At 67.6% G+C, this 87,857-nt stretch carries 84 protein-coding genes and 3 tRNA genes; 59 read left to right on the top strand and 28 right to left on the bottom strand.

The annotated features are described in order from the left end of the window. Together ACFQ27_RS08520 and ACFQ27_RS08515 are read left to right on the top strand one after the other, a co-directional pair. On the top strand, window positions 1-1,108 hold a 1,108-nt coding region (locus tag ACFQ27_RS08520), incomplete at its 5' end, for a sensor histidine kinase (RefSeq protein WP_377353264.1). After that, the gene (locus ACFQ27_RS08515) at window positions 1,105-1,800 is read left to right on the top strand and encodes a winged helix-turn-helix domain-containing protein (protein WP_377353263.1); all 696 of its coding nucleotides are present in this window, start codon (window positions 1,105-1,107) and stop codon (window positions 1,798-1,800) included. The genes ACFQ27_RS08520 and ACFQ27_RS08515, both read left to right, overlap by 4 nt. Window positions 1,801-1,962: 162 nt before the next feature. Here the strand turns inward: ACFQ27_RS08515 and ACFQ27_RS08510 are convergent, their stop codons facing one another. From ACFQ27_RS08510 to parE, 6 genes are all read right to left on the bottom strand, one after another. Beyond that, on the bottom strand, window positions 1,963-3,843 hold the full coding sequence (locus ACFQ27_RS08510) for a potassium transporter Kup (protein ID WP_377353262.1): 1,881 nt from the start codon (window positions 3,841-3,843) through the stop codon (window positions 1,963-1,965). Window positions 3,844-3,941: 98 nt separating this feature from the next. Beyond that, a complete protein-coding gene (locus tag ACFQ27_RS08505) occupies window positions 3,942-4,607 on the bottom strand; it encodes a glutathione S-transferase family protein (RefSeq protein WP_377353261.1) in 666 nt (221 codons plus the stop codon). A 79-nt stretch (window positions 4,608-4,686) separates the two neighbouring features. After that, window positions 4,687-5,487: an enoyl-CoA hydratase/isomerase gene (locus ACFQ27_RS08500; RefSeq protein ID WP_374346784.1), complete on the bottom strand. Its 801-nt coding sequence runs from the start codon at window positions 5,485-5,487 to the stop codon at window positions 4,687-4,689. A 71-nt stretch (window positions 5,488-5,558) separates the two neighbouring features. Continuing rightward, entirely contained in the window at window positions 5,559-6,614 is a 1,056-nt protein-coding gene (locus ACFQ27_RS08495; RefSeq protein ID WP_374346783.1) for a diguanylate cyclase, read from the bottom strand. Window positions 6,615-6,777: 163 nt separating this feature from the next. After that, window positions 6,778-8,295 carry a DEAD/DEAH box helicase gene (locus tag ACFQ27_RS08490; protein WP_374346782.1) on the bottom strand — a complete coding sequence of 506 codons (1,518 nt, stop codon included), beginning with the start codon at window positions 8,293-8,295 and terminating at the stop codon, window positions 6,778-6,780. 137 nt (window positions 8,296-8,432) lie between these two features. Next, entirely contained in the window at window positions 8,433-10,508 is a 2,076-nt protein-coding gene (gene parE, locus ACFQ27_RS08485; protein WP_377353259.1) for a DNA topoisomerase IV subunit B, read from the bottom strand. A 213-nt stretch (window positions 10,509-10,721) separates the two neighbouring features. On the opposite strand from parE, the gene ACFQ27_RS08480 reads away from it, so the two are divergent. After that, a complete protein-coding gene (locus ACFQ27_RS08480; protein WP_377353258.1) occupies window positions 10,722-10,943 on the top strand; it encodes a hypothetical protein in 222 nt (73 codons plus the stop codon). Between the two features lie 154 nt (window positions 10,944-11,097). Here ACFQ27_RS08480 and glnA read toward each other — a convergent pair whose 3' ends face one another. Then, window positions 11,098-12,507: a type I glutamate--ammonia ligase gene (gene glnA / locus ACFQ27_RS08475; protein WP_374346779.1), complete on the bottom strand. Its 1,410-nt coding sequence runs from the start codon at window positions 12,505-12,507 to the stop codon at window positions 11,098-11,100. A gap of 47 nt (window positions 12,508-12,554) precedes the next feature. After that, window positions 12,555-12,893: a P-II family nitrogen regulator gene (locus ACFQ27_RS08470; protein ID WP_374346778.1), complete on the bottom strand. Its 339-nt coding sequence runs from the start codon at window positions 12,891-12,893 to the stop codon at window positions 12,555-12,557. Between the two features lie 492 nt (window positions 12,894-13,385). Between ACFQ27_RS08470 and ACFQ27_RS08465 the strand changes: the two genes are divergently transcribed. The 6 genes from ACFQ27_RS08465 to ACFQ27_RS08440 all read left to right on the top strand — a co-directional run bounded on the left by ACFQ27_RS08465 (window position 13,386) and on the right by ACFQ27_RS08440 (window position 18,464). After that, window positions 13,386-13,955 carry a histidine phosphatase family protein gene (locus tag ACFQ27_RS08465; protein ID WP_374346777.1) on the top strand — a complete coding sequence of 190 codons (570 nt, stop codon included), beginning with the start codon at window positions 13,386-13,388 and terminating at the stop codon, window positions 13,953-13,955. A 52-nt stretch (window positions 13,956-14,007) separates the two neighbouring features. Beyond that, window positions 14,008-15,432 carry an NAD(P)H-hydrate dehydratase gene (locus ACFQ27_RS08460; protein WP_377353266.1) on the top strand — a complete coding sequence of 475 codons (1,425 nt, stop codon included), beginning with the start codon at window positions 14,008-14,010 and terminating at the stop codon, window positions 15,430-15,432. 47 nt (window positions 15,433-15,479) lie between these two features. Further along, window positions 15,480-15,564 (top strand) — tRNA-Leu (locus ACFQ27_RS08455). Between the two features lie 173 nt (window positions 15,565-15,737). After that, window positions 15,738-17,096, top strand: a complete 1,359-nt coding sequence (gene tig / locus ACFQ27_RS08450) for a trigger factor (protein ID WP_377353265.1) — start codon at window positions 15,738-15,740, stop codon at window positions 17,094-17,096. Window positions 17,097-17,276: 180 nt separating this feature from the next. Then, complete coding sequence (locus ACFQ27_RS08445; RefSeq protein WP_374346776.1) at window positions 17,277-17,891, top strand: ATP-dependent Clp protease proteolytic subunit; 615 nt, start codon at window positions 17,277-17,279, stop codon at window positions 17,889-17,891. A gap of 6 nt (window positions 17,892-17,897) precedes the next feature. Continuing rightward, on the top strand, window positions 17,898-18,464 hold the full coding sequence (locus ACFQ27_RS08440; protein WP_377353256.1) for a hypothetical protein: 567 nt from the start codon (window positions 17,898-17,900) through the stop codon (window positions 18,462-18,464). Here the strand turns inward: ACFQ27_RS08440 and ACFQ27_RS08435 are convergent. From ACFQ27_RS08435 to ACFQ27_RS08425, 3 genes are read right to left on the bottom strand one after another with little or no spacing between them, the layout of a single operon-like run. Next, window positions 18,442-18,693 (bottom strand): hypothetical protein, encoded by a 252-nt coding sequence (locus ACFQ27_RS08435; protein WP_377353255.1) that lies wholly within the window; start codon window positions 18,691-18,693, stop codon window positions 18,442-18,444. The two genes, ACFQ27_RS08440 and ACFQ27_RS08435, sit on opposite strands and share 23 nt — an antisense overlap. After that, the gene (locus ACFQ27_RS08430; protein WP_377353254.1) at window positions 18,690-19,088 is read right to left on the bottom strand and encodes a nucleoside triphosphate pyrophosphohydrolase; all 399 of its coding nucleotides are present in this window, start codon (window positions 19,086-19,088) and stop codon (window positions 18,690-18,692) included. Before ACFQ27_RS08430 ends, ACFQ27_RS08435 begins: the two co-directional genes overlap by 4 nt. A 1-nt stretch (window position 19,089) precedes the next feature. Then, complete coding sequence (locus ACFQ27_RS08425; protein WP_374346772.1) at window positions 19,090-19,758, bottom strand: HAD-IB family hydrolase; 669 nt, start codon at window positions 19,756-19,758, stop codon at window positions 19,090-19,092. Window positions 19,759-20,090: 332 nt separating this feature from the next. Here ACFQ27_RS08425 and clpX point away from each other — a divergent pair, with 332 nt between their 5' ends. The 6 genes from clpX to ACFQ27_RS08395 all read left to right on the top strand — a co-directional run bounded on the left by clpX (window position 20,091) and on the right by ACFQ27_RS08395 (window position 26,972). Further along, complete coding sequence (gene clpX, locus ACFQ27_RS08420) at window positions 20,091-21,353, top strand: ATP-dependent Clp protease ATP-binding subunit ClpX (RefSeq protein WP_374346771.1); 1,263 nt, start codon at window positions 20,091-20,093, stop codon at window positions 21,351-21,353. A 313-nt stretch (window positions 21,354-21,666) separates the two neighbouring features. Then, window positions 21,667-24,066 carry an endopeptidase La gene (lon, locus tag ACFQ27_RS08415; RefSeq protein WP_374346770.1) on the top strand — a complete coding sequence of 800 codons (2,400 nt, stop codon included), beginning with the start codon at window positions 21,667-21,669 and terminating at the stop codon, window positions 24,064-24,066. Between the two features lie 160 nt (window positions 24,067-24,226). Then, on the top strand, window positions 24,227-24,499 hold the full coding sequence (locus ACFQ27_RS08410; protein WP_374346769.1) for an HU family DNA-binding protein: 273 nt from the start codon (window positions 24,227-24,229) through the stop codon (window positions 24,497-24,499). Between the two features lie 107 nt (window positions 24,500-24,606). After that, window positions 24,607-24,683, top strand: a tRNA-Val gene (locus ACFQ27_RS08405). Between the two features lie 25 nt (window positions 24,684-24,708). Then, a complete protein-coding gene (locus ACFQ27_RS08400; protein ID WP_377353253.1) occupies window positions 24,709-25,629 on the top strand; it encodes an aldo/keto reductase in 921 nt (306 codons plus the stop codon). Window positions 25,630-25,712: 83 nt separating this feature from the next. Then, entirely contained in the window at window positions 25,713-26,972 is a 1,260-nt protein-coding gene (locus ACFQ27_RS08395) for a cytochrome P450 (RefSeq protein WP_374346767.1), read from the top strand. A 63-nt stretch (window positions 26,973-27,035) separates the two neighbouring features. Here ACFQ27_RS08395 and ACFQ27_RS08390 read toward each other — a convergent pair. Further along, window positions 27,036-27,112, bottom strand: a tRNA-Asp gene (locus ACFQ27_RS08390). Window positions 27,113-27,346: 234 nt separating this feature from the next. Here ACFQ27_RS08390 and ACFQ27_RS08385 point away from each other — a divergent pair. From ACFQ27_RS08385 to dnaE, 25 genes are all read left to right on the top strand, one after another. Beyond that, window positions 27,347-27,724: an NADH-quinone oxidoreductase subunit A gene (locus tag ACFQ27_RS08385; protein ID WP_374346766.1), complete on the top strand. Its 378-nt coding sequence runs from the start codon at window positions 27,347-27,349 to the stop codon at window positions 27,722-27,724. After that, a complete protein-coding gene (locus ACFQ27_RS08380) occupies window positions 27,694-28,275 on the top strand; it encodes a NuoB/complex I 20 kDa subunit family protein (RefSeq protein ID WP_374346765.1) in 582 nt (193 codons plus the stop codon). Before ACFQ27_RS08385 ends, ACFQ27_RS08380 begins: the two co-directional genes overlap by 31 nt. Then, window positions 28,272-28,895: an NADH-quinone oxidoreductase subunit C gene (locus ACFQ27_RS08375; protein WP_374346764.1), complete on the top strand. Its 624-nt coding sequence runs from the start codon at window positions 28,272-28,274 to the stop codon at window positions 28,893-28,895. The genes ACFQ27_RS08380 and ACFQ27_RS08375 overlap by 4 nt, the downstream gene beginning before the upstream one ends. Beyond that, window positions 28,895-30,109, top strand: a complete 1,215-nt coding sequence (locus tag ACFQ27_RS08370; protein ID WP_374346763.1) for an NADH-quinone oxidoreductase subunit D — start codon at window positions 28,895-28,897, stop codon at window positions 30,107-30,109. Before ACFQ27_RS08375 ends, ACFQ27_RS08370 begins: the two co-directional genes overlap by 1 nt. Continuing rightward, window positions 30,106-30,441: a nuclear transport factor 2 family protein gene (locus tag ACFQ27_RS08365; protein WP_374346762.1), complete on the top strand. Its 336-nt coding sequence runs from the start codon at window positions 30,106-30,108 to the stop codon at window positions 30,439-30,441. The genes ACFQ27_RS08370 and ACFQ27_RS08365 overlap by 4 nt, the downstream gene beginning before the upstream one ends. 7 nt (window positions 30,442-30,448) lie before the next feature. Continuing rightward, on the top strand, window positions 30,449-31,129 hold the full coding sequence (nuoE, locus tag ACFQ27_RS08360) for an NADH-quinone oxidoreductase subunit NuoE (RefSeq protein WP_377353252.1): 681 nt from the start codon (window positions 30,449-30,451) through the stop codon (window positions 31,127-31,129). 68 nt (window positions 31,130-31,197) lie between these two features. Continuing rightward, the gene (gene nuoF, locus ACFQ27_RS08355) at window positions 31,198-32,514 is read left to right on the top strand and encodes an NADH-quinone oxidoreductase subunit NuoF (RefSeq protein WP_374346760.1); all 1,317 of its coding nucleotides are present in this window, start codon (window positions 31,198-31,200) and stop codon (window positions 32,512-32,514) included. Window positions 32,515-32,517: 3 nt separating this feature from the next. Beyond that, window positions 32,518-34,560: an NADH-quinone oxidoreductase subunit NuoG gene (gene nuoG / locus ACFQ27_RS08350; protein ID WP_377353251.1), complete on the top strand. Its 2,043-nt coding sequence runs from the start codon at window positions 32,518-32,520 to the stop codon at window positions 34,558-34,560. A gap of 2 nt (window positions 34,561-34,562) precedes the next feature. Further along, window positions 34,563-35,639: an NADH-quinone oxidoreductase subunit NuoH gene (gene nuoH / locus ACFQ27_RS08345; RefSeq protein ID WP_377353250.1), complete on the top strand. Its 1,077-nt coding sequence runs from the start codon at window positions 34,563-34,565 to the stop codon at window positions 35,637-35,639. Next, window positions 35,636-35,842 (top strand): hypothetical protein, encoded by a 207-nt coding sequence (locus ACFQ27_RS08340; RefSeq protein ID WP_377353248.1) that lies wholly within the window; start codon window positions 35,636-35,638, stop codon window positions 35,840-35,842. The genes nuoH and ACFQ27_RS08340 overlap by 4 nt, the downstream gene beginning before the upstream one ends. Continuing rightward, a complete protein-coding gene (gene nuoI, locus ACFQ27_RS08335) occupies window positions 35,839-36,330 on the top strand; it encodes an NADH-quinone oxidoreductase subunit NuoI (RefSeq protein ID WP_374346756.1) in 492 nt (163 codons plus the stop codon). The genes ACFQ27_RS08340 and nuoI overlap by 4 nt, the downstream gene beginning before the upstream one ends. Window positions 36,331-36,426: 96 nt before the next feature. Further along, a complete protein-coding gene (locus ACFQ27_RS08330; RefSeq protein WP_374346755.1) occupies window positions 36,427-37,044 on the top strand; it encodes an NADH-quinone oxidoreductase subunit J in 618 nt (205 codons plus the stop codon). Then, window positions 37,041-37,349 carry an NADH-quinone oxidoreductase subunit NuoK gene (gene nuoK / locus ACFQ27_RS08325; protein WP_374346754.1) on the top strand — a complete coding sequence of 103 codons (309 nt, stop codon included), beginning with the start codon at window positions 37,041-37,043 and terminating at the stop codon, window positions 37,347-37,349. Before ACFQ27_RS08330 ends, nuoK begins: the two co-directional genes overlap by 4 nt. 9 nt (window positions 37,350-37,358) lie before the next feature. Further along, window positions 37,359-39,434 carry an NADH-quinone oxidoreductase subunit L gene (nuoL, locus tag ACFQ27_RS08320; protein ID WP_377353247.1) on the top strand — a complete coding sequence of 692 codons (2,076 nt, stop codon included), beginning with the start codon at window positions 37,359-37,361 and terminating at the stop codon, window positions 39,432-39,434. 14 nt (window positions 39,435-39,448) lie between these two features. Further along, on the top strand, window positions 39,449-40,936 hold the full coding sequence (locus tag ACFQ27_RS08315) for an NADH-quinone oxidoreductase subunit M (protein WP_377353246.1): 1,488 nt from the start codon (window positions 39,449-39,451) through the stop codon (window positions 40,934-40,936). 14 nt (window positions 40,937-40,950) lie between these two features. Next, on the top strand, window positions 40,951-42,390 hold the full coding sequence (gene nuoN / locus ACFQ27_RS08310; protein ID WP_374346751.1) for an NADH-quinone oxidoreductase subunit NuoN: 1,440 nt from the start codon (window positions 40,951-40,953) through the stop codon (window positions 42,388-42,390). Next, window positions 42,391-43,128, top strand: a complete 738-nt coding sequence (locus ACFQ27_RS08305) for a biotin--[acetyl-CoA-carboxylase] ligase (protein ID WP_377353245.1) — start codon at window positions 42,391-42,393, stop codon at window positions 43,126-43,128. Between the two features lie 2 nt (window positions 43,129-43,130). Further along, on the top strand, window positions 43,131-43,904 hold the full coding sequence (locus tag ACFQ27_RS08300) for a type III pantothenate kinase (protein WP_374346749.1): 774 nt from the start codon (window positions 43,131-43,133) through the stop codon (window positions 43,902-43,904). Beyond that, complete coding sequence (locus tag ACFQ27_RS08295) at window positions 43,904-45,586, top strand: ribonuclease J (RefSeq protein WP_377353244.1); 1,683 nt, start codon at window positions 43,904-43,906, stop codon at window positions 45,584-45,586. The genes ACFQ27_RS08300 and ACFQ27_RS08295 overlap by 1 nt, the downstream gene beginning before the upstream one ends. Before the next feature lie 75 nt (window positions 45,587-45,661). After that, window positions 45,662-46,084 carry a methylmalonyl-CoA epimerase gene (mce, locus tag ACFQ27_RS08290; protein WP_377353243.1) on the top strand — a complete coding sequence of 141 codons (423 nt, stop codon included), beginning with the start codon at window positions 45,662-45,664 and terminating at the stop codon, window positions 46,082-46,084. A 12-nt stretch (window positions 46,085-46,096) separates the two neighbouring features. Then, complete coding sequence (locus tag ACFQ27_RS08285) at window positions 46,097-46,360, top strand: DUF1467 family protein (protein ID WP_374346746.1); 264 nt, start codon at window positions 46,097-46,099, stop codon at window positions 46,358-46,360. 393 nt (window positions 46,361-46,753) lie between these two features. Next, window positions 46,754-48,049, top strand: a complete 1,296-nt coding sequence (locus ACFQ27_RS08280) for a lipoprotein-releasing ABC transporter permease subunit (protein ID WP_377353241.1) — start codon at window positions 46,754-46,756, stop codon at window positions 48,047-48,049. Further along, window positions 48,042-48,734: an ABC transporter ATP-binding protein gene (locus tag ACFQ27_RS08275; protein WP_377353240.1), complete on the top strand. Its 693-nt coding sequence runs from the start codon at window positions 48,042-48,044 to the stop codon at window positions 48,732-48,734. Before ACFQ27_RS08280 ends, ACFQ27_RS08275 begins: the two co-directional genes overlap by 8 nt. A gap of 119 nt (window positions 48,735-48,853) precedes the next feature. After that, window positions 48,854-48,943, top strand: a complete 90-nt coding sequence (gene sidA / locus ACFQ27_RS08270; protein WP_377353239.1) for a cell division inhibitor SidA — start codon at window positions 48,854-48,856, stop codon at window positions 48,941-48,943. 21 nt (window positions 48,944-48,964) lie between these two features. Further along, on the top strand, window positions 48,965-52,411 hold the full coding sequence (gene dnaE / locus ACFQ27_RS08265; protein WP_377353238.1) for a DNA polymerase III subunit alpha: 3,447 nt from the start codon (window positions 48,965-48,967) through the stop codon (window positions 52,409-52,411). 50 nt (window positions 52,412-52,461) lie between these two features. Here the strand turns inward: dnaE and ACFQ27_RS08260 are convergent, their stop codons facing one another. Further along, window positions 52,462-52,701, bottom strand: a complete 240-nt coding sequence (locus ACFQ27_RS08260) for a hypothetical protein (RefSeq protein WP_377353236.1) — start codon at window positions 52,699-52,701, stop codon at window positions 52,462-52,464. Window positions 52,702-52,914: 213 nt separating this feature from the next. Between ACFQ27_RS08260 and rpsB the strand changes: the two genes are divergently transcribed. From rpsB to lpxB, 15 genes are all read left to right on the top strand, one after another. Then, the gene (rpsB, locus tag ACFQ27_RS08255) at window positions 52,915-53,706 is read left to right on the top strand and encodes a 30S ribosomal protein S2 (protein WP_374346739.1); all 792 of its coding nucleotides are present in this window, start codon (window positions 52,915-52,917) and stop codon (window positions 53,704-53,706) included. Window positions 53,707-53,801: 95 nt separating this feature from the next. Further along, a complete protein-coding gene (gene tsf, locus ACFQ27_RS08250) occupies window positions 53,802-54,743 on the top strand; it encodes a translation elongation factor Ts (protein WP_377353234.1) in 942 nt (313 codons plus the stop codon). 101 nt (window positions 54,744-54,844) lie between these two features. Continuing rightward, complete coding sequence (gene pyrH, locus ACFQ27_RS08245; protein WP_374346737.1) at window positions 54,845-55,558, top strand: UMP kinase; 714 nt, start codon at window positions 54,845-54,847, stop codon at window positions 55,556-55,558. Between the two features lie 92 nt (window positions 55,559-55,650). Further along, a complete protein-coding gene (frr, locus tag ACFQ27_RS08240; RefSeq protein WP_374346736.1) occupies window positions 55,651-56,217 on the top strand; it encodes a ribosome recycling factor in 567 nt (188 codons plus the stop codon). 27 nt (window positions 56,218-56,244) lie between these two features. Continuing rightward, on the top strand, window positions 56,245-56,994 hold the full coding sequence (uppS, locus tag ACFQ27_RS08235) for a polyprenyl diphosphate synthase (protein ID WP_374346735.1): 750 nt from the start codon (window positions 56,245-56,247) through the stop codon (window positions 56,992-56,994). Then, a complete protein-coding gene (locus ACFQ27_RS08230) occupies window positions 56,954-57,799 on the top strand; it encodes a phosphatidate cytidylyltransferase (RefSeq protein WP_377353232.1) in 846 nt (281 codons plus the stop codon). Before uppS ends, ACFQ27_RS08230 begins: the two co-directional genes overlap by 41 nt. Further along, on the top strand, window positions 57,787-58,989 hold the full coding sequence (locus ACFQ27_RS08225) for a 1-deoxy-D-xylulose-5-phosphate reductoisomerase (protein WP_377353231.1): 1,203 nt from the start codon (window positions 57,787-57,789) through the stop codon (window positions 58,987-58,989). Before ACFQ27_RS08230 ends, ACFQ27_RS08225 begins: the two co-directional genes overlap by 13 nt. Before the next feature lie 14 nt (window positions 58,990-59,003). Further along, window positions 59,004-60,212, top strand: a complete 1,209-nt coding sequence (locus ACFQ27_RS08220) for a M50 family metallopeptidase (RefSeq protein ID WP_374346732.1) — start codon at window positions 59,004-59,006, stop codon at window positions 60,210-60,212. A 29-nt stretch (window positions 60,213-60,241) separates the two neighbouring features. Beyond that, window positions 60,242-62,602 carry an outer membrane protein assembly factor BamA gene (bamA, locus tag ACFQ27_RS08215; protein WP_374346731.1) on the top strand — a complete coding sequence of 787 codons (2,361 nt, stop codon included), beginning with the start codon at window positions 60,242-60,244 and terminating at the stop codon, window positions 62,600-62,602. Between the two features lie 4 nt (window positions 62,603-62,606). Then, the gene (locus tag ACFQ27_RS08210; RefSeq protein ID WP_377353230.1) at window positions 62,607-63,227 is read left to right on the top strand and encodes an OmpH family outer membrane protein; all 621 of its coding nucleotides are present in this window, start codon (window positions 62,607-62,609) and stop codon (window positions 63,225-63,227) included. A 42-nt stretch (window positions 63,228-63,269) separates the two neighbouring features. After that, on the top strand, window positions 63,270-64,289 hold the full coding sequence (gene lpxD, locus ACFQ27_RS08205) for a UDP-3-O-(3-hydroxymyristoyl)glucosamine N-acyltransferase (RefSeq protein ID WP_377353229.1): 1,020 nt from the start codon (window positions 63,270-63,272) through the stop codon (window positions 64,287-64,289). Beyond that, entirely contained in the window at window positions 64,286-64,756 is a 471-nt protein-coding gene (gene fabZ, locus ACFQ27_RS08200; protein ID WP_374346728.1) for a 3-hydroxyacyl-ACP dehydratase FabZ, read from the top strand. The genes lpxD and fabZ overlap by 4 nt, the downstream gene beginning before the upstream one ends. A 2-nt stretch (window positions 64,757-64,758) precedes the next feature. Then, window positions 64,759-65,550: an acyl-ACP--UDP-N-acetylglucosamine O-acyltransferase gene (lpxA, locus tag ACFQ27_RS08195; RefSeq protein WP_374346791.1), complete on the top strand. Its 792-nt coding sequence runs from the start codon at window positions 64,759-64,761 to the stop codon at window positions 65,548-65,550. Between the two features lie 9 nt (window positions 65,551-65,559). After that, window positions 65,560-66,396 (top strand): UDP-2,3-diacylglucosamine diphosphatase, encoded by an 837-nt coding sequence (gene lpxI / locus ACFQ27_RS08190; RefSeq protein WP_377353228.1) that lies wholly within the window; start codon window positions 65,560-65,562, stop codon window positions 66,394-66,396. Continuing rightward, window positions 66,393-67,559: a lipid-A-disaccharide synthase gene (gene lpxB / locus ACFQ27_RS08185; RefSeq protein WP_374346726.1), complete on the top strand. Its 1,167-nt coding sequence runs from the start codon at window positions 66,393-66,395 to the stop codon at window positions 67,557-67,559. The genes lpxI and lpxB overlap by 4 nt, the downstream gene beginning before the upstream one ends. Window positions 67,560-67,626: 67 nt before the next feature. Here lpxB and gltA read toward each other — a convergent pair whose 3' ends face one another. Next, window positions 67,627-68,910 carry a citrate synthase gene (gene gltA, locus ACFQ27_RS08180; protein ID WP_377353227.1) on the bottom strand — a complete coding sequence of 428 codons (1,284 nt, stop codon included), beginning with the start codon at window positions 68,908-68,910 and terminating at the stop codon, window positions 67,627-67,629. 58 nt (window positions 68,911-68,968) lie between these two features. Continuing rightward, window positions 68,969-70,375 carry a glutamate--tRNA ligase gene (gltX, locus tag ACFQ27_RS08175; protein ID WP_377353226.1) on the bottom strand — a complete coding sequence of 469 codons (1,407 nt, stop codon included), beginning with the start codon at window positions 70,373-70,375 and terminating at the stop codon, window positions 68,969-68,971. A gap of 64 nt (window positions 70,376-70,439) precedes the next feature. Here gltX and ACFQ27_RS08170 point away from each other — a divergent pair, with 64 nt between their 5' ends. After that, complete coding sequence (locus ACFQ27_RS08170) at window positions 70,440-72,590, top strand: ComEC/Rec2 family competence protein (RefSeq protein WP_377353225.1); 2,151 nt, start codon at window positions 70,440-70,442, stop codon at window positions 72,588-72,590. Here ACFQ27_RS08170 and lexA read toward each other — a convergent pair. The 4 genes from lexA to ACFQ27_RS08150 all read right to left on the bottom strand — a co-directional run bounded on the left by lexA (window position 72,571) and on the right by ACFQ27_RS08150 (window position 75,801). After that, complete coding sequence (lexA, locus tag ACFQ27_RS08165) at window positions 72,571-73,266, bottom strand: transcriptional repressor LexA (RefSeq protein WP_374346722.1); 696 nt, start codon at window positions 73,264-73,266, stop codon at window positions 72,571-72,573. The genes ACFQ27_RS08170 and lexA overlap by 20 nt on opposite strands. Window positions 73,267-73,406: 140 nt before the next feature. Then, on the bottom strand, window positions 73,407-74,195 hold the full coding sequence (gene trpC / locus ACFQ27_RS08160) for an indole-3-glycerol phosphate synthase TrpC (RefSeq protein ID WP_377353224.1): 789 nt from the start codon (window positions 74,193-74,195) through the stop codon (window positions 73,407-73,409). Continuing rightward, window positions 74,192-75,211, bottom strand: a complete 1,020-nt coding sequence (gene trpD, locus ACFQ27_RS08155; RefSeq protein ID WP_377353223.1) for an anthranilate phosphoribosyltransferase — start codon at window positions 75,209-75,211, stop codon at window positions 74,192-74,194. Before trpD ends, trpC begins: the two co-directional genes overlap by 4 nt. Beyond that, window positions 75,211-75,801, bottom strand: coding sequence for an anthranilate synthase component II (locus tag ACFQ27_RS08150; RefSeq protein ID WP_374346719.1), 591 nt, complete (start codon window positions 75,799-75,801; stop codon window positions 75,211-75,213). The genes trpD and ACFQ27_RS08150 overlap by 1 nt, the downstream gene beginning before the upstream one ends. A 79-nt stretch (window positions 75,802-75,880) precedes the next feature. Between ACFQ27_RS08150 and ACFQ27_RS08145 the strand changes: the two genes are divergently transcribed. Then, the gene (locus ACFQ27_RS08145) at window positions 75,881-76,096 is read left to right on the top strand and encodes a hypothetical protein (RefSeq protein WP_374346718.1); all 216 of its coding nucleotides are present in this window, start codon (window positions 75,881-75,883) and stop codon (window positions 76,094-76,096) included. A gap of 4 nt (window positions 76,097-76,100) precedes the next feature. On the opposite strand, the gene ACFQ27_RS08140 is transcribed toward ACFQ27_RS08145, so the two are convergent. The 8 genes from ACFQ27_RS08140 to ACFQ27_RS08105 form a co-directional block, all read right to left on the bottom strand. Then, window positions 76,101-76,370 carry a PepSY domain-containing protein gene (locus tag ACFQ27_RS08140; RefSeq protein WP_374346717.1) on the bottom strand — a complete coding sequence of 90 codons (270 nt, stop codon included), beginning with the start codon at window positions 76,368-76,370 and terminating at the stop codon, window positions 76,101-76,103. An 8-nt stretch (window positions 76,371-76,378) separates the two neighbouring features. Further along, on the bottom strand, window positions 76,379-77,080 hold the full coding sequence (locus tag ACFQ27_RS08135) for an energy transducer TonB (protein ID WP_377353221.1): 702 nt from the start codon (window positions 77,078-77,080) through the stop codon (window positions 76,379-76,381). Between the two features lie 48 nt (window positions 77,081-77,128). Next, window positions 77,129-77,809, bottom strand: a complete 681-nt coding sequence (locus ACFQ27_RS08130) for a Fe2+-dependent dioxygenase (RefSeq protein WP_377353220.1) — start codon at window positions 77,807-77,809, stop codon at window positions 77,129-77,131. Between the two features lie 8 nt (window positions 77,810-77,817). Next, window positions 77,818-78,891 (bottom strand): alpha-hydroxy acid oxidase, encoded by a 1,074-nt coding sequence (locus tag ACFQ27_RS08125; RefSeq protein WP_377353219.1) that lies wholly within the window; start codon window positions 78,889-78,891, stop codon window positions 77,818-77,820. 46 nt (window positions 78,892-78,937) lie between these two features. After that, entirely contained in the window at window positions 78,938-81,181 is a 2,244-nt protein-coding gene (locus ACFQ27_RS08120) for a TonB-dependent receptor (protein WP_377353218.1), read from the bottom strand. A gap of 222 nt (window positions 81,182-81,403) precedes the next feature. Continuing rightward, window positions 81,404-81,997, bottom strand: a complete 594-nt coding sequence (locus tag ACFQ27_RS08115; protein ID WP_377353217.1) for a PepSY-associated TM helix domain-containing protein — start codon at window positions 81,995-81,997, stop codon at window positions 81,404-81,406. Between the two features lie 50 nt (window positions 81,998-82,047). Next, window positions 82,048-83,580, bottom strand: a complete 1,533-nt coding sequence (gene trpE / locus ACFQ27_RS08110; RefSeq protein ID WP_377353216.1) for an anthranilate synthase component I — start codon at window positions 83,578-83,580, stop codon at window positions 82,048-82,050. Then, entirely contained in the window at window positions 83,577-85,520 is a 1,944-nt protein-coding gene (locus tag ACFQ27_RS08105; protein WP_377353215.1) for a peptidylprolyl isomerase, read from the bottom strand. Before ACFQ27_RS08105 ends, trpE begins: the two co-directional genes overlap by 4 nt. 163 nt (window positions 85,521-85,683) lie before the next feature. On the opposite strand from ACFQ27_RS08105, the gene tpiA reads away from it, so the two are divergent. Continuing rightward, on the top strand, window positions 85,684-86,427 hold the full coding sequence (gene tpiA / locus ACFQ27_RS08100; protein ID WP_377353214.1) for a triose-phosphate isomerase: 744 nt from the start codon (window positions 85,684-85,686) through the stop codon (window positions 86,425-86,427). A gap of 48 nt (window positions 86,428-86,475) precedes the next feature. Here tpiA and ACFQ27_RS08095 read toward each other — a convergent pair whose 3' ends face one another. Next, window positions 86,476-87,093: a TetR/AcrR family transcriptional regulator gene (locus ACFQ27_RS08095; protein ID WP_377353213.1), complete on the bottom strand. Its 618-nt coding sequence runs from the start codon at window positions 87,091-87,093 to the stop codon at window positions 86,476-86,478. 120 nt (window positions 87,094-87,213) lie between these two features. Here ACFQ27_RS08095 and ACFQ27_RS08090 point away from each other — a divergent pair. Further along, window positions 87,214-87,857: TolC family protein (locus ACFQ27_RS08090; protein ID WP_377353211.1), on the top strand; the 644-nt coding region annotated here is incomplete at its 3' end.

The following is an 87,857-nucleotide window of genomic DNA, read 5'->3' as shown; positions in this document are numbered from 1 at the left end:
GCTCGCCCGCGCCGCCAGCGCCGACGAAGCGGCTCAGGCGCTGGCCGAGCATCTGGCCTCCGTCACAGGCGGCCCGGCGGTGGTGCTCTTGCCAGGGGAGGGCGGTCTGCGCCTGGCCGGCGCCCCGGCGGGCCTCAGCACGCTGGCGGCCGAAAGCCTGGCGATGGCCGAGCAGGTTTGGTCCCACGCCCAAAGTCCCACCTCCTCGCCGGGAGGAGAGAGCGCCGAATGGACCTTCTCCGCGCTCCAGGGCGTTTCTGGCCCCGTCGGCGTCGTGGGCCTGCGCGCGGGTCGGCCGGCGACCGAGCCCGATCTCGCCCCGGCCCTGATCGAGCAAGGCGGGGTGGTAGTCGAGCGGGCCGCCCTGGCCAGTGCGGCGGGCGAAAATGAGGTCCTGCGCCAGGCGGACCAGCTGCGGGCCGGCGTGCTCAACTCCATCAGCCACGATTTTCGCACGCCCCTGGCCTCGATCCTGGGCTCCGCCACCACCCTCTACGAATATGAGCAACAGCTCACATCTGCCGTCCGTCGCGACCTGATGCGCAGCATCCAGGAGGACGCCGAGCGCCTGAACGCCCATGTGGGCGCCCTGCTGGACATGGGCCGGCTGGAGGGCGGGGCCCTGAAGCCGCGCGAGGAATGGGTGGATGTGCGCGAGCTGATCGGCTCCGCGATCCGCCGGCTGGCGGCGCGCCTGGGGGATCACAAGATCGAGCGGGACTTCGCCGACCGCCTGTCCCTGGTGAAGGCGGACCCCACCCTGGTCGAACAGGCGATCCTCAACCTGCTGGACAACGCCGCCGTCCATACCCCGGCGGGCGGAACCCTGCGGATCGCCGCCCACGAGGACGGCCGCTGGGTCATGGTCTCCGTCGATGACGAGGGGCCTGGCGTGCCCGCCGACCAGCAGGCGGCGATCTTCGACAAGTTCCGCCGCGGCCCGAGCGACCGCACAGGCGGCCTGGGCCTGGGGCTGTCCATCACCAAGGGCTTCGTCGAGGCCATGGGCGGCCGCGTCGCCTTGGTCAGCCCGCTGGGGCCTTCCGGCGGCTCACGGTTCATGATCAGCCTGGGCAAGGTCGCAGAGACGCCGAGAGGACTCCTTTGACGCTTCGTCCCCGCATCCTGGTCGTCGACGACGAGGTCCAGATCCACCGGTTCCTGACCCCGGCGCTGGAGGCGGCCGGCTATGAGCCGATCCAGGCGCTGACCGCCGCCGAGGGGCTGCGCGAGCTGGCCCTGCGGGCGCCTGACGCCCTGGTGCTCGATCTCGGCCTGCCGGACCTCGACGGGCATGAGGCGCTGTCGAAGGCGCGCGACTTCTATGCCGGCCCGATCCTCATCCTCTCGGCCCGAGACCGGGAGGCTGAGAAGATCGCCGCCCTGGACGGCGGCGCCGACGACTATCTGCAGAAGCCCTTCGGGGTCGGCGAACTCCTCGCCCGCCTGCGCGTCGCCCTGCGCCGAAGCGCCGGCGGGGCCGAGCCCAATCCCATCGTCAAGACCGGTGAGCTGGAGATGGATTTCCGCCTGGGCGTGGTGCGCCGCGCAGGCGAGCGGGTGCGGCTGACCCCTAAGGAATTCAAGCTGTTGTCTGTACTGGTGGACGGCGCCGGCAAGGTGGTCACCCACAAGCAACTGCTGACCGCCGTCTGGGGGCCGGCCCACGAGGCCGACACCCAGTATCTGCGCGTCGCCGTCGGCCAGCTGCGCCAAAAGCTTGAGCCCGACCCCTCCGCCCCCGTCCACATCGTCACCGAAGCCGGCGTCGGCTACCGGTTCCTGACCGAGGCGCTGTGAACATCCTTCTCCCCTTGTGGGAGAAGGTGGCCTGGCGGAGCCAGGTCGGATGAGGGGTCTCCCAGAAATCAATGCAGGCCACCAATTGCGGTCAGTCGCCTGCAACCCCTCATCCGGCCCTTCGGGCCACCTTCTCCCACAAGGGGAGAAGGGGACTTTCGATCACACCGAAACCTGCGTCCCCAGTTCCACCACGCGGCCGGGTGGGATGTGGAAGTAGTCGGTGGGGTTCTCGGCGTTGCGGACCATCCAGCTGAACAGCCGGTCCTGCAGCAGGGGCATGCCCTGGCGCCCGGACGGGGCCACGGTGCGGCGGCCGATGAAGAAGGAGGTGCTCATGATGTCGAACTTCAGACCCTCGCGCCGCGCCTTGGCTAGGGCCTTGGGCAGGTTCGGCGTCTCCATGAAGCCGAAGGTGAGGCTGACCAGCCGGAAGCCCGGCGCCAGGTCCTGGACCTCCAGCCGCCGATCCTCTTCGACCCGCGGGGTGTCCGCGGTCCGGACGCTCAGGATCACGTTCTTCTCGTGCAGGACGCGGTTGTGCTTGAGGTTGTGCATCAGGGCGACGGGAGCCACCGTCGGGTCCGCCGTCAGGAAGAAGGCCGTGCCGGCCACCTGGTGCGGCGGGCGTTGGCTAAGGCTGGCGATCAGGTCGGCCAGGGGCACGGCGTCGCGCCGGCTCTTCTGGGCCAGGTTCTGAGAGCCCTTGGTCCAGGTCCACATCAGGCCGGTCAGCACCGCCGCCAGAACCAGGGGCAGCCAGCCGCCGTCCAGGATCTTCAGAAGGTTGGCGCCCAGGAAGACCAGGTCGATCAGCAGCAGCGGCGCGGTGACGCCGATGACGGCGGCCAGGGGCCAAGCCCACAGCCGCCGCTCGATGACGACCATCAGGGCGACGGTCACCACCATGGTCGTGGTGATGGCGATGCCATAGGCCGAAGCCATGGCCGAGGAGGTGCGGAAGGCGAACAGCAGGAAGACGACGCCGGCCAACAGGGCGCCATTGACCACCGGCACATAGATCTGTCCCGCCATGGTCTCGCTGGTCCGCCGGACCTCCAGCCGGGGCAGGAGGCCCAGCTGCACGGCCTGTTGGGTCACCGAGAAGGCCCCGGTGATCACGGCTTGGCTCGCGATGACGGTGGCCGCCGTGGTCAGGCCCAGGACCGGCCAGTAGATCTGCGGCGGGATCATCCGGAAGAACGGGTTCTCCCCGGCGCTGGGATCCGCCAGCACCAGGGCGCCCTGGCCCAGATAGTTCAAGGCCAGGCAGGGCAGGGCGACCGTCAGCCACCCGGCCCGGATGGGGCCGGCGCCGAAATGGCCCATGTCGGCGAACAGGGCCTCGGCCCCGGTGACCACCAGGAAGACGCTGCCCAGGACGGCGACGCCGAGCAGGCCGTGGCCGAAGAGCAGCTTCAGGCCCCAATGCGGGCTGAAGGCCTGCAGGATCTGCGGCGCGTCCACTAGGTGCAGGAGGCCAAGCCCGCCCAGGGTCAGGAACCAGACCAGGGTGATCGGGCCGAAGTATCGGCCCACCGCCGCGGTGCCGCGCGACTGCACGGCGAACAGGGCGACCAGGATGACGGTCGCCACCGGCAGCACATAGGGCGCGAACCCCGCGCCGCCAGGCGCTCCGACCAGGCCCTCCGCCGCCGACAGCACCGAGATCGCCGGAGTAATGAGGCCGTCAGCGTAGAACAGGGCCGCGCCACAGACCCCCAGCAGGAAGATCGGCCCAGAGCGGCGGCCCAGCGCGTGTTGGGCCAGCGCCATCAGCGATAGGGTGCCGCCTTCGCCCCGGTTGTCCGCCCGCATCACCAGCACCAGGTACTTCAGGGTGACGATGATGATCAGGGCCCACAGCACCAGGGAGACCACCCCGAGCACGGCGGCCTCGTCCGCCCCGCCGCGCACATGGGCCAGGGCCTCGCGCATGGCGTAGAGCGGACTGGTGCCGATATCGCCGAACACCACGCCGACAGAGGCCAGGGTCAGGCCCCAGAAGCCCTTGTGGTCCTGGCCAGGTTGAGTTTCTGACACGCCGGTTCACCTCGAGTTTGTCGAGGTCCGGCTCTAGGCCGGTGGCGCATCAGGTCTCCATCGGGAAGCCGGGGCTTCCGCATAAAGCCGATGTAAAGTCAGGCGTAGGCGTAGGGGCCGCCACGCTTCAGGGCCGCCTTATAGGCGGGGCGGTCATGAATGCGGTTCAGGAAGGCGGCCAGCTTGGGGCGGCCGTTGAGCGCGCCGGCCCGGTCGGCGGCGGCTTCCACGGGGAAGCTCATCATTACGTCGGCGGCGGTGAACTCAGGGCCGGCGAACCAGCCGGTGGGGGCGAGCTCGGCCTCCCAGTAGTCGAAGTGGGCCTGCAGCTGCGGGTCGACATAACCCTTCTGCGCCGCGCCCATCAGGGCCTTGGCGAAGGGGCGCAGAATCGCCGGGGCGCGGGCCGGCAGGTTGGAAAAGACCAGCTTCATGAGCAGGGGCGGCATGGCCGAGCCCTCGGCATAGTGCAGCCAATACAAGAACTTGAGCCGTTCTGGCGTGCCGGGCGGCGGGATCATCCGCCCCTGGCCATAGCGGCTGACAATGTACTCGACGATGGCGCCGGTCTCGGCCAGGACGCCGCCATCCACGGTGATCACCGGCGACTTGCCCAGGGGGTGCACGGCCTTCAGCTCCGGCGGCGCCAGCATGGTCTTGGCGTCACGGGCGTAGGGCTTGATCTCGTAGGGCTCGCCCAGCTCCTCCAGCAGCCAGAGGACCCGCTGGGAGCGGGAGTTATTCAGGTGGTGAACAGTCAGCATCGGGCGTCCTCCGGATTTCAATTTACGAGGTAAATTAAAATCCGGAGTGGGTCCAATACTACTTCATCAAGTGGCTAAATCAGCGCCCGGTGAACACCGCCAGGCGCTTCTGCAGGAAGGCCAGCACGCCCTCGCGGTTATCGGCTGAACGCCCCGCATGCTTCTGGGCCACGCGCTCGGCGTGCAGCTGTTCGGCGTAGGAGTTGTCCAGGCTGTCCCAGACGAGCTTGCGGATCGAGCTCAGCGCCCACGGGCCCGAAGCCAGGTTCTTGGCGTATTCCATGGCCGTCGCCATCAGGTCGCCGTCTGGAACCACGCGGTTGATCATGCCCCAGGACTCGGCCGTCTGCGCCGGGACCTTCTCGCCCATCAGCATCATCTCCATGGCCCGCGCCTTGCCGATCAGGCGCGGCAGCAGGTAGCTGGAGCCGCCGTCCGGCACCAGGCCGATGCGGCGGAACGCCTGCAGGAAGTAGGCGCTCTCCGCGGCCACGACGATGTCGCCCATCAGGGCCAGCGAGCATCCGACGCCGGCGGCCACGCCGTTGATGGCGGTGACGATCGGCACGGGATAGTCGCGCATCGAGGTCAGGAAGGGGTTGTAGACCTTCTCCAGCGCCGCGCCGGCGTCGGGACCTTCCGGATCCGGCGACTCGGCCGGCGTCGCGCGGCCGGACAGGTTGGCGCCGGAGCAGAAGCCGCGGCCTTCGCCGGTCAGCACCACGCAACGGATGCCGGAGTCCTTGGCCGCGAAGGCGTCAAAGGCCTGGCGCAGCTCATCGACCAGGTCCAGGCCCGCGGCGTTCAGGGTCGCCGGGTCGTTCAGGGTGATGACGCCGATCCCATCGGCGGCGGACGTCTTGATCTTGCTGTAGCCCACGGCTTCCTCCCACATTCGTCTATTGAGACGAGCTAAGGAGAATACCCCGGCGTCAGGCTAGAGGGAAAACGTCAGGCGGCGACGGCGGCGTTCTCGGCGCAGGTCACGCGGTTGCGGCCGGCGCGCTTGGAGACATAGAGGGCGCGGTCGGCGCGTTCGACCAGGGCGTGCGGGGTCTCGCCAGGCAAGCGCTCGGCGACGCCGGACGACACCGTGATGGCCCCCAGGTCCTCGTTGGTCGAGCGACGCTTCAGGATCCGCGAGGACACCTCCTGCCGGATCTCTTCCAGCAGGGCGATGGCGGAGGCCGCCCGCTCGCGCGGGAAGATCATGGCGAACTCCTCGCCGCCATAGCGCGCCGCAAAGCGGGGCGCGACGCCGCGCGCGCCGATGACGCTGGCCACATAGCGCAGCACCTGGTCGCCGGTCTGGTGGCCCCAGGTGTCGTTGAAGGCCTTGAAGTGGTCGATGTCGAGCACCGCCAGGGACAGGGCCTGGCCACCCGCATCGGCCTCGGCGCAGGCCTGTTCCAGGGCGTCATCGAACGCCTTGCGGTTGGATAGGTTGGTCAGGGCGTCCGTGGTCGCTTCACGGCGCACCTGCTCCAGGTGTTCGCGCAGGCGCGCGACCTCGGCGGTCGATTCGGACAGGCGCTTTTCCAGCGACTTGTTCTCGCGCTGGACGCGCTTGGTGGCGGTGGCGAGGGTGTCGACCATGGCCTTGATGTGGCCCTGCTCGCCTTCGGCGCTCAGGGACTTCGACGCGCTGGCCAGGGTCTGGCCGTAGGCCTCGCTCGACTTCTGCGCGGACTCGATGGCGCGGGAGACCAGCGCCAGTTCCTTGGTCAGGGCGTCGCCGGTGTCGCGGATCTGATCGTTGAGGCGCGCGCGGGGCAGGTGCTTGGCGGCCAGCTCGTCGGACAGGACGTCGGTGAAGACCTCGCCCGCGGCGATGATCCGGTCCAGCTCCTTGGCCAGCGTTCCTTGAGGATCCGCCACCGAGTGGAGCCAGAGCTCGTAGTTCACGGCCGTCGGCCAGACCTGATGCTTCTCCATCGCCTGCAACGCCAACCGCGCGAAGCTATAGGCTTCAGGTCCACGAAGCTTGAGTTCCACGTCAGCGGCCATCGTCAGTCTCTGTCTCCTTGGAGCCCACAGAGACATGATCGACGCATCGACCCCGCCCCCAGGAACCTGGGCTGAGACAGTAAGCCGCATAGCCAAACGAGGCGTTAAGGCGAAGCCGCGTCGATTTGAAAAATCGCCGGTCGGAAACCGGCGAAATTCGACCTCAGGCCTTGCTGGCGGGACGGGTCGTGGGACGCAGGAGGAAGGCCGGCGTGTCTGAGCCGAAGCCGACCACGGAATTGCGGTCTTCACGATCCTCGCGCGGTTCACGGCGCGGGCGCGGAGCCTCGGCGACGGGCGCCTCAACCTCGACCTTGGGCCGGCGCGCGGCGCGGGACGGCCGTTCAGCCTGGCGTTCGGCCTGCCGTTCGGGCTTGGCCTCGGCCACGGGGGCTTCGGCGACATCAACCGGCGCTTCCGGACGCGGGCGGGACTCGCTGCGCGGCCCGCGATCACGACGGCCGCGATCGCCGCGTTCACCGCGACCGCCCCGGTCGCGACCGCCACTGCGGCCATCCCGGCGCTCGTCCTTGATCGCGGCGAAATCGACGCCTTCCAGCACAACCTCTTGCGGGGTCTGCCCGATCAGCTTGGTGACCTTGTCGATGTTCTTGGAGTCCGCCGGGGTCACGATCATGAAGGTCGAGCCCAGCCGGCCGGCCCGGCCGGTGCGGCCGATCCGGTGGACATAGTCGTCGGCGTGGTGCGGAACGTCGAAGTTGAAGACGTGGCTCACATCCGGAACGTCGAGGCCGCGGGCTGCGACGTCGGAGGCCACCAGCAGCTTCAGCTCGCCCTTGCGGAAGGCTTCCAGCGTCCGCATGCGGGTCTGCTGGTCCAGGTCGCCATGGATCGGCGCGGCGTCGAAGCCATGCGTCTTCAGCGACTTGGCGACGATGTCGACTTCGGTCTTGCGGTTGCAGAACACGATGCCGTTGTTCAGGTCCACCGCCTGCTCGATCAGCATGCGCAGCGCCGTGCGCTTGGCCTTCGGATCCGAGGTCGGCAGGTTCACCAGGTGCTGGGTGATGGTCGTCGCGGTGGTGGCCGGACGCGACACCTCGATCCGGACCGGATCGTTCAGGAACTGGGTGGTCAGCCGGGTGATTTCCGGCGGCATCGTCGCCGAGAAGAACAGGGTCTGCCGCTTCGGCGGGGTCAGCTTGAAGATGCGCTCGATGTCGGGGATGAAGCCCATGTCGAGCATGCGGTCGGCTTCGTCGATGACCAGCATCTGGACGCCGGTCATCAGCAGCTTGCCGCGTTCGAAGTGGTCGAGCAGGCGCCCCGGCGTGGCGATCAGCACGTCGACGCCGCGGTCCAGCTTCATCTCCTGGTCGGAGAAGGACACGCCGCCGATCAGCAGGGCCCAGGACAGCTTTTGTCCCTTGGCGTACTTCTCGAAGGAGGAGGCGACCTGGTCGGCCAGTTCGCGGGTCGGCGCGAGCACCAGGGCCCGGGGCATGCGCGCCCGGGACCGGCCGGCGGCCAGACGGTCGATCATCGGCAGGGTGAAGGCGGCGGTCTTGCCGGTCCCCGTCTGGGCGATGCCCAGAACGTCCTTGCCCACCAGGGCGATGGGGATGGCTTGCGCCTGAATAGGAGTTGCGGTCGTGTAGCCCGTGTCGGCCACGGCCTTAAGCGTCGCGGGCGAGAGGCCCAGTTCAGAAAATTCGGTCATCAGCGGCTAAATGAGCGGCGGTTCGCCCGATGGGGCTGGCCTGCCGCGGCGGCGCGAACGGCGATCGTCACGCGCGCCGGAAGATACGGGCTGGGGATATCAAGTCAACGCGTTAGAGAATCGCGGGCGCTCAACATTCAGATGTCGAGGTCGGCCGCCGCGAATTCAGCGTTCTCCTGGATGAAACGGAAGCGCAATTCCGGCTTGCGACCCATCAAGGTCTCGACCAGGTCCGCCACGGACTCTTCGGCCCGCGGCAAGGTCACCCGCGCCAGGGTCCGCTTGGAGGGGTCCATGGTGGTTTCCTTGAGTTGGGCCGGCATCATCTCGCCCAGGCCCTTGAACCGGCTGATCTCGGGCTTCTTGCCCTTGAACTCGGTGGCCAGAAGCTCGTCTTTGTGGGCGTCGTCGCGGGCGTAGACGCTCTTGGCGCCCTGGCTGATGCGGTAAAGCGGGGGCAGGGCGAGGTAGAGCCGCCCGGACCGGATCATGTCGGGCATGGTCCTATAGAAGAAGGTGATCAGCAGGCTGGCGATGTGGGCGCCGTCGACGTCGGCGTCCGTCATGATGATCACGCGCTCGTAGCGCAGCTCTTCTTCCTTGAACTTCGTCCCGCCCTGGACGCCCAGAGCCAACAGGAGATCGCTGAGCTCCTTGTTGCCGCCGGTCTTGTCGCTGGACGCCGAGGCGACGTTCAGGATCTTGCCGCGCAGGGGCAGGATCGCCTGGGTCTTGCGGTCGCGCGCCTGTTTGGCCGAGCCGCCGGCCGAATCACCTTCGACCAGGAAGATCTCAGCGCCGTCGATGGCCGCGCCGGAACAGTCGGCCAGCTTGCCGGGCAGACGCAGGCGACGCGTCGCCGAGGCGCGGGCGACTTCCTTGTCCTTGCGCCGCTTCAGGCGCTCTTCGGCGCGCTCAATGACGAACTGGAGCAGGGCGCTCGCGGACTTGGGCTGGGCGGTCAGCCAATGGTCAAAGGGGTCGCGAAGGGCGTTCTCGACCAGGCGCTGGGCCTCGGCGGAGGACAGGCGCTCCTTGGTCTGGCCCTGGAATTCCGGATTGGCGATGAACACGCTGACCAGGGCGCCGGCCTGGGCCACCACGTCCTCGGCGGTGATCAGGCCGCCACGCTTTTCGCCGGTCAGTTCGGCATAGGCCTTCAGGCCGCGGGTGAGGGCGGCGCGCAGGCCGGCCTCATGGGTGCCGCCTTCCGGGGTGGGCACGGTGTTACAGTAGGACTGCATGAAGCCGTCGGCCTCGCCGAAACCGGCGGGGGTCCAGGTGACGGCCCATTCGACCTTGCCGGCCTCGCCCTTGCGCTCATAGCGCCCGGCGAAGGGCTCTGGCGTGACGGTCTCGATCGACTTCACCCGTTCGGCCAGGAAGTCGGCCAAGCCGTTGGGGAAGCGGAACACGGCTTCGGCCGGGGTCTGGTCGTGGATGCGCGACGGATCGCACTTCCAACGGATCTCGACGCCGCCGAACAGATAGGCCTTGGAGCGGGCCATGCGGTACAGGCGCGCCGGCTTGAAGGCGCAGCCCTCGCCGAAGATCTGTGGGTCGGGCAGGAAGCTGATGGCCGTGCCGTGCTTCTTGCTGGGGGTCAGGCGCTCGATGGCGCCGAGGGGCAGGCCGCGGGTGAAGGCCTGGCGCCATTCAAACCCGTCCTTCCAGACGTTGACGTTGACGCGCTCCGAGAGGGCGTTGACCACCGAGACGCCGACCCCGTGCAGGCCGCCGGAGGTCTCGTAGGCCTTGCCGGAGAATTTCCCGCCCGAGTGCAGGACGGTCATGATCACTTCCAGGGCCGACTTGCCCGGATGCTTCGGGTGCGGATCGACCGGGATGCCGCGGCCGTCGTCGCGCACCGTCAGATAGCCCTCGGCGTCGAGGGTGACCTCGATCACCTTGGCGTGACCGGCCACCGCTTCGTCCATGGCGTTGTCCAGGACTTCGGCGAACAGGTGGTGCAGGGCGCGCTCGTCGGTGCCGCCGATGTACATGCCGGGTCGCTTGCGGACCGGCTCCAGACCCTCGAGCACCTCGATGGAGGCGGCGGAATAGCCGCTGGAGGACGGGGCCTGGGGCGCGTCATCGCCTTGCGCGGCTTGGGTCGGGGCTGAGCGCGGCTCCACGCTTTGCGCCAACGGCGCGGCGGGCGCCGGGTTCAAGGCGTCATCGAACAGGGAAGCTTGAGCTGTGGCCTTGGGCATGTCGCAAAACTGGGACGATTCGGGAGGCCACCGTATGGGACCAGCCGCCTCGGGCCGCAAGTGTGCTGCGATGCAGCGACAATTGGGCGCTTGCCATATCCCCGATTTGCGGCAACCTCTTGAGATCGATGAACGTTAAGCGACCGGCGGCCCCCCGAACAAACCAGGGGCAGGACATGGTTGCGGCGTCGTCACGGGAAGGAAGGTTTGGGCATGGATATCACTCGCCAGCAGGCGCACCCGCTTCGTGGTGTTCCGCGTGAACTCATCAACATTGTCGGCACGGCCCTGGCCCTGTTCGCTGTCGTCGCCGCGGGCGGCCTGATCTCGTCGGTGCTGCCGGACAATGGCTCGCCCTGGCTGTTCGCCGCGTCCTATGGCGCGCCGGCCGCGGTGGCCTTCGTCATCTACTGGTGGATCGCCCAGAAGCTCTGAGCCGCCAATACAGGTTTCGCAGAGCCCGCCCGCCGACTGGCGCGGCGGGCTCTGTCATGTCTGGAGCTAGGTCATGCCCGGGGCTGGGCGCCAGATATGAAAAGGGCCGCGGAGTGATCCGCGGCCCTTCATGTTTCTGCCTAAGCCTTCGGGCTTAGCAGGAGTAGTACATGTCGAATTCGACCGGGTGCGGGTGCAGTTGCAGCCGCATCACTTCTTCCATCTTCAGCTCGATGTAAGCGTCGATGAAGTCGTCGTCCATGACGCCGCCGGCCTTCAGGAAGGCGCGGTCCTTGTCGAGGTTTTCCAGAGCTTCACGCAGCGAGCCGCAGACTTCCGGAACCTTCTTCTGCTCGCGGGGCGGCAGGTCGTAGAGGTTCTTGTCCTGGGGCGCGCCCGGGTCGATCTGGTTGATCACGCCGTCGAGGCCGGCCATCAGCAGGGCCACGAAGGTCAGGTAGGGGTTGCCCATCGGGTCGGGGAAGCGGGCTTCGATCCGCTTGGCCTTCGGGCTGTCGACGTGCGGGATCCGGATGGAGGCCGAGCGGTTGCGGGCCGAGTAGGCCAGCTTCACCGGGGCTTCGTAGCCGGGCACCAGGCGCTTGTAGCTGTTGGTGGTCGAGTTCGAGAAGGCGTTGATGGCCTTGGCGTGCTTGATGATGCCGCCGATGTACCACAGGCAAACCTGCGACAGGCCGGCGTACTTGTCGCCCGCGAACATCGGCTTGCCGTCCTTCCAGATCGACTGGTGCACGTGCATGCCTGAGCCGTTGTCGGCGAACATCGGCTTGGCCATGAAGGTGGCGGTCTTGCCGTAAGCCGCGGCGACGTTGTGGATGACGTACTTATACAGCTGCATCCGGTCGGCCATGGTCAGCAGGTCGGCGAACTTCAGGCCGAGTTCGTGCTGGGCCGGGGCCACTTCGTGGTGGTGCTTTTCCGGCTGCATGCCGAGCTCGCCCATGACCGCCAGCATTTCGCCGCGCAGGTCCTGGCAGGAGTCGACCGGGTTCACCGGGAAGTAGCCGCCCTTCGGGCCGGGCCGGTGGCCCATGTTGCCTTCCGGATAGGCCTTGCCGGTGTTCGCCGGCAGCTCGGTGGAGTCGTAGGAGTAGCCGGTGTTGTGCGGCGAGGTGGACCAGCGCACGTCGTCGAAGATGAAGAACTCGGCTTCAGGGCCGAAGAACACGGTGTCGCCCACGCCGGCCGACTTCACGTAGTTCAGGGCGGCCTTGGCGATCGAACGCGGGTCGCGGTTGTAGGGGGTGCCGGTGTCGGGGTTCAGCACGTCGCAGAACAGGCACAGGGTGGTCTGCTGGTAGAAGGGGTCGATATAGGCCGAGTTCAGGTCCGGCCGCAGCTTCATGTCGGACTCGTTGATGGCCTTCCAGCCCGCGATCGACGAACCGTCGAACATGGTGCCGTCGTTCAGGAAGTCGTCATCGACCAGGTCGATGTCGAAGGTCACGTGCTGCATCTTCCCGCGCATGTCGGTGAAGCGCACGTCGACGTACTTGACGTCCTTTTCCTTGATTTCGTTCAGAATGTCCTTGGCGGTAGCCATAGAAGTATCCCCTTCAGGTAGAACCTAATCTCGAATGCTCGACGGCCTTAGACGGCGGCCGCTCCCGTCTCGCCCGTGCGAATACGCAGCACGTCGAGGATCTCAGACACGAAGATCTTGCCGTCACCGATGCGCCCGGTGCGCGCCGCGCCGACAATCGCTTCAAGGGCGGGGTCCAACTGGTCGTCGGCCACCACCACTTCGATTTTGATCTTGGGCAGGAAGTCGACCACGTACTCGGCGCCACGATAGAGCTCGGTGTGGCCCTTCTGGCGGCCATAGCCCTTGGCCTCGATGACGGTCATGCCCTGGACGCCCAGATCCTGCAGGGCCTCCTTCACCTCGTCGAGCTTGAAGGGCTTAATGATGGCTTCGATCTTCTTCATGGCCCGACTTGGTTACTGGCGGAGGTCGCCCCGCGTGTGAGGGCTACGAGCACGCTCCCGCTCCCCGGGACAAGAGGGAGTCCGCGGCCAGCCGAGCGCCGGTGACCGGGAATCTGCGTTTGTCTAAAACATGTGCAGTCGGCGCCCAAGATGTGATCATGCAGGAAAACGCGCTCCAGGCCCGTTTCGGGTCGGCCATATGCCGCGCCACGGGTGTCACAGCGTGGTGTTACGTGCCCGCTGCGCCCGGAAATGCCGCTCATCCCGCTCAATCCTGTGAATCGGTCTCAATCGCGCCGCCGCGGCGGGAGACCGCGGCTGCTGAAGATTGCGGCGGAGATGGACGCCGCGACATTGACCTCTGTCATGCAACCGCCGAGGCCTGTCGGCATTATGGCCAAGCCTGTGCGCAAAGACCTGCGCGGGGGTGGACCTGACGGGCGCGGCGGGGAATTGTCGCGGCCTCTTCATGAGCCCGCACGAGAAGTAATGATGTCGCGCCTCTATCTGATCCGCCATGGCAAGCCCGCCGCCGTTTGGGGCGAGGCTGACGATGATCCGGGCCTCGACGCCCAGGGCCAGGCCCAGGCCGAGGCGGCCCGGGATTTCCTTCTGTCCTTGCCGGAAGCCGAGAGGCCGACCCGCGTGGTCAGCTCGCCCCTGCGCCGTTGCCGTGAGACCGCCATGCCCACCGCCGCCGCCCTGGGCGTCGAGATCGAGATCGACGCCTCGGTCGGCGAGATCCCGACCCCGGCGAACCTGTCCCAGGAGGCGCGTCCCGCGTGGCTGCGGGAGGTGTTCCAGGGGCGCTGGGCCGATGTGCAGGGCGACCTGGACTATGAAGCCTGGCGTCGCCAGGTCGCGGCGTCCCTGACCGCGCGGGCCGGGACCGCGGTGTTCAGCCACTACGTCGCCATCAATGCTGTCATGTCAGTGCTGCAGGACGATCCCAGGGTGCTGGTGTTCCGACCGGATCACGCCTCGGTCAGCGTCCTGGAGACGGACGGGCAGGGGCTGAGCCTGGTCCAGGCCGGTCGCGAAGCCCAGACGGGCGTCCTCTAAGTTTCGATCCGGAGTCTGCGTGGCCCCTCGTCCGATCTTCACTGTCGCTGAAATGTCCGCCGCCGACCGCGCCGCCATCGCGGCCGGGACGCCCGGGACGGAGCTGATGCGCCGCGCGGGCCTCGCTGTCGCGGACGCGATCTGCGAGCGGTTTTCCCCCCGGCCGACCGCCGTGCTGTGCGGTCCGGGCAACAACGGCGGCGACGGCTATGTCTGCGCCCAGGTGTTGGCCGAGCGGGGCTGGTCGGTATGGGTGGAGCGCTCGGATCCGCCGGTGACCGAAGATGCGAAGGACGCCGCCGGCCGCTGGGCCGGGGAGACCTTCGGGCTTGGCCTGTCGGAGCGCGCGGCGGACCTGGTGGTGGACGCTCTGTTCGGGGCGGGTCTCAGCCGGCCTCTGGAGGGCGAGGCCGCCCGACTGGCGCGCAGTTCGGAGGCGCGTCCGCTCCAGGTCGTGGCCATCGATGTCCCCAGCGGCCTGGCCGGGGACACAGGAAAGCCCCTGGGTGACGCGGCCTTCTGGGCCGGCCTGACCGTCACCTTCCACGCCAAGAAGCCGGCCCATGTGCTGGAACCGGGCCAGAGCCGTTGCGGCGAGGTGGTGGTGGCCGATATCGGCCTCACGGCTCCCGGCGGCGGGCTGGTGGAGAATGCGCCCGACGCCTGGCTGTCGGCGTTTCCCTGGCCGTCCGCTCAGTCGCACAAGCATGCCCGCGGCCGCATGGTGGTGGTCAGCGGGGACGCCTGGAACACCGGCGCGGCGCGGCTTTCCGCCCGCGCGGGGCTACGTCTGGGCGCGGGACTGGTCACCATCCTGTCGCCGCCGGATGCGCTGCGGGTCAACGCCGCTCACCTTGAAGCGGTGATGCTCAGGCCCTTCGAGACCGAGGCGGAGCTGGAACAGCTGGCGGCGGAGGTCGACGCCGCGGTCATCGGGCCCGCCGCGGGGGTCACCGAGAGCACCCTCTTGAATGTGCTGGCCCTGGCCCGCACTGGCGCGGCCCTGGTGATCGACGCCGACGCCATCACCATCTTCAAGGACGATCCCGAGGAGCTGTTCTCGGTGCTCGATGTGGACGATGTGCTGACCCCGCACCCCGGCGAGTTCGAGCGGCTGTTCCCTGGGCTGTTGAAGGCCTCGCCCGAACGGATCACCGCCGCGCGGCGTGCGGCCGCCAAGGCGGACGCCATCGTCCTCTTGAAGGGGCCGGACACCGTGGTCGCCGCGCCGGACGGTCGCGCCGCCGTCGCCTCCAACGGTTCGCCCTGGCTCGCCACCGCCGGCTCGGGCGATGTGCTGGCGGGCTTCATCGCCTCGCTGATCGCCCAGGGCATGGACAGTTTCGACGCCGCCTGCGCCGCCACCTGGATTCACTCCGAGGCCGCCGACCTGCACGGCCCAGGCCTGATCGCAGAGGACCTGCCGGGCCTGGCCCCGGCGATCCTGCGCCGACTGTACGACGCCGCCCGGGGCTGAAGCGCCTCTTGACGCGAGCGCTGGTTCAGCCGATGCGGGGCGCAAGTGCGGGCGTGGCGGAACTGGTAGACGCACTGGATTTAGGTTCCAGCGCCGCGAGGCGTGGAGGTTCGAGTCCTCTCGCCCGCACCAACCAGCCGCTCAAGGGCGCTGGTCTTTGCGGCTTGGGGCTTGGCCCGGCGCGGGGTGCATGACATAAGAGCGCCCGCTCGCCGCCAGACCCCTGGCGGCGCTCACCTTTTTCAGCCGAAGGCGGACGTCGAGACGGCGCGTAGCCGCCGGGTCCGGGAAATCCAAGAATGTCGATGCAGATCGTTGAAAAGTCTGGCGAAGGCCTGAGCCGCGTCTATGGCGTGACTGTCCCGCTCGCGGACCTGACCGAACGTCTGGAGGCGCGGATCGCCGAGATCACGCCGACTCTCAGCATCAAGGGCTTCCGTCCTGGCAAGGTGCCGCCGGCCCACGTCAAGCGCATGTTCGGCAAGTCGCTGATGAGCGAAGTGGTCGAGCAGGCCATCAACGAGACCACCCAGAAGGTCTTCGAAGACAACAATATCCGCCCGGCCGGCGATCCGGATCTGAAGCCGGAAGGCGACATCCAGGCGGTGGTGGACGGCAAGGCCGACCTGTCGTTCGAACTGGCCGTCGAGATCATGCCGGAATTCGAACCGGCCGATATGAGCAAGGTCTCCCTGACCCGTCCGGTCTACGAGCCCTCCGACGCCGAAGTCGACGAGGCCGTCGCCGAACTGGCCAAGCAGAACCGCACCTACGAGCCCCGTAAGGGCAAGTCGACCAAGGCCAAGGACGGCGACATGGTCGTCATCGACTTCGTCGGCCGCGTGGACGGTGAAGCCTTCGAAGGCGGCTCGGCCACCGACACCGAGCTGGTGCTGGGGTCCGGCCAGTTCATCCCTGGCTTTGAAGAGCAGCTGGTCGGCGCCAAGCCGGGCGACGAAGTGCTGGTGAAGGTCAGCTTCCCCGAGCAGTACCAGGCCGCTCACCTGGCCGGTAAGGCCGCCGAGTTCACCACGACCGTCAAGGAAGTGAAGGCTCCGGTCGATTCCGAAGCCAATGACGAGCTGGCCCAACGCCTGGGCTTGGAAGGCCTGGACAAGCTGAAGGAGCTGCTCAAGGCCAACCTGGAAAGCCAGTACGCCGGCGCCTCGCGCTTCAAGCTGAAGCGCGCCCTGCTGGACGTCCTGGACGAAAAGCACGACTTCCCGCTGCCGCCCAAGATGGTCGAGGCCGAGTTCGGCCAGATCTGGGCCCAGGTCCAGCAGGACAAGGAAGCCGGCAGCCTGCCGCCGGAAGACGCCGAGAAGTCGGACGAAACCCTGCAGACCGAATACCGCAAGATCGCCGAGCGCCGCGTGCGCCTGGGCCTGGTGCTGGCCGAGATCGGCCGCGTGAACCAGGTGCAGGTGACCGACCAGGAGCTGGCCGAGGCCATGCGCGCCGAAGCCATGCGCTATGGCCCGCAAGCCCAGCAGATCTTCGACTTCTTCCGCCAGAACGCCCAGGCCCAGGCCCAGCTGCGCGCGCCGATCTTCGAGGACAAGGTCGTCGACCTGATCCTCGGCCAGGCCCAGGTCTCCGACGAGAAGGTCTCCAAGGAAGACCTGATGAAGGAAGACGACATGCCGGCCGGCTACGGCGCCTAAGGCTGACCGGGGCCGCTTCGGCGGCGCCCTGGAGATAAGTGATCCCTCCCCGGCGACGGGGAGGGATTTTCTTTAGGACTATAGGTCACCTTGCAACCCGCCCCTCCGCACGCGATATCGGGAGGGACAGTCGCGACTCCGTTCTCGGGTCGCCCAAATTCGATGAAGGGCTTCCTTTCCATGCGTGACCCGCAAATCACCGCGCTGAACCTCGTGCCCATGGTTGTGGAGCAGACCAGCCGCGGCGAGCGCGCCTTCGACATCTTCTCGCGCCTGCTCAAGGAGCGGGTGATCTTCCTGAACGGTCCCGTCGAGGACGGCATGTCGGCGCTGATCTGCGCCCAGCTGCTGTACCTGGAAGCGGAGAACCCGAAGAAGGAGATCCAGATGTACATCAACTCGCCTGGCGGGGTGGTGACCTCTGGTCTCGCGATCTACGACACCATGCAGTACGTGAAGTGCCCGGTCGTGACCCTGTGCATGGGCATGGCCGCCTCGATGGGCTCCTTCCTGCTGATGGCCGGCGAGCCCGGCCAGCGGATCTCCCTGCCGAATGCGCGCATCATGGTGCACCAGCCCTCGGGCGGTTACTCGGGCAAGGCCTCGGACATCGAGCGTCACGCCGAGGACATCATCAAGACCAAGCGCCGTCTGAACGAGATCTACGCCCGTCACACCGGCCGCACCTATGAAGAGGTCGAGGAAAAGCTCGACCAGGACACCTTCATGACCCCGGAAGAAGCCAAGGCCTGGGGCCTGGTCGACCAGGTCATCGAGAAGCGCGCCGACGACTGATCATAGATGGGGCCGCACATCCTGGTGGTGGGCGGAACCGGCATGCTGTCGGATATGGTGGAGGCGCTCGCCCGGGAGGGTGGGCGCCTTTCGCTTTTGTCACGCCAGGCGTCGCAAGCCGGGCGGCCGGGCGTGACTGGCTATGACGCCGACTACATGGATGATGAGGCCTTCGCCGCCGCCCTGGACCGGGCCGTCGCCGCCTCCGGTCCTGTCGATCTGGCCGTGGCCTGGTTCCGGACCTTGAAGATCGCCGCGCCCAGGCGGCTCGCTGAGGCTGTGGGCGCGCCGGGGCGACCCGGGCGGCTGATCCAGGTGCTGGGCAGCGCTGTGGGCGATCCGGATCACCCCGACCGCTTGGCGCGCGCCGCCGCTGTGGCTGAAGGGCTGGAAACCTGCCGGCTGCGTCAGGTGGTCCTGGGCTTCCGGCTGACAGGGCAGGGCGCGCGATGGAACACCCAGGCCGAGATTTCGGCCGGCGTCCTGGCGGCGATCCGCGATGACCTCGCCTGGTCGGTGGTCGGGACCTTGGAGCCCTGGAGCGCCAGGCCTAGCTCAGCCGGCGCAGGGTAGCGGCGAACAGGGCTTCCTGCCCCTCAGAGCTGGTGACCTCGTAGCGGGTGAAGTCGCTGTCCTCGCGCAGGTCGGCGAACAGGCCGGCCGGATCCTCGTGAAAATGCAGGAAGGCCTTGGACTTCAGATAGAAGATCCCCCGGCTCTTTTCCTTGAGGCCGGGCAGGGTCCGCAGCCGCGCCAATAGAGGCTCCAGGGCGTCGAGGGCGGCGGGACCGGCGTGCTTCATGGCTGGCGAGGATACTGATCGGGGCGGGCCAGATAGTAGTCGGCGGCGGGCAAACCTTCATCGGCCTCGACCGCGGCGTTGTAGATGCGCTGGTCGAAGCCGCCGCGCTCGGCGCGCTTGGCGATGCGTCGGGTCTCAATATCTTCGCGGGTCAGGCCGTGCAGGTTCGCCAGGGCCTGGATCACCTCGCTCAGGTCGGCCAACTCCCAGGCCAGGTCCTCGCGGTCCTTGGAGGCGGCGACCTCGGCGGCTTCCTCGGCCAGCTTGGCGCGCAGGGCGGCGTCGAAGTCCGCATCCGACAGCTGGCGTTCGAACACGGAGAGGCCCTGGTCGCGCATGATCTGCGGCAGGTGGTCGCGGATCAGCTTCTCGACCCTGAACCGTAGGCGGGCCACGTCAGGGCCGCGACTTGAAGACGCGGTAGCCGCGGTGGTCGGCGATCCTCAGCATCTCGCGGTCGCCGCTGGTGTCGCCATAGGCCGCCTTCAGCATCAGGTCGTCGCCGAACATGGCCTTGAGCCGCCGGACCTTTTCCGGCCCACGGCAATTCGGCGTGGCGAAGCCGCCGGTGGCGCGGTCGTTCAGATCAAAGGCCAGTTCCGTGGCGATCAGGACGTCGGCGCCTAGGCCGCGCGCGAAGGGGGCGACCACGACATCGGGGGAGGCGGTGACAATCACCAGCTTTGCCCGGCGCGTGCGCCAGCGCTTCCAGGCCTGCAGGGCGTCGCCGCGCAGCAGGGTGGGGGCCAGTTCCTCGGCGAAGGTCTTGGCCTGGGCCTCGAGTTCTGCGCGGGTCGCGCCAGACAGGAACTCACGGGACGCCGCCGCCTTGATTCGCCCACGGTTGCGGTGAAACAGATAGGCGATCGCGGCCGGAGCCAGCCGCACCATGCCCAGGGCGTAGCGCGCGCGCCCGGCCCGCCATTTCAGGAACTCGGTGAAGCTGTCACGCACGGTGATGGTGCCGTCGAAGTCGAAGGCGACGATGCCGGCGTCCTCGATCTGGTCATCGAGGAACTCGGACGGCCGGCCCGCATGGCCCTTCAGCTTCTTCTCGCGTCTCATCTCGCCCCTTAGCGCGCGTATCGTCGCAGGCCCGTCAACCAGACTCGCCCCAGGCGCGTCGGCGCGATCCGCGGCGGCGTCCCCCGATAGAATGCGCCCTTGTCCCGTTTCGGGTCACACCCATCTAGGGATTCGGACATACCCGTCATCAGGCGGCCCGGTGCCAAATGCCGCTGAACCGCGCCAAAGGCTTGTGAACCCGGCCCGGATCAGGGAATGTCAAGGATTAGACAACCCACGGCGCGTATCCTGCATTGATGGCGTCAGGCAACGCCTCCTGGAGAGACGGTTCGACCCCCCGGTCGCGCCCGTCGGAAGAGTGAGACACGATCATGACCAAGGCCGCGAGCGGAGATTCCAAGAGCACCCTGTATTGCTCTTTCTGCGGCAAGAGCCAGCACGAGGTTCGCAAGCTGATTGCGGGCCCAACCGTGTTCATCTGTGATGAATGCGTGGAGCTGTGCATGGATATCATTCGCGAGGAGCACAAGATCTCCTTCGTGAAATCCAAGGACGGCGTGCCCACTCCGAAGGAAATTCGGGAGGTCCTGGACGATTACGTGATCGGGCAAGATCACGCCAAGAAGGTCCTCTCGGTCGCGGTCCACAATCACTACAAGCGCCTGAACCACGCGACGAAGAATAACGACGTCGAGCTGGGCAAGGCGAACATCCTGCTGATCGGCCCGACCGGCACCGGCAAGACCTTGCTGGCCCAGACCCTGGCGCGAATCATCGACGTGCCGTTCACCGTCGCCGACGCCACGACCCTGACCGAAGCCGGTTATGTCGGCGAAGACGTCGAAAACATCATCCTGAAGCTGCTGCAAGCCGCCGACTACAATGTCGAACGCGCCCAGCGCGGCATCGTCTACATCGACGAAGTCGACAAGATCAGCCGCAAGTCCGACAACCCGTCCATCACCCGCGACGTGTCGGGCGAAGGCGTGCAGCAGGCCCTGCTGAAGATCATGGAAGGCACTGTCGCCTCCGTGCCGCCGCAGGGCGGGCGCAAGCATCCCCAGCAGGAATTCCTGCAGGTCGACACCACCAACATCCTGTTCATCTGCGGCGGCGCCTTCGCTGGCCTGGAGAAGATCATCTCCGCCCGCGGTCAGGGCACCTCGATCGGCTTCGGCGCCAAGGTCTCGGACCCGGACGAGCGCCGCACCGGCGAAGTGTTCCGCCAGGTGGAGCCCGACGACCTGCAGCGCTTCGGCCTGATCCCGGAATTCATCGGCCGTCTGCCGGTGATCGCCACCCTGGACGACCTGGACGTCGCGGCCCTGGTGAAGATCCTCACCGAGCCGAAGAACGCCTTCGTGAAGCAGTACCAGCGTCTGTTCGACATGGAGAATGTCGGCCTGACCTTCACCGACGACGCCCTGCGCGCCGTGGCCAGCAAGGCCATCCAGCGTAAGACCGGCGCCCGCGGCCTGCGCTCGATCCTGGAAGGCATCCTGCTCGACACCATGTACGAGCTGCCGACCTATGACGGCGTCGAAGAAGTGGTGGTCAACGCCGAGGTGGTCGAGGGCCGCGCTCAGCCGCTGATCATCTACGCCGAGCGTCGCGACAAGGGCGGCGCGGCCTGAAGCTGAGGCCTGACGAGATGTGGCCCCGCGGAGCGATCCGCGGGGTCTTTTCGTCTCTGGACCTGCGGCCTCTCGACCTGCGGCGTCTGGGCGCTGCGGCGCCGGGGCAGGGCGCTCGTCGCGCGAGCCGGGGGTAGGGTGTCGGGCGACCCAACTTGAATAGGCGCGCAAAGCGTCCACATAAAAGACCTTGAGACACCGCCCCCGTGGCGGACGGGCCGTCCGACTCAGACGCATCGTCTGGCGTGACCGCGGTCCGGATTTAGGTCGCGCTTCGCTTGATGAGGGGGCCCGGCCAGGAGTTGATGACGACATGACCGAAGCTTTGATCCTGCCGATCCTGCCCCTGCGGGACATCGTGGTGTTCCCGCACCAGCCGGTGCCGCTGTTCGTGGGCCGCGAGAAGTCGGTGCGCGCGCTCGAAGAGGCGATGAAGACCCCCGGCAAGCAGATCCTGCTGGCCACCCAGAAGGACAAGGACGACGACGACCCGGCGCCGGACGCCATCTATGAGGTCGGCGTCGTGGCCACAGTCCTGCAACTGCTGAAGCTGCCCGACGGCACCGTGAAGGTGCTGGTCGAAGGCAAGGCGCGCGCCGGTATCGCGCGCTTCACCGACCAGGAAGAGTTCTACGAGGCCGAGATGGCCTTCGTGACCGAGGACGGCGCCGGCTCGGCCGAGGCCGAAGCCCTGTCGCGGGCCGTGGTCGAGCAGTTCGAAAACTATGTGAAGTTGAACAAGAAGGTGCCGCCGGAGGCCCTGGCCTCCATGCCCCAGGTCGAAAGCCCTGGCGAGCTGGCCGACCGCATCGCCAGCCACCTGTCGGTGAAGATCGGCGACAAGCAGGCGCTGCTGGAAATCTTCAACGTCGTGAAGCGCCTGGAGAAGGTCTACGCCCTGATGGAGGGCGAGATCTCGGTGATGCAGACCGAGAAGAAGATCCGGAACCGCGTGAAGCGTCAGATGGAGAAGACGCAGCGCGAGTACTATCTGAACGAGCAGATGAAGGCGATCCAGCGCGAGCTTGGCGAGCAGGACGATCAGCGCGACGAACTGCTCGAGCTCGAGAAGCGGATCAAGAAGACCAAGCTGTCCAAGGAAGCCCGCACCAAGGCCGAGTCCGAGCTGAAGAAGCTGCGGAACATGAGCCCGATGTCGGCGGAATCCACCGTCGTGCGGAACTATCTCGACTGGCTGCTGTCGATCCCGTGGGGCAAGGCCAAGACCAAGGCCATCGACCTGGACAAGGCCGAGAAGGTGCTCGACGCCGACCACTACGGCCTGGAGAAGGTCAAGGAGCGGATCCTGGAATACCTGGCCGTCCAGGCCCGGACCGGTTCGCTGAAAGGACCGATCCTGTGCCTCGTCGGCCCTCCGGGCGTCGGCAAGACCTCGCTGGGCAAGTCCATCGCTGAAGCCACGGGCCGCGAGTTCGTGCGCGTCTCGCTGGGCGGCGTGCGCGACGAGGCTGAGATCCGTGGCCACCGCCGGACCTATATCGGCTCCATGCCGGGCAAGATCATCCAGTCGATGAAGAAGGCAAAGTCGACCAACGCCTTCTTCCTGCTGGACGAGATCGACAAGATGGGCAGCGACTATCGCGGCGACCCGTCCTCGGCCCTGCTGGAAGTGCTGGATCCGGCGCAGAACTCGACGTTCGGCGACCACTATCTTGAGGTCGACTACGACCTGTCGCCGGTGATGTTCGTCACCACGGCCAACAGCCTGAACATGCCCCAGCCCCTGCTGGACCGCATGGAGATCATCCGCATCCCCGGCTACACCGAGGATGAAAAGGTCGAGATCGCCAAGCGGCACGTGCTGCCCAAGCTGACCAAGGACCACGGCCTGAACGCCGAGGAGTTCGTGGTGCCGGAGAGCACCATCCGCGACCTGATCCGCTACTACACCCGCGAAGCCGGCGTGCGGTCGCTGGAGCGGGAACTGGGCAACCTGGCGCGCAAGACGGTCCGCGATCTCGGCCGCGAGAAGGTCAAGTCGATCACTGTCGATGAGGCCCGTCTGGCCAAGTACTCGGGCGTCAAGAAGTACCGCTACGGCGAGACTGACGCGGAAGACCAGGTCGGGATCATCACCGGCCTGGCCTACACCGAGTTCGGCGGCGACATCCTGACCATCGAGGCGGTCAAGATGCCGGGCAAGGGCCGCATGTCCATCACGGGCAACCTGAAGGACGTGATGAAAGAATCCATCTCGGCGGCGAACAGCTTCGTGCGCAGCCGGGCGACACGCTTCGGCATCGAGCCGCCGCTGTTCGACAAGACCGATGTCCATATCCACGTGCCGGACGGCGCCACGCCCAAGGACGGCCCGTCCGCCGGCGCGGCCATGGCCACGGCCATCGTCTCCGTGCTGACCGGCATCCCGATCCGCAAGGACATCGCCATGACCGGCGAGGTCACCCTGCGGGGCCGCGTGACCGCCATCGGCGGCCTGAAGGAGAAGCTGCTGGCGGCGCTGCGCTCGGGGGTGAAGACCGTCCTGATCCCGCAGGAGAACGTCAAGGACCTGGAGGACATCCCGGACAGCGTGAAGACCGGGCTGGAGATCATCGCGGTTTCGACCATGGATGAGGTGCTGACTCGCGCGCTCACCCAACCGCTCACGCCGATCGAATGGACCCCGCCGGAGACCCCTGCGGTGGCCGTCGCCGGGGATGAGGGCGACGTTGAGAGTGTGATTACCCACTAAAGGGCGCGAATTCGGCATTTTTCTTGGCGGCGCAGGGGATTCCTGCGCCGCCTTCGTTTGACGCCTGACGCTAGGTCGCCATAATCGCCGCCACGCGAAGCAGCCTCGCGAAAAACCGCGAGCGGTTCGCGGAGACATAACGGGCTGGGAGAGACAACAAATGACCAAGGCCGAACTCGTCACGGCGATCGCCGACAAGGCGGGCCTCAACAAGGCGCAGGCGAAAGACGCTCTCGAGGCGTTCATCGATTCCGTCACGGCGTCGCTGAAGGCGGGGGACGAAGTCCGTCTCGTCGGCTTCGGCAGCTTCGTTCCGGTGAAGCGCGCCGCGGGCACCGCTCGTAATCCGCGCACCGGCGAAACTGTCAGCCGTCCTGCGTCCAACACCGCGCGCTTCCGCGTGGGTGAAGGCCTGAAGAGCGCCCTGAACTAAGGTCGCTCGACGCAAAGTCGATACATGAGGAAAGGGCGGTCGCCGGGCTGGCGGCCGCCCTTTTCGTTGCCGGGCGCCCCGGCTATGTAGGGCGCCCTTCGGATTGCGGGCGGCTAGCTCAGCTGGTCAGAGCACCTGGTTTACACCCAGGGGGTCGGGGGTTCGAACCCCTCGCCGCCCACCATCCCCCTCTCTGGCGACCCCAGGCCATGCGCTATCGTGCCCTCGGCCGTACCGGCCTGACCGTCTCCGAGATCGGCTTCGGCTGCGCCAGCTGGTGGGGCCAGAAGGCCTTCCCGGAGCGCGAGGCTATCGCCCTGGTCGAGGCGGCGGTGGAGGGGGGCGTGACCTTCTTCGACACCGGCGCGGCCTATTCGGGGGGAAACGCCGAGCCGCGCCTGGGGCGGGCGCTGAAGGGCGTTGACGCCTCCCGCCTGGTGATCGCCACCAAGGCCGGCACGCGCTTCGAGGCCGGCCGCATTCGGCGCGACATGCGCCCCGCCGCCATCCGTGCGAGCCTGTCGCGCAGCCTGGAGCGGTTGGACGTGTCCCAGGTGGGGCTGCTGCAGCTGCACGGACCAGCGGCCGCCGAACTCGACGCCGAAATGCTGGACACCCTGGCGGACCTGAAGGCCCAGGGGCTGGCCCGCGCCGTGGGGGTGAACAGCTTCGATCCCGCGGTCATCGACCACGCCATCCGCCTGGCCGAGATCGACGTGGTGATGGTCGACTACAATGTGCTGCGCCCTGAACGCGGCCCGCTCATCGCTCGCGCGGCGGCGGCGGGGAAGGGGGTCCTGGCCGGCATGCCGCTGGCCATGGGCCACACCGGCGGCCAGGTGCTGAAACTGCGCCGCCCTCGGGATGTCTGGTACGCCCTGCGAGCCCTGAAGAATCATCGCCGGGAGGTGCTCGACGGCGCGCGCTTCGGTTTCCTGCACGGCCGAACCGACATCAGCGGCGCCCAGGCGGCGCTGGCCTGGGTGCTGTCGAACCCGGACGTCGCCTGCGCGGTGACGGGTACGACGCGGATGGGGCACCTGACGCAGAACCTCGCCGCCTCGGGGCGCGACCTGCCCGGAGACCTGGCCGACGCCATCGCCCGGGCCCAGGCGGCCAATCCAAACTAAGTTCGGAGGCATTGCCCCGGCCCGGGAACCGGCGTTTCATCCTCTCAATGACAGGGCGGCATGCCCGGACAAGGGAGGAAGCAATGGCGGACGGAGCCATGAAGCTCGCCGACGAGGCGCGCGCCCGCGCCTGGAGCCTGCCCATCGAGGATCTGAACCCCGGGGATCCGGAGCTGTTCCGGACCGATTCTCACTGGCCCTATTTCGAGCGGCTGAGGAAGGAGGCCCCGGTCCACTGGTGCCGGGACAGTGAGTTCGGACCCTATTGGTCGATCACCCGCTACAACGACATCATGGCGGTGGACACCAACCACCAGGTCTTCTCGTCCGAGGCGGCCCTCGGCGGCATCACCATCCGCGACGCCCGGCCCGACCTGCGCCGGCCCAGCTTCATCGCCATGGATCCGCCCAAGCACGACGTGCAGCGCAAGACCGTCAGCCCCATCGTCTCGCCGCATAACCTGAAGGTGATGGAGCCGATCATCCGCGAGCGGGCCGGGCGCATCCTGGACAGCCTGCCGATCGGCGAGGAATTCAACTGGGTGGACCGGGTGTCCATCGAGCTGACCACCCAGATGCTGGCGACCCTGTTCGACTTCCCCTTCGAGGAGCGCCGCCGCCTGACCCGCTGGTCGGACGTGGCCACCACCATGCCGATGCCCGGCGCCATTGTGGAGACCGAGGAGCAACGTCAGGCCGAGCTGATGGACTGCCTGGCCTGGTTCACCAAGCTGTGGAACGAGCGGGTCAATGAGCCGCCGCGCAGCGACCTGATCTCCATGCTGGCCCATGGCGAGGCCACGCGGAACATGACCCCGGACGAGTTCCTGGGGAACATCATCCTGCTGATCGTTGGCGGCAACGACACCACCCGCAACTCGCTCACCGGCGGCCTCTTGGCCCTGAACCAGAACCCGGCCGAGTACGACAAGCTGCGGGCCAACCCGGACTTGGTCGAGTCCATGGTGCCGGAGATCATCCGCTGGCAGACCCCGCTGGCGCACATGCGCCGCACAGCCGTCGAAGACATCGAATTCGGCGGCCAGACCATCAAGAAGGGCGACAAGGTGGTCATGTGGTACGTCTCGGGCAATCGCGACGAGAGCGTGATCGACCAGCCCGACCGCTTCATCATCGACCGCGAGCGACCCCGCCAGCACATGTCCTTCGGCTTCGGCATCCACCGCTGCGTGGGCAACCGCCTGGCCGAACTGCAGCTGAAGATCGTGTGGGAGGAGATCCTGAAGCGCTGGTCGAAGATCGAGGTGCTGGGTGAACCGACCCGCGTGCGCTCGTCCTTCGTGAAGGGCTACGAGACCCTGCCGGTCCGCATCGTCGGCTGATTGGCCGCGCGCAAAAGAAAAGCGCCCCGGAAGGGGCGCTTTTTCCTGTGCCATTTCAGAGAGTGGCGCGAATGACGGGGCTCGAACCCGCGACCTCCGGCGTGACAGGCCGGCGCTCTAACCAACTGAGCTACATCCGCATCTCTGCGTCGCGTCGCCGCGAGGGGCGTCTGATAGGGCGGGCTCGGAATCGTGTCAACGCCCGAGTTGCGACTTTTTCAGAAGACGTCCTTTTCCTGGGGATAGCTGGCCCATGACCCCAAGACGGGGTGCGTTTCAGGCCTGGATGAAATTTCCGGCGCGACCCTGTGACACGCCTGTTTGAACCTGCGGTCATGGTGGTCTAGAAGGGCCGCGACTCCTTCGAGGATTCCATGAACGCCTTTCTCCTGCAGTACCTCCCGATCGTGATCTTCCTGGGGATCTCGAGCGTCCTCGGCCTGGTTTTCCTCCTGGCCTCGACCCTCTTGGCGCCCAACGCGCCGGACCCGGAAAAGCTCTCCAGCTACGAATGCGGGTTCAACGCCTTCGACGATGCGCGGATGAAGTTCGACGTCCGGTTCTATCTGGTCTCGATCCTGTTCATCATCTTCGACCTGGAAGTCGCCTTCCTGTTCCCGTGGGCGGTCTCGCTCATGAAGCTGCCGCCGGAAGTGGCGCAGTTTTCGTTCTGGTCGATGATGACCTTCCTGGGCGTCCTGACCGTCGGCTTCATCTATGAATGGAAGAAGGGCGCGCTCGAATGGGAGTGATCGTTCCCGCCGGCTCCGCCGGTCGCTCGACCGTCGAGGGGTATGACCCCAAGCTGCACGACCCGTTCTTTGACGGCGTCTCGCAACAGCTCGCCGACAAGGGCTTCATCACCGCCGCCGCGGACGACCTGATCACCTGGGCCCGCACCGGCTCGCTGATGTGGATGACCTTCGGCCTGGCGTGCTGCGCCGTCGAGATGATGCAGGCCTCGATGCCGCGCTACGACCTGGAGCGTTACGGCTTCGCGCCGCGCGCCAGCCCGCGCCAGTCGGACGTGATGATCGTCGCCGGCACCCTGTGCAACAAGATGGCTCCGGCCCTGCGCAAGGTCTACGACCAGATGCCGGAGCCCCGCTACGTCATCTCCATGGGTTCCTGCGCCAACGGCGGCGGCTACTACTACTTCTCCTATTCTGTCGTGCGCGGCTGCGACCGGATCGTTCCGGTCGACATCTATGTGCCCGGCTGCCCGCCCACCGCCGAGGCCCTGGTCTACGGCGTGCTGCAGCTGCAGAAGAAGATCCGTCGCACGGGGACGATCGAGCGATGAGCTGGCCGCATTCCAATGACGCCCTGGCCGCGCTCGGCCAGCAGGCCGTGGCGGACAGCGCCGGCGCCATCGCCGGCGCTTCGGTCGCGTTCGGCGAACTGACCCTGACAGGCCCGGCGAACCGGGCGCTGCAGGCCCTGACCCTGTTGCGCGACAAGTTCGGCTTCCAGGAGCTGATCGACCTGTCGGGCGTGGACTATCCGGAGCGCCCGTTGCGCTTCGACGTGGTCTATCACCTGCTGTCGATGACCAAGAACATGCGGGTCCGCTTCAAGGTCCAGACCGACGAGGACACCCCGGTGCCGAGCGCCGTTGACGTGTTCCCGGTGGCCAACTGGTACGAGCGCGAGACCTTCGACATGTACGGCGTGTTCTTCGAAGGGCACCCGGATCTGCGCCGCATCCTGACCGACTACGGCTTCCACGGGCACCCGCTGCGCAAGGACTTCCCGATGTCGGGCTATGTCGAGCTACGCTACGACGACGAGCTCAAGCGCGTGGTCTATGAGCCGGTGAAGTCCGTGGAGTTCCGTAACTGGGACTTCCTGTCGCCCTGGGAAGGCGCCGACTACGTGCTGCCCGGCGACGAGAAGGCCGATCAAGCCGGAGGGCCGAAGTAATGGCTGACGACGCCTCTCAAGCCCCGGTCCTGCCCGAGACCCCGGTCCGCAAGTTCAACATCAACTTTGGTCCGCAGCACCCGGCGGCGCACGGCGTGCTGCGCCTGGTGCTGGAGCTGGACGGCGAGGTCGTGGAGCGGGTCGACCCGCACATCGGCCTGCTGCACCGCGGCACCGAAAAGCTGATGGAGTACCGCACCTACTTGCAGAACGTGCCCTATCTCGACCGCCTCGACTACGTGGCGCCGATGAACCAGGAACACGCCTTCTGCATGGCCATCGAGAAGCTGTTGGGCGTGGAGGTGCCGATCCGCGGCAGCCTGATCCGTGTCATCTACAGCGAGATCGGCCGGGTGCTGAACCACCTGCTGAACGTCACGACCCAGGCCATGGACGTCGGCGCTCTGACCCCGCCTCTGTGGGGCTTTGAAGAGCGCGAAAAGCTGATGGTGTTCTATGAGCGTGCGTCTGGCGCGCGCCTGCACGCCAACTTCTTCCGTCCCGGCGGCGTCCACCAGGACCTGCCCGAGGCCCTGATCAACGACATCGAGGCCTGGGCGAAGAACTTCGCCAAGCCGCTGAACGACATCGACAAGCTGATCACCGGCAACCGCATCTTCAAGCAGCGCAACGTCGACATCGGCGTCGTGACCAAGGAAGAGGCGCTGGCCTGGGGCTTCTCCGGCGTGATGGTGCGCGGCTCGGGCATCGCCTGGGACCTGCGCCGTTCGCAGCCCTACGAGTGCTATGACGACTTCGAGTTCGACATTCCGCTCGGCGTGAACGGCGACTGCTACGACCGCTATCTCTGCCGGATGCAGGAAATGCGGGAGTCGGTGAAGATCATTCTCCAGGCTATCGACCGCCTGAAGAAGACCTCCGGCCCGGTGCTGTCCGACGACCACAAGCTGTCCCCGCCGCGGCGTGGCGACATGAAGCGGTCGATGGAAGCCCTGATCCATCACTTCAAGCTCTACACCGAGGGCTTTTCCACGCCGGAAGGCGAGGTCTACGCCGCGGTCGAGGCGCCGAAGGGCGAATTCGGGGTGTTCCTGGTCTCCAACGGGACCAACAAGCCCTATCGCGTGAAGCTGCGTGCGCCGGGCTTCGCCCACCTGTCGGCGATGGACTGGATGAACCGCGGCCACATGCTGGCCGACGTCTCCGCCATCCTCGGCTCCCTCGATATCGTGTTTGGTGAGGTGGACCGGTGAGCGACAACGCCAAGATCGTCCAGGGTCAGCTTGAGGCCTACAACGCCCAGGACCTGGACGCCTTCTGCTCGTTCTATGCGGACGACGCGGTGCTGGCCGGTTATGGCGGCGAGATCACCAATCAGGGCATCGCCTCGATCCGTGAGCGGCACGCCAAGCTGTTCGCCGACTTCCCGCAGAACACCGCCACGGTCGTGAACCGCATCGTGGTCGGCTCCAACGTGATCGATCACGAGAAGGTCTCGCGCGCCCCGGGCGGCGAGAGCTTTGAAGTGGCGCCGATCTACACCCTCGCGAACGGCAAGATCGTTCGCGTCGACTTCGTGAAGTGAGGGCTCGATGAGCGTCCGTCGCCTCTCCCCGAACCAGCCCGAAAGCTTCGCCTTCTCGGCCGAGAGCGCCAAGCTCGCTGACTGGTGGGTGTCCAAGTTCCCCGCCGGGCGCCAGCAGTCCGCGGTCCTGCCCCTGCTGTGGCTGGTCCAGAAGCAGGAAGGCTGGGTCAGCGAGCCGGCGATCCGGCTGGTGGCCGAGAAGCTCGGCATGCCGGTGATCCGCGTCTACGAAGTCGCGACCTTCTATACGATGTTCATGCTGGAGCCGGTCGGCTCCAAGGCCCTGGTCCAGGTCTGCGGCACCACGCCCTGCATGCTGCGCGGCGCGGGCGACCTGATCTCGGTCTGCCAGCGCAAGTTCGGCGACCGGGACCACCTGTCCAAGGACGGCCAGTTCTACTGGCAGGAAGTCGAGTGCCTGGGCGCCTGCTCCAACGCGCCGATGGCCGCCATCAACGACTACTACTACGAGGACCTGACGGCCGAGAGCTTCGAGGCGATCCTCGATGACTTCGCCGCCGGCAAAACGCCCGCGCCTGGCTCGGCCATCGGCCGCACCAATTCGGCGCCGGAAGGCGGTCCCAAGGTCCTGCAGGACCCCAAGCTCTACGACGGCTCCGCCGCCAAGCTGAAGAAGCTCCCCAACGCCGCGCCCAAGGGCAAGGCCGCCAAGGAGCCCACCGCGTGATGGCCCAAGCCGCGCATTCGATGTCGATCGCCGGGTTCGCCCGCGCGAACAGGGGAGAGTAGGGGATCGTGGTCGGAATCCTGGAAGACAAGGACCGCATCTTCACCAACGTCTACGGGCTCCACGACTGGGGCCTGGAGGGCGCGAAGGCGCGTGGGGCGTGGACGCTCACCCGCGAGATGCTGCAGCAGACCCCGGAATGGATCTGCGACCAGGTCAAGAATTCGGGCCTGCGCGGCCGTGGCGGCGCTGGCTTCTCCACCGGGCTGAAGTGGACCTTCATGCCCAAGCAGGAGAGCGAGCGGCCGCACTATCTGGTGGTCAACGCCGATGAGTCCGAGCCGGGCACCTGCAAGGACCGCGAGATCCTGCGCCATGATCCGCACCTGCTGATCGAAGGCTGCCTGATCGCCAGCTACGCGATCCGGGCGCACACCTGCTACGTCTATATCCGCGGCGAGTACGTCTTCGAGCGCGAGCGCCTGGAAGCGGCCATCAAGCAGGCCTATGCGGCCAAGCTGGTCGGCAAGGACAATGTCCACGGCTGGGACTTCGACATCCACGTCACCCACGGCGGCGGCGCCTATATCTGCGGCGACGAAACCGCCCTGATGGAGAGCCTGGAAGGCAAGAAGGGCCAGCCGCGCCTGAAGCCGCCGTTCCCGGCCGGCGCGGGTATCTATGGCTGCCCGACCACCATCAACAATGTGGAGTCCATCTCCACCGTCGGCACCATCCTGCGCCGGGGCGCCGAGTGGTTCGCGGGCTTTGGCCGGCCGAACAACACCGGCACCAAGCTGATGGCCATCTCCGGCCACGTCATGAAGCCCTGCGTGATCGAAGAAGCCATGTCGATCCCGCTGAAGCAGCTGCTGGAAGACCACTGCGGCGGCGTGCGCGGCGGCTGGGGCAACCTGAAGGCCGTGATCCCCGGCGGGTCGTCTGTGCGGATGATCCCGGCCCACGAGGCCGAGACGGCGCTCATGGACTTCGACAGCCTGTCGGCCCTGAAGTCCGGCCTGGGCACCGCGGCGGTGATCGTGATGGACCAGTCCACCGACATCGTGAAGGCGATCGCGCGGCTGTCCTACTTCTACAAGCACGAGAGCTGCGGCCAGTGCACGCCGTGCCGTGAAGGCACCGGCTGGATGTGGCGGGTGATGGAACGCATGGCCACCGGTGAGGCGGAAATGAAGGAGATCGACATGCTCCTCGACGTCGCCAGCCAGGTCGAAGGTCACACCATCTGCGGCCTGGGTGACGCGGCCGCCTGGCCGATCCAGGGCCTGTTCCGCCACTTCCGTCATGAAGTGGAGGAGCGGATTACAAACTATCGCGCCGGCAAGCCCTTCGTTCAGGGCGCCAGCCTGCAGGCGGCGGAGTAAGAGATGCCCAAAGCCAAGGTCAACGGCGTCGAGGTCGAGTTCGAACCCGGCATGACGGTGCTCCAGGTGGCCGAACTGGCCGGCGAGGAGATCCCGCGGTTCTGCTACCACGAGCGCCTGTCCATCGCCGGCAACTGCCGCATGTGCCTGGTCGAGGTGAAGCCTGGCCCGCCGAAGCCCCAGGCTTCGTGCGCCCTGCCGGCCGCCGACAACCAGGAGATCTTCACCAACACGCCGATGGTGAAGAAGGCCCGCGAAGGGGTGATGGAGTTCCTGCTCATCAACCACCCGCTGGATTGCCCGATCTGCGACCAGGGCGGTGAGTGCGATCTGCAGGACCAGGCCATGGGCTATGGCCGCGACGACAGCCGCTATCAGCTGAACAAGCGCGCCGTTGAAGAGAAGGCCATGGGCCCGCTCATCAAGACGGTGATGACCCGCTGCATCCAGTGCACCCGCTGCGTCCGCTTCATCACCGAAGTGGCCGGCGTACCGGAAATCGGTCTCATCTCTCGCGGCGAAGACGTTGAAATCACGACCTATCTCGGCAAGGCGGTCGCCTCCGAGCTGTCGGCCAATGTGATCGACCTGTGCCCGGTGGGCGCGCTCACCTCGCGCCCCTACGCCTTCAACGCCCGTCCCTGGGAGCTGAAGAAGACCGAGAGCGTGGACGTCATGGACGCCCTGGGCAGCGCGATCCGCGTCGACTCCCGCGGGCCCGCCGTGCTGCGCGTGCTTCCGCGCCTCAATGACGACGTCAACGAGGAGTGGATCAGCGACAAGACCCGCTACGCCGTGGACGGCCTGGGCCGGCAGCGCCTGGATCGCCCCTATGTGCGTGAGAACGGCAAGCTGCGTCCCGCCACCTGGGCCGAGGCCCTGGACGCGGTCGCCGCCAAGCTGACCTCGACCCCTGCGGACCGGATCGGCGTGATCGCCGGCGACCTGCAGGACGCGGAATCGATGAAGGCCGCCAAGGACCTGTTCGGGGCCCTGGGCGTCGCCAGCCTCGACTGCCGCCAGGACGGCATGAAGCTGGGCGAGGGCGCGCGCGAAAGCTGGCTGCTCAACTCCACCATCGCCGGCATCGAGAACGCCGACGTCATCCTGCTGGTCGGGACCAACCCGCGCCTCGAAGCCCCGGTGTTCAACGCCCGGCTGCGCAAGCGCTGGATGGCCGGCGCGCTGAAGGTCGGCGTCATCGGCGAACAGGCCGAACTGACCTATGGCTACGAGTACCTGGGCGCTGGCCCGGACAGCCTGAAGGCCCTGTCGAAGTCCAAGGGCGACTTCCTGAAGGCCCTGAAGGACGCCAAGGCCCCGGCGATCATCGTCGGCGCGGGCGCCCTGTCCCGGGCTGACGGCGCGGCGGTGGCCAAGGCCGCTGCGGCGGTCGCCAAGACCTACAAGATGACCTGGAACGTCCTGCACACCGCGGCGAGCCGTGTGGGTGGCCTGGACCTGGGCTTCATCCCGGGCGAAGGCGGCAAGACCGCGCTCGAGATGGTCAAGCCGGGCGGCGTCGACGTCCTGTTCGTCATGGGCGCGGACGAGATCAATCTCACCGCCTCCGACGCCTTCAAGATCTATATGGGCACCCACGGCGACGCCGGCGCGCACGGCGCCGACGTGATCCTGCCGGCGGCCGCCTATACCGAGAAGGACGGCCTCTATGTGAACACCGAGGGCCGGGTCCAGATGGGCCAGCGCGCGGTGTTCCCGAAGGGCGAGGCCCGTGAGGACTGGGCCATCCTGCGCGCCCTGTCGGCGCGCCTGGGCAAGACTCTGCCTTACGACACCCTGGCGCAGCTGCGCGCCAAGCTGTTCGAGGATCATCCGACCTTCGGCCAGATCGACTACGCGCCTGCGGGCGGCGGGGCCGGCCTGGACCTGGGCGCGATCGGCGGGGAAGGGGAGCTGGACAGCTCGGCCTTCGAAAGCCCGGTCAAGACCTTCCACCTGACCAACCCCATCGCGCGCGCCAGCGTCACGATGGCCGAATGCGCCGCCCAGGCTTCTGGCGCGGCCAAGATCGCGGCGGAGTAGACATGGCTGCCAACTCCTTCTGGGCGACCCCCGGCGGCTGGACCCTGATCACGGTCGGCCAGATCATGCTGGTGATCCTGCCGCTGCTGGTGGCCCTGGCCTTCTTCATGCTCGCCGACCGCAAGATCTGGGCGGGCGTCCAGATGCGTAAGGGCCCGAACGTGGTCGGACCCTTTGGCCTGCTGCAGTCCTTCGCCGACCTGATCAAGTTCGTCCTGAAGGAAGTGGTGATCCCGGACGGCGCCGACAAGGCTGTCTTCCTGCTGGCCCCGCTGCTGACCTTTGCTCTGGCCCTGGTGGGCTGGGCGGTGATCCCGTTCGCGCCGGGCTGGGTCGTCGCAAACATCAATGTCGGGGTGCTGTACCTGTTCGCGATCAGTTCGCTGGGGGTCTACGGCATCATCATGGGCGGCTGGGCCTCGAACTCGAAGTATCCCTTCCTCGGCAGCCTGCGCTCGGCGGCCCAGATGGTCTCCTACGAGGTCTCCATCGGCCTGGTGATCATCACCGTGATCCTGCTGTCCGGTTCGATGAACCTGCAGACCATCGTCGAAAAGCAGGCCGGCGGGTTCTGGAACTGGAACGTGTTCGGCGGCGGCCTGCAGAACATCGTCATCATGCCGGTGATGTTCGCCATGGCGGTGATCTTCTTCATCTCAGCCCTGGCCGAGACCAACCGTCCGCCCTTCGACTTGCCGGAAGCCGAGTCCGAACTCGTCGCCGGCTACCAGGTCGAATACTCCTCCTCGCCCTTCCTGCTGTTCATGATCGGCGAGCTGGTGAACATCGTGCTGATGTGCGGCCTGATCTCGCTGATGTTCTTCGGCGGCTGGCAGGCGCCCATCGACTTCGCCTTCGTCCATCAGTGGTCGCCGACCGCTCAGAGCTTCTACGGCCTGATGTGGTTCGCCCTGAAGATGTGCTTCTTCTTCTTCCTGTTCGGCATGGTGAAGGCCATCGTGCCGCGCTACCGCTACGACCAGCTGATGCGGCTGGGCTGGAAGGTCTTCCTGCCCACCTCCGGTATCGCCGTGGTGCTCGTGGCGGCCTGGCGCGTGTTCGGCGGGGCCGGGGCGTGAAGATGATCCTCGCCATCTCCGCGCTTGCGCTCTGCGCGGCCTGCGCCAGCGGGCCGGAGCCTGAGGGCGGGGTGGCGACCTATGACAACCTGAAGACCGCGCGCGCCGCCTGCGAAGCCAAGGGCGAGGCGCTGGTTCTGAAGACGGACGGGAACCCCCAGCGGCTCTCGGCCTATCAGTGCAAGAGGAACGGCTCGCAATGATGCAGCGGATCACCCAGGCGGTCAGGGGCGCGGCGCTGTCCGACTTCGTCGGCGCCTTCGGCCTGGCCATGCGCTACATGCTGAAGCCCAAGGCGACGGTCATGTACCCGCACGAGCGTAACCCGCAGTCGCCCCGCTTCCGCGGCGAGCACGTGCTGCGCCGCTATCCGAACGGCGAAGAGCGCTGCATCGCCTGCAAGCTGTGCGAGGCCATCTGCCCGGCCCAGGCCATCACCATCGAGGCCGAGCCCCGGGAAGACGGCTCGCGCCGGACCACCCGCTACGACATCGACATGGTGAAGTGCATCTACTGCGGCCTGTGCCAGGAGGCCTGCCCGGTGGACGCCATCGTCGAGGGGCCGAACATCGAGTTCGCCGTCGAGACGCGGGAAGAGCTCTACTACGACAAGGAACGCCTGCTCGAAAACGGTGATCGTTGGGAGCGGGAAATCGCGAAGAATCTGGAACTCGACGCGGCCTACCGGTAAGACCGGCGCGCGATTCCGAAGGGTGCTGAACAGCGTCGATAGACCGGGCCCGGGCGGCCCGGCATGGCGCGAGAAGAGGGGCTGAGAAGAGCCGTCATGGCCTTGCAGGCGATCGCTTTCTATCTGCTGGCGACGGTCACCGTCGTAGCCGGGCTATGCGTGGTCTCCGCCCGCAACCCGGTGCACTCGGTGCTGTTCCTGATCCTGTCATTCTTCTCCGCTGCGGGGCTCTTCGTCCTGATGGGGGCGGAGTTCCTGGCCATGCTGCTGGTCGTCGTCTACGTCGGCGCGGTGGCGGTGCTGTTCCTCTTCGTCGTCATGATGCTCGACGTCGACTTCGCAGCGCTCCGGCAAGGTTTCGCCCAGTACGCGCCGATCGGCGCGATCATCGGCGGCTTCCTGGCCTTTGAGATGGTGCTGGTGGCCACAGCGGTCTCCAGCCACGGCGCGGCGGCCGGCAATGATACGCCCATGGCTGCGGCCGAGGGCCTGTCCAACGCCGAGACCATCGGGCGGGTGCTCTACACCGACTACATCTACTTCTTCCAGGCGGCGGGTCTGGTGCTCCTGGTGGCCATGATCGGCGCCATCGTGCTCACCCTGCGCCACAAGCCGGGCGTCCGGCGCCAGGTCATCGCTGACCAGGTCGCCCGCACGCCCAAGAGCGGCATGCGCATCGTCCAGATCAAGCCGGGCGAGGGGATTTCGGAATGACCATCGGGCTCGCCCATTATCTGGCGGTGGCCGCGATCCTGTTCACCATCGGGGTGTTCGGGATTTTCGTGAACCGCAAGAACATCATCGTCATCCTGATGTCCGTGGAGCTGATCCTGCTCTCGGTGAACATCAACCTGGTGGCCTTCTCGGTCTATCTCCACAACGTGGTGGGGCAGATCTTCGCCATGTTCGTCCTGACCGTGGCGGCGGCCGAGGCCGCCGTGGGCCTCGCCATCCTGGTGACCTTCTTCCGCAACCGCGGCGACATCGCCGTGGACGACGCCTCGATGATGAAGGGCTGACGGAAAGCCATGAACGCGCAGTCTATCGTTCCCATCATCGTCTTCGGACCGCTCCTCGGGGCGGCCGTGGCGGGCCTGTTCGGCCGCCGCCTGGGCGACACGGTCTCCCAGGCCATCACCACCGGCCTGCTTCTGTTGTCCTGCGTCCTGTCCTGGGTGGTCTTCTCCCAGTGGACCTGGGGCGGGCTTGAGCCCTTCACCACCACGGTCGCGCCGTTCATCAACATCGGCGACTTCCAGTCGAACTGGTCGATCCGCATCGACGCCCTGTCGGCGACCATGCTGATCGTGGTGACCACGGTCTCGGCCCTCGTGCACCTCTACAGCTGGGGGTACATGGCCGAGGATCCGTCCAAGCCGCGGTTCTTCGCCTACCTGTCGCTCTTCACCTTCGCCATGCTGTCGCTGGTCACCGCCGCCGACTTCATGCAGCTGTTCTTCGGCTGGGAAGGGGTGGGCCTGGCGTCCTACCTGCTGATCGGCTTCTGGTTCCACAAGCCCAGCGCCAACGCCGCCTCCATCAAGGCTTTCGTGGTCAACCGGGTGGGCGACTTCGGCTTCGCGCTCGGCATCATGACGGTCTTCTGGCAGTTCAAGACCATCGAGTTCGCTGAACTGTTCCCGCAGATCCCGGCCATGGTCGGCAAGGGCTGGGAGTTCGCCGGCCACACCTGGCCGGCCGTCGACCTGGCCTGCGGCCTGCTGTTCATCGGCGCCATGGGCAAGTCGGCCCAGTTCTTCCTGCACACCTGGCTGCCGGACGCCATGGAAGGCCCGACCCCGGTGTCGGCCCTGATCCACGCCGCCACCATGGTGACCGCCGGCGTCTACATGGTCTGCCTGCTCTCGCCGATGTTCGAGTACGCCCCGGTGGCCAAGCAGATTGTCACCCTGATCGGCGCCGTCACCGCCCTGTTCGCGGCGACCGTCGGCCTGGCCCAGAACGACATCAAGCGGGTCATCGCCTATTCGACCTGTTCGCAGCTCGGCTACATGTTCTTCGCTGCGGGCGTGGGCGCCTACCAGGCGGCCATGTTCCACCTGTTCACGCACGCCTTCTTCAAGGCCCTGCTGTTCCTGGGCGCCGGCTCGGTGATCCACGGGATGCACCACGAGCAGGACATGCGGAAGATGGGCGCCCTGTGGAAGCACCTGCCCATCACCTATGCGGTGATGACCATCGGCACTCTGGCGATCACCGGCTTCGGGATCCCGGGCGTCGAGCTGGGCTTCGCCGGCTTCTACTCCAAGGACGCCATCATCGAGTCGGCCTTCGCGGCCGGCCAGGAGCATGGCGGCGTCGCCTACTTCGCCTTCATCGTCGGCCTGTTCGCCGCCGGCCTGACCGCCTTCTACTCCTGGCGCCTGGCCTTCATGACCTTCCATGGCCACGCCAAGTGGGGTCACGACGATGCGCACGCCCATGATGACCACGCCCACGCGGCGGACGGTCATGACGATCATGCCCACGACGACCACGCGCACGACGATCATGGCCATGGCCATGGCCATGCGCACCAGCCGCACGAGAGCCCGTTGGTGATGATCGTGCCGCTGCTGGTGCTGTCGGTCGGCGCGGTGCTGGCCGGCTGGGCCTTCGTCGAGAAGTTCGTCGGCGAGGAGCGCGGCGAGTTCTGGAAGGGCGCGATCTTCAACGCCCCGACCAACCACGTGCTCGAACACGCCCACCATGCGCCCACCTGGGTGCTCTGGGCGCCGCTGGTGGTCTCGATGCTCGGCCTCGTGATCGCCTGGTACGTCTATATCCGCAAGGAAGGCCTGGGCGCGCGGATCGCGGCCAACAAGGGCCTGCTCTGGACCTTCCTCTACAACAAGTGGTTCTTCGATGAGCTCTATGAGGCCACCTTCGTGCGCCTGACCAAGTTCCTGGGCGATCTGTTCTGGAAGGGTGGGGATCAGAAGATCATCGACGGCCTCGGGCCGGACGGGGTCTCGGCGGTGTCCTACGCGCTGGGCCGCCGGACGGGTAAGCTGCAGTCCGGCTTCCTCTACCACTATGCGTTCGTGATGCTGCTTGGCGTGGCGGGTCTGCTGACCTTCGCCCTGCTGGCCTGGCAGGCTTAAGGGGGAGCGACCAGATGACCGGCATTCTCTCCCTGACGACCTTCTCGCCACTGCTCGGCGTGGCGGGCATTCTCGCGCTTCGCCTGTTCGGCAAGCCGGACGACGCCAAGACGGTCGAGACCGCCAAGTGGATCGCCTTCGTGGTGACCCTGGGCACGCTCGCCCTGTCCGTCCTGCTGGTGGCCCAGTACGACGCCTCGAACGCGGGCTTCCAGTTCGTCGAGGACTTCAACTGGTTCGCAGGCCTGCACTACCGCATGGGCGTCGACGGGATCTCGATCCTGTTCGTCCTGCTGACCGCCTTCCTCATGCCGTTCTGTATCGCGGCGTCCTGGAAGGCGATCGAGACGCGGGTGCTCGAATACCTGATCGCCTTCCTGATCCTCGAGACCCTGGTCATCGGCGTGTTCTGCGCGCTGGACCTGGTGCTTTTCTACGCCTTCTTCGAGTTCGGCCTGGTGCCGATGTTCCTGATCATCGGCATCTGGGGCGGCAAGCGTCGGGTCTACGCGGCCTTCAAGTTCTTCCTCTACACCCTGCTGGGCTCCGTCCTGATGCTGGCCGCCATCCTGGCGATGATCGGCATCTCGGGCACCAGCTCGATCCCCGAGTTGATGACCTACAAGTTCGCGCCCTGGATCCAGACCTGGCTGTGGCTGGCCTTCTTCGCCTCCTTCGCGGTGAAGATGCCCATGTGGCCGGTGCACACCTGGCTGCCTGACGCTCACGTGGAAGCGCCGACGGCCGGTTCCGTGATCCTGGCGGGCATCCTCTTGAAGATGGGCGGCTACGGCTTCCTGCGCTTCTCGCTGCCGATGTTCCCGCAGGCCTCGGAGATGTTCTCGCCGCTGGTCTTCACCCTCAGCGTCATCGCCATCGTCTACACCTCGCTGGTCGCCTTCCGGCAGACCGACATGAAGAAGCTGATCGCCTATTCGTCGGTCGCCCACATGGGCTTCGTGACCATGGGGATCTTCGCCGGCAACGCTATCGGCGTGCAGGGCGCGATCTTCCAGATGCTGAGCCACGGGGTGATCTCCGGCGCGCTCTTCCTCTGCGTCGGCGTGGTCTATGACCGCATGCACACCCGCGAGATCGCCTACTATGGCGGCCTGGTGAACCGCATGCCCTGGTACGCGGCGACCTTCCTGCTCTTCACCATGGGCAATGTCGGCCTGCCGGGCACCTCGGGCTTCGTCGGCGAAATCCTGACCATGACCGGGACCTACCAGGCCTCGACCTGGACGGCCCTGGTGGCCGCCTCCGGCGTAATCTTCTCGGCCGTCTATGCGCTCACGCTGTACCGGCGCGTGGTGTTCGGCGAGATGACCAACCCGGCGCTGGCCAATATCTCCGACCTCGACTGGCGTGAGGTGGCGATCTTCGCGCCGCTGATCCTGTCGACCCTGTATCTGGGCGTCCATCCGGGCGTCGTGTTCGACCTGACCCAGGCCTCGGTCGACAACCTCGTCGCGGCCTACCGCGCGGCGATCGGCGCCTAGGGGGACCTGAAGCCATGACCTTCTCTGCCGATTTCGCCCTGGCCCTTCCCGAGGCCATCCTCGCAGGGGCGGCCCTGTTCCTGCTGGTGGCGGGGGCTTTCGCCCCGCGTCGCACGGCCCTCGTCGGGCTGGGCGCTATCCTGGCCCTGGCCGCCGCGGCCTACGCCGCCGCTGTGGCGCCGGTCGGCAAGGCCTTCTCCGGGGGGCTGATTTCTGACGCGGCCTCGTCCTTCGCCCAGGTCGCCATCTACGCCGCCAGCGCGGTGTCGATCCTGCTGGGCCAGCGCTGGTTCAAGCGCCGCGGCGTCGACAACTTTGAATACCCGGTCCTGATCCTGCTGGCCGCGCTGGGCATGGCCATGATGGTCGGTGCGGGCGACCTGATCGCGCTCTATGTGGGCGTGGAACTGCAGTCCCTGGCCCTCTATGTGCTCGCCGCCATGCACCGCGACGACGCCAAAGCTTCGGAAGCCGGCCTGAAGTACTTCGTGCTCGGCGCCCTGTCCTCGGGTCTGCTGCTGTACGGCGCCTCGCTGATCTACGGCTTCGCCGGCTCCACCAAGTTCGACGACATCGCCGTCGCCGTTCAGGGCGGCGCCCACACCGGCGTGCTGTTCGGCCTGGTGTTCCTGATCTGCGGCCTGGCCTTCAAGATCTCCGCCGCGCCGTTCCACATGTGGACCCCGGATGTCTATGAGGGCGCCCCGACCCCGGTCGTGGCCTTCTTCGCCGCGGCGCCCAAGCTCGCCGCCATGGTGCTGTTCGCCCGCGCTTTGACCCACGGCTTTGACGGGGCCATCGCCCAATGGCGCCAGGTCCTGGTGATCGTGGCCCTGCTGTCGATTTTCGTCGGCGCCTTTGCGGGCCTGGCCCAGACCAACCTGAAGCGTCTGTGGGCCTATTCCTCCATCGCCAATGTCGGCTACGCCGTGCTGGGCTTGGCCTCGGGCAGCGCCGAAGGCGTCCAGGCGATGCTGGTGTTCATGGTCCTCTACATGGTGGACGTGACCGGCTTCTTCGCCTGCCTCTCGGGCCTGTCGCGCGACGGCAAGCCGATGGAGACCATCGAGGACATGGCTGGCCTGTTCAAGGAACGCCCGGGCATCGCGCTGGCCATGACCGCGTTTTCGCTGTCGGCGCTCGGCCTGCCGCCGTTCTCCGGCTTCTGGGCGAAGTTCTATGTCTTCAAGGCGGCGATCAACACGCCCGACGTCGCCATCCAGGGCGCGGCCATCGCCGGCCTGGTCGGCTCGGTTGTGGCGGCCTTCTACTATCTGCGCCTGATCAAGGTGATGTGGTTCGACGCGGCTCCGGGCCGTACCGACGCCCCGCCGGTGGAAGTGCGGGCCATCGCCATCTCGGCGGCCCTGTTCAGCTTCCCGCTGGTCCTGGGCGCCCTGGTGTTCATCGACCCGCTCGCCAAGGCGGCGGCCGCCGCGTTCGGCCTCGCCTAGGTGTCGATCCCGGCCATCGAGGCCTATGACGAGATAGACTCCACCAACGCCGAGGCGCGACGCCGCGCCGAGGCGGGGGAGGCCGGCCCGGTCTGGATCACCGCCTTGCGCCAAACGGCGGGGCGGGGCCGCCGGGGCCGGGCCTGGGACAGCCCCACGGGCAATCTCGCCGCCACCCTGCTGTATGTGACCGACATGCCGGCGGCGGACGCCGCCCAGGTGTCGTTTGTCGCCGCGCTCGCGGTCGCCGATCTCGCCGAGGCCTGCCTAGGTCCTGGCCTTGGCCGCGTGAAGTGGCCCAATGACCTGATGATCCATGGCCGCAAGGCCAGCGGCATCCTGGTCGAGTCCGGCTCGCGGCCTGACGGCAAGCTGTGGCTGGCGGTGGGGATCGGGGTGAACCTCGCCACCTATCCGCAGGACGTCGAGCGTCCGGCCTGCGCCTTCGCCGAGTTCATGTCAGCTAGGCCGCCCAAACCGCGGGACGCGCTGGAGATCCTGGCCCGGTCCTTCGAGGCCTGGCGCCAGATCTGGACCCGGGAGGGCTTCGCCCCCATCGCCGCGGCCTGGACCCGAGTGGCTCACGGGCTTGGCGAACCCTGCGTCGCCCGCCTACCCAACCAGACCCACCGGGGGATCGCCGAGGGCCTGGACCCTGATGGAGCCCTTCGCCTGAAGCTGGACGACGGCTCGGTTCTGCGCATAACCGCCGGCGACGTGTTTTTCGGAGACGCCTAGAGATGCTGCTCGCGATCGAACAGGGCAACACCAACACCATGTTCGCCGTTCATGACGGCGAGACCTGGATCGCTCAATGGCGCGCGGCCACCGATTCCAGCCGCACCGCCGACGAATACGCCGTCTGGCTGTCCCAACTGCTCGCTATGGCGAGCCTTAAGTTCGAGGTGCTGGACGCCTGCATCATTTCCAGCGTGGTGCCGCAGTCGATCTTCAACCTGCGCAACCTCGCCCGCCGTTACCTGCACGTCGAACCCCTGGTGATCGGCGAGAACGCCGTGCTGGGCATTCCGGTGCGTATCGACAAGCCTTCGGAAGCCGGCGCTGACCGCCTGGTCAACGCCATCGGCGCCCATGTGATCTATCCGGGCGACCTGATCGTCATCGACAGCGGCACCGCCACCACCTTCGACATCGTCGCCGCCGATGGTGGGTTCGAGGGCGGGGTGATCGCGCCCGGCATCAACCTGTCCATGGAGGCCCTGCACGCCGCGGCCGCCAAGCTGCCGCGCGTTGCTATCCAGAAGCCCCAGCGCGTGGTCGGCAAGGACACGGTCGGGGCCATGCAGGCCGGCGTCTTCTGGGGCTACATCGCCTTGATCGAGGGCCTCATCGCCCGCATCAAGGCCGAATGGGACAAGCCCATGACGGTCGTCGCCACTGGCGGCGTCGCCTCGCTGTTTCACGGTGCGACCCTGGCGATTGACCACTTCGATCCCGATCTAACGATCCGCGGCCTGCTGGAAATCCAGCGGCGCAACACCCAAAAGGCGTGATGGCGAAAGCAAAACCCGACGACGAACTCGTCTTCCTGCCGCTGGGCGGGTCGAACGAGATCGGCATGAATTTCAATCTGTACGGCTTTGGCCCGCCGCACGATCGCAAGTGGATCGTCGTCGACCTGGGCGTGACCTTCGGCGACCAGACGACCCCTGGGGTCGAGATCATCCTGCCGGACCCCACCTTCATCGAGCAGCACGCCCACGACATCCTGGGCATCGTGCTGACCCACGCCCACGAGGACCATATCGGCGCGGTGGCCTGGCTGTGGCCGCGCCTGCGCGCGCCGCTGTACGCGACGCCTTTCACCGCCTTCCTCCTGCGCGAGAAGCTGCGCGAGCAGGACCTGTTGGGCGAGGCTGAGATCACCGAGGTGCCGCTGGGCGGGACCCTGGATATCGGCCCGTTCCAGGTGGAGATGGTGACCCTGACCCACTCGATCCCCGAGCCCAATGGCCTGGCGATCCGCACGCCGCTGGGCGTCATCCTGCACACCGGCGACTGGAAGATCGATCCGGATCCGGTGCTGGGCGAAGTGACCGACTCCGGGACCATCCAGCGCCTGGGCGACGAGGGTGTCCTGGCCATGGTCTGTGACTCGACCAACGTCTTCGTCGACGGTGAGGCCGGCTCTGAGGCTGATGTGCGCGAGGCCCTGGCCGGGCTGATCGGCGGGCTGAAGGGCCGGGTGGCTGTGGCCTGCTTCGCCTCCAACGTCGCGCGGATGCACTCGGTGATCAACGCCGCCAAGGCGGCCGGCCGCCGGGTCTGCCTGGTGGGCCGCTCCATGATCCGCATGGCCTCGGCCGCGCGGCATGTGGGCCTGTTCGACGACGTGGCCGAGTTCGTCACCGAGCAGCAGGCCGGTCAATTCCCGGCCGACCAGATCCTCTATCTGTGCACCGGCAGCCAGGGCGAGGCCCGCGCGGCTCTGTCGCGGATCGCCGACGGCACCCATCCGCACGTGAAGCTGGGGGCAGGGGACGCCTGCGTCTTCTCCTCCCGCGTCATCCCGGGCAACGAGGTGCCGATCCGCAACCTGCAGAACAAGATGGCCGACCGCGGGGTGCGCCTCTACACCGAGCGCGACCATCCGGGGATCCACGTCTCCGGCCACCCGTGCCGGGACGAGCTGTCGCGCATGTACCATTGGGCCAGGCCGCAGATCGCGGTGCCGACCCATGGCGAGCGCCGTCACCTGCTGGAACACGCCGCCTTCGCCCGCGACCTGCAGGTTCCGCAGACGGTGGCGCCGCGTAACGGCGACATGGTCCGCCTGGCCCCCGGCCGGGCCGAGATCATCGACGAGGTCCCGTCAGGCCGGCTCTATGTGGACGCGGGTGTGGTGACGCCGGAGAACGGTGACGCCCTGCGCGAGCGCCGTCACGCCGCCTTCAACGGCGTGTTGAGCGTCGCCGTGGTCCTGGACGGTCGGGGCAAGATCGCCTCGGGTCCCCAGGTCCGCGCCATCGGCCTGCCCACCGACGACGACTACCCCCTGGACGAGGTGCTGGACGATCTGGCCGGCGAGGCCGAGCAGGCGCTCAAGCGCCTGTCCGGCGACGACCGCGAGTTCGACGACCTGGTCGAACAGGCGCTCGGCCGGGCCGTGAAGAAGGCCAGCCAGCGCATCTGGGGCCGCCGCCCCGTGGTGGAGACAACCGTTCTGAGGCTCTAGCGGGGTCTGGCGTTCCGCTGCGGCAGATCGCCTAGGCCTTCCGGCATCGAGCCCCCAGGGAGTATAGAGGCGACCATGATCGGCAAACTGAACCATGTTGGGGTCGCGACCCCCTCCATCGACGAGTCGGTGAAGCTCTATCGCGACGTCCTGGGCGCCACCTCCATCGGCGAGAAGTTCGCCATGCCGGAGCAGGGCGTGTGGGTGTGCTTCGTCAACCTGCCCAACAGCCAGATCGAGCTGATCGAGCCCTATGGCGAGGCCTCGCCGGTCCATGGCTTCCTGGCCAAGAACCCGGCCGGCGGCCAGCACCACATCTGTTTTGAAGTGCCCGACATCATCGCCGCCCGCGACGACATGCGCGCCAAGGGCGCAACCGTCCTGGGCACCGGCGAGCCGCGGATCGGCGCCCACGGCACCCCGGTGATCTTCGTCCATCCGAAGAACATGGGCGGCGTGCTGGTCGAGCTGATGGAAACCCCGAAAGACGCCCACTAGGGACACCTGAGCATGAGCCTCTTCACCGCCATCGCCATCTACCTGACCATCTGGTGGACGGTGCTGTTCGCCGTGTTGCCGCTGGGCGTGACCAGCCACGCGGAGGCCGGCATCGACAAGGGCGACGGGGGCGACCCCGGCGCGCCGGTGGATCCGAAGCTCAAGAAGAAGTTCATCACCACCACCTGGGTCTCGGCGATCCTGTTCGCGATCCTTTGGCTGGTGGTGACCTTCCACCTGATCAGCATCCCGCCTCTGCCCCATAACTGGTCCTGAGACGGGGCCCAGCGCCGCAAATTTGCGCGCGCTGGGCAGGCTTCGCCCAAAGCTTGGGCGGATCGCGCAAGCCTGTTCCGCGACGTAGCTTTACGGGAAACGTCCGGCGTAACTCGCGTTACACCTCCTCATCACGGCTGGCCCAGTTGGTCCGCCCGTGGCGTTTTTCCCCGACGACCTGAAGGCCGCCCACCTCCCTGGGCGGCCTTCTTTTCGTTCTGGTTTGGCTGAAGGCCGCCCGTCCTTGGGTGGCCTTCTTTTCGTTCTGGTTTGATTGCAAAGCTGAGCCTTCGCCGGCTAATTCACAGGCCTGCGATCCGTCGCGGGAGCCAGCAGGACGCATCTGCGTTACATGGCCTTCCAACAGCGGCGCCGTAAGCGAATGGGGGACGCGTGAGTTCAGCCGATAACCTGACCGGAGGTCGCGCCGCGCCCTTCGGCCTATGGGAGCGCTCGGTCGCCCTGCGCTATCTGCGCGCCAAGCGCAGCGAGGGCGGCGTGGCGCTGATCTCGCTCATCTCCTTCATCGGCATCATGCTGGCCGTGGCGGTGCTGATCATCGTCATGAGCGTGATGAACGGCTTCCGCTCCGAACTGCTCGGCCGCATCCTGGGCTTTAACGGCCACATGTACGTCACCGGCGGGATCATGATGACGCCGGAGCGCGACCCGATGATCGCCCGGCTGAAGGCCATTCCGGGCGTCGTCCAGGTGGTGCCCATCATCGAGGCCCAGGCCATGGCGCTCGGCCAGGGGCAGATCAGCGGCGCCATCGTCCGCGGCATCCGCCCCAGCGACCTGGCCGCCACCAAACTCGTCTCCAGCAACATCGTGCGGGGCTCGCTCGAGGGCTTCGGCGCTGGCGAATATGGCGGCGACCTGATCATGGTCGGCGACCGCCTGGCCCAGAACCTCGGCGTCCAGCCGGGCGATGCGCTCACCCTGATCTCGCCCACCGGAGGCGCCACCGCCTTTGGCGCGACGCCCCAGCGCAAGACCTACACCGTCGCCGGCACTTTCAGCGTCGGCATGAGCGAGTACGACCAGACCTTCATCTACATGCCGCTGGACCAGGCCCAGCTGTTCTTCGGCCGCGACACCGGCGTCGACTTCGTGGAGATGAAGCTGACCAACGCCGACGACGCCATGGCCCTGAAGCCCGAGGTCGCCCGCATCGCCGGCCCGACCAGCGTCGTCACCGACTGGACGGAAAAGAACGCCTCCTACTGGGGCGCGCTGCAGGTGGAGCGCAACGTCATGCGCCTGATCCTGATGCTCCTGGTGGCCATCGCGGCCATGAACATCATCTCCGGCCTCGTCATGCTGGTGAAGAACAAGGGGCGCGACATCGCCATCCTGCGCACCATGGGCGCGGGGCAGGGCTCGATCTTGCGCATCTTCTTCATGACCGGTGCGCTCGTGGGCCTCCTGGGCACCATCGCCGGCCTGATCCTGGGCGTGCTGTTCTGCACCTTCATCGGTCCGATCCAGTCCTTCGTGGAGTGGGCGACGGGGACCCAGGTGTTCAATTCGGACGTCTATTTCCTGACCCGCGTGCCGGCCAAGATCGACTGGCAGGAGGTGGCGGGCATCACCTTCTGGTCGCTGGCCATGGCCTTTGTCGCCACCCTGCCGCCCGCCTGGCGGGCCTCGCGTCTCGATCCGGTGGAGGCCCTTCGCTATGAGTGAGGCCGACTTGGTGCTCGCAATCCGCGGGCTGAAGCGCACCTACAAGTCCGGCGACCGGACGCTGACCGTCCTCGACGGCGCCGAGCTTGACGTGCAACGCGGCGAGATCGTCGGCCTGATCGGGCCGTCCGGCTCGGGCAAGTCCTCGCTGCTGCACGCCGCGGGCCTGCTTGAGCGGCCGACCGAAGGCCAGATCTTCATCGAGGGCCGCGACTGCTCGAACCTCAGCGACCGGGTGCGCACCCGCATCCGCCTGGGGACCATCGGCTTCGTCTACCAGGCGCACCACCTTCTGCCGGAGTTCACAGCCCTGGATAACGTCGCCCTGCCGCAGATGATCGCCGGCAAGAGCCGCAAGGCGGCCCGCGACCGCGCCGAGAGCCTGCTCAGCCAACTGGGCCTGGCCGAGCGCGTCCACCACCAGCCGGCCCAGATGTCCGGCGGGGAACAGCAGCGGGTCGCCATCGCCCGTGCGCTTGCCAACAAGCCGCGCCTGCTCCTGGCCGACGAGCCCACCGGCAACCTGGATCCCGCGACATCCACCGCGGTGTTCGAGAACCTCTACGCCCTGGCCCGCGCCGAGGGCGTCTCAGCCCTCGTCGCCACCCACAACCTCGAGCTCGCCCGTCACATGGACCGCGTGCTGGGGCTGAAGGCCGGGAAGCTGGAGCCGCAGGCGCTCTGAGCCCATGTCCCGACCCGCTCCCTGCATGCGGGGCGAGGGGCTGGCATAGCCCTCTTGACGACGAGAACAAAACCAGAAATAAGAACATCCAGAGAACGTCCACAACGGGGGTGCGCAAGATGGTTCGTCTGGCTCGGGAATCGCTGGCTTTTGTGTCGGTCGCCAGCTTTGTCTGGATGATGTGTCAGGTGGCCCAGCTGGCGGCCTGAGCGAGGGTGTAGGAGGCGGATGTGAGCGACGGGGCAGGGGAGAGCGACGGGTTCGTCCACCTGCGGGTCCGCTCCGCCTATTCGCTGCTGGAAGGCGCGATCAAGGCCGACAAGGTTCCGGGCTACGCCGCCAAGAACGGCATGCCGGCCGTGGCCTTGACCGACCGGGCCAACCTGTTCGGCGCGCTTGAGTTTTCGGTCTCCGCCAAGGACGCCGGGGTCCAGCCCATCGTCGGCTGCGCCCTGCCGGTGACCGGCATCGGGGGAAAGGCCGGCGAAGCCTGGGCTAAGACGCCGACCGTCGTGCTCCTGGCCCAGACGGAACAGGGCTACCTCAATCTCTCGGTGCTCTCGTCCCACGCCTATGTGGAATCCGACGGGATGTCCGAGCCTTCGGCCCCCTGGGAACTGGTGGCGCAGCATTCCGAAGGGCTGATCCTTTTGTCGGGCGGTCCCGACGGCCCCATCGATCCCCTGTTCGCCGCCGGCAAGACCGCCGAGGGTAATGCGGCCCTGGCCGAGATGGCCCGGGTGTTCGGGGACCGGTTCTACATCGAGCTTCAGCGGCACGGCACGCCCGCGGAGGCCGCCGCCGAACCCGATCTGGTCGCCTTCGCCTATGCGAACGACGTGCCCCTGGTCGCCACCAACGACGTCTATTTCGCCGCCAAGGCCATGTACGATGCGCACGAGGCCCTGCTGTGCATCGCCGACGGCGCCTTCATCAGCCAGGACGAACGCCGCCGGGTCACCGACGAGCACTGGTTCAAGCCCGCCGCCGACATGCGCGCCCTGTTCGCCGACCTGCCCGAGGCCTGCGACAACACCGTCGATATCGCCCGACGCTGCGCCTTCATGGTCAAGAAGCGCGACCCGATCCTGCCGCGCTTCCCCAGCGACGCCGGCCGCACGGAAGCCGAGGAACTGGCTCACCAGGCCCGCGAGGGCCTGAAGGCGCGGATGGCGCGCGGCCAGGCCAACGCCTTCCCGGTGGAGGACTATGAGGCCAGGCTGGAGCGGGAGATCGGGGTCATCACCCAGATGGGGTTCCCCGGCTATTTCCTGATCGTGTCGGACTTCATCAAGTGGGCCAAGGCGCGCGGCATTCCGGTGGGGCCGGGGCGGGGTTCGGGTGCGGGGTCGCTCGTGGCCTATTCCCTGACCATCACCGACCTCGATCCCCTTCGCTACGGCCTGCTGTTCGAGCGCTTCCTCAATCCGGAGCGGGTGTCGATGCCCGACTTCGATATCGACTTCTGCCAGGAGCGCCGGGAAGAGGTCATCTCCTACGTCCAGCAGCGCTATGGCCGCGACCGGGTGGCACAGATCATCACCTTCGGCACCCTGCAGGCGCGCGCCGTGCTGCGCGATGTGGGCCGGGTGCTGCAGCTGCCGCTGGGCCAGGTGGACCGCCTGGCCAAGATGGTGCCGGCCAACCCCGCCAACCCCGTGACCCTGGCCAAGGCCATCGAGATCGAGCCGCGCCTGCGCGAACAGCGGGACAGTGACGAGGCGGTCGCCCTGCTGCTCGACACCTCGCTGCAGCTCGAGGGCCTGTACCGCAACGCCTCGACCCACGCCGCCGGCGTGGTGATCGGCGACCGGCCCCTGACCGAACTGACCCCGCTCTATCGCGATCCGCGCTCCGAGCTGCCGGCCACCCAGTTCAACATGAAGTGGGTCGAAAGCGCCGGCCTGGTGAAGTTCGACTTCCTGGGCCTGAAGACCCTGACCGTCATCGACCGGGCGCTGAAGCACCTGGAGAAGCGCGGGGCGCGGGTCGACATGGCGGCCCTGCCGCTGGACGACGCCAAGACCTACGAGCTGATGTCCAACGCCCAGACCGTCGGGGTCTTCCAGTTGGAAGGCCAGGGCATGCGCGACACCCTGCGTCAGCTGCGACCCGGCTCGATCGAAGACGTCACCGCCGTGGGCGCGCTCTATCGCCCTGGCCCGATGGATAACATCCCGGCCTTCATCGACTGCAAGTTCGGGCGCAAGCCCATCGACACCCTGCACCCAACCCTGGCCCCGGTCCTGAACGAGACCTACGGCATCATCGTCTACCAGGAACAGGTGATGCAGATCGCCCAGATCCTGGCGGGCTACAGCCTGGGCGAAGCCGACCTGCTGCGTCGGGCCATGGGGAAGAAGAAGAAGGAGGAGATGGAGCAGCAGCGCGCTCGCTTCGTCTCCGGGGCCGAGGCCAAGGGCGTTCCGGCCGCCCAGTCCGGCGCCATCTTCGACCTGGTGGACAAGTTCGCGGGCTACGGCTTCAACAAGTCCCACGCCGCCGCCTACGCCGTCGTCAGCTACCAGACGGCCTGGCTGAAGGCGAACGCGCCGGTGGAGTTCTTCGCCGCCTCCATGAGCCTGGATATCGCCAACACCGATAAGCTGTCGGTGTTCTACCAGGACGCCAAGCGGTTCGGGGTGACCATCCGGGCCCCGGACATCAACACCTCCGGCGCGGATTTCGAGGTCGAGAACGGCGAGGTGCTCTACGCCCTGGGCGGCATCCGCAATGTCGGCCTGCAGGCCATGGAGCATGTGGTCGAGGTCCGCCGCGAGGGCGGGGCCTTCCGCGACATCTTCGATTTCGTCGAGCGGATCGATCCGCGCCAGGTGAACAAGCGCTGCTTCGAAACCCTGGCGCGGGCCGGCGCCTTCGACAGCCTGAACGCCAACCGCGCCCAGCTGGTGGCCGCCGCCGACGTGCTGATCGGCTATGGCCAGAGCATCGCCGCCGAGCGCGCCTCGTCGCAGGGCTCCCTGTTCGGGGGCGACCAGGCCGAGGCCCAGCGGCCGCGTATCCCGAAGGCTGAGCCCTGGACCCCGACCCAGCGTCTGGACGAGGAACTGGCCGCGGTCGGATTCTACCTGTCCGGCCACCCGCTGGACGACATGGTCGAGGCCCTGCGCCGCAAGCGCACCGACCTTTTGGCCGACGTGATCCCCAAGGCCGAGGCTGGGGCGGAAGCCTTCCGCATGGCCGGCATCGTGCGCCGCAAGCAGGAGCGCGCCAGCCAGTCCAGTGGTGAGAAGTTCGCTTTCGTCACCTTCTCGGACCCGACCGGCGAATACGAGGTGCTGTTCCCGCCGGAATCCTTGCGCAAGTGCCGCGAGATGCTGGAGCCGGGGAAGGCCGTGGCGATCAAGGTCCGCGCCAAGGCCAGGGACGGGGAGGTGCGGTTCTTCGGTGATGACGCCGAGCCGGTGGACAAGACCATCGCCAACGCTGTCGCCGGCCTGCGCGTCCATGTCACTCCGCGCAGCGCCGAGATCGACGCGCTCAAGCGGCGGCTGGAGGGCGTCAGCAACGCCCGCGGCGGCGAGATCATCCTGGTCGCCGCCGTCGAGGGCGGCCGCGAGATCGAACTGAAGCTGCCCGGCCGCTTCACCCTGGACGGCGCCGTGCGCGGCGCGCTGAAGACCGCGCCCGGCGTGGTGTTCGTCGAGGACCTGTAGTTTTGCCCCGGGCATCCGGCGAATGCCGGGATGTGCGGATGTGGACGACCTCAGAACGTCGACTTCGTCTTCGGGTGATAGAGGTCGATGTAACCCTTTGGCTTGGCCGGCTTGGCATAGGGATTGAGACCGCCGCGGGTGTCGTAGATCGGCTTCGGCTTGTAGGGCTTGAACGGCTCCGGCGACGGCATGGCGCCGATCAGCGCCGGCGGGGCCGGCGGCTGGGGCGCGGTCAGGGCGCCGCCGCTGCCGGTCGCGGCCCAGGCGGCCAGGATCGTCAGAGTGATCATTGCGCTCACCTGTGACCTATGAGTGTGGGCTGGCGCTGGAGGGCTGGCAATCCCGAGGGGCTTGCTTTTTCAGGCGTTCGCGCCTAAATCCGCGCCCATTCCACACGTAGGCGTTTGGCCAGTTCGGGGAGACATCCCGTTCTTCGCCATTCCGGTCCTCCCGTCCGGGAGGGTTTGCCTGCGGAGGTTAACCGGAAAAAGGACGAAAAGCCGATGGCGCTTCCTGAATTCTCCATGCGTCAGCTCCTGGAAGCTGGCGCCCACTTCGGCCACCAAACGCACCGCTGGAACCCGAAGATGGACCGCTACATCTTCGGTAGCCGCTCGAACATCCATATCATCGACCTGTCGCAGTCGATCCCGCTGCTGCACCAGGCCCTGGTGAAGGTCCGTGAAGTCGCCGCGTCCGGCGGCCGCGTGCTGTTCGTCGGCACCAAGCGCCAGGCTTCCGATCCGGTCGCCGTCGCCGCCAAGCGTTGCGCCCAGTACTATGTGAACCACCGCTGGCTGGGCGGCACGCTCACCAACTGGCGCACCGTCTCCGGCTCGATCGCGCGTCTGCGCGAGCTGGAAGGCGTGCTGGAAGGCGACAACAGCCGCACCAAGAAGGAACTGCTGCAGCTGACCCGCGAGCGCGACAAGCTGGAACTGTCCCTGGGCGGCATCAAGGACATGGGCGGCATCCCCGACCTGATGTTCGTGATCGACACCAACAAGGAAGCCATCGCCATCCAGGAAGCCCGCAAGCTGGGCATCCCGGTCGTGGCCATCCTGGACACCAACTGCGATCCGGACGGCATCACCTATCCGATCCCCGGCAATGACGACGCCGCCCGCGCCATCCAGCTGTACTGCGACCTGATCGCCGACGCCGTCCTCGACGGCCTGGCCGCTGGCCAGTCGGCTGCGGGCGTGGACCTGGGCGCCTCGGTCGCCCCGATCGAGCCGACCCTGGCGCGTGAACTGGAACCGGCCGCCCCGGCCGCCGAGCCGGTCGCCGAATAGTCGCCTGCGCCATCAAGGCGTAGCGAACCACAACTAGACCTCTGGCGACGGGTCCCTTCGGGCCCGTCGCTTTATTCGAACGGAAGGAGCCGACCATGGCGGAGATCACCGCTCAGCTGGTCAAGGACCTGCGCGAAAAGTCCGGCGCGGGCATGATGGACTGCAAGAAGGCGCTTCAGGAAAACGGCGGCGACGTCGAAGCCTCCATGGACTGGCTGCGCACCAAGGGCCTGTCCAAGGCCGCCAAGAAGGCCGACCGCGCCGCGGCCGAAGGCCTGGTGGCCGGCAAGACGAGCGCCGACGGCAAGACCGGCGTGCTGGTCGAGCTGAACGCTGAAACCGACTTCGTCTCCAAGAACGAGACCTTCCAAGGCGCGGCGCGTGAATTCGCGAACGTGGCCCTGGGCGTCGACGGTGACGTGGACGCGATCCTGGTCGCCAAGACCTCCAAGGGCGAAGTCGTCTCGGACGTGGTGACCAACCTGATCGCCACCATCGGCGAGAACATGCGTCTGCGCCGTTCGGCCCGCCTGTCGGTGGACGCCGGCGCCGTGTCGCTCTACCTGCACAACAAGCAGGGCGACGACGTGGCCAAGCTGGCGGTGCTGGTGGCCCTGGAGTCCACCGGTGACGCCGAGCAGCTGAAGGAAGTCGGCCGTAAGATCGCCATGCACGTGGCCGGCACCCCGACCCCGCCGCTGGCCCTGAACAGCGACGAGCTGGACCCGGCCGTGGTCGCCAAGGAGCGTGAGATTCAGACCCAGACCGCGATGGAATCGGGCAAGCCCCGCGAAATCGCCGAGAAGATGGTCGAGGGCCGGATCCGCAAGTGGCAGGAAGAAGTGGTGCTGCTGAAGCAACCCTTCGTCATGAACCCGGACCAGACCATCGAGCAACTGGTCGCCGAAACCGCCAAGGCGGTCGGCGCGTCGGTCTCGGTGAAGGGCTTCGTGCGCTTCGCCCTGGGCGAAGGCGTTGAGAAGACTGAAGGCCCGGACTTCGCGGCCGAAGTCGCGGCGATGAGCGGTCAGGCCTGATCCTGACTCTCAGAGTTTGACGTCTCTCAAGGGCGCGGTGCGTTACACGCATCGCGCCCTTGGTTTATGTAGGGACCCGCTAGATTCTCTCGAAGGCCGCCATGTCAGAACCCCGCTACAAGAAGATCCTTCTGAAGATGTCGGGCGAGGTGCTGATGGGCGACGCCCTGTTCGGCATCGACACCAAGACCATTGAGGCCGTGGCGGCCGATATCAAGGAAGTCACCGACGCCGGCGTGGAGCTCTGCCTGGTGATCGGCGGCGGTAACATCTTCCGCGGCGTGTCTCTGGCGGGGCGCGGCATGGAGCGGGCCAGCGCCGACTACATGGGCATGCTGGCCACGGTGATGAACGCGCTCGCCCTGCAAGGCGCCCTGGAAAAGGTCGGTGTCCACACCCGCGTTCAGTCGGCCATTCCGATGGATGCGGTCTGCGAGCCCTACATCCGCCGCCGGGCGCTGCGGCACCTGGAAAAGGGCAGGGTGGTGATCTTCGCCGCCGGCCTGGGCGCGCCCTACTTCACCACCGATACGCCCGCCGCCCTGCGGACAGCCGAAATGGGCTGTGACGCCCTGTTCAAGGGCACCAGCGTCGACGGCGTCTATACGGCGGATCCGAAGAAGGACCCCTCGGCCCAGCGCTACGACACCCTGAGCTATCAGGAAGTGCTGGCCAAGGACCTGAGGGTCATGGACGCCTCGGCCATCGCCCTGATGCGCGACAACAACGTCCCGATCGTGGTGTTCTCGATCCGTGAGCGGGGCAACTTCATGAAGGTGCTGCAGGGCCAGGGCGTCTTTACGACGATCAACTGATCCCGAACCTGAATTGCCGTCGCGGAAGCGACGCCGTTATAAGGACTTGGCGGCCTTTTCTCAAAGAAGGCCCCTGAAGCGAGGAGACCGACATGGCTGCTGGTGAAAAGCCGGTGCTGGCGAAGTACCGGGACCGCATGGACAAGGCCGTCGCCGCCCTGAAGGAAGAATTCGGCAGCCTGCGCACGGGGCGCGCCTCGGCCAGCCTGCTCGACCAGGTGATGGTCGAAGCCTACGGCTCCATGGTGCCGATCAGCCAGGTGGGCAGCGTCAGCGTGCCGGAACCGCGCTCGATCAGCGTCAGCGTCTGGGACCGCGGCGTGGTTGTTTCGGTGGAAAAGGCGATCCGGTCCTCGGGCCTGGGCCTGAACCCGGTCGTCGAAGGCCAGAACCTGCGCATTCCGATCCCGCCCCTGACCGAGGAACGCCGCAAGGACCTCGCCAAGCTGGCCGGCAAGTACGCCGAGCAGCAGAAGATCGCTGTGCGTAACGTCCGCCGCGACGCCAATGACGACCTGAAGAAGGCCGAAAAGGATGGTGTCATCACCCAGGACGAACAGAAGCGGATGGAAGGCGAGATCCAGAAGTTCACGGACGAGGCGATCAAGCGCGTGGACGACGCCTTGAAAACCAAAGAGCAAGAGATCATGCAGGTATAGTCGGCCGTTCCGCCGCCGGAGATCACCATGGCCGCCGCCCCTCCCGAGCCGACCGCTGCGCCGCTGCATGTGGCGATCGTCATGGACGGCAATGGTCGCTGGGCCAAGCGCCGGGGCTTGCCGCGCACCCTGGGCCACCGGGCCGGGGTCGAGGCGCTCAAGCGCACCGTCGCCGCGGCGCCGGCGCTAGGGATCAAGTGGCTGACGGTGTTCGGGTTTTCCACGGAAAATTGGAGCCGGCCGGCGGCTGAGGTGGCCGAGCTCATGGCCCTGCCCAAGCGCTACTTCGACAGCGACCTGACCCGTCTGGAGCGGGAAGGGGTGCGGGTGCGCTGCTGGGGCCGGCGCGAGGGCCTGTCGCCTGAACTGGTCAAGATGCTCGATGAGGCCGAGGCCCGCACCGCGCACAACGACACCTTCTTCTTGCAGATCGCCTTCAACTATGGCGGTCAGGCCGATATCGTCGACGCCGCCCGGGCCTTCGCCGCCGAGGTCGCCGCCGGGCGCGCACGTCCTGAGGATCTGGACGAAGCGATGTTCGCCCGCCACCTGTCCAGCCGCGACGCCCCGCCCACCGACCTGATTATCCGCCCCTCTGGCGAGCAGCGGCTGTCGAACTTCCTGCTGTGGGAAGCCGCCTATGCCGAGTTCGTCTTCCAGGACGTGCTGTGGCCGGATTTCAGCGTCGACCACCTGAAGGCGGCGCTCGAAGAGTTCAGCCGGCGCGACCGGCGCTATGGCGGCACGCCCGCGGACGGTGTCCTTGCCGCAGGCTAGGCGTTTCGACTGGTCCAACCTGGGGATCCGGGTCGCTTCGGCGACCTTGCTGATCCCGTCGGTCCTGGCCGCGGTGATGTTCGGCGGCTGGGCCTTCCTGACCCTGATCGCCGTCGCCGTGGCGCTGCTGGCCATCGAGTGGGGCGCGATGAGCGCGCCCAAGGCGCCGGTGCGGGTCTCCGCGGCCGTGTGCGCCGCCGTGCTGGTCGGCGTTTTCCTGGCCCACCGGGATCATATGTGGCTGGCCTGGGGCGGCATGATCGTCGGCGGCATGGCCGCGGCCCTGGTGGCGCGCGGGGTGGCCGAGCGTCCGGCCGATGCGGCCTATGGCGTGGTCTATATCGCCGTCGCCTGCATCTGCCTGGTCTGGCTGCGGTCCATGCCCCAAGGGCGCTATTGGACCATCATGCTGTTCCTGATCACCTGGTCGGCGGACATCGCGGCCTACGCTGTGGGCAACCTGTTGAAGGGGCCGAAGTTGTGGCCCCGCTTCTCCCCGAACAAGACGTGGTCCGGCTTCATCGGCGGCCTGGTGGCCTCCATGGGCGTCGGGACCCTGATGGCCTCGCTGCCGATGTTCACGTTGAACCTGGCGGCGGCCGCGGCCGTTGGGTTGGTGGGCGGTCTGGCCACAATGGCCGGAGACCTCTGGGAGTCCATGCTGAAGCGGCGGTTTGGCGTGAAGGATTCCGGCGATCTGATCCCGGGACATGGCGGCCTGCTTGACCGCGTCGACGGCCTGCTGTTCGCCGTGGTGGTCATCGCTGGGGCGCGGCTGGTGAATCATCTGGGATGGGGCCATTGAACCTTCCGCGTCGCGTCAGCATCCTGGGGTCCACGGGCTCCGTAGGCGTCTCAACCCTCGACCTGTTCGAGAAGGCCGGCACGCCGGTGGAGGTCGTGGCCCTGACCGCAGGCCGCAATGTCGAGCGCCTGGCGGAACAAGCCCGGCGCTGGCGCCCCAAACTGGCGGTGATCGAGAATGAGGCCGGCCTGGCCGAGCTGCGTGACCGGCTGGCGGGCACGGGCGTCGAGACCGCCGCCGGCGCCTCGGCGGTCGCGGACGCCGCCGCCGAAAGCGCCCAGTGGGTCATGTCGTCCATCGTCGGCTTTGCGGGCCTCGCGCCGACCTTGCGGGCGGTGAGGGGCGGGGCGGTCGTCGCCCTGGCCAACAAGGAGAGCCTGGTCTGCGCCGGCCCGACCCTGCTGCGCATGGCGCGGCTGGCCGGCGGGGCGGTGATCCCGGTGGATTCCGAGCATTCGGCGATCTTCCAGGTGCTGGACCCGTCCTGCGCCCAGCATGTGTCGCGGCTGATCCTGACCGCCTCGGGCGGGCCGTTCCGCACCTGGAGCCGCGAACAGATGGCTCACGCCACGCCGGAACAGGCGGTCGCCCATCCCAACTGGAGCATGGGCAAGAAGATCTCGGTCGATTCCGCGACCATGATGAACAAGGGCCTCGAGATGATCGAGGCGGCCTATCTGTTCTCCATGCCGGCGGAGCGGGTTGACGCCCTGATCCACCCGCAGTCGATCATCCACAGCCTGGTGGAATACGCCGACGGCTCGACCCTGGCCCAGCTGGGCGCGCCGGACATGCGCACGCCTATCGCCTGCGCCTACGCCTGGCCGGACCGTCTGCCTTGGCCTGCGCCCAAGCTGGACCTGGCGAAATCCGGCGCCCTGACCTTTGAAGAGCCCGACTACGAACGGTTCCCGGCCCTGAAAGTGGCCAAGGCGGCCCTTGCGGCGGGCGGCGCTGCGCCGGCGGTGATGAACGCCGCCAACGAGGTCGCCGTGGCTGCGTTTCTTGACCGTAAGATCGGCTTTCTCGATATTGCCGCAATCGTGGCCGAAACCCTCGAACGGGTTGAGGCGAGGGGCCTCGCTGAGGAGTCGGACGGCGATGCTCTGGAAACCGCGCGGCGGAATGATGCGACGGCCCGACGCGTGGCGGATGAGGTCGTCCTGGGCCGCGCCGCGGTCAGGACCTAGGGAGTAGCCCGACCATGCTCGACTTCATCGCGGCTGCGCCGATCTACATCATCCCGTTCCTGCTGGTCCTGACCCTGGTGGTCACGGTGCACGAGCTTGGGCACTTCCTGGCCGCCAAGGCCTGTGGCGTGGCTATCGATCGGTTCGCCATCGGATTTGGCCGTGCGATCTTCTCCTGGAAGGACAAGTCGGGCGTCGAATGGCGCGTCGGCTGGATCCCGTTGGGCGGCTATGTGCGCTTCTCGGGCGACGAGAACGCCTCCAGCGTGCCGGACAAGGAAGACCTCGACAGCCTGCGCAGGGACATCATCCTGCGCGAGGGCGTGGGGGCCGAGAAGCGGTATTTCCACTTCAAGCCGCTGTGGCAGCGCGCCTTTGTCGTGGCCGCTGGTCCGTTCGCCAACTTCGCGCTCTCCATCACCCTGTTCGCGGTCCTGCTGTTCAGCCTGGGCCAGTATGTCATCCCGCCGCGGATCGCCGTGGTCAGCCCAGGCGGCGCGGCTGAGCAGGCCGGCTTCAAGCCCGGCGACCTGATCCTGAGCGCCGAGGGCAAGAAGGTCGTCGACTTCCGCGACCTCGCCGCCGTCGCCCAGCTGCGGGTGAACCTGCCTACCCAATTCGAAGTTCAGCGCGGCGCTGAGCGCCTGCAGATCACCGCCACCTCCGAATGGAAGATGCGCCCGGATCCGTTCGGCGAAATGCGTCGCCAGGGCACCTTTGGCCTACAGCCGGTGAGCCAGGCCGAGCGGGTCACCTACGGGCCTATCGAGGCGGTGGGCCTGGGCGTGAAGAAGACGGGCGAGATCATCTCGACCACGGTCTTCTACATCGGCCGCATGGTGACCGGTCAGGTCGCCGCCGACCAGCTGAGCGGCCCCCTCGGAATCGCCCGTCTGTCTGGGGAGGTGGCCAAGAGCTCCACCGCCGGCGCGCCGGACTTTGGAACCATGCTGCTGGGCGGCGCCATCGGCCTTCTGCAACTGGCCGCGGCCATCTCGGTGGGCGTCGGTTTCATGAACCTGTTGCCAGTTCCCGTGCTCGACGGGGGCCATCTGCTCTTCTACGCCTATGAGGCGCTCGCCCGCCGCCCTCTTGCCGCCAAGGTTCAGGCGGCAGGGTATCGCGTGGGCCTTGCGCTGGTGCTCGGTTTGATGTTGTTCGCGACGTGGAACGATCTGCAGCAGCAGCAAGTGTTCAAAATCCTCGGCGGTCTCTTTTCCTGACCCGCCCATTTCCGTTGACGGCTGACACGATGCAAAGACCCCGCGCCCGACGCGCCGCGCTCGCCTCCGGCCTCGCCCTCATGATGGGGTCGACGGCCCTGATCACGCCGGCGATCGCCCTGGCGCAAGCCTCCGCCCAGGAAGGCGCCGTTCAGCGCATCATCGTGGTGGGCAATGAGCGGATCGAGCAGTCGACGATCCTGTCCTACCTGCCGATTCAGCCGGGCGACACCATCGGTCCGGCCAAGATCGACCTGGCGCTGAAGGCCCTGTTCCGCACCGACCTGTTCTCCGACGTGAAGATCGCCCTGGCCAATGGCGACCTGACCATCACGGTCGTCGAGAACCCGATCATCAACAAGGTGGTGTTCGAGGGGAACGCCGGCCTGAAGGAAGACAAGCTGCGCGACGAGGTGACCGTGCGTCCGCGCGGCATCTTCACCAAGTCCAAGGTGCAGACCGACGTCCAGCGCATCATCGAGCTCTATCGCCGCTCGGGCCGCATCTCGGCGATGGTCTCGCCGAAGATCGTCGAGCTGCCGCAGAAGCGCGTGGACCTGATCTTCGAGATCAACGAGGGCCCCAAGAGCGGCGTCCTGCGGGTGAACTTCTTGGGCAACAAGGAGTTCTCGGACAACGACCTGCGCGACGTGGTCGTCACCGAGCAGACCAGCCTGCTGAAGTTCTTCTCGAACAACGCCAACTATGATCCGGACCGGCTGGAGTACGACAAGGAGCAGCTGCGCAAGCACTATCGCAACCGCGGCTTCTACGACTTCCGGGTCGTCTCGGCAGTGGCCGAGCTGGCGCCCGACAAGAATGGCTTTGTCATCACCTTCACCGTGGATGAAGGCCCGCAATACAAGTTCGGCAAGGTCGACGTGGAAACCCAGCTGAAGAAGCTGGACAAGGATCTGCTGCGCGCCCTGGTGCCCATCCGCGCTGGCGACATCTACGAAGACGAGCGGATCGAGAACGCCACCGACACCCTGACCTTCGCCGCCGGCGCCGCGGGCTTCGCCTCGGTGGACGTGCGGCCGCGCTACACGCCCAATCGCGAAACCAAGACCGTCGACGTCACCTTCGAGGTCAACGAAGGCCCGCGCGTCTATGTCGAGCGCATCGACATCGTCGGCAACACCCAGACCCTGGACTATGTGATCCGCCGAGAAATGAACCTGGTGGAGGGCGACGCCTATAACCGCGCCCTGGTCGACCGGTCGAAGAACAGCATCCGCGCCCTTGGCTTCTTCAAGGACGTGGACATCAAGGAAATCCCAACCGCCCAACCGGATCGCACGACCCTGCAGGTGAAGGTCGAGGAACAGCCCACCGGCGAACTCTCATTCAGCGCCGGCTATTCTTCCGTCGACCAGCTGGTGCTGGACCTGGGCGTCACCCAGCGCAACTTCCGTGGCCGTGGCCAGGACGTCCGCGCCCGCGTCTCGGTCGGCTCCCTGCGCCAGCAGGTGGACCTGTCGTTCACCGAGCCGCGGTTCCTGGGCCGCAACCTGCGCGCCGGTATCGACATCTATTCCTACAAGTACGACTTCTCCGACTACTCGGCCTACAAGTCGGAAAGCTACGGGATGAACCTGCGCGCCGGCTTCCCGCTGACGCTGAACTCGTCCATGTCCACGCGCTACGTCCTGCGCAGCGACACCGTCGACATCGACGATTCCTACTGCGATCCGACCCAACCGCTGGTGTCCCTGTCCCTGTGCGCCCAGCGCGGCAGCTACGTGACCTCGCTGATCGGTTACGGCCTGCGCCTGGATCGCCGGAACGACCCGATCCGTCCGACCCGCGGCTTCTACACCGCCATCAACCAGGACCTCGCGGGCCTGGGCGGCGACGTGAACTATCTGAAGACCGAGGTCGAAGGCGGCTGGTACCACGGGTTCAACAAGGACTTCGTGCTGCAGGTCACCGGCCAGGCCGGCTACGTCTCCGGCTGGAACGGCGACACGGTCCGGATCAACGACCGCTTCTACAAGGGCGGCAACAGCTTCCGCGGCTTCGAGACCGCCGGCATCGGCCCGCGCGATACGAACTTCAACCGCTCCGACGCCCTGGGGGCCAAGGCCTATGCGGTCGGCTCCCTGGAACTGTCGATCCCGACTTTCCTGCCCGAGCAGTACGGCATCAAGGCCGCGCTGTTCACCGACTTCGGCACCGCCGGCCTCTTGGACGACAAGGACAAGCTCAACGCGTCCGGCACGATCGATCCGCTGATCTATGACGACCTCGCCCTGCGGGCCTCTGCGGGTCTCTCGGTGTTCTGGCGCTCGCCCATGGGGCCGATCCGCTTCGACTTCAGCCAAGTTTTGGCCAAAGAAGCTTACGACAAGACCGAAACCTTCCGGTTCTCCACTTCAACGAAGTTCTGATCTCATGACACTGAAGACCCTCGTCGCGACGACCGCCGTCGCCGCCGCGCTCGCGACCTCCACCCAGGCTCTGGCCCAGGGCGGCGCCGCCGCTCCGGCCCCGATCGCCCAGGGCCCCGCCATTCCGGGCATCTGCGTGATGTCGTTGGACGCCGCCATTGGCTCCTCGACCGTCGGCAAGTACGTCCAGACCCGCCTCGGCCAGATCAGCACCCAGGTGCAGTCTGAGGTGAATGGCGAGCAGACCCAGATCGCCAACGACGCCAAGGCGATCGACGCCAAGCGCGCCACCCTGGATCAGGCCACCTTCGACAAGCAGTCGGCGGACATCCAGCTGCGCGCCAACGCCCTGAACCGCAAGGCTCAGCTGCGCGAGCGTGAACTGCAGGCCACCCAGCAAAAGGCTCTGGGCCGTATCGCCCAGGAACTCGACCCTGTGGTCCGCGCCGCCTATCAACAGGCCAAGTGCAGCATCCTGATCTCGCGCGACGCCGTGATCGTGGCCCCGAACCCGTCGATGGACATCACCCCGGCGGTGATCACCGGGCTGAACGCCAAGATCACCCAGTTCACCTTCGACCGGGAACGTCTGGACCAGCCGGCTCCCGCCGCCCAGACTAAGTAAGACGACTCGCGGCTGCGCGGGTCACGCCGCATAACGGTATCCATGCCTGATCCGCGCTTCTTCCAGGACCTGGGCCCTGTGGCCCTGTCCGACCTCGCCCAGTTGACCGGCGCCACGCTTCCTCCGGAGGCGGGCGCCGTTCGTGTCAGTCGCGTCGCCACCCTGGCCCGCGCCGACCGCGACAGCATCACCTTCGTCACCGACAAGCGGTATCTCGCGGACCTTGCGCACACGCCCGCCGCGGCGGTGTTCGTGTCCGCTCAGCATGCCGCGTCGGTCCCCGAGGGTTGCATCGCCCTGGTGACCCGGACGCCTCAGGCGGCCTACGCCATGGCGGCCGACCGGTTGCACCGGCCGCGGCTGCATGTGGGGGCCGAGGCGATCTCGCCAGAGGCGGTGCTGGAAGACGATGTCCGCCTGGGGCCAGGCGTGGTGATCGGGCCGGGCGCGCGTGTGGGTCGTGGGACGGTCATCTGCGCAAACGCCGTGATCGGGCCCGGTGTCGCCATCGGTCGCGACAGCTATGTCGGCTCGAACGCCAGCATCGCCTTCGCCCTGATCGGGGATCGGGTGAAGATCCTGGCCAACGCCGTGATCGGTGAGCACGGGTTCGGCGCGACGGGCGGCCCCAAAGGGGTGATCGATATTCCTCAGCTCGGCCGCGTGATCCTGCAGGATGGGGTCACTGTGGGGGCCAACAGCTGCATCGACCGCGGCGCCTATGACGACACCGTGGTGGGCGAGAACACCAAGATCGACAACCTGGTCCAGATCGCCCACAACGTCCGCATCGGCCGCAATTGCGTCATGGCCGCGCATACCGGGATCTCCGGAAGCGTGGTGATCGGCGACGGATCGGCCTTCGGCGGCCGCGCCGGCCTGAAGGACCACCTGGTGATCGGCGAGGGGGTGCAGATCGCCGCCGGCGCTGGGGTGCTGCGGGATGTGCCGGCCGGCGAAACCTGGGGCGGCTTTCCGGCCCAGCCGATCAGACAATGGATGCGCGAGGTCGCCTGGCTTGGCCGGGCCTCATCGCAGCGCCGCGAGGGGACGGATAAATGAGCCAGACGACCACGGCGGCGAACGCCATCGATATCGCCGAGATCATCTCGCGCATCCCGCACCGCTATCCTTTCCTGCTGGTGGACCGGGCTGAGGACTTTGTGGCCAACGAGTCCATCGTCGGCATCAAGTGCGTGACCTTCAACGAGCCCTTCTTCCAGGGACATTTCCCCGACTATCCGGTCATGCCCGGCGTGCTGATCGTCGAGGCCATGGCCCAGACGGGCGCGGTGCTGATGTCCAAGACCCTTGAGGTCGACCCGCGCGGCAAGACTATCCTGTTCGCCTCGGTGGACAACTGCCGCTTCCGGGCGCCTGTGCGGCCCGGCGACGTGCTGCGGATGAACGTCCGTGTGGTGAAGTCGCGCGGCGGCCTGTTCAAGTTCGCGGGACAGGCCATGGTGGGCGACAAGATCGCCGCCGAGGCCGAGTTCGCCGCCATGCTGGTGGAGACCCCCGCGTCATGAGCATCGAGATCCATCCCACCGCTATCGTAGAGGCGGGCGCTGAGCTGGCGGACGGCGTCAGCATCGGTCCGTTCTGCACCGTCGGCGCCAACGTCAAGCTGGGCCCGAACTGCAAGCTGGTGTCCCACGTGGTCGTGGCCGGCCATACCGAGCTGGGGGCCGACAACACCGTCTATCCCTTCGCCATGCTGGGCGGTCCGCCGCAGCATACCGCCTACAAGGGCGAGGCGACCCGGCTGGTGATTGGCGACCGCAACACTATCCGCGAACACGCGACCATGAACATCGGCACCGTCAACGGCGGCGGGGTGACCAAGGTCGGGTCCGACGGCCTGTTCATGATCGAGAGCCATGTGGGCCATGACTGCACCGTCGGCGACAAGGTGATCCTGACCAAGCAGGCGACCCTGGGCGGGCACTGCGAGGTCGGGGACTTCGTGATCGTCGGCGGCCTGGCCGCCGTGCACCAGTTCACCCGGGTCGGGCGCCACGCCATGATCGGCGGTCTCGCCGCGGTCGTGAAGGACGTGATCCCCTATGGCTCTGTGTGGGGCAACCACGCCCACCTCGAAGGGCTGAACCTCGTGGGTCTGAAGCGTCGCGGCTTCAGCCGGGAGACGATCAACACCATGCGCGCCGCCTACCGGCTGCTGTTCGCCGACGAGGGCACCTTCCAGGAGCGCCTGGAGGACACCGTGGAGACCTACGCCAGCTGCCCAGAGGTGGTGGAGATCATCGAGTTCATCCGGGCGGATGGCTCGCGGCCGCTCTGCCTGCCGGAACGCGAGGTCTAGGTCCGCCCTATGCGCAAGCTCGGCCTGATCGCCGGCGGCGGCGCCCTGCCGGTGGAGATCGCCAACCATTGCGCCGAGGTCGGCCGGCCCCTGTTCGTCGTCCGCCTGAGGGGCTTTGCGGGCCCAGAGCTCGAGGAGTTCCCCGGCGCCGAGGTGGGTCTGGCCGAGGTCGGCAAGTGCATCAAGGTGCTGAAGCAGGCCGGCTGTGAGGCCGTCTGCCTCGTCGGCAATGTCAGTCGCCCGGACTTCAAGGCGCTGAAGCCCGACCTGCGCGGCATGGCCATCCTGCCGGGCGTGATCAAGGCCGCCAAGCATGGCGACGACGCCCTGCTGCGGGTGGTGCTGGACGAGTTCGCCAAGGAAGGCTTCGTCATCGAGGGCGCGCACGAGGCGAACGGCTCCCTGACCCTTGGGATCGGGCCGCTGGGCAAGGTGTCCCCGAAAGCCGAGCATAAGCTCGACATCGGCCGCGCCCTGATGGTGGCCCGCGAGATCGGCAAGCTGGACATCGGCCAGGGGGCGATTGTCTGTGACGGCCTGGTGCTGGCGGTGGAGGCCCAGGAGGGCACCGACGCCATGCTGCGGCGGGTGGCGCACGACATCCCTACCGCCATTCGCGGCCAGCCCGGCGCCTACAAGGGTGTGCTGGCCAAGGCGCCCAAGCCGATCCAGGAGACCAAGATCGACATGCCGACCATCGGCGTCGCCACCATCCAGCGCGCCGCGGCGGCTGGCTTGGCCGGCGTAGTGGGGGAGGCGGGGCGCCTGCTGGTGCTGGATCGTGACCAGGTGATCGCGCTGGCCGACGAACTGGGTCTGTTCGTGTTCGGGGTCGAGGCGCCGTGAGCCGGCCCCTGACCGTAATGCTGGTGGCCGCTGAGGCGTCGGGCGATGACCGCGGCGCCGGTCTCGCCAAGGCCCTGCGCCGTCGCCTGGGCGACCAGGTGCGGTTTGTGGGCGTCGGCGGCTCCAAGATGGCGGCCGAGGGCGTCGAGAGCCCCTTCGACATCGCCGAGATTTCGATCCTCGGCCTGCTGGAAGGCCTGATGGCCTATCCGAAGATCCTGGCCCGCGTCGCCGAGACCGCCGAACTGGCGGCTCGCGAGACGCCGGACGTGGCCGTGCTGATCGACAGCTGGGGCTTCACCCTGCGCGTCGCCGACCGTCTGAGGAAGCTCGATCCGAAGCTGCCCCTGGTGAAGTATGTCGGCCCCCAGGTCTGGGCGACCCGGCCCGGGCGCGCCAAGACCCTGGCCGGCAAGGTCGACCACCTGCTGACCATCCATTCCTTCGATGCGCCGTTCTTCGAGAAGGAGGGCCTGCCGGTCACCTTCGTCGGCAATGGGGCCTTGAATATCGACTTTTCCGGCGCCGATCCGGATCGGCTGCGCCGGCAGCTGGGCATTGCGCCTGAGCATCCGATCCTGCTGGTCATGCCCGGCAGTCGGCCGGGCGAGATCGAGCGCGTCCTGCCGGCCTTCGAGGACGCGGTCATGCTCTTGAAGGCGGACCGCCCGGACCTCGAGGTGGTGATCCCCGCCGCGCCCACCGTCGCCGACATGGTCCGCGCCAAGGTCGCCGGTTGGTCCCGGCGAGCCCATGTGGTGGAAGGCGATGAGGCCAAGCTCGACGCCATGAAGGCCGCGACCGTGGCCCTGGCCTGCTCCGGCACCGTGACCCTGGAACTGGCCCTGGCCGGCGCGCCGATGGTGGTGGGCTATCGGCTGGGCAAGCTCACCCACACCATCCTCAAGCGCCTGATCCGGACGCCCTACATCACCCTGTTCAATATCGCCGCCCAGGCCTTTATAGCGCCGGAGTTCGTGCAGGACGACTGCAACGGCCCGGACCTCGCCAAGGCGGTGGCCGCGAGGCTGGATGATCCGAAGCTGCGGGCGGACCAGGTCGCGGCCCAGTTCGACGCCTTGGACAGGATGGGCCGCGGAGGCCCTGACCCCTCCGAGGCCGCCGCCGAGGCTGTCCTTCAGATCGTAAAAAAGGGGAGCTGAAAGCTCCCCTTTTTCATTCGTTTCGAGGTTTTCCCGATAAGCGCTTGGCGCCTATCGGGAAAGACGCTTAGCCGCGCTTGTCGACCGGCACGTACTCGCGATAGGGCGCGCCCGTGTAGATCTGGCGCGGACGGCCGATCTTCTGGGACGGATCCTCGATCATTTCCTTCCACTGGGAGATCCAGCCGACGGTCCGCGCCAGGGCGAACAGCACGGTGAACATCTCGGCCGGGAAGCCCAGCGCGCGCAGGGTGATGCCCGAATAGAAGTCGACGTTCGGGTACAGCTTGCGCTCGATGAAATAGGGGTCGTTGAGCGCGATCTTCTCGAGCTCCATGGCCACCTTCAGCAGCGGGTCATCCGCGTGGCCGACTTCGGCCAGCACTTCATGGCAGGTCTGCTGCATGACCTTCGCGCGCGGGTCGTAGTTCTTGTAGACCCGGTGACCGAAGCCCATCAGGCGATAGCGACGATCCTTCACGCCCTGGACGTACTCAGGAATGCGATCGACGGTGCCGATCTCCTTGAGCATGTTCAGCGCTTCTTCGTTCGCGCCGCCATGGCTCGGGCCCCACAGGCAGGCGATGCCGGCCGCGATGCAGGCGAACGGGTTGGCGCCCGACGAACCGGCCAGACGGACGGTCGAGGTCGAGGCGTTCTGCTCGTGGTCGGCGTGCAGGATGAAAATGCGGTCCATGGCCCGCGTCAGCACCGGGTTCGGCTTCCAGTCCTCGGCCGGGACCGAGAAGCACATGCGCAGGAAGTTCTCCGCGTAGGATAGGTCGTTGCGCGGGTGCACGAAGGGCTGGCCCACCGAGTACTTGTAGGCGCGGGCGGCGATCGTCGGCATCTTGGCGATCAGCCGGTGCGACGAGATCATCCGCTGCTTCGGATCATCGATGTTGGTGCTATCGTGATAGAAGGCCGACAGGGCGCCCACGGCGCCGACCATGATCGCCATCGGGTGGGCGTCGCGGCGGAAGCCGTTGAAGAACCGGTCGAACTGCTCATGCAGCATCGTGTGGTGGGTGATGGTGTGTTCGAAGGTCTCGAACTCCGCCGCGTTCGGCAGCTCACCGTTCAGCAGCAGGTAGCAGACCTCGAGGAAGCTCGAGTCCTGGGCCAGCTGATCGATCGGATAGCCGCGGTGCAGCAAGACGCCCTTGTCACCATCGATGAAGGTGATCTTGCTCTCGCAGCTGGCCGTCGAGGTGAAGGCCGGGTCGTAGGTGAAGACATCCGTCTCGGCGTAGAGCTTACGGATATCCACGACCGGCGGGCCGTCCGTACCCGTGAGAACCGGGAGTTCGACGGTCTTGGAGCCGATGCTCATTTTCGCCGTTTCGGCCATGCCATCCCCTTCTTAAATTCTGGAATTGAAACGCCTGTTCGGGTCGCCTTATAGCGCCTTACGCAGCGTGCGAAAGAGCATCCTCGATCCTCGCGAGACTTTCCGCTTTTCCTAGGCTTACCAGGGCGCCCGCAAGGTCAGGCGCCGGCGACCCGCCCGAAAGCACGGCGCGCAGGGACGGACCGAACTTTCCGATGCCCACGGCCTCGGCCTCAGCGAACTGGCGGATGACGGTTTCCAGCGCCGGGACAGCCCAGTCCTCGGTCGCGGCCAGCCGTTCGGCCAGGCGACCCAGGCGGCCGCGGACCTCCTCGGTCAGCTGGTTCAGCGCCTTTTCGGGCAATTCCAGCGGGCGGCGCTTCAGGGCGAAGACCACGGAGTCGGCCAGGTCGAGCAGGGTCTTGGCCCCGTCTCGTACCAGCGGAATGGTGCGCTGCAGGATAGCGTCGTCGCCGTCGTGCAACGGCCAGTCGCGGCTCTTCAGGACCTTTTTCACGAGGTCCGCCAGGCGCTCGACACCGGCCTCGCGGATGTAGTGGTTGTTGACGTGGGCCAGCTTGGCCCAGTCCAGGCGCGCCGGAGCCCCAACCACGTCCCGGATATCGAACCATTCCTGGGCCTGGGCGTCGGTGAAGATCTCGTCGTCGCCATGGCCCCAGCCCAGCTTGGCCAGGTAGTTGCGCATGGCCTCCGGCAGGTAGCCCATGTCGTCGAATTCACTGACGGCTTGCGCGCCGTGGCGCTTGGACAGCTTCTTGCCGTCCGGGCCGTTGATCATCGGCAGGTGGGCCCAGACCGGAACCTCCCAGCCCATGCCCTGATAGATCTGGGTCTGGCGGGCGGCGTTGTTCAGGTGGTCGTCGCCGCGGATCACATGGGTGATGCCCATGTCATGATCGTCCACCACGACGGCCAGGTTATAGGTCGGCGTGCCGTCGGTGCGCAGCAGGATCAGGTCGTCGAGGTTCTTGTTCGGAAAGGTGACGTCACCCTTCACCTGGTCGGCGATGACCGTCTCGCCCTCCAGCGCGGCCTTCAGCCGCACCACAAACGGGCGGTCTTCCGGATAGTTGCTGGCCACCTCGCGCCAGGGCGAGCGGATCACCCGGCCCTCGGCGCGGGCGGTCTCACGCTCGGCTTCCAGCTCGTCCTGGGTCATATAGCAGCGGTAGGCCGCACCGCGGCTCAGCATCTCGGCCACCACCTCGCGGTGCCGGTCGGCGCGGGCGAACTGGAACACCGGCTCCTCGTCTGGAATCAGGCCCAGCCAGTTCAGGCCATCGAAGATCGCCTGCACCGCGGGCTCGGTGGAGCGCTCGCGATCAGTGTCCTCGATGCGCAACAGGAACTTGCCGCCGGTGTGGCGGGCATAAAGCCAGTTGAAAAGCGCCGTCCGGGCCGTGCCAATGTGCATGTAGCCGGTGGGCGAGGGGGCGATACGGGTGACGACGGGGCGGTCGGACATCGAAGCTTCGACTGTAGGTGAGGGGAGCGGCGCCGCGGGCGCTGCGGATGGCGCGCCTCTTAGCATGGGGATTCGCCTGCCTCCTAGCCCGGCGGCGGCGCGGGCCTGGCTGGCGGCGCAGGCCGCGCCCCAGGCTGAGCGCCTGGCCCTGTGGGCGCCTGTCGCCATGGGCTGTGGGGCTGCGGTTTATTTCGCCCTGCCGCGCGAGCCTGTGGCCCTGGTGGCCTGGGGCGTGCTGATCGCGGCGGGCCTGCTGCTGGCCTTGAGGTCGCGCTTCGTCCTGCCGCCCTTGGCGCGGGTGGTGCTGGTGCTGGCCGCCTGCGCGCTGCTCGGCTTCGCTCTGGCCAAGCTGCGCACCGAAGCCGTGCGCGCGCCGGTCGCGCCGGATGGGCGCGGCGTCCAGGTCGTCCAGGCCTATGTGCTCGACGTGGCGAGCCCGGGTCAGGGCGGGCCGCGCCTGCTCCTGGCCCCCATCTCGGTCAGCGGCCTTGCGCCGGCCGACACCCCGATCCGCGCCCGCATCACCCTGCGGCCGGACACGCCAATTCCGACCCCGGGTCAGGCGATCCGGCTCAAGGGCATGCTCAACCCGCCGCCGCCGCCGGCCAGCCCCGGCGCCTATGACTTCGCCCGCGACGCCTTCTTCGAGGGCGTGGGCGGTGTGGGCTTCGCCCTGACCGCGCCGGAGGTTCTCGCCGATCCGGGCGGGGCGCCCTGGCCGCTGCGTCTGCAGATGCAGGTCAACGCCTGGCGCTGGGCGCTCGCCCTGCGGATCGTCCAGGTGCTGGGGCCGGAGGAGGGCGGGTTGGCCGCGGCCATGGTCTCGGGCCATGAGACCTTCATTCCCAAGGCCCAGGTCGACGCCCTGCGCGCCGCGGGCCTGGCCCACATCATCTCGATCAGCGGCCTGCACATGGCCATCGTCGGGGGCTTCGCATTTGCGGCGGCGCGCCTGTTCGTCGCCGCCTGGCCCTGGCTGGCGCTTCGGGTGTCGGGCAAGAAGGTCGCCGCGCTGTTCGGCCTGGCCGCCGTGCTCGGCTACCTGGCCCTGTCCGGCGCGCCCAGCCCGGCGGAGCGGGCGGCGATCACCGCGATCTGCGCCTTCGCCGCCATCCTGTTCGACCGCCAGGCGATCAGCCTGCGCACCCTGGCCATCGCCGCCATCGCCATCCTGGCCCTGCGGCCGGAGGCGGTGACGGAGCCAGGCTTTCAGATGTCGTTTGCGGCCACCACGGCCCTGGTGGCGCTTGCCGAGCTCTGGCCGCGTCCGATCCGTGAGATCAACACCCCCTGGCCGATCCGCTTCGTCCAGGGAACCGGCCAGTGGCTGCTGGCCAGCCTGGCGGCGAGCTTCGTGGCGGGTCTGGCGACGGGGCCTTTCGCCATGCAGCACTTCAACCGGGTCTCGACCTTCGGCCTGGTGGCCAACCTGGTGGTGGCGCCGATCTCGTCCTTCCTGATGATGCCGGCCCTCGCGGTCGGCGCGGTCCTCGCGCCCCTGGGCCTTGGCGAGGCGCCCCTGGCGGCGGCGGGGTTTGGCATTGAGCTGATGAACAGGGTGGCTGCGACGGCCGCGTCGCTGCCCGGCGCCCAGTTGGTGGTGGCCAGCGCCCCAGCCTGGACCCTGCCGGCGGCCTTCCTTGGGCTGTTGTGGTTGTGCCTGTGGCGGGGGCCGCTGCGCTGGCTAGGCCTGCCCCTGGCTCTTTCTGTGACGCTTGCGCCCCGGCCGCCCGCGCCCGACGTCTGGATCTCCGCCGATGGCGCGACCCTGGCGGTGCGGGCGCAGACGGGCGCGATCCTGCTGCGACCAGACGTGAAGCGGTTTGGGGCGGAGATTTGGGCCCGGCGACGGGGGCTGTCGGTCGGCGAGACGCCGGAGATCGATCTGGCCAGGCGCGATGGTGGCTATGACTGCGACCGCTGGTCCTGCCTGCCACGGCCCGGCGCGCCGCCGGTCGCGGCGGTCTGGACACGACGCGCCTCGACCATCGACAAGAAGCTGCCGGCCTTCTGCGCCAGCGCCGAGGTTATCGTGATCCGCGGGGAGGTTCCCGCCGACGCCTGTCCAGGCCGGCTGGTCCTGGGCGAGGCGGACTTCCGCAAAGGCGGTTCAGCCGAACTCTACCCGACGCCCAGCGGCTGGCGGGTGGTCTGGGCCCAGCCCCTGCGCGGGGACAGGCCCTGGACCCACGGCGTCAGTGATAGCGACGGATGAGGCCGACCAGGCGGCCCTGCACCTGCACCTGGTCGGGACCAAAGATGCGGGTCTCGTAGGCCGGATTGGCGGCTTCCAGGGCGATGGAGGCGCCCTTCTTGCGCAGGCGCTTCAGGGTGGCTTCCTCGCCCATGACCAGGGCCACGACGATGTCGCCGGAGGTGGCCGCGTCGGTCCGGCGGATCACCACATAGTCGCCGTCCAGGATGCCGGCGTTGATCATCGAGTCGCCCTGAACCTCGAGGACGAAGTGCTCGCCCGCGCCCAGCATGGTCTCGGCCACGGGCAGGCGGTCGCGCTCCTGCTGGATAGCCTCGATGGGCGTGCCGGCGGCGATCTTGCCCAGCACGGGAAGCTCGCGGGTGTCGTTGGCGGCGGCCACGACCGGCGCGCCCTCGCCGGGCTCCACCAGCTGCGGCTTGAAGGGGCTGCGGCCCTTGGGCGGGGCGGCGGTTGTCGCCTGCTGCGGCAGCTTCACCACCTCCAGCGCCCGGGCCCGGTGGGGCAGACGGCGCAGGAAGCCGCGCTCTTCCAGCGCGGTGATCAGCCGGTGGATCCCGGACTTGGACGCCAGGTCCAAGGCCTCCTTCATCTCATCGAAGGACGGCGAGACGCCGGTCTCCTTGATCCGCTCATGGATGAACATGAGCAGTTCGTGCTGTTTGCGGGTGAGCATGACGGCGACCTCTAGGGAACAAAGCGAAAACCCTGTCTTTGTTCTCTAAGCGTTCTTCCTTAATGTCAAGTTACCCACAAGCCCGCTGATCTTTCAGGGCTTTTTCCGGCGCGCGGGACGCCTGGGCGCGACTCGGGCGCTCAGCCCAGCAGGGCCCGCGTCGCGGCTTCCACGTCGGCCTGGCGCATCAGGCTTTCGCCCACCAGCATGGCCTTGGCGCCGCTGCGCTCGAGGCGGGCGACGTCGGCGGAGGTGAAGATGCCGCTTTCGGTGACCAGCAGGGCGTCGGCAGGGATCATGCCCGACAGGCGCTCCGTGATGCCGAGATCGGTCTCGAAGGTGCGCAGGTTGCGGTTGTTGACGCCCAGCAGGTCTGCGCCGAGCGTTACAGCGCGGACCACCTCGTCCTCGTCATGGGTCTCGACCAGGGCGTCCATGCCGAAGCGCCTGGCCTCGGCCAGAAGTTCGGCCGCCAGGGCGTCGTCCACCATGGCCATGATCACCAGGATGGCGTCGGCGCCGAGGGCGCGGCTCTCGGCCACCTGCCACGGATCGACCAGGAACTCCTTGCGGATGGCGGGCAGGGCGGTCGCGTCGCGGGCGGCGGCCAGATAGGTGTCCGCGCCTTGGAAACTGGGGCCATCCGTCAGCACCGACAGGCAGGCGGCGCCGCCCCGCTCATAGGCGGCGGCCAGGGCCGGCGGGTCGAAGTCGGCGCGGATCAGGCCCTTGGAGGGCGAGGCCTTCTTGACCTCGGCGATCAGGGCCAGCTTGCCCGGCGCATGCTTGCGCTCCAGGGCGGCCTTGAACCCGCGCGGCGCCGAAGCGGCGAAGGCGGCGCCTTCGAGGTCGGTGTAGGACCGGGCGGCCTTTCGCTCGGCGACTTCGTCGCGCTTATAGGCGGCGATCTTGTCGAGAATGTCGCTCATCGGGGGGCGCTCGTAATCCGGGCCAGGGTGTCCAGGGCGGCCAGGGCCGAGCCGTCGTCGATAACCTTGGCGGCCAGCTCGACGCCCTCGCGCAGGGTCTCAACCCGGTCGCCCACCAGGAAGGCGGCGGCGGCGTTCAGCAGCACGATGTCGCGATAGGCCCCGGTCTTGCCGCCCAGCATGTCGCGCAGGGCCAGGGCGTTCTCGACCGGGCTGCCGCCGGTGATGTCGGCCAAGGCGCCGCGGGGCAGGCCCACGGCCTCCGGGGTGATGGTGAACAGCCGCACCTGGCCGTCGCGCCATTCGGCGACGCTGGTCTCGCCGGTGATGGTCATCTCGTCCATGCCGCCGCCGTGGACCACCCAGGCGCGTTCGGCGCCGAGCGCGCCCAGCACACGGGCCAGGGGCTCGACCCAGCGGTCGGCGAATACGCCCAGCACCTGGCGCTTGGCGCCGGCTGGATTGGTCAGCGGGCCCAGCAGGTTGAAGATGGTGCGGAAGCCCAGCTCGGCGCGGATCGGCGAGACGTGGCGCATGGCGCCGTGGTGGGCCGGCGCGAACATGAAGCAGACGCCGGCCTCGTCCAGGGCCTTCAACTGCACAGCCGACGGCGCAGCGATATCGACGCCGAGCTCGGTGAGCACATCGGCGGTGCCGGATTTGGACGACATCGCCCGGTTGCCGTGCTTGGCGACCTTCAAGCCGCCAGCGGCGGCCACGAAGGCCACCGCCGTGGAGATGTTGAGCGTGTGCAGGCCGTCGCCGCCGGTGCCGCAGACATCAATGGTCGGATAAGGCACGTCCAGCGCCACGGCGGCCCGGCGCATGGCCCGCGCGCTGGCGGTGATCTCACCCACCGTCTCGCCGCGCAGGCGCATGGCGGTGACTGCGGCCGCGATCTGGGCCGGGGTAGGTTCGCCGCGCAGGCAGGCGGCGAAAAACTCCTGGGCGTCGTCCTCGCTGAGCGTCGCGCCGTCAGCGAGACGGCCGAGCAGCGGCTTGAAGATGTCGGACATCAGGCCTCGGCGGGAACTTGCACGCCGGCCAGGGCCAGGAAGTTGGCCAGCAGGTGGTGGCCGCCCTCGGTGGCGATGGATTCCGGGTGGAACTGGACGCCGTGGATCGGTCGGGTCTTGTGCTGGAAGCCCATGACCTCGCCGTCGTCGGTCCAGGCGGTGATCTCCAGGACGTCGGGCATGGTCTCGCGCTTCACCGACAGGCTGTGATAGCGGGTCGCGGTGAAGGGGTTGGGCATGCCCTTGAACACGCCCTTGTCGGTGTGATGGATCGGGCTGACCTTGCCGTGCATCAGGGCCTGGGCGCGGATGACTTCGCCGCCGAAGGCCTGGCCGATGGACTGGTGGCCCAGGCAAACCCCCAGGATCGGCAGGTCGGCCGGCGCGGACTCGATCAGCGACAGGCAGATGCCGGCCTCGTTCGGCGTGCACGGGCCGGGCGAGAGCAGCACACCTTGCGGCTTCATGCCGAAGGCCTCGGCGACGCTGAGGGCGTCGTTGCGATAGACCACCGTCTCCGCGCCCAGCTCATTGAGATAGTGGACGAGGTTGTAGGTGAAGCTGTCGTAGTTATCGATGACCAGGATCATGGTTCACCTCTAGGCCGCGCTTGGCCCTGCGCCAAGTCTTCGCATTGCATGGACATGGGGAAGGCGCGAGCCTGAGGCCATGTCGACGACCGATTCCCACCTGCCGGGTCCGGCGCTTGAGACCGGGGCCATGGCCCGGGCCCGGGGCCTGCTTTCCCAGCCCCTGCCCAAGGATAGCACCTGGCCGGTGCTGGGCGCCGCGGCCCTGGCGGCGGCGTCCGCCCTGATGCTGGCGACCGCCATGATCATGGCCCCGCCGGTCATCACAGAGCACGTGGTGCAGTCGAGTCGCTGACCGCTTACTTGGCGGGGACGCGCTCGAAGGTCTTGGGATCGAAGAACACCTCGACCGGGCGGTTGCTGGAATCGTAGCCGTAGACCTCGTAGCAGCCGTTGGTCACGACGATCTTGCGCACCGTCCAGCCTTGGGCCTTGAGCATTTTCTGCAGGTCAACCGAAGGGCGGCGGTCGGCGCGGGTGGCCTCGCACTTCACGTCGCCGTGGGCGGCGGCTTCCCCGGCGAGGCCGAGGACAGTGGCGAAGGCGGCGAGGGTGATGAAGCGGCGCATGGTTGAACTCAACGGGTCTTGAGGGAGAAGGCCATCGGCACGATGACCCAGGCGGAGACGGCGCGGCCGTCCTGCTTGGCGGGCACGAAGCGCCAGCGGCGCTTCACCACGTCGAGGGCGGCGTCATCGAGGGCCGGATAGCCGCTGGACCGCTCGATGCTGACCTGTTCGGCGCGGCCTTCTGGAGACACCAGCACCTTCAGCCGGACGATTCCCTCGTGGCGTTTCACGCGGGCCTCATAGGGGTACTGAGGACCGGGATTGTTCAGATAGGCCGCGGTGAAGCTGGGCGGCGTCGTGGCCGGAACCGGTGGGCCGGGCGGCGCCACGGTGGCCGGCGCCTCGGCTTGACTGGGGGCGGGCGAGGGGGCCACGGCGGCGGCGCGGGTCACCTCGGGCAGGACCTCCGGCGTCGGGGTCGGCCGCGCCTGTTCGAGGTCCGGCTGGCGGGTCTCGGGCTTCGGCGGGGGCGGCGCGCTCGGCGGCCGCTTCAGATCCTGGGGCATGAAGGCCGCCGCTGGAATGAGCGAGACCTCCATCGTCGGGTCGGGCCTGGCCTGGATCTGCTCAGCCCGCACAGCCAACAGTACGATCAGCAGGATGACATGGACCACGGCGGCGATCCCGCCAGCGATGAGCCAGTTTCGCGGCGGCAGGGACAGCCGCAGCTTGGGCAGTTCAGGATCCGGGGCGGTGGCGATCAGGGACATGGCTCTCGCCTACATGAAACTCATTCGCATTTGAAGTCGCAACTGCAATCAGGTGGCGGCCCAGCGACGAAGCAGGTTGTGATAGACGTGGGTCAGCCGCACGAGCTCGGCGTTGTCTGGTCCCGCCGTGGCGGTCAGGCCCTGGATCGCGCGGTCCAGGTCGAACAGCAGGGTCCGATCAGTGTCATCGCGCACCAGGCTCTCGATCCAGAAAAAGGCGGCCACGCGCGCCCCGCGGGTGACAGGCGTCACCCGGTGCAGGCTGCTGGACGGATAGAGCACCATCGACCCGGCTTCGAGCTTCACCTCCTGGACGCCGAAGGGGCCCTCGATCTGTAGCTCGCCGCCCTCGTAGGTATCGGGTTCGGCGAGGAACAGGGTCGCTGACAGGTCGCTGCGCAGGGTCTCGCCGGCCAGGGTCTGCAGGATCGCGCTGTCCACGTGGGCGCCGTACTCGCCGCCGTCCTCGTAGCGGTTGAACTTGGGCGGATAGATCTTCCGCGGCAGGGCGGCGGAGATAAACGTCGGGTGCGCACGGACCCGGCGCAGCACCTCCTGGCTGAGGCTGAGGGCCGGCTCCGCGGCGTCGTCGAGCTGGAGGTTATGCTTCTGGCGGCGCGCGATCCCTCCGGCCGTAGCGGCGCCGTCCTGCCAGGCGGCGGTGTCCAGCCGCTCGCGCACGGCGGCGACCTCGGACTTGGACAGCAGGTTTTCGATGGCGATCAGCATGGGGCGCTCTAGGTGGCCGCGCCGAGGCGGCGGATGGCGGCGAGGTCGGGACAGCCGGCGAGGGCCATGTTCAGCTCCAGCTCCTCGCGCAGCAGCCGGATCATGTGGGCGACGCCCAAGGCGCCGGCGACGGCCAGGGCGTAGGCTTGCAGCCGCCCGACCAGGACCGCATCGGCCCCGTGGGCGATGGCGGTGAAGACATCGCGGCCGGACCTGACGCCCCCGTCCATCAGGACCGGAACGGTGTCGCCCACCGCCTCTCGGATCGCGGGCAGGGCGCTCAACGCCGCCGGCGCGCCGTCAAAGGCGCGGCCACCGTGGTTTGAGACGATCAGGCCGTCGGCGCCAGCGGCCAGGAACTGGCGGGCGTCTTCGGGATGCAGCACGCCCTTGATCCACAGCGGCAGGCGGGTCTCGGCCTTCAGCCGGCCGATGTCGCTCAGGCGCGGCGCATGGCGCATCGGGCCGCCGAACACCCGGCTTTCACCGGACGCGAGGGGCGGCGGCGCCGGCGCGGGATAGGCTGTGAGGTTGGCGGCGACGCTGCCCTCGCCGGTGAAGCCGGCGCGCAGGGCCCGCAGGCTGGGGGTCTGGACGGGGGCGTCCACCGTCAGCACCAGGCCCTGGTAGCCGGCGGCCTCGGCGCGGCGGACCAGGTCCAGGCTCACCGCCCAGTCGGGCTGGAGATAGAGCTGGAACCAGCGGGCCGGGCCGGCGGCCTCGGCGATGTCTTCCAGGCTGTTCGAGGACAGGGTGCTGCAGACAAGGCCCGCCCCGACCACCGCGGCGGCCTGGGCCGTCTCAAGCTCGCCCCGCGGATGGTAGAGCCCCTGATGAGCCAGGGGCGCGAGCAGGATCGGATGCGAGAGGTCGATCCCGCCGACCCGCGCCCGGGTGTTCGCGCCGTCGAAGTCCACCAGCATCCGCGGCGTCGTGACCGCGGCCTCAAAGGCGCTGCGGTTGCGGGCCAGAGCGGCCTCGCCGCCCGACCCGCCCGCGGTGTGGGCGAACACCGCGGGGCTGAGGCGCTCTTCGGCCAGGCGCTCATAGTCCTGGGCGCAGAACACCCCGGGGGGAAGCACGGGCCGCGCCGCGGCGAGGCCCGCTCCAGCTCCGATCCGGGTGGGATCAGAACTCATAGGTGAGCGTCAGCCGCGCGTTACGACCGTCGCCCTTGTAGAGGAAGGCGCCCGACCGATAGACGGCGAGGTAGTAGTTCTCGTCCGTCACATTGCCCAGGTTCACCTTGGCCTGCAGGTCCTTGTTGATCCGATAGGTCGCGAACAGGTCCAGGGTCGTATAGGCCGGGACCGGCTGGCTGTAGGTCCCGTCAGTGGTGGAATAGGCCGCCGCCGTGTCGGGCTGGCCGCCATAGCGCTTGCCCTCGTGCTTGATCACGCCGCCGACATAGAAGCCTTCGCGGATCTCGTACTTGGCCTGCAGCGAGGCTGAGACGTCGGCGAAGTTTGAAAGGGTCTTGCCGACGTTGGCGGGCGTGGCCGAGGCCAGGACCTCGGCTTCCATCCAGGTCACGCCGCCGACCACGGACAGGGCGTCGGTGATCTGGCCGCTGACGCCCAGTTCGACGCCGCGGACGCGGTTCTTGCCGGTGTTGAAGGTGCCGACCGAGGAGTAGTCGGCGCCCTCCATGACCTCCTTCTTGGTCGACTGGAAGGCCGCGGCGGTGAGCAGCAGGCGCTCGTCCAGGACGTTCCACTTGGCCCCAAGCTCGAGGTTCAGCGACTTCTCCGGCTTCGCCCCGGCGACCTTGCCGTTGTAGATCACCGTGCCGCCGTAACCGCTGGAGGTGCCCACGTCGGACTCGCCGCCATTGATGTCGGCGCCGGAGGCGGCGCTGGCATAGATCATCAGGCCGGGCGCCAGGCCATAGGTGACGCCCAGGTGGCCGTTCCACAGGGTGTAGGAATAGGCGTAGTTGGCCCGGGCCAGGGTCGTGGTGTTCTGGGTCCCCAGGTCGAAGTCGAAGCTGTCCACCCGCACGCCGCCGAACACGGTCAGCTCGTCGGTCAGGTCCACCGTGTCCATCAGGTAGGCCGACAGGGTCTTGACCCCCCAGTCGGTGTCCCAGGTCCCCCTAACCGCCTGGCGGCCCATCAGGGTCGACAGGTTCGGCGCGATGGCTCCGGTGCGGTCATAGATGCAGTAGGCGTTGAGGGTCGTGCTCGTGCCAGAGGCGCAGTTGAAGGCGCCGGTGTTGGTGGTGGCGAACACGCCGTTGAGCACCTTGTGGTCGGTGTATTCCAACCCGGCCACCAGCTGGTGCTTCAGGCCGAACAGCTCGGTGTCGATGAACAGGTCGGTCTGGTTGGCCAGATACTCGACCTCCTGCCAGCCCTGGTGGGTCGACAGGGTGGCCGACAGATAGGCGCCGCCCGGCGCATTGGCCGAGGTCAGGATCCCGCGCGCGCCGGTGGTCAGGTAACTGTTGTCCGACTTGCCATAGCGCAGCAGGTTCTTCAGGCGCACGGCGTCGCTGAAGCTGTAGTCAACGCGAGCGGTGAAGGTGTCCACGTCCGACTTCAGGAAGTCCTGGGCCTGGGCGTAGGCCGGGGCGTGCTTGTTCGGCTGCTTGTTGTAGAGCCAGCTGCCCAGATCCGGCAGGTCCTCAGCGCGCAGGCCGTAATAGTCCACGGTCACCGACAGCTTGTCCGTGGGGGCGTACAGGCCCGACAGGGCCAGGCCGGTGCGTTCGCGATTGGCGGGCGAGCGCTCGGGCACGTCCTCGCGGGCGTAGAGCAGGTTGCCGCGGACGGCGAAGGTCTCACCGAACGCGTGGTTCACGTCCAGGGTCGCCCGGACGTGGTCATCGGTCCCGACGGCCAGGTCGGCCTTGCCGAAGTTGAAGGCGGTGTTGGCCTGCTTGGTGATGGCGTTGACCGCGCCCCCGGCCGCGCCGCGACCGGCGAAGGTGGCGCTGGGGCCCTTGGTGATCTCCACCTGCTCGACGGCGAAGCTTTCGCGGATGGTCATGCCGGGGTCGCGCAGGCCGTCGACGAACACGTCGCTGCGGGCCTCCTGGCCGCGGATGATGTAGCGGTCGCCGAAGGCGTTGCCGTTCTCACCGGTGCCCAGGGTGATGCCCGGCTGGGCGTCCAGGATTTCCGACAGGGAGCTATAGCCGGCGTCGTCGATGGCCGACTTGGTCACCACCTGCAGGGTGGTCGGGGTCTCGGCGATCGGGCGGGTGCGGCGCTGGTCGCCGGAGGTCTTGGCCTTGTAGGGCACGCCCAGCTGGGCGTTCGGGTTCGGGTCGATGGCGGTGTCCTCGACCTTCACGGTGGCAAGTTCGCCGGCGGCTTCCTGGGCGGCGGCCTCGGCCGGGGCCAGCATGGAGACCGCAAGGCCCAGCATGGCTCCTGCCGTCAGGGGCGCGGCGGCGAGACGAAGGCTGGCCGGTTGGCGCGTGGGGGTCCGTGAAACACTCATCGATACTGATTCCCTTGGCTGAGCGGAGGAGGCTCAATTCGGGTGTTGTGTTATTGCGAGGCATTCGCAGTTGCAAGCCATAATCGCGACGCATTCGCAATTGCAGTCGCAACAAGATGGCGCCTTGATGTGGGTCAACGCCTCGGGTCAGAGCGCGTGGGCGGCAATCAGCCAGACGCCCAGGGGGATGGCGACTCCGCCAAGGATCAGCGGCCAGGTGACCGGCCGGGCGCGGGCGTTGGTGAGCAGCAGGCCGAGCCCCGTGCCGGCGAAGACCAGGCAGGCGACGGCGAAGACATCGATCAGCAGGTTCCACGCCTTGGGCGAATAGCGCCCGGTATGCAGGTCGTTGGCGGCGGCGACGAGGCCCCGGGCCTCGATCTCCACCAGGGTCTGGCCACCCGGCCGGTCGATGACGGTGGTGGTCTGGCCGCCCGGCCGCTGCTGGACCAGTTCCACCGCCTCCGCGCTCCAGGTCGCGGCGGCGTCGCCGGTCCGGACCTTGAACTGCTTGTCCAGCCAGGCCCGCGCAGCGGGCGGCAGCGGAGCCTCGCCCTGCGCCGGCCCGGCCGCCAGAACCTTCTGGACCTCGGCGGGGGCGATCGCGCGCGTCTGGGTGACGCGTGGCTCCGGCTCGAAAGTCCCGGCGTGATTGAGGGTCAGGCCGGTGGCTGCGAACATGAGCAGCATCGCCAGGCACAGGGCCGAGGCGATCCAGTGCCAGCGCCGCAACTCGCGCATCAGGACGAGGCGTACAGCCCGAGGCGGGCGGGGCGGCTCTGCCATGGCGGTCAGACGAACCGCCAGGCTTCCTCTGTGGCCCGGCGGATGGCGCGGGCCTTGTGCAGGGTCTCGTCGTATTCGGCGTCAGGATCGCTGTCGGCGACCACGCCGCCGCCGGCCTGGACATAGACCTGACCGTCCTTGAAGCAGGCCGTGCGCAGGACGATGCAGGTGTCGACGCTGCCGTCGGCGCCGAAATAGCCGACCGCGCCCGCATAGGCGATGCCGCGCTTTTCGATCTCGAGCTCGTCGATGATCTCCATGGCCCGCACCTTGGGCGCGCCGGACAGGGTGCCAGCGGGCAGGGCGGCCATCAGCACGTCCACGGGATCCAGGCCTTCCGGCGCATCGCCCTCGACGTTGGAGACCAGGTGCATCACGTGGCTGTAGCGCTCGACGAAGAAGCTGGCGGTCACCCGCACCCGCGGCGCCCGGCTGGTCGGCGCCGCCTGGTTGGCGCCTTGCGCCTTCAGCATGGCCACGCGACCCACATCGTTGCGGCCCAGGTCCAGCAACATCAGGTGCTCGGCCCGTTCCTTGGGATCGGCGATCAGTTCGGCCTCGAGCCGGCGGTCCTCTTCGGGCGTCGCGCCGCGCGGCCGCGTGCCGGCGATGGGGCGGATGGTGATCTTGCCGTCGCGCAGGCGCACCAGGATCTCCGGCGAGGAGCCTGCCAGCTGGAAGTCGCCGAAGTTCAGGTAGAACAGGAACGGCGAGGGGTTCATCCGCCGCAGGGACCGATAGAGCGCAAAGGGCTCATAGGCGAAGGGCGCACGGAAGCGGTGGCTGGGCACCACCTGGAAGATGTCGCCGGCCCTGATGTATTCCTTGGCCTTCTCCACCATGCCCCGATAGGTGTCGCGGCTCACCGGGGTGGTGAACTGGTCGGGCTGGGGCGCGCCCTGGCCGGTCAGCGGCGGGGCGGGCTTGCGGAAGTCGGCCATGACGGCCTCAAGCCGGGCCTGGGCCTCGGCGTAGGCCTGGGCGGCCGGGGTGGCCGACGGGCGCACCGTGGTGACCAGGATGATCTCCTGGGCGATGGCGTCGAAGATGGCGACGATAGAGGGCCGGGTCATCAGGCCGTCGGGCAGGCCGAGCGGGTCCGGATTGACGTTCGGCAGCTTCTCCACCAGCCGGATCATGTCGTAGCCGATGGCCCCGAACACCCCCGCCGACATCGGCGGCAGGCCGGCCGGCAGGTCCAGGCGGCTGGCGGCCACCAGGTCGCGCAAGGAGTCCAACGCGCCGCCCGCCTGAGGCGTGAAGCGGCCGGCCTCGATGTCCGCGCCTTCCGCCACCTCGGCGACGTCGCCGCGGCAGCGCCAGACCAGGTCCGGGTTCATCGTGATGACGGAATAGCGGCCCCGCCAGGCGCCGCCCTCCACCGACTCGAACAGGAAGGCGTAGGGTCGGCCCTGGGCGATCTTCAGATAGGCCGAGACCGGGGTCTCGAGATCGTCGATCAGACGGGTCCAGACGACCTGCGAGGCCCCGAGCGCGTATTTCGCCTCAAAGTCCGCCTGGGCCGGTTCGATCGTCACTGGTCCTTCTCCGATTTGGAGGTCTTGGCCTTGTCGCCCTTGCCCTTGGTGTCCTCGGGCTCCAGGCCCAGGGCGGCGCGCGCCTGGTCGGTGTTCACCTTCACCTTCAGTTCGGTGCGGGCGTAGCGACGGGCGTCGGCGCCCAACTCGCGGAACAGGGCCATGGTCACCTGCGGTCGCATGTCCTCGGTGGCGCGGGCCAGGGTCGAGCCGGACGGCGCGTGCACGCCTTCCAGCTTGGCCACCACCAGGCCGAAGGCCTGGCCGTTCTCGGCGGTGAACACGTCGCCCTTGGGCAGGTTGAAGGCCTTGCCCAGGGCGTCGCGCGACAGAGTCTGGTTCTGGGCGGCGTTCTGGCGGTCAAGGCCGGTGACGCGCACCACGCGCTGGCCGACGGAGCCGGCCACGGCTTCCAGGCTCTCGCCCTTCTTGACCCGGGCGGCCAGTTCATCGGCCTTGGCCTGCAGGCGCTTGGTCATCTCGCGCAGCATCCACACGCGGACCAGCTGCGGCTTGACCTCGGCCAGCGGCGGCAGCGCCTTGCCGATCACCTTCTCGACGCGGACGGCGAAGTACTCGCCCTGGCCAGCGTCTTCGATCTCGCTGTCGGTGCCGGCGGCCAGGGCGAAGGCGGTCTTCAGCATCTGGGGCGTGACGCCGGGGACAGGCTGGCCGTTCAGGCCCTGGCCTTGTTCCGTGACCGGACCCAGGGTGATGGTCGGGGCGCCGGCCTTCTTGGCGGCTTCGGCCAGGCTGGCGCCGCCGGCATGGGCGTCGTCATAGGCCTGGCTGATGTCGTAGACCTTCTGGGCGGCGGCGTCCTTGCGCAGCTCGGCCTCGAGCGCCGGGCGAACCTCTTCCAGGGTGACCGTGTGGCCGGGGGTGATAGCGCCCACGATGACCACCGCAGTGCCCAGGTCGCCCTGAACCACCGACACCCCGCCGCGGGGCAGGGAGAAGGCCGCCGCGCCCACCTTGGAGTCGGCGATCGCGGTGCGCGGCTTGTCGGCATAGATGATGGCTTCGGCGCCGACCGACTTGGCCACAAGGCTCGGGTTCTCGCCGCTGCTCAGGCGCTGGGCCACGGCCTGGCCGGTCTTGGCGTCCTTCACCGGGATCTGGGCCACAGTGCGGGTTTCCGGCTGGGACAGGGTGTCCTTGCGATAGTCGAAGCGCTTCTTCAGCTCAGCTTCGTCGATGGGCAGGTTCTGGCTGACCATGGACGGGCTGAATTTGACCACCGTCAGCACCCGGAACTCGGGCCGCATCAGCTGGGCGGCGTTGTCCTTCATGAACTGGGTCAGCTGGGCGTCGGTCGGCAGGGCCGGCTGAGCCACGCTGCGCGGATCGACCGCGAAGAAGCCGACGTCACGGGTTTCCATGTCCATCACGGCGCCGAGCGCGGTGTAGGCGCGCGGCACGCGCATGCCGTTGACCATGCCGGAAGCGAAATGGTTCTGGGCGATGTCGTCGCGCATCCGCTGCTCGAACTCGGGCGCGGTGAACTGGTTCTCGCCCAGCTTCTGCAGATAGAGCGTCTTGTCGAAGCGGCCGGAGACCTGGTCGAAGAAGGCCGGGATCTTTTCCAGCTGGGCCTTCATCAGGCTGTCGGCGGGCTTCAGGCCGATCTTGCCCAGCAGGGCCGCGAAGCCTTCCTGGTTGGCGAGTTCTTCCAGCAGACGGGCGTCGAGATGGTTCTCGATCGCGATCTCCTGGGTGACCGGCTGGCCGACCTGCTGCTCCAGGCCCTTACGGTACGAATCGAACTCCCGCTTGAACTGTTGCGGGGTGACCGTGCGCGACCCAGCCGTCACGACCGAGTTGCTGATGCGGCCGCGGAACACGTCCTGGACCCCGAATACGGCGAAGCTGACGATCAGCAGCCCGATCAGGAGGGTGGCGAACCACGACTTCGCGAAGGCGCGGAAACTGGCGATCATTTGAACCTTCTCCGCCGCTTCGGGCGATGCTTGGAACGCGGGGTATAGTTGAGGCCGCTCCCGACCCGCAAGCCGCCCCGATGTCCGGACAGCGTCGAAGCGGGGTGACAGCCGGCTTCCGGCGCCTTAACCGCCGTGCGAAATCGACAAAATCGAGGCCGTCATGTCCAAACCCACTCCTCTGATCGCTGGCAACTGGAAGATGAACGGCCTGGCCGTGGCGCTCAGCGAGGCCAAGGCGGTGGCCGCCGGCCTGGAGGGCGTCAGCGCCCGGGTGGCGATCTGCCCGCCGGCGACCCTGGTGGCCCGGGCCGCTGAGGCCCTGGCGGGGACCAAGGTTGCGGTGGGCGGCCAGGATTGCCGCGCCGAGGCCTCGGGCGCCTTCACCGGCGATGTGGCCGCCGAAATGCTGGTCGACGCCGGCGCGGCCCTGGTGATCCTGGGCCATTCCGAGCGCCGCGCGGGTTATGGCGAGACGGACGCCGTCGTCGCCGCCAAGGTCGGCGCGGCCCTGCGCGCGGGCCTGGAGCCCATCGTCTGCGTCGGCGAGACCCTTGAGGAACGCAAGGCCGGCAAGGCGCTGGAGATCGTCACCGGGCAGGTGAGGGGCTCTTTGCCCGCCGAACTGGCCGGCAAGGCCTTCACCGTCGCCTACGAGCCGGTCTGGGCCATCGGCACCGGCCTGACCCCCACCACGCCGGAGATCGAGGAAGTGCACCGCGCCATCCGCGCCACCCTGGTGGAGCAGTTCGGCGACCAGGGCGCCGGCGTCGCGATCCTCTACGGCGGCTCGGTGAAGCCCTCCAACGCGGCCGAAATCCTCCATGCCGATGAAGTGGGCGGGGCCCTGGTCGGCGGCGCCTCGCTGAAGGCCGAGGACTTCCTGGGCATCATCAAGGCGGCCTGATCGCCGCAGGACCCGTCCATTCCCAACCAGACGGGAGTGGGCGGTGATCTAGTGCGGGGCGTAGGCGCGCAGGAAGGTTTCGACCGCCTGCTGCACATGCTCGTCGATCTGGGCGTCGGTGAAGTCGCCCAGGACGCCCCAGAGCTTCTGCTGGTGGATGTTGGACAGCACCAAGTCCTTGAACTGAGCCGCGGCGATCCGTGGATCGGCCTCGCTTAGCCGCCCCGCGGCGATATCGGCGGCCATGTAGGCGCTCAGCCGATCCTGGATCTGGCGGGGGCCAGATTCGTAGAAGGCTGCGCCGATCTCCGGAAAGCGTTCGGTCTCGGCCACGATGATGCGCTGGAGCCGGATCGGGCCGTCCTCCAGCAGGCGGCTCAGGATCACCCGGCCGAAGTGGGTCAGGCGCTGGCGCATTTCGCCGTCTGGCGGCACGTTCTCAAACAGGGAGGCCGCAAGGCCGGCGCACTCGCGGGAGACGACCGCGCCGAACAATTCCTCCTTGGATTTGAAGTAGTTGTAGAGCGTGCCCTTCGAGCCGCCCAGGCGCGTGGCGATGGCCGACATCGAGGTCGCGGCGAACCCTTGCATCATGAACACATCGCGGGCGATCTCCAGGATCGTCTCCCGGCGTCGGTCGTCTCGCTTGGGTAGGGGCGCGGCCATCGATCCTCCAACTGGGTCAGGCTTGTAGCTTGACGGCGTCCTCGTGTCCAATATATGACCGTACCGTACGGTCAGTAAAGTGACCCTGAATTTCTCCGCAACTTCTCCCCGAGGCGCGGCATGTCCCGAACCCTCATTCCCGTGCTGGCGGGCGTCTTGGCGCTTTCCGGTTGCGCGGCCATCCCTGATCTCGGCGCAGCGCCCCGGCCGGCCGCAGCCGGCGGATTCGCCACAGCCAAGGCTTTCTCGGCCCCGACGGCGGAATGGCCCGCCGACAGCTGGTGGACCGCCTACGCCGATCCCCAGCTCGACCAGCTTATGGCCGAAGCGCTGAAGGGGTCTCCAAGCCTGGCCCAGGCCACGGCGCGCCTGCGGGCTGCTGAAGCCGGGGCGGACAAGGCCCGGGGCGCGACCCTGCCCAGCCTGTCCCTCAGCGGCTACGCGGCGGAGAACAAGCAGAGCTACAATGCGGGCTTCCCCAGGGCCTTTGTGCCCGAGGGCTACAAGGACACCGGCCAGGTGAAGCTCGACGCCGGCTTCGACCTCGACCTGTGGGGCCGCAATCGCGCCGCCCTGGCCGCCGCCACCTCCGAGGCCCAGGCCGCGCGGGCCGACGCCGCTCAGGCGCGGCTGATCCTGACCACCTCGCTCGCGTCGGCCTATGCCGACTTCACCCGACTGGGCGCCGAGCGCGAGGCCGCTGAGGCCGCCGCCCGCAATCGCGCCGCCACCGCCGACCTGGTCGCCCAGAAGCTGGCCCATGG

This window comes from Phenylobacterium conjunctum (genome assembly GCF_042679085.1).
GTDB lineage: Bacteria > Pseudomonadota > Alphaproteobacteria > Caulobacterales > Caulobacteraceae > Phenylobacterium > Phenylobacterium conjunctum.
This window is presented reverse-complemented; position numbering and strand designations above follow the sequence as displayed.

Excerpts from the sequence above, each read along its gene's own strand:
- ACFQ27_RS08505 (WP_377353261.1), bottom strand. The coding sequence starts at position 4,607 with ATGCTGACTGTTCACCACCTGAATAACTCCCGCTCCCAGCGGGTCCTC.
- ACFQ27_RS08495 (WP_374346783.1), bottom strand. The coding sequence starts at position 6,614 with ATGGCCGCTGACGTGGAACTCAAGCTTCGTGGACCTGAAGCCTATAGC.
- ACFQ27_RS08490 (WP_374346782.1), bottom strand. The coding sequence starts at position 8,295 with ATGACCGAATTTTCTGAACTGGGCCTCTCGCCCGCGACGCTTAAGGCC.
- parE (WP_377353259.1), bottom strand. The coding sequence starts at position 10,508 with ATGCCCAAGGCCACAGCTCAAGCTTCCCTGTTCGATGACGCCTTGAAC.
- ACFQ27_RS08480 (WP_377353258.1), top strand. The coding sequence starts at position 10,722 with ATGGATATCACTCGCCAGCAGGCGCACCCGCTTCGTGGTGTTCCGCGT.
- glnA (WP_374346779.1), bottom strand. The coding sequence starts at position 12,507 with ATGGCTACCGCCAAGGACATTCTGAACGAAATCAAGGAAAAGGACGTC.
- ACFQ27_RS08470 (WP_374346778.1), bottom strand. The coding sequence starts at position 12,893 with ATGAAGAAGATCGAAGCCATCATTAAGCCCTTCAAGCTCGACGAGGTG.
- ACFQ27_RS08465 (WP_374346777.1), top strand. The coding sequence starts at position 13,386 with ATGTCGCGCCTCTATCTGATCCGCCATGGCAAGCCCGCCGCCGTTTGG.
- ACFQ27_RS08460 (WP_377353266.1), top strand. The coding sequence starts at position 14,008 with ATGTCCGCCGCCGACCGCGCCGCCATCGCGGCCGGGACGCCCGGGACG.
- tig (WP_377353265.1), top strand. The coding sequence starts at position 15,738 with ATGCAGATCGTTGAAAAGTCTGGCGAAGGCCTGAGCCGCGTCTATGGC.
- ACFQ27_RS08445 (WP_374346776.1), top strand. The coding sequence starts at position 17,277 with ATGCGTGACCCGCAAATCACCGCGCTGAACCTCGTGCCCATGGTTGTG.
- ACFQ27_RS08440 (WP_377353256.1), top strand. The coding sequence starts at position 17,898 with ATGGGGCCGCACATCCTGGTGGTGGGCGGAACCGGCATGCTGTCGGAT.
- ACFQ27_RS08435 (WP_377353255.1), bottom strand. The coding sequence starts at position 18,693 with ATGAAGCACGCCGGTCCCGCCGCCCTCGACGCCCTGGAGCCTCTATTG.
- ACFQ27_RS08425 (WP_374346772.1), bottom strand. The coding sequence starts at position 19,758 with ATGAGACGCGAGAAGAAGCTGAAGGGCCATGCGGGCCGGCCGTCCGAG.
- clpX (WP_374346771.1), top strand. The coding sequence starts at position 20,091 with ATGACCAAGGCCGCGAGCGGAGATTCCAAGAGCACCCTGTATTGCTCT.
- lon (WP_374346770.1), top strand. The coding sequence starts at position 21,667 with ATGACCGAAGCTTTGATCCTGCCGATCCTGCCCCTGCGGGACATCGTG.
- ACFQ27_RS08410 (WP_374346769.1), top strand. The coding sequence starts at position 24,227 with ATGACCAAGGCCGAACTCGTCACGGCGATCGCCGACAAGGCGGGCCTC.
- ACFQ27_RS08400 (WP_377353253.1), top strand. The coding sequence starts at position 24,709 with ATGCGCTATCGTGCCCTCGGCCGTACCGGCCTGACCGTCTCCGAGATC.
- ACFQ27_RS08395 (WP_374346767.1), top strand. The coding sequence starts at position 25,713 with ATGGCGGACGGAGCCATGAAGCTCGCCGACGAGGCGCGCGCCCGCGCC.
- ACFQ27_RS08385 (WP_374346766.1), top strand. The coding sequence starts at position 27,347 with ATGAACGCCTTTCTCCTGCAGTACCTCCCGATCGTGATCTTCCTGGGG.
- ACFQ27_RS08380 (WP_374346765.1), top strand. The coding sequence starts at position 27,694 with ATGGAAGAAGGGCGCGCTCGAATGGGAGTGATCGTTCCCGCCGGCTCC.
- ACFQ27_RS08375 (WP_374346764.1), top strand. The coding sequence starts at position 28,272 with ATGAGCTGGCCGCATTCCAATGACGCCCTGGCCGCGCTCGGCCAGCAG.
- ACFQ27_RS08370 (WP_374346763.1), top strand. The coding sequence starts at position 28,895 with ATGGCTGACGACGCCTCTCAAGCCCCGGTCCTGCCCGAGACCCCGGTC.
- nuoE (WP_377353252.1), top strand. The coding sequence starts at position 30,449 with ATGAGCGTCCGTCGCCTCTCCCCGAACCAGCCCGAAAGCTTCGCCTTC.
- nuoG (WP_377353251.1), top strand. The coding sequence starts at position 32,518 with ATGCCCAAAGCCAAGGTCAACGGCGTCGAGGTCGAGTTCGAACCCGGC.
- nuoH (WP_377353250.1), top strand. The coding sequence starts at position 34,563 with ATGGCTGCCAACTCCTTCTGGGCGACCCCCGGCGGCTGGACCCTGATC.
- nuoI (WP_374346756.1), top strand. The coding sequence starts at position 35,839 with ATGATGCAGCGGATCACCCAGGCGGTCAGGGGCGCGGCGCTGTCCGAC.
- ACFQ27_RS08330 (WP_374346755.1), top strand. The coding sequence starts at position 36,427 with ATGGCCTTGCAGGCGATCGCTTTCTATCTGCTGGCGACGGTCACCGTC.
- nuoK (WP_374346754.1), top strand. The coding sequence starts at position 37,041 with ATGACCATCGGGCTCGCCCATTATCTGGCGGTGGCCGCGATCCTGTTC.
- nuoL (WP_377353247.1), top strand. The coding sequence starts at position 37,359 with ATGAACGCGCAGTCTATCGTTCCCATCATCGTCTTCGGACCGCTCCTC.
- ACFQ27_RS08315 (WP_377353246.1), top strand. The coding sequence starts at position 39,449 with ATGACCGGCATTCTCTCCCTGACGACCTTCTCGCCACTGCTCGGCGTG.
- nuoN (WP_374346751.1), top strand. The coding sequence starts at position 40,951 with ATGACCTTCTCTGCCGATTTCGCCCTGGCCCTTCCCGAGGCCATCCTC.
- ACFQ27_RS08300 (WP_374346749.1), top strand. The coding sequence starts at position 43,131 with ATGCTGCTCGCGATCGAACAGGGCAACACCAACACCATGTTCGCCGTT.
- ACFQ27_RS08295 (WP_377353244.1), top strand. The coding sequence starts at position 43,904 with ATGGCGAAAGCAAAACCCGACGACGAACTCGTCTTCCTGCCGCTGGGC.
- mce (WP_377353243.1), top strand. The coding sequence starts at position 45,662 with ATGATCGGCAAACTGAACCATGTTGGGGTCGCGACCCCCTCCATCGAC.
- ACFQ27_RS08285 (WP_374346746.1), top strand. The coding sequence starts at position 46,097 with ATGAGCCTCTTCACCGCCATCGCCATCTACCTGACCATCTGGTGGACG.
- ACFQ27_RS08275 (WP_377353240.1), top strand. The coding sequence starts at position 48,042 with ATGAGTGAGGCCGACTTGGTGCTCGCAATCCGCGGGCTGAAGCGCACC.
- sidA (WP_377353239.1), top strand. The coding sequence starts at position 48,854 with ATGGTTCGTCTGGCTCGGGAATCGCTGGCTTTTGTGTCGGTCGCCAGC.
- ACFQ27_RS08260 (WP_377353236.1), bottom strand. The coding sequence starts at position 52,701 with ATGATCACTCTGACGATCCTGGCCGCCTGGGCCGCGACCGGCAGCGGC.
- rpsB (WP_374346739.1), top strand. The coding sequence starts at position 52,915 with ATGGCGCTTCCTGAATTCTCCATGCGTCAGCTCCTGGAAGCTGGCGCC.
- tsf (WP_377353234.1), top strand. The coding sequence starts at position 53,802 with ATGGCGGAGATCACCGCTCAGCTGGTCAAGGACCTGCGCGAAAAGTCC.
- pyrH (WP_374346737.1), top strand. The coding sequence starts at position 54,845 with ATGTCAGAACCCCGCTACAAGAAGATCCTTCTGAAGATGTCGGGCGAG.
- frr (WP_374346736.1), top strand. The coding sequence starts at position 55,651 with ATGGCTGCTGGTGAAAAGCCGGTGCTGGCGAAGTACCGGGACCGCATG.
- uppS (WP_374346735.1), top strand. The coding sequence starts at position 56,245 with ATGGCCGCCGCCCCTCCCGAGCCGACCGCTGCGCCGCTGCATGTGGCG.
- ACFQ27_RS08230 (WP_377353232.1), top strand. The coding sequence starts at position 56,954 with ATGGCGGCACGCCCGCGGACGGTGTCCTTGCCGCAGGCTAGGCGTTTC.
- ACFQ27_RS08225 (WP_377353231.1), top strand. The coding sequence starts at position 57,787 with ATGGGGCCATTGAACCTTCCGCGTCGCGTCAGCATCCTGGGGTCCACG.
- ACFQ27_RS08220 (WP_374346732.1), top strand. The coding sequence starts at position 59,004 with ATGCTCGACTTCATCGCGGCTGCGCCGATCTACATCATCCCGTTCCTG.
- bamA (WP_374346731.1), top strand. The coding sequence starts at position 60,242 with ATGCAAAGACCCCGCGCCCGACGCGCCGCGCTCGCCTCCGGCCTCGCC.
- ACFQ27_RS08210 (WP_377353230.1), top strand. The coding sequence starts at position 62,607 with ATGACACTGAAGACCCTCGTCGCGACGACCGCCGTCGCCGCCGCGCTC.
- lpxD (WP_377353229.1), top strand. The coding sequence starts at position 63,270 with ATGCCTGATCCGCGCTTCTTCCAGGACCTGGGCCCTGTGGCCCTGTCC.
- fabZ (WP_374346728.1), top strand. The coding sequence starts at position 64,286 with ATGAGCCAGACGACCACGGCGGCGAACGCCATCGATATCGCCGAGATC.
- lpxI (WP_377353228.1), top strand. The coding sequence starts at position 65,560 with ATGCGCAAGCTCGGCCTGATCGCCGGCGGCGGCGCCCTGCCGGTGGAG.
- gltA (WP_377353227.1), bottom strand. The coding sequence starts at position 68,910 with ATGGCCGAAACGGCGAAAATGAGCATCGGCTCCAAGACCGTCGAACTC.
- gltX (WP_377353226.1), bottom strand. The coding sequence starts at position 70,375 with ATGTCCGACCGCCCCGTCGTCACCCGTATCGCCCCCTCGCCCACCGGC.
- ACFQ27_RS08170 (WP_377353225.1), top strand. The coding sequence starts at position 70,440 with ATGGGGATTCGCCTGCCTCCTAGCCCGGCGGCGGCGCGGGCCTGGCTG.
- lexA (WP_374346722.1), bottom strand. The coding sequence starts at position 73,266 with ATGCTCACCCGCAAACAGCACGAACTGCTCATGTTCATCCATGAGCGG.
- trpC (WP_377353224.1), bottom strand. The coding sequence starts at position 74,195 with ATGAGCGACATTCTCGACAAGATCGCCGCCTATAAGCGCGACGAAGTC.
- trpD (WP_377353223.1), bottom strand. The coding sequence starts at position 75,211 with ATGTCCGACATCTTCAAGCCGCTGCTCGGCCGTCTCGCTGACGGCGCG.
- ACFQ27_RS08150 (WP_374346719.1), bottom strand. The coding sequence starts at position 75,801 with ATGATCCTGGTCATCGATAACTACGACAGCTTCACCTACAACCTCGTC.
- ACFQ27_RS08145 (WP_374346718.1), top strand. The coding sequence starts at position 75,881 with ATGTCGACGACCGATTCCCACCTGCCGGGTCCGGCGCTTGAGACCGGG.
- ACFQ27_RS08140 (WP_374346717.1), bottom strand. The coding sequence starts at position 76,370 with ATGCGCCGCTTCATCACCCTCGCCGCCTTCGCCACTGTCCTCGGCCTC.
- ACFQ27_RS08135 (WP_377353221.1), bottom strand. The coding sequence starts at position 77,080 with ATGTCCCTGATCGCCACCGCCCCGGATCCTGAACTGCCCAAGCTGCGG.
- ACFQ27_RS08130 (WP_377353220.1), bottom strand. The coding sequence starts at position 77,809 with ATGCTGATCGCCATCGAAAACCTGCTGTCCAAGTCCGAGGTCGCCGCC.
- ACFQ27_RS08120 (WP_377353218.1), bottom strand. The coding sequence starts at position 81,181 with ATGCTGGGCCTTGCGGTCTCCATGCTGGCCCCGGCCGAGGCCGCCGCC.
- ACFQ27_RS08115 (WP_377353217.1), bottom strand. The coding sequence starts at position 81,997 with ATGCGCGAGTTGCGGCGCTGGCACTGGATCGCCTCGGCCCTGTGCCTG.
- ACFQ27_RS08105 (WP_377353215.1), bottom strand. The coding sequence starts at position 85,520 with ATGATCGCCAGTTTCCGCGCCTTCGCGAAGTCGTGGTTCGCCACCCTC.
- tpiA (WP_377353214.1), top strand. The coding sequence starts at position 85,684 with ATGTCCAAACCCACTCCTCTGATCGCTGGCAACTGGAAGATGAACGGC.
- ACFQ27_RS08095 (WP_377353213.1), bottom strand. The coding sequence starts at position 87,093 with ATGGCCGCGCCCCTACCCAAGCGAGACGACCGACGCCGGGAGACGATC.